Here is a 112,919-nt window from a genome sequence, read left to right on the forward strand (position 1 = left end):
CGACATTGCGTCATTTAGAGCCGATGAAACTGCACCTGGGGAATCAAGTTCAGTTATCACCTGTGGGAGCATTCTAATGTGCACCCCTTAGGACGCTCGGTACAGAAAAGTGCAACTAGCGTTGTCCTCTTTGAGCCCGATTCTTCGAAACTCGCACAGCTTCGTAGATTAACACGGCGGCCAATAGTCCAGCGCTTACTCCGGAGACGCCGACTCCCTCGGTAATAAATGCGTGCAATGACGCCACCATCGCGACACCGGCGACCACTCCTAGGAGAATTATTCTGGACATCTGAGGGATCACCTTCTGTTCCGTATAAAAGTCCGCCTCGCGGATTCATCCGATCCTGAGAGTTCGGGTGAGGCCGGAGGTGATCAAGTCTGACCGCCACATCCCACGCAGGCCGCGTCCATCGATGAGCGACAAGAGTCTAGAGCGGCCCAGCCGCACTGAACCCCAATACAAAGGACAACTGTAGCCGCACTACCCACGACGGTGGGAATACATCCGAGACATATTCCCGCGTCCCTTGCGCGGCTTACCGTTAATTCCCAGTTGCAGACGTCCTGAAGACGCTTTCGCGACGTATCCCCCGGGGCGCCGGCACAACCACTACATGGGTCACTATCCAAGGTGGAAATGTCTTCTGCATCAACACTGTGTGGAATTGTTCCATTGACGCTGTGGGCGACCGAGGTGAGTCGATCCTGGGATACGTTAAGGCGGCGAACAATAGAACTAACCCCATTGAGCGGTTTGTCCATTCTGCGAGATACCACCATTGTCTTTGCTCTGATGGTTGTACACCGCGATCGACGACTCAATTGTCCCATCCGAGTACTCTGTTCGAGATGCTTGCACTTCCGACACGTCGCCATCCGGGGCTTTGGTTCCAGTAGTTTCGGTCGCAATCGTGAAAGCTTCACTCGGAATTGCTCCCAATGTCTTTGCGCCCTTGGCGGCAGTTCCCAGCGAAGCGCTCGAAACCACATTCGAGACATCTGCGCTATCGAAGTGGATTTTTAGCTCCTCGAACGTGTCCGCCTCTGAAAGCTTGTTTGTGCGCTTTACGGCAACATTGCGTCCTTGTGCTTCAGGAGAAGCTACGGCGGGCCTGGAAATGCCGGCCACGATCGCCATCCCGGCCAGAACCGCGGCTGGCGCGCAAGAAAATCTTCCTACTAAACGAGTCCTTCGCGTTGAAAAGACGTGGGGGAATATCCGCTTGTGGCCTCTTCTTTTCGAGTTGCTCACCCCCGAGCGCACTCAGCACCGCCAGTGATCGCTTGACACCAAGCGCCGCTGCGAGCTGGGGACCCATTTGCCAACCAACATAAGCGCGCCCCTTGGAACCGTTAACCCGAACGAGTGTGGGGGTCCATGGGGCGTCGTCACCGAGCGTCTTCCGTCTCCACGAATCCATCAGTGGGGACGTCAGTGGAAGTAGAGTTAGCTGATTCCCTACCAAGCTTTCAATGCGTGCAGCAACTGTTGAACACTGCATACAGCTGGCGTCGTATCCAAGGTAGAGTCGAGTTTTTTCGCTTGTTGGCGTCACTGTTCGGTCACTCCTTGACTGGATTGATCGACGAATTGACGTAAGACTCAGTGACCTTCGGCAACTTGTTGCGGCTGTCTCATGTGCCGTTGAGCCTTCCCTTCGGCGAAAGCCCAATTTGCCACAGCGGCAACCGTCAATCTTGCCGAGATCCATTCGGCGACCAATGCACCTGGTTTGTGATCTGGGTTACGACCGTAACAGCTCGTTATGGGGCGTGCAACAGTGCGGGGCATTGGTCCTCCGCCCCCCAGCAATCGAGGACCCTGCTATGGACACAACTCTGCACCTCTCATCGACCCTCCGCGCCTGGTCCACCCTGCTCGGCGACCACCCCGACATCGACCCAGCGCTTCCCGGCCGCGAGCTCTGGCCGGTCACCGCCGAGGACGGCCGACGGTACGTCCTCAAGCGGCTCGGACCCTGGCGCAACCTGCCGGTCGCCGACCAGGCACGGGTGCTCGCCCACCTCACCCGCACCGCCGTGCGCGTCGCGGAGTTCCTGGTCACCGAGGAGGCGTCGATGTTCGCCGGGGCACCCGAAGACAGTTTCGTGCTGATGCCGCACCTTCCGCACGACGACATCGCCGCGGCGCAGGCCCTGCCGGTCGAGGAGCTGGTCGGCCGCTCCGTCGCCGCGCCGCACCAGTCCCTCGCCGCGCATCCCTGGGACGCGCACTCGTACCGCGAGCGCATAGCCGAGGGCCTCGCGGACCTCCACGTCCCCGAGGACGTCCGGGACGGGTTCGATGCCCGGCGCGACGAGGTCCTCGCCCGGATCGCTCCAGCGCCGCTCCAGCTGGTCCACGGCGACCTCACGCCCGACAACGTCCTGGTGTCACGGGCCGACGGGACGGTCTCGTTCATCGACCTCGACCACCTGCCGCTGGCACCACGGGTCTTCGACCTCGCGAAGTACCTCAGCAGGCGTCTGCGCCGCCTGCCCCTGCCCGCGGCCGCGCGCAACGTGGAGCGGTTCGTGGCCGGTTATCACCGCGCCTCGCCGCTCGCCGCAGAGGAGATCGGGGCCCTGCTGGCGATGATCCTCGCGATGAACCTGCTCGAGGCCTCGTGGACCGCACGCATCCTCTCCGGGCGGCTCGAGCGCCGGCTCCTTCCCGAGCAGCGGGCCGAGCTCGGGCCGATCCTCGCCTCCCTGCGTCGGCGGCTGCACGACGACGGGTTCCTCGTCGAGGCCGTCGCGGCCGGCGTCAAAGGCCGAGCCTCGGACTGACCGTCGGACGATCGGCGTCGCCACCGAGGCACAGAGGCCCGGTCATCCGACCAGCGATGCGAGGTATCCACCATCGGGCGCGAGCAGTCCGGTGAGCGACCGGACGGGCCGCCACTCCTCGACCGGCTCTCCCCCGCCGTCATTGCCGAGCCAGATGTCGAGATCGCGGAGCTGATCGAGCACCGCGGCGCCGTGGATCAGCGCCCGGCCATGCGTCGGGTCCATCTCCTGAGCGGCGAGCTCGGCTGCGATGTCGCCGGCGTCCGAATCGACGAACTGTCCGTCCTCGGTCACGCGCGCCTCGCAGACCAGTCGGCACAGGTCGATCTCGACCGGGCCGAGCAGGGCGTACTCGAAGTCCAGCGGCGCGACGACCTCGCCGTCCCAGAGGGCGTTCATCAGGGCCAGGTCGCCGTGGTCGACGACCTGCGGCACCTCGGGCGCGAGCCGGAAGTATTCGTCGAGAAGCGCGTGGAGCCGCGAGCGCTGGGCGGAGGAGAGCCCGATCGCGCGCTCGGCACGCCTGCCCGCCGCCGTCGACTCGTCATGGGTCGCCGGGATGAACCCGCCGTGCGTTTCGACATGGGAGCTGAGAGACGCGGTCGCCTCGTGCACCGCACGCGCGCGAGACCACAGCTGAGTGACCGCCCGTCGCTGCTCGGCGGGAGCGAGCGTCGGCCATGCCTCCCCGAGATTCCGGCCGCGGACCTCCCTGGTCACGATCCAGCCGTGCCGCTGGGAGACGCCTTCCCCGAGGATCGTCGGATGGCCAACCTCGGGCGGCGGCGCGCGCACCAGCGCCGCTTCGCGCGCCATGCCGACGGGGGTCCGTGCGATGCGCACGGCGATGCCGTCACCGACCCACGTCGCGTTCGAGTACCCGTTCGCTCTGCGCATCCGCGTGAGATCGGCGCCGTGGCGCGACGCCGCCTGAGCGACCAGGCTCTGCACGAGGGCGACCTCGGACGGGTCACGCTGCTCATCGAGCGGGTGGACATCTGGACTCAGCTCCTGCGCCATGCGGCCATCGTTCCACGGCCGCTCCGATCTCGGAGGCGGCTCGTCTCGGGCCAACGCGTCGTCAGACCCAGGTCGGACCGCGAGGCGCCGGCACCATCCCGCAGGGCGATCCGCCACGGTCCTCCCCGTTCCTACGCTGGCGACCGCGCTCCAGGGATCTGGGCGCTCGTCGACCACCAGGAGGGCCCCGTGACCGCCACCTACGCACCCACCGTCCATCACGGCACCGGCAAGGGCACCGCGAGCCTCTTGCTCGGGATCTGCTCGCTGCTGGCGGGCTGGACGCTCGTCGCCCCTGCCCTCGGGCTGATCCTCGGGGTCATGTCCCGCGGGAACGAGCCGTTCGCCCGCGGTCGCGCGGGATGGGGGATCCTCCTGAACCTCTTGGCGATGCTGGGCTGGATCCTCGCCGGCGGGTCGCTTCTCGCCACCAGCGCCGGGTGGATCGCGTCGGAGGTGGACCTCAGCGGGCTGTTCGGCGGCTGAGCCGAAACGCTGACAGTACAGGATCTGCTGTACTGTCGGGTCATGCTGGATACCGTGACGCTCGGCCACACCGCCGCCCTCGCGCGCCTCGGCCACGCCTTGTCCGACGACACCCGGACACGCGTGCTCCTGGCGCGCGCGAGGCGCCCGCCCTCCCTCCGAACTCGCCGACGCCCTCGGCGTCTCCCGCCAGAAGCTCTCGAACCACCTCGCCTGCCTGCGAGGTCGCGGACTCGTCACCGCCGAGAGGGTGGGGCGCACCGCCAGGTATCGCCTGAGCGACCCGGCTGCTGGGCGAGGCTCTCGGCGACCTCATGCGCCTGACCCTCGTGGTCGACCCGGAGTCTCGCACCGGGGAGGAGTGCCGATGCATCTGACGCCCGCCCTCGCTCCGGACCGCCGACAAGTCCTCCAGCGCCGCATCCGCGTGATCGTCGGCGCGACGATCACCTACAACGTGATCGAGGCGGTCATCGCCCTGGCGACCGGCCGAGCCGCGTCCTCCGCGGCACTGATCGGCTTCGGCCTCGACTCGCTCGTCGAGGTGCTCTCCGCCGCGGCCGTCGCCTGGCAGTTCGCGGGCCCCGATCCGCACCGTCGCGAGCGTGTCGCGCTGAAGGTCATCGCCCTCTCGTTCTTCGGCCTCGCCGCCGTCGTCACCGTCGATGCGCCGCGCTCGCTGCTGGGCGGGGAGGCGGCCGACCACTCCCTGGTGGGCATCGCCCTGGCCGCGGTGAGCGTGGCGATCATGCCGGCGTTCTCCTGGTTCGAGCGACGCACGGGGCTCGAGCTCGGCTCGGCCAGCGCCGTGGCCGACTCGAAGCAGACCCTGATCTGCTGCTATCTCTCCGCGGCGGTCTTGCTGGGCCTGCTGGCGAACAGCCTGTTGGGCTGGGCCTGGGCCGATTCGGTCGCCGCTCTTGTCATCGCCGCCTTCGCGGTGAGGGAGGGGCTCGAGGCGTGGCGCGGCGAGGCCTGCGCACAGCCCGTCTCCGCCCTGGTGGGCGACCGCAACGGCGGGAGCGACTGCCGCTGATCTCCGCCGGGTCGCCGAACACCCCCGAAGACTTGAGGGCCACGCGCCCTCGCACACCGCCGACGGCCGGGACCCTCACTGATCCGGCACGGACTGCAGTCTGCTCCTCCGCCGTCGGTCTGCGCGTCGCGGTGGCGGGGCTGAGCACCGCCGCGAGGAGCGCGACCGCGAGGGGGACGACGAGCGCGCCGCGCGCCCGATCTCCTCGCCGAGGAATCCGAGCGTCGGCGGGCCGACGAGGAAGGCGAGATAGCCGATCACCGAGGCGAGGGCGACGCGCGCGGCGGAGTCCGGGCCGGAGTCCCCGGCGGCGGAGAGCGCGAGGGGGAAGCCGAGGGAGGCGCCGAGGCCCCAGAGCACGACGGCGACGACGGCCACGGCCTGGCTGTCCACGTAGGCGATGAGCGCGAGGCCGATCGCGGCGAACAGGGCGCTGACCAGCAAGACGCGGGAGCGGCCGACGCGCTCCACGATCGGCCCGCCGGAGAAGCGGCCGATCGTCATCGAGGCCGCGAACAGCGCGAACACGAGCGAGCCCATGGTCGCACCGAAGCCGTGCCCGTCGACCATGATCAGCGGCGACCAGTCGTTGGCGGTGCCCTCGGCGAGCGCCATCGCGAGCACGACCCCACCGATGCACACCAGCCGCAGGTCCTTCCAGATCGCGGGCCGCGGCGTCGCCGCCTGCGCGGCGCGCTCGTCGGCGGTGACCTTCCCGGTCCCGACGGGGATCGCGCGCATCGCCCAGAGCAGCGACCCCGCGCCGACGGCGGCGGTCGCCACCAGATGCGGCACCACCGGGAAGCCCGCGCCGTTGGCGAGGATGCCGAGCACCGCGCCGATCACGGTGCCGAGGCTAAAGCGACCGTGCAGGGAGGGGAGGAAGGAGCGCCCGCCGAGCCTCTCGACGTCGGCGCCCTCGACGTTCATGGCGACCTCGCCCCCGCCCATCCCGCCGCCGAACAGCGCGAGGCCGAAGGCGGTGAGGAGCGGCTGTCCCGTCGAGGCGCCGAGCGCGATCGTGGGCAGTGCGACGACCACGAGCGTCGAGCCCGCGAGCACCACGGGCCGGGTGCCGAGCCGCATCACGAGCGGACCGGAGGAGAGGATCCCCAGCATCGACCCGATCGAGAGGCCGAAGAGCACCAGCCCCATCTGCGCGGTGGAGGCGTCCAGCAGGTCCCGCACCGCGGGCGTGCGGGTGACCCAGGCGGACATGCTCAGCCCCGGCAAACAGGAACAGGGCATACAGCGCGAAGCGGCGTCGGCGCAGGGAGATCGTGGGCGAGGAGGTCACCCGGACGAGCGTACGCAGGGGGCGACCGCAGGTCATGGGCTGTCCGTCGCATCGCCCCTGGTGGACTGTCGGCCCCTGCGCCTACGCTCTCCCCGAGCGCCCAGCACCGAGCCGGCGCCGACGCCGAGGAGGACGTCCGCCATGCCCGCAGCACTGCATCCCTGCCTCAACGTCGACGGCAACGCCCGCGAGGCGTCCGAGTTCTACGGCGAGGCCCTCGGCGCCACACCCCAGTTCGCCACCTTCGGCGAGTTCCACGCGGTCCCCGAGGGCGACCCCGCCTTCGACAAGATCATGCACGGTTCTCTCGAGGTCACCGACCTGATCCGCCTGTACGTCTCCGACGTGGTCGAGGGGATGGGCGAGTACACCCGCGGCACCAACGTCGCCCTCTCCCTGATGGGGGATGACGAGGCAGTCTGCGCGGCGCCTACGAGAAGCTGTCGGTCGGCGGCGAGATCACGATGCCGCTCGAGAAGCAGATGTGGGGCGATGTCTACGGCGCCTTCACCGACCGCTTCGGCGTCGTGTGGCAGGTCAACATCTCCGGCAGCGAGGGCTGAGTGGTCTCCGACGACCTCCGCGGCCTGCTCGAGGCCGAACGCACCCGCACCCGCGAGCGGATCGAGGCGCTCCGGCGCGACTACGCCGCGATCCTCGACGGGATGGCGCTGACCTCGACCGACGATGAGCACGACCCCGAGGGGCAGACCACCGCCGTGGACCGCTCCCGCACCGAGGCTCTGCTGGCCGGTGCCGAGCGGCACCTCGTCGATCTCGACGCCGCCGAGCGGCGGCTCGAGGACGGCGACTACGGCATCTGCGAGGTGTGCGGGCGGCCGATCCCGCGCGCCCGCCTCGAGGTCCGGCCGACGGCGAGGACCTGCGTGGACCACGCCGCCTGACCGTAGGCTTCCCGTCATGACCGCTGCGACCGCCTCCTCGCCCGACGGCACGATCGTCGTCGTCGGCTCCGTGAACGTCGACCTCCTCGCGCAGGTGCGGCGCCATCCCCGGCCCGGGGAGACGGCGCACGGCACGGGCGGGCAGATGTTGCCCGGCGGCAAGGGAGCGAACCAGGCCGTCGCCGCCGCGCGCCTCGGCGCACGGGTCGCGATGGTGGGTGCCGTCGGCTCCGACGTCCAGGCGGAGGCGGCGGTGTCCGCGCGCGCGAGGCCGGCGTCGACCTCGGCCATGTCGCGGAGATCGAGGGGCCGACGGGACTGGCGATCGTGACGGTCGCGGAGGACGGCGAGAACTCGATCGTCGTCATCGCGGGAGCGAACGACGCCATGGACGCCGCCCGCGTCCGGGCCGCGGCCGAGGTCATCTCCGCAGCGCGCATCGTCGTGTGCCAGGGGGAGATCCCGCGGGACGGCATCGAGGCGCTGCCCGCGCTGGTCACGGGCCGGTTCCTCCACAACCCCGCTCCGGTGATGGAGCTGGATCCGGCAGTCTTTGCGCGCCTCGGACCCGCTGGTCGTGAACCAGCACGAGGCCGGGCTCGTCCTCGCCCAGCTCGCCCCCGGCCAGGAGGCACCCGAGGATCCCGAGGCCGTCGTCGCCGCCCTGCGCGCGGCGGGGATCCCCTCGGCCGTTCTCACCCTCGGCGCGGACGGTTCGCTGGTCGCCGACCAGGCCGGCGTGCGCCGCATCCCGCCCGCCCCGGTCGAGGCCGTGGACACCACCGGCTCCGGCGACGCCTTCATCGGCGCGCTCGCCCTCGGACTCGCGCGCGGCGACGATCTCGCCACCGCCGCCCGCCTCGCCTCCCGCGTCGGCGCCTTCGCGGCGACCGGCGAGGGCGCCCAGCCGAGCTATCCCACCGCGGCCGACGCGCTTCCGCCGCTGCACGAGGCCTGAGGCGACGCCCTCACGGCGGACGCCACGGAGCCGGAGCGGACGCGGGAGTATCCTGCGGCGGGGCGTGAGCCCGCGAGGTCGCGCCCCTGCGCCGAGCGGACCCGCCCGGCGGACCCCACCACGAAGGATCGCCCCCATGACTACTCCCCGCGTCACCGTCCAGCAGGCCTGGGATGCCCTCGCCGAGGGGAACGAGAGGTTCATGGCCGGGGAGCCGCGCCACCCGCAGCAGAACGCGGCCCGTCGCTCCGAGCTGACCGGGGCGCAGGCGCCGAACGCGGCGTTCCTGGGTCGCTCCGACTCGCGCGTCGCAGCGGAGATCCTCTTCGACTGCGGCTTGGGCGACCTCTTCGTGGTGCGCAACATCGGCCAGATCGCGAACGAGAACACGGTCGCGACCATGGAGTTCGCGGTCGCGGAGCTCGGCGTCGCCGTCATCGTGGTGCTCGCCCACGGCTCCTGCGGCGCGGTGAAGGCCGCGATCGATCAGACCACCGCGAACCCCAGCGAGGTCACCCCCGCGATCCGCAAGGAGCTCGAGGAGATCCGCCCGGCCGTGCAGCAGGAGTGGTTCGCGACCCAGCAGGTCAGCCCCTACGTCGAGCCGACGCTGATCGACGTGGACGCCGTGGGCCGTCGCCACCTCGACGAGACCGTCAACGCTCTCATGCGCCAGTCCACCGTCATCTCCGACGCGGTCGCCGAGGGGCGGCTCGGGATCATCGAGTCGCCAGTACCAGCTCGAGGAGGGCCGGGTCTCCCCGATCTCCTGGGTCGGGCGGCTCGACATCGCCCGCTGACCGGCACCGCTTCTGACCGGCACCGCCAGCTGAGCAGAGCGTTCAGCCGCCGAGTCGCGCCTCGAGGTCGTCGGTGGTGACGTTCGCGCCCGAGGCCGGCTCGACCACGTCCGCGGCGAGCACCCGCAGGGCGGCATCGCCCTCGGGATGCGCCTCGATCCGCACGAACGCCCTGCGCACCCCGGGCCGCTCGCGGTAGGTCCGGGAGACGGTCTCCAGCACGGTGAGCAGGGACTGCTCGACGCCGGCCCGGTCCTCGCCCGCCAGCACGAGCACCCCGCCGATCGTGGTGCCGGCGCTGGCGGAGTCCTGGAACTGCACGAGGCCGCCGCGGTGCTCGGGCGGCGCCTCGACGGCGGTGCGCAGTGCGTCCTGCACGGCGCCTGCGTCGCTGCGCCCGCCGAGCCCGCAGGCGGCGAGCAGGCTTCCCACGATCCCCACGAGCACCCCTCTTCGGCCGACGCCTCTCATCGGCCCATCATCCCCCACCGTCACCGCGCGACGCCTCAGTTCTCGCGGTGCACGCCCGAGCGGTAGTGCTGGACGTTCCCGGGGTCGCCGGTGAGGAAGGGCGCGAGACTCGGGTCCTGGCTGTACTGGGAGAGCGTCGAGTTCGGGTCCTGCGGCTGGGTCTGGACGGAGTTCTGGTACTCGGCGCCGCTGTGGTTGGTGCCGAAGTCGAAGGGGTGGGCCCCGGGGCTGTCGAGGGTGAGGTTCGTGGCCCCGTCGCTTCCGCCGCCGCCCGGGCCCAGGGCGAGTCCGCCGAGGTCGATCCTGGGCACCGCGTCCCCGCCGTGCTGGAGGTTCAGCTGGTTCACGGAGGAGGGGACCGAGTAGTTGTCCACCGGCGAGCCGTAGGTCATGACGTTGGTGAGGTTGTACTGCGCGGCGAAGTCCTCGTTCGCGGCGAGGCTCGAGGCGACCATGCCGCCCTGCGAGTGACCATTGAGCATCAGCGGGGTGCCGGGCGGGATGTCGTTGTCCGCATAGAGTCGCGCGATCGCGTCGGCCGTCGCCTGGGAGCCGGCGGACCAGCCGCCCGAGCCGGCCTGTTCGGCGTTCCCGGTGAGGTCCATCGGATTGTCCCCGGCGCCCGGCCCCCACTTCTCGGTGCCGGGGATGTTCACGATCACGCCGGTGGGAGGGTTGCCGACGACGGACATCGAGACCTCCCCGGTCTCCTTGTCGCCGTAGGTGGTGTTGGTGTTCGCGATGATCTGGGAGAGGTCGCTCGGGGGCACGAGGCCGGACTCCTCACCGGTGACGGGGACCGGCGCGTCCGCGTAGCCGGTGCCGTCGTCGGCGAGCTTCAGGTCGATCCCGGTGAGAGCCTCGATGCCATCACCCGTGCCGCGGATGAGCCCGGTCGCGCCGTCGACCAGCAGTTCCGTGACCCGCGGCCATTCGAAATCCCGCACGGCGTCGATCGCGGTGCTGACCAGGTCCTTCCCGTCCTGGACGCGATCGCCGAGCCAGTCCAGGCCCTCGCCGATCCGGTCGCCGACCCAGTCCGCACCGTCGGAGACCCGGTCGCCGAGCCAGTCCATCCCGTCGCCGATCGCGTCGACGGCGTCGCCGGCGGTGTCCCCCAGCCAGTCCATCATGTCGCCGAACCAGCCGCCGTCGCCGTCCTCGGAGGCGCGGTCCTGCTCCTCGACGTCTTGCTGCAGGTCGCGGGAGCGGTCCTCGAGCCCGGGCATCACGAGCGACTCGCCCTCGCGACGGGTGCTCCCCCACTGCTCGCGGAAGGCGTCGGCGTCGGGGCCGACCCAGGCGACCGACCGGACAGTCGCCGTCGAGCTCGCCGAGCAGTCCCTCGAGGCGCCGCGCCGCCCGGGCGAGCGCCTCGGACTGTCCCGTGACCTGCTCGGTGTCCATGCCCTGGAAGCTCATCAGGCGGCCCTCCCCGCGGCGTGGGCGGTGACATGGTCGATCGCGCCGATCACCTTCGCGCACAGCGCGTCCGCGAGGGAGCCGGGTGCGCCTCGCGCACCTCGCCGCCGTCCTCGCCGGGGACCAGCAGGGCGAGTCGCTCGCCGTCTCGCCCGAGCGCGTACCAGGAGCCGCCGCCGACGGTGGTCTCCTCCGGGGTCGGCGAGGAGACCACGACCATCTGCACCTGCGCGATCGACGGGGCGTCGGCGAGGTGCTCCGGGGCCGGGGCGGGCTCCGCGTCGGTGAAGGCGGGGCGCGCGGGACCAGGGCCCGCACGAGCGCGCCGAGGTGCTCGATGGTCGCCAGGCCCAGCGGCACGGCGTTCGAGCGTCGGCCGAGCCGCATCGTCGTCTCGTCGGCGCTGACCTCGTGCTCCTGGTCGATCACCAGCACGAACCGTCCGGCGATCCGCGGCGTGGTGGTCCAGCCGCGGTCCCCGTCGACGCAGACGAGCTCGGCGCCGACCGGCGAGCGCAACCCGCGCGCAGCGGCTCCTCCCAGTGCTGGTCGAGGACGAGCGCATCCTCGTCGTCCGGGGAGTCGACGAGGAGCCCGGCGAGCTCGAGCTCGACGACCTGCTCCTCGGTGAGCTCAGGCGCGGGCTCCTCCCCGAGCGCGAGCGCACGCACCCGGTCGAAGGCCCCCTCGGTGATCCGCACCAGCCGCGAGGGTCCGGGCGGCGCGGTCACCCGCGGCCCCGCCCCTGGCGTCCTCGCCTGCTCCGACCCGTCCCGATTCCCCATGACCGTCCCCTCGTCCGTCGTCGCACCACTCCTCCGCGCACGCTAGGCGCGGCCGACGGGGGTGGGAATGGGGAGGACTCCCCATGGACAGGCGACGGGCAGTCGTCGTCAGCCCTCCGCCAGCACCGCCCGACGCCACCCGCGTGCGGAGCTGATGACCGCGATCTCCTCCGCCCGTCGCAGATCCTCCACCGTCAGCTCCCGCTCCACGAGCTCCCCGCCCTCGAGCGCGAGGCGCCGCCCCACCCCCTCGAGGCGGCCGTCCTCGAGCGGCGGGGTGCACCAGGTGCCGTCCAGGCGCAGGGCGAGGCTCGCGATGGTGGTCTCGACCAGCCGGCCGTGAGCCCCGCGGAGGATGACGTCATCGGCCTCCGGGTGCCGTTCACGCGCCGCCTCGAGATGATCGCGCACCGTGGTCTTGTGGACGCTGAGCCCTGTGGGGAAGACCGTCGGCACCGTGTCGACCGCGAGCCGCACCGGCTCCGGCGCGGGAGTGAGCGGGCGGGGCTCGACGGAGACGCTCCCGTCGCGCCGCGCCGCGGCCGCACCAGCTGCTCGCCCTCGAGCGCGGCGACCTGGCCGAGCGCGGCCTGCGGCGCCTCCTCGTCGATCCCGATCCCGAAGCACTCGGCCGAGCCGCGCAGTCGCTCGAGATGGGGCTCGAGGTGCCGCGCACGGCCGTCCCTCACGGCGAAGGTCTCCAGCGGCCGCGAAGGGCTCGCGCCGCCCCGTCGGCGACGACGGCGGCCTTGACCAGCGACTCGTCGTACTCCCCGTCGGCCGTGGATCCCCAGGTCACACCGCCGCCCGCGCCGTAGACGGCGAGACCGCCGGCCTCGTGGTCGATGACGACGGTGCGGATCGCGACGGAGAGGCTCGCCCGCGGGGGCCCCCCTCGCGGCCCGGGGAGATGACGCCGATCGCGCCGCAGTACACGCCGCGCGGGGCGTCCTCGAGGCGGGTGATCAGCTCCATCGTGGAGAGCTTCGGGGCGCCGGTGATCGAGCCGCAGGGGAACATCGCGCCGAGCACGCCCGCGAGCCCGGTGCCGGGCAGGGGCCGGGAGCGCAGACGGGAGACGAGCTGGAACAGGGTCGGGTACTCCTCGACGCCGAGCGGCTCGGTGACCTCGACGCCGCCGGGCTCGCTGATCCGGGCCATGTCGTTGCGCAGCAGGTCCACGATCATGACGTTCTCGGCGCGGTCCTTCTCCCCCGTCGCGAGCGTCTCCCGCGCCGCCTGGTCCGTCGCGGGATCGCCGGTGCGCGGGGCGGTGCCCTTCATCGGCGCGGTGCTGATCTCGTTCCCGTCCCAGGTCAGGAAGGTCTCAGGGCTCGCCGAGACGACCGTGTGGCGGCCGATCTCGAGATAGGCGTGGTGGGCACCGCGCTGACGGTGGGCGAGGTCGCCGTAGAGGCCGTAGGGGTCGCCGACGAGGCGCGAGCGGAGCCTGGTGGTGAGGTTCGTCTGGTAGGTGTCGCCCTCGGCGATCGCCGCCCGCACGGCCGCGATCGCCTCGGCGTGCTCGGCCCGAGTCCAGTCCGGTCGCCAGGCCTCGAGGGCGTACCCGCCCGCGGGGGTGAGCGGGGCGGGGTCGGGGTGCGGGGCCTCCGCGATCCCCGCCCACACCAGCGGCAGTCCGTCCTGCCCGGCATGGACCTGTGCGTCGGGGTCGAGCCCGGCGACGGCCTCGTAGGCGATCATCACCACTGCCCAGGCTCCGTCGGCGACGGCCTGCTCGATCTCGGCGAGCGCGAGCCGCACCTCCCCGGCCGCTCCGCCCGGATCTCCCGCGCGAAGCGGCCGAACTGCGGCGTCGTGCCCGCGACGAGGTCGTCGAGCCGGGCACGCGGCGCGGGAGCGGAAGCGGAGGTCATCCCCGCATTCTGCCCGATCCGGGACTCGTCGTCGTGGTGGTCCGAGGAGGCGGTGCCGATACGATCCGGTCATGGATCCCGCCACCCCCCGCACCGCCTTTGTCGACGCGACCGCCGGGATCGCCGGCGACATCTTCGCTGGCCGCGCTCGTCGACGCCGGCGCGGACCTCGCGCGCGTCCAGCAGGTGCTCGACGCGCTGGTCCCGGACTCGGTGCGCTTCCTCCGCACCGACGTGGACCGCGGCGGGCGGCGCGCGGTGAAGGTCGACGTGGAGGTGCTGGTCGACGACCCGCCGCATCGCACCTGGGCCTCGATCCGGGACCTGCTCGAGGAGGCGCGGGGCCGCGACGTCCCCGAGCGCACGATCGACCTGGCGCTGGCGGTCTTCGGCCGTCTCGCCGAGGCGGAGGGCGCGACCCACGGGGTCCCGGCCGACGAGGTCCACTTCCACGAGGTGGGGGCGCTGGACTCCCTGGCCGACGTGATCGGGGCCTGCGAGGCGTGGCGGCGGCTCGGCATCGAGGAGGCCACCGGCGGCGTCCTCGCCGTCGGCTCGGGCCGGATCCGCGCCGCGCACGGCGACATCCCCGTCCCGGTCCCCGTGGTCGCCCGCCTCGCCCTCGGCTGGCCGACGGTCGCCGGCGAGATCCTCCCCCCGCGCGGGCACGCCCACTCCCACAGCCACGACCACGCGCACGACCATCCCCATTCCCACGACCCGGTCCCCGTCCCCGACTCCGACGCGAGCCCTGCCCGCCCACGCCCAGGGCGGTCCGCACGAGCACGGCGGCCGGCGCGTCCCCTCCGGTGTCGCCCCCGGCATCGGCGAGCTCGCGACCCCCACCGGCGTCGCCCTCCTGCGCGGCCTCGCCGCGACTGCCGGCCCCCAGCCGATGATCGCCACCGAAGCGCTCGGCGTCGGCGCCGGCACCAAGGACACCCCGGGCCGCCCGAACGTCGTCCGAGTCCTCGTCGGCCGCCCGTTCACCCCCGAGCCGCACGCCGCCGGGCGGCCTTCCACCGCGCTCCCGACGACCGCACCCCGGTCCACGGCGCCGCGGGTGACCGCGCCCTCCCCGGCCGATCCCGCGGCAGCGGACCCCGCCCCCGCCCCCAGCACCCTCGCCGCGAACGAGCTGGTCGCCGACGATCTCCCGCCCGACGCCCACGCCACCCCCACCTCCGCTCTCCAGCTCGAGGCGAACGTCGACGACCTCGACCCTCGTCTCTGGCCTCGCGTCCTCGAGGAGCTCCTGGACGCGGGCGCTCTGGACGCCTGGCTCGTCCCGATCTCGATGAAGCACGGCCGGCCCGCCGTCACGATCCATGCCCTGGTCCGCGAGGACTCGCAGCCAGACGCCGCGCCGGCTGCTCATGGACCGCACCGGCACCCTCGGCGTGCGGATGCACCGGGTCGACCGGGTCATCCGCACTCGCGAGTTCACCGAGGTCAAGGTGCGCGGTCAACGCATCGCCGTGAAGATCGCCCGCGACCAGCACGGCACCGTCGTGCGCCGCGAACCCGAGTTCCGCGACGTCGCCGCCGCGGCCCGCGTGCTGGGCATCAGCGAGCGCACCATGCTCGACCTCGCCAAGGAGGCCGCGGCAGGTCTCGCGACCAGCTGACACGGCCCGTGCCGACGCTCTCCCGGCCCCCACGCGACGACAACGGCACCGGCGACCGCAGCGACCGGCGGGGTCGCTGCAGAAAAGCACGTACATCACGTACATCACGTACACCGATCTCTTCGACAGCACCGCTGCTCGCTCCCGGTTCGCCGTTCCGCCGACGGTCACGACCAGCGGCCCTCGGGCCGCGCCCGGCCGATCGCCCGGCTCGACTTCCCCGGTTCCACAGCGGCACCCCGACCCCCGCGAGATACTGGGAAGGGACCGACGCCACTCCCGAGGAGGAGGACCCCATGCCTGCCCTGCCCGACGCGATCACCAAGGCCATGACCATGGCCCGTACCGCCGAGAACGGACGCCACGCGGAGGTCCTGGTGAGCGACGGTCCGCTGCGCCAGAGCGTCATCGCGCGCGTCGCGGCGTGCGCCTGCCCGAGCACAACTCCCCGCCCGCCGCGTCGATCCAGGTGGTGCGCGGCGGCGTGCGCGTGACCGGTCAGGAGGAGGCGGAGTCGCGCGCGCCGGCGACCTCGACGCGCTCACCCACTTCCGCCACGCCGTCGAGGCGCTCGAGGACTGCGCCTTCCTGCTCACCGCCGTCACCTCGCAGCCCAGCGGCGGCGCCCACGCCACCCGCACCGGCGAGATGCCGGTGATGAAGGACGAGGACCGAGCCTGACGGAGCGGCCTGACGGAGCAGGGCCCGACCGCGCTCGGCAACGCTCCTCGCCCACCATGCCGCGAGCTCCCCGCGCGACGGATCGCCGGGGAGCTCGCGACGCGTCAGAGCGTCAGCCCACCTCGCCGCCGCCCTGCCCGCCGCTCAGCTTCGCCAGCCGCGGCCACGTGTCCACCACCGTGTCCGGGTTCAGGGACATCGAGGCGATGCCCTGCTCGAGCGACCATTCGGCGAGGTCCGGGTGGTCCGACGGGCCCTGCCCGCAGATGCCGACGTACTTCCCCGCCGCCCGGCACGCCTCGATCGCACGGCCCAGCATGAACTTCACCGCCGGGTCCCGCTCGTCGAAGGCGTCCGCGACCAGCGCCGAGTCGCGGTCCAGGCCCAGCGTCAGCGCGTCATGTCGTTCGAGCCGATCGAGAAGCCGTCGAAGTGCTCGAGGAACAGCTCCGGCACCGCGGCGTTCGAGGGGATCTCGCACATCATGATCACCTCGAGCCCGTTCTCCCCGCGCACCAGCCCGTGGGTGGCGAGCAGGTCGATCACGCCCTTGCCCTCGGCGGGGGTGCGCACGAAGGGGATCATGAGCTTCACGTTGGTCAGCCCCATGTCCTCGCGCACGTACCGCGGCGCCTCGCACTCCATCGCGAAGCAGTCGGCGAAGTCCTCCGAGAGGTACCGCGAGGCGCCGCGGTAGCCGATCATCGGGTTCTCCTCCTCCGGCTCGAACAGGGTGCCGGCCAGGAGGTTCGCGTACTCGTTGGACTTGAAGTCGCTCATCCGCACGATCACCGGCTCCGGGTGGAAGGCCGCGGCGATGGTCGCCACGCCCTCGGCGACGCGCTGGACGAAGAACTCGCGCGGCCCCTCGTAGGCGCTGATCCGCTCCGTCACCTGCGCGGCGATCTCCGGCTCGTCCTTCTCCAGACGCTCCAGCTCGAGCAGGGCGCGCGGGTGGATGCCGATCTGGCGGTTCACGATGAACTCCAGCCGCGCCAGGCCCACGCCCGCGTTCGGCGACCGGGAGAAGGAGAACGCCTGCTCGGGGTTGCCGACGTTCATCATGATCTTCGTGGGCGGCGCAGGCATCGAGTCGACCTCGGAGGAGGAGACCGAGTAGTCGAGGATCCCCTCGTACACGTAGCCGGTGTCGCCCTCGGCGGCGGAGACGGTCACCTCGTCCCCGTCGGCCAGGTCCCGGGAGGCGGTGCCGGTGCCGACCACGGCCGGGATCCCCAGCTCGCGCGCGTTGATCGCGGCGTGGCAGGTGCGCCCGCCGCGGTCGGTGACGATGGCGCTGGCGCGCTTCATGATCGGCTCCCAGTCGGGGTCGGTCATGTCGGCGACGAGGACCTCGCCGGGCTGGAACTCGTGCATGCGGTCGATCGTGTCGAGCACCCGGACGGGGCCGGCGCCGATCCGGGCGCCGATCGCACGGCCCTCCACCCGGACGGGGCCGCGGGAGGCCAGGAGGTACTTCTCCACGGTGTTCCCGGCGCGGGACTGCACGGTCTCGGGGCGGGCCTGGAGGATGTAGAGCCTCCCGTCGGCCCCGTCGAGTCCCCACTCGATGTCCATCGGCCGCCCGTAGTGCTCCTCGATGACCAGCGCCTGGGTCGCGAGCTCGGTGACCTGCTCGTCGGTCAGCGACAGCCGGACCCGCTCGGCGGGGTCGACGTCGACGAAGGCGGTGGTGCGGCCGACGGCCGTGTCGGTCGTGTAGATCATCTTGGTGGCCTTCTCGCCCACCTGCCGCTTGAGGATCGCGGGCCGGCCCTCGCGCGACCCGGGCTTGTGGACGTAGAACTCGTCGGGGTTCACCGCGCCCTGGACCACGCCCTCGCCGAGCCCGAAAGCGGAGGTGATGAACACGGCCTGGTCGAAGCCGGACTCGGTGTCGACGGTGAACATGACGCCGGAGGAGCCGATGTCGGAGCGGACCATCTTCTGCACGCCGGCGCTGAGCGCGACCGCGGCGTGCTCGAAGTCGTGGTGGACGCGGTAGGCGATCGCCCGGTCGTTGTAGAGCGAGGCGAACACCTCCCGGATCGCGAGCAAGACGTCGTCGATGCCGCGCACGTTCAGGAAGGTCTCCTCGTCGCCCGGCGAAGGACGCGTCCGGCAGGTCCTCGGCCGTCGCCGAGGAGCGCACCGCGAAGGACGCCTCCTCGCCGCCGCCGGCGGCGAGCGTCGAGTACGCCTCGCGGATCCCCTCCTCGAGGGCGGAGGGGAAGGGCCGCTCGATGACCAGCGCCCGGATCTCGCGGCCCGCCTCGGCGAGCGCGATCGTGTCCTCGGTGTCCAGGCCCTGCGGCCGCTGGTCGATGCGCTCGGCAAGGCCCGTCGCGCCGAGGAACTCGCGATAGGCGTCGGCGGTGGTCGCGAAGCCGTCGGGCACCGCGACCCCGAGGGCGGAGAGGTTCGAGACCATCTCGCCCAGGGAGGCGTTCTTGCCTCCGACCTGCTCGAGATCGGCCATGCCGAGCTCGGAGAACCAACGGATGCTCTGCGTCATTGCTGCTCCTTCGGGGTGGGGACGCTCACCGGGCGGTGGTGCCGCGGCGAGCCAGGGACTGGAGGATCAGGGTCGACATCTCCTCGACCGACTTGCTGGAGGAGTCGACGAAGTCGATGCCGTGCGTGTCGTACACGCGGCGGGCCCTCGACAGCTCCCAGCGAGTCTGCTCGAGGGAGGCGTAGCGGGAGGAGGCGCGGCGCTCGGAGCGCACGGCGGTCAGCCGCTCCGGCGAGGTCAGCAGGCCGAAGCAGCGGTCCGCGACGGCGGAGATCGAGCCGGGCGCGACCTCGCCGGCGAGGTCCTCGTCCACCAGCGGGTAGTTCGCCACGAAGATCCCGTGCATCAGGGCCAGGTACATCGAGGTGGGGGTCTTCCCGCGGCGGGACGGCGCGATGAGGATGACGTCGGCCTTCTCGATCGCGCGCACGGACTGCCCGTCGTCGTGCTCGATCGCGAACTCGACCGCCTGCATGCGGCGGTTGTAGCGGCGGGAGTCGCCGACCCCGTGGAGCCGGGCGGGGGCGTGGTCGCCGGTGACGCCGAGCCGCGCCTCGAGCTGGGCGAGATGGCCGCTGACGAAGTCGATCACGGGTGCGCGGGTGCGCAGCGGCTCCTGGCGCACCGACTCGTCGACGACGGTGAGGAACACCAGCGGCGCGATCTCGCTGTCCGCCGCCGCGTCGAGGTCCTCGCGCACCTCCCGAGCCTCTTCGACGGTGCGGAGGAAGGGGATCAGCCGACGTTCGAAGGGGACCGACGGGAACTGCAGAGCGCAGCGCGTTGCCCATGGTCTCGGCGCTGATGCCGGTGGAGTCGGAGATGAAGAAGACGGGGACCGCATCGGCCGCAGGACGCTCCGCGGCGGGGCGCGGGCGGGGGCACGCGGACGTCTGCCGGGCGGCGGCCGGCGGCGGCGGGGGGATCGGAAGCGATGCGTTCATTCGGCGCCCCTTGCGATGGGCCCGGCCGGGGCCGGGGACACGTCGGTGTGCTGGGGCCACCGTAGCCGCGAGCGCCGTCGCCGCGTGCACCCGACCACGAAGGTGGCGCGGCTCACCTCCTCGCTGCGCGAGATCGCCGAGGTGCGCGTTCACCCGAGCGTGATCGTGCACGACCGTCCCCGGTGGTCAGACCCTCTCGAGCACCCCCACCAGGAAGCCGTCCGCGGCGGGGCGGAGGTCCCAGGTGGAGAAGCGCTGGGCGAGCACGAGCCCGGCCGCGGCGGAGTCGGCCGTGAAGTCCTCGATCGCGTAGCCGCGGTCGAGCCCGAAGCCGACCACCAGGCGACCCTCCGGCGCAAGATGCGCGGCCAGCGCCGTGAGCGCCGGCCGGCGCTCCGCCCCCGCGAGGAAGGTCAGCACGTTCCCCGCGCACACCTCGAGATCGAACTGCTCGCGCTCCCCATGCCCATCGACCAGGTCCAGCTCCGCGAGGTTCCCCACCTCCCAGCGCCCAGCCGGTCGCTCGGCACGGGCCACCTCGATCAGGTGCGGATCGAGGTCGACGCCGACGACCCGGTGTCCGGCCCGCGCCAGGCGCCCGCCGACCCGCCCCGTGCCGCACCCGGCATCGAGGATCCGCGAGCCGCGCGGCGCCATGGCGTCGATCAGCCGCGCCTCGCCGTCCAGGTCCTGTCCGGCCGCGGCGAGACGCTTCCAGCGTGCGGCGTAGCCGGCCGCATGCTCAGGATCGCGCCGCACCGCGACCGTCCACAGGTTCTCGTCAGGGCCGATGCCGGGGATCGTCATGACCCCATTGTCGGGCCCGCCCTCACGCGTACGCGCGCGAGTCGTCCCGGATCTGGCCCACGAGCTCCTCGAGCATGTCCTCGAGGGTGACCACGCCGATCACCTCGCCGCCGGAACCGGTCGCCGCACCGAGGTGCGCGCCGGAGCCCTGCATCTCGGCGAGCGCGTCGCGCGGCGGCTGGTCGCCGCCGATCCGGGGCGCGCCCGGATCCGCTCCGCGGGGATCGGCTCGTCGCGCGTGGCCTGGACGGCGTCGAGCAGGTCCTTGATGTGGACGTAGCCGGTCAGGCGCCCGTCGGCCGCCTTCACGGGGAAGCGGGAGTAGCCCTCGACGGCCGCGGCCTCCGCCTGGGCGGCGGTGGCGCCCTCGGGCAGGGTCGAGACCTTCTCGAGCGGGATGACCAGGTTCGCGACCGAGCGGGCCTCGAAGCGCAGGGCGCCCAGCAGCAGCGCCTCGTCGTTGTCCTCGAGCAGTCCGCCCTCGCGGGACTCGCTCACCATCGCCGCGACCTCGTTGCGGGTGAAAGCGCTGGTGACCTCGTCCTTCGGCTCGATGCCCATCATCCGCAGCACGAGGTTGCCGATGGAGTTCAGTAGCCACAGCAGCGGCCGCAAGACGGTGACGATGCCCATCAGCACCGGCGCCAGGATCAGCGCCATCCGCTCGGGGCCGGCGAGCGCGATGTTCTTGGGCACCATCTCGCCGAAGACGACGTGGAGGTAGGTGACCAGGGACAGCGCGATCACGAAGCTGATCGGGTGGGTGAGCGCGCCCGGCACGCCGATCGCCTCGAAGGGGCCCTCGAGCAGGTGCGCGATCGCGGGCTCGCTGATCGCGCCGAGCGCGAGGGAGCAGACGGTGATGCCCATCTGGGCGCCGGCCATCATGAGGGAGACCTGCTCCATCGCGGAGATCGTGACCTTCGCGGCCCAGTTCCCCTCGAGCGCCTTCGGCTCGATGACGGAGCGTCTCGCCGAGATCAGCGCGAACTCCGCGCCGACGAAGAAGGCGTTCAGGAGCAAAGCAGGACCAGGGTGGCCAGCAGGCCGACGTAGTCGCTCATCGGGCCACCTCCTCGTCCTCGGCCCGCACATCCGACTCGTCGGGCACCGCCTCGACGATCACGTGCACGGTCTCGATCCGCATCCCGTCGATCTCGACGACGACGATCCGCAGGCGCGCCGGCTCCTCGCCGGGCGCCGGGTCGGTGTCCACGACGATCTCGTCGCCGACCTCGGCCAGGCGGCCGAGCTCCATCGTGACCAGGCCGCCGAGGGTGTCGTAGTCCTCGTGCTCGGGCACGGTGACGCCGAGCCGCTCGGTCGCCTCGTCGGGACGCATGCGCGCGTCGAGGTCCCAGGAGCCGTCGGGCTCGGGGGTGTCGTCCATCTCCTCGTCGTGCTCGTCGCGGACCTCGCCGACGATTTCCTCGACGAGGTCCTCGAGGGTGATGAGGCCGGCGTGGTCGCCGAACTCGTCGACGACGACGGCCATCTGCAGGCCGCCGGCGCGGAGGGTGTCCATCAGGTCGTCCAGCGGCACCGTGTCCGGCACGAACGTCGCCGGTCCCATCACGGCGTCGACCCTCGTGGTGGGCCGCTCATCGAAGGGGACGGCGAGGCCGTGGCGGATGTGCGCGACGCCCGCGATCTCGTTCTCCTCGTCCTGCACGGGGAAGCGGGAGTGCCCGGTCTCGCGGGCGAGCTCCAGCAGGTCGGCGACCGTCTGGTCGACCTCCAGGGAGTCGACCCTGCCGCGGGGCACCATCGCGTCGTGCGCGCGACGGTCGCCGAAGGCGAGAGTGCGCCGCACCAGCGAGGCGGTCTCCTCGGCGAGGGCGCCCTCGTCGGCAGAGCGCTTGACCAGGACGGACAGCTCGTCGGCGCCGCGGGCGGAGCTCAGCTCCTCCTGCGGCTCGACGCCGAGCGCCCGCACCACCGCGTTCGCGTTGCCGTTGAACAGGCGGATCGGGAGGGCGAAGATCGTGCTGAACAGGCGTTGGAAGCCGACGACCAGCTTCGCGGTGCGCGCGGCTGTGCGATCGCCATGTTCTTGGGGACCAGCTCGCCGAAGATCATGGTCATGCCGGTGGCGAGGACCAGGGCGAGGGCGACCGACGCGGAGCGGGCCGCGACCTCGCTGAGCCCGGCGTCCACGAGCGGCGGGCCGACGAGGGCCGCGATCGCGGGCTCGGCGAGGAAGCCGATGCCGAGGTTGGTGACCGTGATCCCCAGCCGCGCTCCGGAGAGGCGCGTGGAGAGGGTCTTCATGCCCCGCAGGACACCGCCGGCGCGCTTGTCGCCGCTCTCGGCGGCGGCCTCCACGTCATTGCGGTTGACCGTGATCAGGGAGAACTCCGCGGCGACGAAGGCGCCGCAGGCCAGCACGAGCAGGAGCCCGATCGCCAGCGAGACGAGGGGACCGATCAGATCCATGGACGGATCCCCCCGTGGGAAGTGAATGAGTGCAGGCCCGAAGGCCTGGGACTGTCACTGGGGGCGTCGCTGGCGGCGCTCATGATCTCCTGGTGCTCCTGGGGAACCCCGCCGTCTCTCGGCGGGGAATGCAGGAATGCTACAGCCCGCCCCCTGGGCGGCGGGAGGGAATGCGGGCGAGCGCTCAGCGTCCGTCCGCGTCGGCGGCCCGACGGCGCAGGAAGGCGGCGACGGCCCTCAGCTCGATCTCGTCGACCGCGTGCCCGAGCCGCGGGCGGCGCTCCTCCTCGAGCGTGGTGTGCGCGCTCATGAACTCGCGGACCGCCTGCTCCCGCTCGGGGTCGTAGAGGGGGTCCATCCCGCCGTGGCCCCACAGCGCGGGCGGACGCACCTCGGCGAGCGCGGCATCGCCCTCCATCGCGGCGGGGAACGGGAAGCCTGAGAGGTTCACGACGAATTGGAGCGCATGCGGATCGCGGCGCAGGAGCTGGAGGGCGACCGCACCGCCCTGGGAGAAACCGATCGCGCCGACGACGGGGCGCTCCTGCGCGGCGATCCACTCCTCGACGGCCGCGGCCGAGGACTCGATCGCCTCGGGCCGATCCGGGTCCAGGGGCATGTCGAACCAGGCATAGCCCTGCACGTACCGGAAGATCCCGCGCACGGAGACGTACTCGAAGACGGGCGGGAGGAAGGGCACGAGGCTCGCGAGGTCGCGCTCGTCGCTGCCGAGCCCGTGCATCAGCAAGCACGATCGGGGCGTCCTGCGCGCCGCCGCGCTCCACGGCGCTCTGGTCGAGGTGCGGGGCGATCAGCTCCACGGAGCCGTACTGGGGCGAGGTCGTCATGGCACGAGGCTATCGACTCGCAGGCGTCGGGGCAGGGAAGAACCCCCAGGTCGCGCGGTGCGCTGGTCGGAAGGACGAGGTCCGACCCCTGGGGGTCCCGGCGACTCGGTGGTATTCGCTGCGCGTCCGGATGAACGGTCGCCTCAGCGGCGAGCCACCTCACATGTCCGATAAGAAATCACTTCTCGGATCACCTCCTTCCCTGTGTGCTCACACCGTAGACCCGTCGTCACCCGAGAGCAACGGATTAAACGGGGACGGCGTCGCCGCAGGTCAGGCCAGGGGCGGTTCCTGCTCGGGGAGGATCTCGTCCAGCCCGCCGTCCTCGCGGGCGAGCCGCTCTAGTCGCTCGTCGTCGACGTCGGCCTCCATGCGGTCCTCGTCGCGGTTGCCCTGCTCGGCGGCGGTCGCGCCGTCGGCGCCACGCGCCATGTCCGTGTCGATGCCGTGGGCGTCCACGAGGCGCTCCTCGGGGCCCTCGGCGGCGGCGCGATCGAACTCCAGGGTGTCGTCGATGCTGACCTCGTCGGAGTCCGGCGCCGGATCCTGCCCCTGGACCTGGTCCACGTCCTGCCACTGGTCCTCTCCCAGCGGCCCGTCCTCGCCCTGGGTCGTGCTCTCGGGGTCGAAGCTCTCGGTCATGTGTCTCTCCTCCGGAGGGTACTCGGGCGGTCAGCTCAGGGCGTCGATGATCGCCGCGTTGAAGGCGTCGAGATCATCGGGTGTGCGGGAGGTGATGAGGCGGAACCCGGCCTCGTCGTCGATGACCACCTCCCGGTCCGCCCAGCGGGCACCCGCGTTGACGAGGTCGGTGCGGATGGCGGGGACGGAGGTCAGGTCGCGGTCGGCGGCGAACCCGGTCTCGACCAGCATCCAGGGAGCGTGGCAGATCGCGGCGACGACCTTGCCGTCGGCGCCGAAGGCCCGCACGAGCCGCTGGGCGGCCTCGTCGGTGCGCGGCTGGTCGGCGTTGAGCGTGCCGCCCGGGATCACGAGGGCGTCGAAGTCGACGGCCCTGACCTGCTCGTAGGTGGTGTCCACGGGGACCTCGGGGCCGGGGTCCCTGTCGCCCGCGAGGGTCTTGACGACACCGGGCTCCGTCGCCGCGACCGTCACGGTCGCTCCCGCCTCACGCGGCGCGGCGATCGGCTTCGTCAGCTCATCGGACTCGGTGCCGAAGTTGGTGGTCAGGACCAGGATGCGTCGATCGTTCAGGGCAGCCATGGGGCTCTCCTTCCGTCGGTGACACCTGCGACGCTAGCACCGCGGAGCGGGCCGCGCCCTCCCGCTCGACCGACCGTTCGGGGGTGCCCCTCAGGTGCCGCAGAAGGTCATGAAGGCATCGCCCCCGTCGCCCGGCCCCTCGAGAACCTCGAGCCCCTCCCGCCGCTCGAAGGGCGACCCCACGGCGTCGAGCAACCTCAGCACCGGTGCCATGTCCCCCAGGTGCGCGGCCCGCGCCGCCGCCTCGAGATGGACGTTGCGGGGGACGTACAGGGGGTTCGCGCGGCGCATCGCCGCACGGGCCTCGTCGGCCGAGTCCCCGTCGCCCCGCGGCGTTTCCCAGCGCCGCGACCAGTCCTCGAACGGTGCCGGCTCCGCGAACAGCCCCGCCGCCGTGCCCCCGCCGAGCGCCCGGAAGAACCCCGTGTGGTCCACCCGCTGCTCCTCGAGGAGGGTGAACAGCTCCTCCCCGAGCTCCCGCACCTCGCCCCGCTCCCCGCGGACGCCGAGCTTCGCCGCGAGCCCGTCGGCGTACGCGTCGAGATACCTGCTCTCGAACCCCTCGAGGACCGCCGTCGCCCTGGTCACCGCAGCATTCGGCTCCCCTTCGATCACCGGCAGCAGCGCCTCGGCGAAGCGGGAGAGGTTCCACAGCGCGATGCCGGGCTGGTTGCCGTAGGCGTAGCGGCCGCCGCGGTCGATCGAGCTGAACACGGCGCCGCGGCGGTGCACGTCCAGCACGGCGCAGGGCCCGTAGTCGATGCCCTCGCCGGACAGCGTCATGTTGTCGGTGTTCATCACCCCGTGCACGAACCCGAGCAAGATCCACTGCGCCACCAGGTCCGCCTGCGCCTCGGACACGGCCTGCAGCAGTCCCAGCGGCCCGTCGGCCGACGGGTGGTGCCGGACGATCGCGTGGTCGACGAGCCGCCCCGTCACCTCGGGCCCCAGGTGCCAGGAGGCGTACTCGACGGTCCCCACCCGCAGGTGGCTCGCGGCGACCCGCACCAGCAGCGCACCCGGCTCGTCGGTGACCCCCTGGCGCGGCGCGATCCTCTCCCCGGTGGTGAGCACGGCGAGGGCGCGCGTGGTGGGGGCGCCGCAGGCGTGCGACCAGCGCCCGATCACGGCCTCGCGCGACGATCGGACCGAGCGGCGCCTTCCCGTCCCCGCCCCGCGCGAAGGGCGTCCTGCCCGCCCCCTTCAGGTGCAGGTCCCGTCTTCTGCCCCGGGCGTCGACGATCTCCCCCAGCGGCACCGCCCGCCCGTCGCCGAGCCGCGGGTTCGCGGTGCCGAACTGGTGGCCGGCGTAGGCCTGCGCGACGGTGCCCTCGATCTGCCCGGTCAGCGCGCCATCCCGTCCTCGCCCCGCGACCACTCGGGATCCAGCCCCAGCTCGCGGGCGAGCTCCTCGTCGAGCCAGACGAGCTCCGGACGCGGCGGGACGTCGGCCCGCCACGGCGTCGAGAGCTCGGGCGGCTCGGCGGCATAGGTCTGATGGATCTCGGGCACGGCTCACCTCTTCCCCACCAGGCTACGCCGTCGGGCCTTACCCACCACCAACATCTGCGGCTCGGACCAGCACATGGTCCGCGGCCGCACCACCGCCCCCGAGGGCCTCGTGCTCGGCCACGAGATCACCGGCGAGGTCGTCGAGACCGGGCCGGGCGTGGAGTTCATCAAGGAAGGCGACCTGGTCTCGGTCCCCTTCAACATCTCCTGCGGCCGCTGCGAGATGTGCAAGACGGGCCGCACCGAGATCTGCCTGAACGTGAACCCGGACCGTCCCGGCAGCCGCCTACGGCTATGTCGACATGGGCGGCTGGGTGGGCGGCCAAGCCGAGTACGTGGTGGTCCCCTATGCCGACTGGAATCTGCTGAGGTTCCCGGACAAGGACCAGGCCATGGAGAAGATCCTGGACCTGACCATGCTCTCGGACATCTTCCCCACCGGCTTCCACGGCGCGGTCTCCGCGGGCGTGGGCCCGGGCAAGTCGGTGTACATCGCGGGCGCCGGCCCCGTCGGGACCGCCGCCGCCGTGGGCGCGCAGGCTGCTCGGCGCGTCGGTCGTGATCATGGCCGACATGAACGCGGACCGCCTCGCGAACGCTGCGAAGTTCGGTTGCGAGACGATCGACGTCTCGAAGGAGGACCCGCGCGAGGGCATCGCCCGGATCCTCGGCCGCGAGGAGGTCGACGCAGGCGTGGACGCCGTGGGCTTCGAGGCGCGGGGGCACGGCAAGGAGGCGACGGAGGCGCCCGCGACCGTGCTGAACACGCTCATGGACATCACCCGCGCCGGCGGCGCGCTCGGCATCCCGGGCCTGTACGTCACGGGCGACCCGGGCGGCATCGACGAGAACGCGAAGGTCGGCTCGCTCTCGATGCGGTTCGGTCTCGGCTGGGCGAAGTCGCTCAGCTTCACCACCGGCCAGTGCCCGGTGATGCGCTACCACCGCCAGCTCATGGAGGCGATCCTCCACGACAAGGTGCAGATCGCCGATGCCGTGAACGCCACCGCGATCTCGCTGGACGACGCACCGAAGGGCTACGCCGAGTTCGACTCCGGCGTCGCCAAGAAGTACGTCATCGACCCGCACGGCGTGACCGGCAAGGTCCAGGCCGTCTGACCTGGCACGACACCTGACATCGGGGTGAGGGCGACCAGCCCTCACACCGATGTCAGGTCACCCGACGTTCACCCCGACACCACCCAGGTGTCTCCCAGGTCACATACGGTGCTCGAGGCCCTCCCCTCCAGCGAGCAGGATCCTCGATGCCCTCCGCGCCCCGCGCCCCCGCCCTCACACAGACCCGCTGGCTCGCGCTCCTCGCAGCCTTCGCCCTCCTCCTCCCCGCGCTCCCTGCCGCGCCCGCCGCGGCGGAGGTCACCGACGGACAGCTCGCCGAGGGCGGGGTGTCGCGCGACTCGCAGGACTACCGCGTCGCGCCGGGCCTGGACCTCACCACCTTCTCCCGCCTCGAGGAGGGAGGCTGGAAGGAGGGGCGGCGTCCTCACCGCCGACCTCACCGAGTCGACCCTCTCGGTCGACGTCACCGACGACGGCACCGTCACGGGCCGCTCCCCGCTGACCGATGTGATGCACGCCGGCGAGCGCGGTGACCGCGCCGTCGCCGCGGTCAACGGCACCTTCTTCGACATCAACCACTCCGATGCGCCGCCGCGCACCTCGATGAGCTCTGCCGGCGTGCGCATGGGCACCTCCCAGGCGATGCCCGCGCTCACGCTCGCCGACGGGAAGGCCGCGATCCAGGCCCTCTCCGCCTCCGGCGAGCTCACCACGGCCGACGGCGCCGTCCACGAGCTCGAGGGGATCAACAACCCCTCCCTGCCTGAGGACGGGATCGGGGTGTACACCCCGGCGTGGGGCGACTACACGCTGGACCGGCCCGTCGGCGCGCCCGACGCGATGGCCGAGGAGATCGCGCTGGCGACCATCGTCGACGGCACGGTCACCGAGGTCACTGAGGTGCAGGACTCCGCCGGCGACCCGCAGATCCCCGAGGACGGACAGGTCTTCGCTGGGCCGCGAGGACGGCGCCGGCATGGTCGCGGACCTCGAGGTGGGCGACGCGGTCGACATCGAGATCGGCCCCGACCAGGACGTCGACCTCGGCATCGCCGGCGACCATCAGATCCTCGAGGGCGGCGAGGTGCCGGACATGGGCGGGGATTCCCTGGTCACGACCTCCCATCCCCGCACCGCCGTGGGCGTCAGCCGGGACGGCAGCGAGCTGTTCGTGCTGGTCCTGGACGGCCGCAGCACCGCGTCCACGGGGATGACCCTGCCGGAGATGGGGCAGATCCTCGAGGACATGGGCGCGCACAACGCCGTCAACCTCGACGGCGGCGGCTCCTCGGCGCTGGCCGCCCGCACCGTCGGCAGCGAGAGCGAGGCGTTCTGGAACAGCCCGTCGGACGGGGTCGTGCGCGAGGTGCCCAATGCGCTGGTGTTCTACTCCGACGCCCCGGCCGAGGAGCTCGCCGACGTGCACACGACCCTCGCCCTCGAGGGCGAGGACGCCGTCTTCCCCGGCCTGCGGCGCTCTCTGGAGGCGACCGGTCTCGCCGCCGACCTCTCCCCGGTGATGGCCGACGGCGCCTTCACCGCGGAGGGCGCGGTGGAGCTCGAGCAGTCCGACCAGGCCGGCGCCGTCGTGCGCGGCACAGGTCCCGGCGGCGGCGCCGTCACCTACACCGCCGCGGGCCATGAGGCGCGGCAGGAGCCGCGCGTGCTCGGCGAGCCCGTCGGCCTGCAGGTCTCGGAGCGCTCGCTGAACCTCCCGGACGCCGAGATCTCCCGCACCGTGGCCCTGACCGGTTACGACGCCGACGGACGTCGCGCCCGGATCGAGACGGCGGATGTCGAGGCCACGACCTCCGACGGCTTCGAGGTCACCGACGACGGCCTCGGGAGCTGGAGCGTGCGCGCGACCGGCGAGGTCGCCACCGGCACGCTCACCCTCCGCGCCGCGGGCCTGTCGACCACGGTCCCCCTCACCCACGGCACCGAGGAGCAAAGAGGTCCTCGACTTCTCGGACCTCTCCGCCTTCAGCGACGACGCGGCTCGGGCGACCGGCTCCTTCGAGGTGGCCGAGGGGCCGGCCGGCGAGGACGGCGAGCCGACGCTCGGCGTGCGCATGACGTACGACTTCACCACCTCCTCGGCGACCCGCGGCTACTACCTGGTCGCGGACGAGCCGGTGACGGTGGACGGCTCCACGCAGGCGCTGACGATGGACGTGCTCTCCGACGGCAGCGGTGCCTGGCCCCGGTCGCAGGTGCGCGACGGCGAGGGCACGGTGACGAACCTCGACGGCGAGAACCTGGACGGCGAGGGCTGGCAGAGCGTGCGCTTCACGGTGCCGGAGGGTCTGCCGCGACCGCTGACCGTCGAGCGTCTGCGGATCATGGAGACCCGCCCGGAGGCGCAGTACACGGGCGACATCACCGTCGCGAACCTCCGCGCGACCACCACCCCGCAGGCCGAGTCGCCCGAGGAGCCGCGGATCCATGACGCGGCGCCGCTGGCGAACGGCGACGTCTCGGACCGTCCGCGCGGATCGCGGTGATGAGCGATGCCCAATTCGTGGCCGCCTCCCCGGACTCGGACGCCGTCGAGGGCGCGCGCCGCACCCTGCGGGAGATCCGGGAGGCGTCCCCGGACCTGCTGGTCATCAACGGCGACCTGGTCGACGAGGCCTCGCCGGAGGACTTCGCCCTCGCCCAGCGGATCCTCGAGGAGGAGTGGACGAGCGACATCCCGTACGTCTACGTGCCCGGCAACCACGAGGTGATGGGCGGGGACATCGCGAACTTCGAGGAGGCGTTCGGGCCGACGTCGACCGCGCAGGATCTCGGCGCGACGAAGCTCATCACGATGAACAGCGCCCCCGGCACCCTCGCCGGGGACGGCCTGGGCCAGCTCGAGATGCTCGAGGAGCGGCTGGGCGCCGTGGCGGAGTCCGACGTGCTCACCGGGGCGGTCGTGTTCTTCCACCACCCGACCGACGATCCGTCGCCGAGCGAGTCGAGCCAGCTCTCCGATCAGCGGGAGGCCCGGGCGATCGAGGAGCAGCTCGCCGAGTTCCGTCGCACGACGGGCAAGTCCGTCGCGCTGGTGAACGCCCATGCGGGCGTGTTCCACGGCGGCGCGGTCGAGGGCGTGACCACGCTGGTGAACGGCAACTCGGGCAAGTTCCCGGCGGGCACGCCGGCGACGGGCGGCTTCACGGGTTGGACGATGCTGGGCATCGATCCGGCCTCGGGCGTGGTCGGCCGGAATCCCGCCACGCAGGATCGGGTCGACTGGCTCGCGGCGGAGACCCGCCCGTGGGTCGACTCCCTCGCGGTCGAGGGCCGGGACCAGCTGGCGGTGGGCGAGGTCGGGGAGGTCTCGGCGACGCTCACGCAGGACGGCCGGGAGGTGCCGGTCGCGTGGCCGGTCACCGCCCAGTGGGGCGGCACCGGGGTGCATGTCGCGACCGGCGGAGCGGGCGACGAGCATCCGGACCGGCGTGACGTCGTCCGGGTCGATCCGCGCACCGGCGAGATGACCGGGGCGCGCGCCGCGGCGCCGCGACCGTGACGGTCACGGTGAACGGCGAGACGGCGCGGATGACGGTGAAGGTCGCCGGCGAGGGCCGGTGAGCTAGAACGGCGGGTCGCCGAGCGCGGCGATCGCATCGGGGTCCGGCGGCCGGAGCCGGTCGCGCAGGTGGGGGTGGGCGATGGCCATCGCCTCGCGACGCCGCTCGTCGACCCGTTCTCGTCGTGGCCTGGCCCGCTCGGCGGCGGCGAGCCGCTCTGCGTCGGCGTGGAGTCGCTGGTGGATCCGCCAGGCGGCTTCGAGTGCTTCGGCGGTGACCGGGGTGACGAGGTCGGTGTCTTCGACGGTGCGGGCACGGATTCCGCCGTCGATCTCCCAGTCGGTGGCGACCGGTCCGGGTGAGCCGCCGAGCTCGCGGCTGGGGTCGGGAACGCGGGTGGGGTCGAGGAGCCCGGCGGTCTTGAGCTGGTGATGCCTCCAGCACAGCCGGTGCAGGTTCTGGAGCGAGGTCGGGCCGCCCTCGTCGGGGTGGTCGTGGTCGTACTCGAGGATGTGGTCGTCCTCGGCGGCGAGGCGGGTGGGCCGTTCGCATCCCGGCACCGCGCAGAGCGGATGGCGAAGCCGCGGCTGGAGCCTCGCCTGGGCGGTGGGGTGGTAGGTCTCGGCGACCGCGTCGCAGGGCGCCCCGATGATCGGGTCGGTGAGGATCCGCAGCCAGGTCGGCTCCCCGGCGGCGAGGTCCCGGGCGAGCTCGGCCGGGATCGGCGTGAGCCCATCGAGCATCGCGGGGGTGTTCTCCAGTCCCAGCGGCGTCGTGACCGGCACGGTGACGAGGATCTTGTAGGGGCCGCGGGTCTCCTGGACCGGGTCGATGTCCAGCACTGAGTGGGTGAGGATCGCGTAACGAAGGGTCGCGAGGGAGAGGGCGCGGCCCCGCTCGGCGAGGTCGCCGTCCATGTCGAAGGGCGCGGCCCCTCCTCGCCGTCGCGCAGGGCGGCGCGCGCGCCTTCTGGACGGTGCGCGCGGCGACGTCGAGCCGATGCGCGAGGCCCTGGATCTCGGGGATCGGTCCGGTGACGTAGAGCGAGGCGGTGCCGGCCCTCGTGTCGACGTCGAGCGACTCGACGGAGCGGGATGCCCGCGGCGGCTCGGGCACGGTGCCCGCGGTCGCGAGGCGCACGGCGAGGCGGACCTGCGCCTCGAAGGTCGCCTTGGAGACCGCGGGGATCTCCACCCCGGCGAGGTGGCGGTCCACCGACTCCTTCTGCGCATCGTCAAGGCGGCGCACCTGGCGCAGCAGGTAGCGGTGGAAGTCCTCGGGCATGTCGCCGCGTGCGAGGTGCGCGAAGGTCGCCGGCATGAGATCCACGGAGGTGCGGGCGTCCAGCACCATCGACCAGGCGCGGGCCGCGGAGGTGCGCAGGCCCACGGCGACCTTCACGCCGGTCATGTCCGCGTTCTCGGGGATGCCGCCGGTCTCGGGATCCTCGCGGAAGAACATCGCCAGCTGTCGCAGCTGGTGGGCGTAGAGGCGGGCCCTGGTCTGCATCGTGCGGTGCAGTGCGAGCACCCGCGACGCCTCGATCGTGCCGGACTCCACCTCGGCGAGGATCTGCTCCTGGTCCAGCGGTCGACGGGCTCGCACTCGCCAGCGCGGGGCGGGGGCTCCGTCGCACCGTCGGTCGCGACCCGAGTCCCAGCTGCGGCGATGCTGCCCTGGGTGGCTTCGTCGGCGGTCGCCGCGTCTGCCGCGGCCGCCGGCGCCGGCTCCCGTGCCGGCGTCGGACTCGGACTCGAGCGGGGCCCCCGGCCCCTCGTCGAACTCACCCATTACGGGCTCTTCAGAGTTGAGTGTGGGGTGAGGCGTCGAGTCCGCCGGTGATGAGGAGCATTCGGAGGCGATAGTGCTCGAAGTTCCGGAAGCCGCGGGCGATGCGGCGGCCGAGTTCGATGATCCCGTTGATGGCCTCTGTGCCGCCGTTGCTCGCGCCATCGGTGTCGAAGTAGGCCAGGAACGCTGTCCGCCAGCGGCGTAGGGTCTTGCCCAGCCTCGCGATCTCGGGGATCGGACAGCTGGGCGGCGTGTCGATGAGCCGCTGGGCGAGTCGACGTCCCTGCGCGGGCGTGGGCTGGTGGAACACGTCTCGGAGGTCCTGGGCGCACTGGTAGGCGACCTCGACCGCGACGTGATCGGGATGGGCCGCGAATGCGCTGGCCAGGCGGGTCTGCTGGCGCGGCGTGAGGCGTTCCCGTCCGGCGCGGAGAACATGGCGGATCCCGTAGAGGGGGTCGCCCTTGCGGCCTCGGTGGCCGAGGGTCTCCTGCTGGATCCGGCGGCGGACGTCATCGACTGCGCCCCGGCGAGCTTCACGATGTGGAACGCATCCAGCACGCAGGTGGCGTCCTCGAGTTGGTCATCGATCGCGTTCTTGTAGCCCTGGAACGGGTCCAGCGTGGCGATCTCGACCCGCTTGCGGAACTCGTCGCCGCGCTCGTCGAGCCAGTCTCGGTAGGCCTTGCCGGATCGGCCTGGGACGAGGTCGAGAAGTCTGGCGGTGGGGTGGGTGCCGCGAGTCAGATCGACCATCCCGGTGAGCTCCTTCGGTCCGCGCCGGCGCGGGTCCCGGTGGTGCCAGATGTGTTCGTCCACGCCCAAGACCTGCACGCCCTCGAACCGGGACGGGTCGTTCGCGGCCTTGATCAGGACTGGTCGGACCTGGGACCAGAGCGTGTTCCAGGTCGTGCCGAGCTGGCGGGCCAGGCCCTGGATCGTCGCTCCCTCGCGCCGGAGTTGTCCGATCGCCCAGCGGATCGCGCGCGTGCTCAGCAGGCCCCGCGGTGCACAGACCTCCGGGTTCTGCTCGGCGAAGGTCGTCACCGCGCAAACACGCTCGAGGCAGATCCAGCGGCGCTTGCGCCACCGAATCCGCACCGGTCGGCCAGCCCATGGCGCGTCGATCATCTCGACCACCACTCGGCCGTGACCAGTGGCGATGACACCGCAGCCAGGGCATCCGGCCACTGGATCGCAGGACTCAACCTCAAGCAACAGTCCGGCCCGGGCCTTCGAGACGGCCACCAGATGAAGGCCAGGGAAGTCCAGGAGAACGTCGCATCGGTCGCAGCGATCAAGCGCGTCAGGGCATACGCAACTATGGTTGGGCATCGTCGAGGTCCTTGGTGCGAGCAGAGGTAAGAGTCCGCTCATCTTCGGGGACCTCGACGTCTATCCTCAGCTACCCCGTATCACCGGCGCGCCCACACTCAACTCTGAAGAGCCCCATTACGCCCTCCTTCCCCGATCCGTGGACGGGACGGCCTCGGTGCCGTCCGCTGTCGCGACAGAGAATCTCTTTCATGACTCCCAACACCTCAAACAGTACCGTCGAAACGGACATTTCAGAAGGGCTCAGGCGCAATGGGGATGAATTCGTGGATAACCCATCTGTGGGGAGGAGAGGTCGCGGCCGGCGCGTTATGCGACGGTCACTCGAGGGAGGGGGCAGGGCGGCGCGGAGGTGGGAGCGGAGGCAGGGACAGGAGCATCACGCTGTGGCGGCGGGAGCAGGGGCGGGGATGGGAGCAGGGTGCTCCGAGGGCCGGAGCGTGGGCGCGAGCAGGGGTGCCGCGGGGACGGGAGCACGTGCCCGACGGGAACGGGTCCCGAACGGTGACGGCACCGGAGAGGACGGGCGCGGGACAGGGCCTTACCCGAGAACACCGAGATCGTCGCCATCCCCGCTCTTTGCGAATTGTCAAGTGCACGCTCATGAATGTGGAAAAGCGCGACTGGGGAAGAGCCGTCGGAATTGATTCTCGCGGCGACGGCGGCGTCGTGCGGAGCTCATCGACGCACGCGGCGGGCGCCCGCACGCACCACCCGCGCCGGCGACCGCGCGCCCGGCACCGAGTAGGGTCATCCCCATGACCGCACGCACCACGTATCTCCTGGTGGACGGTGAGAACATCGACGCCACCCTCGGCGTCTCGGTGCTCGGCCGACGACCCCAGTCCGACGAGCGCCCCCGCTGGAACAAGCTGCTCCAGCACGCCGAGCACGCCTGGCACCAGCCGGTGCGGGGCCTGTTCTTCCTCGCCGTCGGCGACAGCCTCCCCTCCGGGTTCGTGCAGGCCCTGATCGCACTGGGGTACAAGGCGATCCCGGCGCGCGGCGAGGGCAAGGTCGTGGACATCGCGATCCAGCGCACCGCCGAGGCGCCGCAGGACCGCCCGGCGGACGTCATGCTGGTCAGCCACGACAAGGACTTCGTCCCGCAGATGACGGACCTCGCGGCGACCCCGGACCGGCGCACGGCGCTGGTCGGCTTCCGCGAGTTCATGGCCACCGACCTGCAGGACATCCCCGGGATCGAGTTCCACGACCTCGAGTACGACGTGCACGCCTTCACCAGCCGTCTGCCGCGCGTGCGGATCATCGACATCGACGAGTTCGACCCGCTGGAGTTCATCCTCTGACAGATCGACGACCGATCGGTCCTCGGACTGTACACACCACGGGGTGGGGCCTGAGGGTGGGGGCATGGCTGGATACACCACGACCAACCCGACCACGGGACGCACCGACAAGCAGTTCCCTGCTCTGGAATCCGCGGGCGTGGAGGACGTGCTCCGACGGACGCACGCCGCCTTCCCGGACTGGCGGGGGACGCCCCCGGAGCGACGTGCCGAGATCCTCGAGCGCGTCGCTGACGCCTACGACTCCCGCTCGGAGGAGCTGGGACGACTGATCGCCACCGAGATGGGCAAGCCCCTGGCGCAGGGGATCGGCGAGGCCGAGCTGGCCGGATCGATCTACCGGTGGTACGCGACGCACGGCCCCGAGTCGCTCCAGGACGAGCCGCTGGACCCGCAGGGAGCGCAGGAGTCGCTCGTGCAGACCGAGCCGATCGGCCCGCTGGTCGGCGTAATGCCCTGGAACTTCCCGTACTACCAGGTGGCCCGCTTCGTCGCCCCCAACCTGATGACAGGCAACACGATCATCCTCAAGCACGCGGAGATCTGCGCCGGCTCCGCCGAGGTGATGGCCGGGATCCTGCACGACGCCGGGGTCCCCGACGACGCCTACGTCAATGTCTTCGCCGATCACGACCAGATCGCCGAGATGATCGCCGATCCGCGCGTGCGCGGCGTGTCCCTCACCGGCAGCGAGCGAGCAGGAGCCGCCGTCGCCCGGACCGCGGCTGAGCACCTCAAGAAGTCCGTGCTGGAGCTGGGCGGCTCGGACCCGCTGATCGTGCTCGAGGACGCCGATATCGCACGGGTCGCCCGCGCGGCGGCCACCGCGCGGCTGTCGAACGCGGGCCAGGCCTGCAACTCCCCCAAGCGCATGATCGTCCCGAGCGCACGGCTCGACGAGTTCGTCGCGGCGATCGTCGAGGAGTTCGAGGGCGCGACGCTCGGGGACCCGCTGGACGAGGGCGTCGACGTCGGTCCGCTCTCCTCGCTCGGCGCGCGCGACGGCGTCGTCGAGCAGGTCGCCCGCGCCGTCGAGCAGGGAGCGACTCTGCACACGGGAGGCGACGCGCTGGACCGGGAGGGCGCGTTCATGCGACCCGCCGTGCTGACCGGCGTCACCCCCGACATGGACGCCTACTCCGAGGAGATCTTCGGCCCGGTGGCGGTCATCTACGGTGCGGAGTCCGTCGATCACGCCGTGGAGCTGGCGAACGACGTGTCGTTCGGGCTGAGCGGCTCCGTCTGGAGCGAGGACCTGGCCCGGGCGCAGGAGGTCGTCGACCGCCTGGACGTGGGGATGGCGTACGTCAACGAGCACGGGACGACGCGCCCGGGCCGCCCTTCGGCGGGGTGAAGCGCTCCGGCTACGGCCGCGAGCTCGGCCGCTGGGGCATGGGCGAGTTCGTCAACGTCCGCCTGCGCCGCACCGCCGTGCACTGAGCGGGGCCGGGGGGCGCACTCCGCGGCGGCGATCGACGGCAAGTGCTCAGCCCGTCGTCATCGGCTGGTCACTTCCCGGTGCTGGGGTGGAGCGCATGCTCCACGCACCCCGGACCCCAGCCCGCCGACACGACTCCTCGCTCGCCCTCCCTCCCCTCGGCCGACGCACCCTCCTGGTCGGGGCGGGCCTCGCTCTCGGCGGCACCGCCGCCTCGGCCCTCCCCGACCAGCGTGCCTTCGCGGAGGACGCGGGGCTGGACCCCACCGGCACCACCCTCGAGGCCGTCGCGGTGCCCGAGGCCGGGGAGAAAGACTCCTACCGTCGTCTCACCGCCGGCCCCGGCTACGCCTTCGAGGTGCGCGAGGACGCGCTGGACCGCGCCCCGCGGGCCTCCCGCGCCGATACCCGCGTGCCGCTGGCGGCCTTCGTCCAGTTCACCGACCTGCACGTGCTCGACGCCCAGTCCCCTATGCGCTTCGAGTTCCTCCACGACATCACCGGCTCCGCCTTCCGCCCGCAGGAGTCGCTGACCACCCAGGGCGCCGTCTCCCTCATCGAGCGGGTCAACGAGCCGCGCCGCGGCCCCCACACCGGGCGCGACCTCGACTGCGTGGTCACCACCGGCGACAACACCGACAACCACGAGCACGTGGAGCTCGACTGGTTCCTCGCCCTCATGAACGGCGGGGAGATCACCGCGAACACCGGGGCCGACGGGACCTGGGAGGGCGTGCAGACGGGCGGGTCGACCCACTACTGGCATCCCGGCGGCGAGGTCGAGGACCGCTACGCCGAGGCCGGTTTCCCGCAGCTGCCCGAGCCGCTCGCGGGCGCCATGTCCACCCACACGAGCCCCGGCCTGGACATCCCCTGGTTCAGCGTCTTCGGCAACCACGACGACTCGATCAGCGGAACCCTCCCCACGAACTGGGACGTCCTGCGGGAGATGTACACCGGCTCGTGGAAGTTCACCGGCTTCGCCTCGGAGACCGCGAACCGGCGCTCGAGGCGCAGGTGCGCACCGCGGAGGCCGGCGGCACCGGCGAGGCGCGCGCCAGACCCTCTCCGGCTCCCTCGACCCCGAGCGCCGGTACGAGGTCACGCCCGACGAGCGCCGCGAGCCCTTCACCCCCGAGGAGTACATCCGCGCCCATCTGGGCCAGACCCCGCGTGTCGGCACTCCCGGGCACGGCTTCACCGAGGAGAACGCGGTGGAGTCGACCGGCTACTACACCTTCGAGATCGCGCCGGGCGTGGTCGGCATCGCGCTGGACTCCACCAACCGCGCGGGCTTCACGCAGGGCTCCCTGGGCCACGCCCAGTACCGCTGGCTCGAGGAGACCCTCGAGGAGGGCTCCAGCCGCTACTACGACGGGATCGGGCGCCTCCAGCGTACGCAGTCCGGGGACACGTACTTCGTGGTCTTCAGCCACCACACCCCGGACACGATGAACAACCTGCTGCTCGAGCCCGGCGTCCGCGAGCCGCGCCATGCCGGCTGGGACGTGGAGAACCTGCTGGGCCGCTTCCCGAACGTGCTCGCCTGGGTCAACGGCCACACGCACACCAATACGATCGCGGCCGCACGGCGACGACGTCGCCGAGCGCCGCTACTGGAAGATCACCACCGCCTCGCACGTGGACTTCCCGCGCAGCAGGCGCGGGTGCTCGAGGTGGTCGACAACCGCGACGGGACGCTCTCGCTGCTCAGCACCCTGATCGAGGCGAAGGCCCCGTACCAGGGCGAAGGCCTGGCGAGCCTGTACCGGGAGCTGTCCTTCAACGACCTCCACGCCGAGCGGGCGCAGGAGGGCGAGGGGAAGGACCGCAACGTCGAGCCGCTGCTGGCGACGCCCGGGCACTGAGAGCGGGCCGGCCCAGTCCTGCGGGACGCGCCCCCGACATGCAGAATCCCCCTCCGACCTGCTGGTCGGAGGGGGATTCTCTCGCGGTGCGCAAGGGGGGACTTGAACCCCCACGCTGTTGCCAGCACACGGACCTGAACCGTGCGCGTCTACCAATTCCGCCACTTGCGCGTATCTCCGGCACCGGGTCTCGTGGCGCCGAGGCCGAAGGTTCCCTCAGGTTACCCCCGCCGAACCCTGAGCCCAAGCCGACACCCTTCACAGTAACGAACGCCACTCCGGGCCGGTTCGGCGCTCGACGCTCAGCGCATCGACTCGGCCTCCTCGAAGGCGGCGTCGATGTCGGCCGGATCGATGCGGCGACGGCCCACCACCACGTAGAGGACAGTCGCGACGATCACCGCGGGGATGCCGACCATCGCGGCGACCTGCATGCTGGGCCGCACGAACACGGTCGCGAAGACGGCGGCGAGGCCCACCAGGCCGACGCCCGCGGTGACCACGCCGCCCGGCATGCGGAAGGTGCCGCCCCGCTCGCCGCGTCGGCGGAAGGCGATGTAGGTCGCGAGGATCAGCGCCCACACCATGATCACCGAGAACACCACGAGGCTCATCATGTAGCCGAACACCCCGCCCACGCCGCTGAAGGCCAGCGGCGCGGCACCGATCAGGCCGATCGAGCTCAGGGCGATGCCGACGGCGGGGACGCGCCGGGCCGTGACGTGCGCGGCGAAGCGCGGCGCGAGCCCGTCGGAGGCGAGGGAGTGCAGGATCCGGTCGCCGGCGTAGAGGTTCGCGTTCGCGGCCGACAGCGCCGCGACCAGCACCAGCAGGTTCGTGATGTGGGCGGCGCCGGGGATGCCGATCCGGTCGAAGACCATCACGAAGGGCGAGGTGGCGACGTCCTCGCGGTCGCCGGCCGCCTGTCGCCACGGCACCAGGCACACCACGATCCCGATGCACAGCACGTAGAAGAAGGCCAGGCGCACGATCGTGGTGCGGGCGGCGGTGCGGATCGAACGAGCGGGATCCTTCGCCTCGGCGGCGGTGATCGAGAGCGGCTCGATGCCCCCGAAGGAGAACATCACCACCGACAGCGCGACCCACACCGCGGCCCAGCCCATCGGGGCGAAGCCCCCGTCGGCCGTGAGCTCGACGAAGCCGGGCGCCTCCTGGCCGGGCATCCCGAAGAGCACCAGGACGGCGCCGATCAGGATGAACACGAACACCGCGATCACCTTGATCGAGGACAGGAGGAACTCGATCACGCCGAAGGAGCCGACGCTGGAGAGGTTGATCGCGATGATCAGCGCCGCGAACAGCAGGATCCCGGCCCAGATCGGCACCGCGGGCACCCAGTAGGCGAGATAGGCGGCGCAGGCGACCAGCTCCGCGCCGGTCACGCAGACGGTGACGATCCAGTACAGCCAGCGGCTGAGATAGCCCCAGAACGGGGAGAGGTAGCGGGCGGCGAGGGTGCCGAAGCCGCCGCGCACGGGGTGGCGGGAGGCCATCTCGCCCATCGCGAGCGCGATCGTCGCGGCGATCATGGCGCCGAGCGCGAAGGAGATGATCACGGCGGGGCCGGCGATGCCGATCGCCTCGCCGGAGCCGAGGAACAGGCCGGTGCCGAGCGCGGAGCCCATGGCGATCATCGCCATCTGGCCGTGGCCGAGCGAGCGGGCGAGTCGCCCGTCGGCGCGCTCGTCGGAGGAGGAGGTCTGGGAGGTCACCCGTCGAGGGTAGCCCCGTCCTGCGGCCGGGGTCGGGACCTGTCAGCCCTCGGTGTCGAGGTCGTCGCGCACGGTGGCGTTCAGTCCGACGAGCAGCAGCACGCCGGCCGGGACGAGGACGAGAAGGCCGATGTCGGCGATCTCGGGGACGAGGGTGAGGCCGTAGCCGGCCGAGAGCAGGAGCACGGCGAGGGCGACGAGCCACATCGCGGAGGGTCCGCGGGGGCGGGGGTCGCGGGGGCGGCGGGTCGGAGGGCGAGCGGGCTTCTGGAAGGTCGTCATGTCCTGACTCTTCCGGATCCCGCCTCCCGGCACATCCTGCGATGGGAGGAGGCCTCGGCGGGGATGGTCGGCCCCGGGGCCGACGATGGTCGTGGGGGCGAGCCCCCATGGCGCACGGTCGCCTAGGATCGGGGCGACCGTTCGCAGACCGACCCGAGAGGGCCCCGATGCGCGCCGCCCGTCCCGTCCTGCTCGCCCCCGTCCTCGCACTGCTGCTCGGCGGGTGCGGCGCCCTCGCGCCCGGCGGAGGAGCGGCCCCCGAGGTGCCGCCGCCGGAGACGACCCACGGCACCGTCACCGCTCTGCGGGGCGGGCTCGAGGAGCAGTTCTCCGTCGACCTCGAGGACCTCACCGGCTCCCGCCCGGCGTCGTGCGACGAGCCGCTGGCCTGCGCGATCCAGGTCGAGGAGCAGAGCCCCTCCGGGACCCTCCTGGTGCACGCCTGGCAGGCGGACCCCGCAGTGGACGTCGTCGCACGGCCTGGACAGCACCACCGGCGAAGTGCGGTGGACGCTCGAGGAGGACGGCGAGGTCGCGGCGGTGGACGTCTCGCGCCACGGCCCGGCGTTCGTGGAGGTCGACGACGGCGGGGAGCGGCGGACGCTGATGCTCGACCCCGAGTCCGGGGCGGATATCGCGGCGCTCGACCTGCCCTCGGACGTGCGCCACGTCGAGGTCGTCGACACCGACCACGGCATCGTGCTCATGGCGGCGCTGGAGGGCACGGCCGACGGTGGGGGGGGGCGCCGCGCGAGATCGAGCCGCTCGGCCTGGGGACGGACGGCACGGAGCACTGGCGCACCTCGCTGTCACCCGAGTCCGAGGCGCCGGCCTCGTCCTATCTCCTCGACACCGTGCTGGGCGACGTCGTCGTCTTCTCCGGGCCGGGCCATGAGCCGGAGGTGCTCGCCCGCATCGCGCCGGCCGGCGGCGAGGAGTCGCCGATCGGCATGGAGACCGGCGAATACCTGGACGGGCATCACCTGGCCTTCGACGACCTCAGCGTCACCGGGCTCGTGGCTCGGGGCTCGTACGTCAGCTCCGACGAGGCGGAGCCCTGGGAGCCGCCGCGCTCGCGGAGCCTCGGCGGCGTCGTGCGGCCGCTCGGGGTGTGCGACGGCACGCTGGTCACCGCCGATCCCGTCCGCGACGAGGGCGGCGAGGCGCAGGTGCGGGGCCTCGACGCACGGACGGGACAGGAGCTGTGGGCGGTGCCCGTCGAGGCTGGGCCGAGCGGCGGGCTCTGCGCCGCCGGCGACGTCCTGCTCGAGGACCGCACCACCCTCCACCTGATCGACGGCAGGAGCGGGGAGACGCTCGACGCCCCGCGCATGGTGGAGACCCCGTTCGAGATCCCCGAGGGCGGCGGCCGCCACGGACGTGCCGCGCGACCTGACCCTCGGCACGACGTCCCTCCGGGATCCCGAGGCAGGCATCGCGACCGAGGTGCACGAGCCCGGGGAGATGCCGGTGCTCACCGTGAGCCGGTGAGCGGGGACGAGGCTCAGGCGACACCGCGGGCGCGGTCGATCGCGTCCTTGGCCTCCTTGAGGCCCGCGCCGGTGTGCTCGCGGTACACCTTGATCGCCTCGATGACCTTGCCCTCCGCGATGAGCCGACGGCATTATTCCGGCACGCGCGGAGCGCCCGACTCCTCGCGGAGCCGCTCGAGCTCCGCCTCGCCGACGCCGGCCCGCTCGGCGAGGACGCCGACGAGGACCTCCAGCCGTGCAATCTGCTCCTGGAGGTTCTCGATCGTGGTCTGCTGCTGCCTGGTGCGTCCGAACATGGCGACAACCTATCCGGCAGGCGGCCCGAGGAGCCTTCGAGGAAGGTCTCGGGAACGCAGCGACGCCCCGCACCGTGACGGTGCGGGGCGCTGAAGGGGGATCGCGCGGATCGTTGATCAGACCGGTCAGGCGTCGCGCCTGCTTGCCTGATCTCCTACCGCTCGTACCTCGCAGTACGTCGATCAGGCCTTGGCGGCACCCTTGGCGGCGACGACCTGGATGACGAGGTTCGCGAAGATCTCGTCGTGCAGGCGCACGGTCGCCTTGTGCTCGCCGAGCGAGCGGATCGGGGTGGCGAACTCGACGGTGCGACGGTCGATGTCCTTGTCGAACATCGCCTTGACGCCCTCGGCGACCTCCTTGGAGGAGACCGCACCGAACAGACGGCCGTTCTGGCCGGCGCGCTCGGCGATGACGACGGGCTTCGACTCGAGCGTCGCCTTCAGGGCCTGCGCCTCCTCGATGTTCGCGATGGCGCGCTTGCCGCGGGCCGCACGGATCTGGTCGAGCTGACGCTGACCGCCCTTGGTCCACGGGGTCGCGAGACCGCGGGGCAGGAGGAAGTTGCGGGCGTAGCCGTCCTTGACCTCGACGACATCGCCGGCGGCGCCGAGGCCGGTGACCTCGTTGGTGAGGATGAGCTTGCTGGTCATGTGCTTCCCTTCCTCGCTCAGCGACCGGAGGTCGAGTACGGCGACGAGGGCGATCTCGCGGGCGTTCTTCACGGCCTTCGCGATCTTGCGCCGCTCCTGGACGGAGACGCCGGTGACCCGACGGGCGCGGATCTTTCCACGGTCGGAGATGAACTTGCGCAGCGGCGCGCGGCGTCCTTGTAGTCGACGGTCTCGAGACCGGCGGCCTTCAGCGGGTTCTGCTTCTTCTTCGGCTTGCGAAGAACAGGCTTGGCCATCGTGGTGCTCCTTCTTTCTGAGGGGAGCCCGGGCATGCACCCGGGATGGGGTTGTTCTTAGGGGTTCTCTGCGCGGGGTGCCGGGATCCGGCGCGCCGATCAGAAGGGCGGGTCGTCGTACCCGCCCTGGTTGCCTCCACCGGCCCACGGGTCGGCGTTGGGAGCGCCCTGCGGCGCGTTGTAGCCGCCCTGACCGCCCTGGTTGCCATATCCGCCCTGGCCGCCGAAGCCGCCCTGGCCGCCGCCCTGCGGGGCTCCGCCGCCGAAACCGCCTCGGCCGCCGCCACCGCCGCCGCGCTGGACCTTGGTGGCCTTCGCGGTCGCGTAGCGGAGGGAGGGGCCGATCTCGTCGACGTCCAGCTCGATGCTGGTGCGGTTGTTGCCCTCGCGGTCGGTGAAGGAGCGCCGCTTGAGGCGGCCCTGTGCGACCACGCGGGAGCCCTTCTCGAGCGACTCGGCCACGTTCTCCGCGGCGTCGCGCCAGATGGAGCAGCGGAGGAACAGCGCCTCGCCGTCCTTCCACTCGTTCGACTGGCGGTCGAAGGTGCGGGGGTGGACGCGATGGTGAACGACGCGACCGCGACGCCGGACTGCGTGAAGCGCGGCTCGGGGTCCGCGGTGAGGTTGCCGATCACCGTGATGACGGTGTCATTCGCCATGGGTGCTCCTCTGCTCCGGGGGTGTGGTGGATCGTGCGGGGGTCAGAGACGGCAGGTCACTCGGCGTCGAGACGCATGAGCTTGGTGCGCATGACGGACTCGTTGAGCCCGAGCTGACGGTCCAGCTCCTGCGCGGTGGACGCCTTCGCGGTGAACTGCAGGACGATGTAGATGCCCTCGGACTTCTTGTCGATCTCGTAGGCGAACTTCCGCTTGCCCCAGACGTCGACGTTGTCGATGATGCCGCCCTCGGTCGGGACGACCTGGACGAGCTTCTCGAAGGTTCCGGTGACGGTCCGCTCATCGACGGACGGGTCGAGGATCACGACCATTTCGTACTTGCGCATGTTCTGGTACCCACCTCCTGTGGTCTCTGCGGCCACGGTCTCTCCGTGGCAGGAGGGTTCATGCCGACCGTGCGGGCATCGGCGATGCACGTCACGGACCGGGACAGCCTACCCGTGCCCAGGAGCATCGGCCAGGGAGTGCCCGCCGGTGCGCGGCGCATCACAGGGCGTGCGCGAGCGGAGCCGGGCGGCGCGGCACGACCGATCGGTCCGTCCGCACCACCGCGCCCGCCCTACCGTGGGTGGATGACCAGCACCGATGAGCGCCCCACACTGCGCCGCACCGTCACCACCACCGGGCTCTTCCTGTTCATCCTCGGGGACGTGCTCGGAGCGGGGGTGTACGTGCTGGCCGGGGAGATCGCGGGCATCGCCGGCGGCGCCCTATGGGTCCCCCTCGTGGCGGCGCGCTGCTGGCGCCGCTGACCGCCGGCTCCTACGCCGAGCTCGCGACGAAGTACCCCCGGGCGGGAGGCTCCTCCCACTACGCCACCCGCGCGTTCGGCCCCTTCGCGGGGTTCCTCGTCGGGTTCTGCATGCTCTCGGCCGGGATCGTGTCCGTCGGCGCGCTCGCGCTGGGCTTCGCCGGGGACTATCTCGGCGCCTTCGTCAGTCTGCCCGTCGTGCTCGTGGTGGTCGTTTTCCTCGCCCTGCTCGCGGCGCTGAACACCCGCGGCATCTCCGAGTCGCTGGGCGCGAACCGCGTGGCCACCCTGATCGAGGTGGGCGGCCTGCTGCTGGTGATCGTGCTGGGCGGAATCGTGATCGGCCGGGGCGAGGGCAACCTGGGCCGGCTCACGGAGCTCGGGACCCCCGAGAACGGACCGGTCGCGGCGGTGCTCGCCGGCACCGTCCTCGCGTTCTACTCCTACGTCGGCTTCGAGACCAGCGTGAACATCGCCGAGGAGACGAAGGACCCCTCACGCTCCTACCCCCGCGCCCTGTTCGGTGCGCTGATCGTCACCGGTGTGGTCTATGCGCTGATCGGGGTGGTCGCCTCCGCCGTCGTGCCCACCGAGGAGCTCGCGGGCTCCTCCGCACCGCTCGCCCTCGTGGTCGAGGCGGCGGGCATCGTGCCGCCGGTCGTGTTCAGCGCGATCGCGCTGATCGCGGTGGCGAACGGGGCGCCGCTGACGGGCATCATGAGCTCCCGCCTCGCCTACGGCATGGCGTCCGACGGACTCCTGCCGCAGGTGCTCGCACGGGTCCTCCCCGGGCGCCGCACCCCGTGGGTCGCGATCCTCGTGACCACGGCGCTGTCGCTCCTCCTCGCCCTCACCGGGACCATCGACGTGCTCGCGGGCACCATGGTGTCGCTCCTGCTGGTGGTCTTCCTCTCCGTGAACGCGGCCGTCCTGGTGCTTGCGCCGCGACCGGCCGGCGCACCGCCACTTCCGCGTCCCGGCCGTGCTCCCGGTCGGGGGCCTGGTCTCGTGCCTGCTTCGCTGATGACTCAGGTCGAGTGGGCGGTGTGGCGGCTGGGGCTCCCGTTCCTCGTCGTGGCGGCGGCGCTCGCGGCCCTCGCCGCATGGCGGCGACGCCGGGCCGGTGAGCTCACCGGCGCCGACGCCGCCTGAGGCTCAGGCCCCCGCGGGGAACCGCTCCCAGACGCGATGGCTCCCGAGCAGGGCGATGATCTCGCCGAGCACGCTCTCGCCTTCCTCACCGGCGACGAGCCCTGCGCCGCCGGGGGCGGTGCGCTCCTCGAGCGCCTCGCGGCCGGGGCCCCAGGCGCCGATCGCCTTCGCGTGGCGCCAGCACTCGTCGATCAGCTTGCCCACCCGCGGCTCGACCTCGCCGTTCCCGGGCGCGCCGGCCTTCGGGTCCACCGACGGGCGGGAGTCCGGGGCCAGGAGCGGGTTGCCGGCGAGCAAGAGGGCGTCCACCTCGACGGAGGCGGCGGTGCCGAGAGTGCGAGCCACCGGCACTCCGGCGACCTCGCCGCCGCGCGGCGCGATGACCAGCGGGGTCATCGAGGCGGCGACGATCGCCTCGTGCGGCGCCAGCAGGTCCGCGTTGTCCGCCTCGGGGTCGACGACGATGCCGATCTTCCTGCCGTCGACGGGCCAGCCGCCGCCGAGCTGGGACAGCGGTGCGCTGGTGGCCGGCCCCTCCTCGGAACCGTCGTCCGGGACCGTCGGCTCCGGGGCGGGCAGGCCGAGGGCCGAGGCGACCCGGGCGCAGAGCTCGCCGTCGATGTTCGCCAGGCTCTGCAGCTGGCGCTCCTTGATCGTGTTCTCGTAGCACTTGCCGAGCTCGAAGGAGTACGCGTCGACGATGTGGTCCTTCTCGACCGGCGTCATGTCGCGCCAGAACAGGCGGGCCTGGCTGAAGTGGTCCTCGAAGGTGGCCGAGAGCTCCCGCTCCTTCACCCCCTCGGGCACCCGGACCGGCAGGTCCTCGAAGGCGCCGTCCATCTCGCCCGCCATGAACGGGCGACCCCCGTCCAGGGAGTTCGGCTGATAGGGCGCGACACCGGCGTGGTCGCCCTGCTGACCGTAGCCGTCCCGGAGCATGTCGTTGACCGGGGCGTGTGCACGGTTGATCGGCGACTGCGCGAAGTTCGGCCCGCCGAGCCGGGTGAGCTGGGTGTCGACGTAGGAGAACAGCCGCACCTGCAGCGAGCGGATCATCGGTGACGTCGATGCCCGGCACCAGATGGCCGGGGTTGAAGGCGACCTGCTCGGTCTCGGCGAAGTAGTTGCTGGGGTTGCGGTCCAGGGTGAGCCGGCCGATGGTCGCGCACCGGCGCCAGCTCCTCGGGCACGAACTTCGTAGGGTCCAGCAGGTCGATCCCCTCGAAGCTCTGCTCCTCGTTGTCGGGGAACACCTGGATCCCGAGCGCCCAGCTGGGGTGGGCCCCGGACTCGATCGCATCGGCGAGGTCGCGGCGATGGAAATCCGGGTCGTTGCCGCCCAGGAGCCGCGCCTCCTCCCAGGTCAGCGAGTGCACGCCGAGCTGAGGCTTCCAATGGAACTTCACCAGCGAGGTCTCCCCGGCGGCGTTCGCGAGCCGGAAGGTGTGGATCCCGAAGCCCTCCATCATCCGGTAGGAGCGCGGGATGCCGCGGTCGCCCATGAACCACAGGGTGTGGTGCTGGGCCTCGGTGTGCAGGGAGACGAAGTCCCAGAAGGTGTCGTGCGCGCTCTGGGCCTGGGGGATCTCGCGGTCGGGATGGGGCTTGGCGGCGTGGACGACGTCGGGGAACTTGATGCCGTCCTGGATGAAGAACACCGGGATGTTGTTGGCGACCAGGTCGAAGGTGCCCTCGTCGGTGTAGAACTTCGTGGCGAAGCCGCGCGTGTCCCGGGCGGTGTCCATCGAGCCGCGCGAGCCGACGACGGTGGAGAAGCGGGTGAACACCTCGGTGCGCTTCCCCTTGGCAAGGAATCCGGCACGGCACACGGGTTCCGCGGTGCCGTACCCCTCGAAAACGCCATGGGCGGCGGCGCCGCGGGCATGGACCACTCGTTCCGGGATCCGCTCGTGGTCGAAGTGGGTGATCTTCTCGCGCAGGTGGTGGTCCTGCAGCGGCACGGGGCCGCGCCGGCCCGCCTTCAGCGAGTGGTCGGTGTCGCGCGCCCGCGCTCCCTGCGAGGTGGTCAGGAAGGCGCCCTGCTGGGCGTTCGTGCTGCGCTCCGGGCCCGGCTCGGCGCCGGTGGGCGTGCGCGGCGCGCACCCTGCTGATCGGGCTTCGGCGGGAGGGGCCCGTCCGGTGCGGTCGGCTCCTCGAGCTGGGGCGGGCGGGCGCCGGGCCGGCCGGGAGCGGGGGTGGGGGTCTTCTTCGGAGGGGTCATGACGTGTCTCCTCGGGGGGCTCGCGCGGGTCATCGCTGACGCATGTCACGGTAGGCGTGCACGCGGCGGACCGACAGTCGCCCGAGCGTTCGTGCAGGGCACTGCGCAGAACGATCGGTCCGTGCGGCCGGGCCGATCGGTCCGAGGAGATCAGCAGGCGCCTGCCTGGCCGACCTCGCGATCAGCCCTTCGACCGGTTTCCGCGCATGGCGCGCTTGGCACGGGCGAACCAGCCTCCGGTGGAGATCGCGTTCGGGACGCCGCCGCCGGCCATGAAGCCGGCGGTCTGCCCCATCAGGCGGGTGTGGCGGCTCTCGCACAGTCGACGGCCCGTGATCGAGCGGTGCACCCTCCCGCGGATCCGGTTGCGGCACTGCTCGCAGCGGGCGGCCACAGTCAGTCCCCTTCTCGGCCGCCGCGCGGCCCTCGCGGCCGCCTCCGGCCCCCTGGCCCTCGCCGGGCAGCAGGTCCTCGACCTCGGGGAGACCGGCGTCGGCCTCCTCGTCGCCACCCTGCTCGTCGGCCGACGGCTCCTCGGTGGGCTGGTCCGCAGGAGGCTCCTCGTCCGCGGGCGGCTCCTCCGACGAGGGCTCCTCGGTGGGCTCGGGCTCCTCCGTCGTCGGCTCCTCCGTGGTCGGCTCCTCGGTGGTGGGCTCCTCCGTCGTCGGTTCCTCGGTGGTGGGCTCCTCCGTGGTGGGCTCCTCGCTGGGCTCCTCCTGCGTCGGCTCCGGGGCCTGGGTCGGCTCGGGCTCCTGCGTGGGCGGCGGGACGTAGCTGCGCTCCTGCGTCTCGTTGTCCAGCCGCACCTCCTCGGGGAACTCGAGGTACTCCTCGCCCTCCAGGGAGGTCGACATGATGTCGCCCCAGATCTGGGTGGGGAAGGTGCCGCCGGTGATGTTCTGCTCCCCGCCGAAGGGGGTCAGGGTCTCCTCGGAGGTGCCGTCGGCCGAGGGCTGGAACATTCCCACGGCGGTGACCAGTCGCGGGGTGAAGCCCACGAACCAGGCCGAGCGGAACCGCTCGGAGGTGCCGGTCTTGCCGGCGACCGGGCGGCCGCCCATGACGTTCTGCAGGTCGCGCGCGGAGCCCTGGGTGGGCGGGCCCTGCAATGCGACGGTCGCGTTGATCGCGACCTCCTCGTCCATGCCCTGGGTTTCCGTGGTCTCGTGCTCGTAGCGCGAGGAGCCGTCGGGCCGGGTCACGGACTGCACGACGTAGCTGTCGCGGTGCACGCCGCCGGAGGCGATCGAGCCGTACACCTCGGCCATCTCCGCGACCGTCGGGGAGGCGGAGCCGAGCACGTTCGAGGACTCCGCGTCCAGACCCGGAGTGTCCTCCGGCAGGCCCAGGGAGATCGCGGTCTCCTGGGTGCGCTCGGGGCCGATCTCGAGGTTCGCCTCCGCGTAGGCGGTGTTGATCGAGTTGGTGGTCGCCGTCTCGAGGGTGACCCGGCCGTAGTCGATGTCGTTGAAGTTCTTCACCGTCCAGCCGCCGCGGAAGGTCTTCGGCGAGTTGCCGTCCCAGCGGGAGTCCAGCGGGTAGCCGTCCTCGAGCGCGGCGATCAGGGTGAAGGTCTTGAAGATCGAGCCGGCCTGCATGCGGGACTGGGTGGCGTCGTTCTGCGCCTGGGTGACGTAGTCCGCGCCGCCGTACATGCCGCGGATCGCACCGGTGGAGGGGTCCATCGTCACGGTGCCCACGCGGTTGTTCTCGGGCCGATCCTCGGGCAGGTTCTCGACGGCCTGGACGGTGTTCTCCTGGATCGCGGGGTCGATCGTGGAGACGATGGTGAAGCCGCCGGTGTTGATCTCGTCCTCGGTGAAGCCCTCGGCGATCAGCTCGTTGCGGACCTGCGACAGGAGATAGCCGTTGGTGCCGCCGAGGGAGTTCTCGGAGTTCGGCTCGACCGTCTTCGGGAACTCGAGGGCGTCCGCCTCGGCGGGGGTCATCTGCTCCTCGGCGACCTGGCGGGTGATCACCCGGTCCCACAGCTGAGTGGCGCCCTCGAGGTCGTTCGCGGGGTCGTAGGTGGAGGGGCTCGGGATCACGGCGACCAGCGGCGCGGCCTCGGCGTCGGTGAGCTCGGAGGCGTCCTTGTCGAAGTAGGCCTGGGAGGCCTCCTGCACGCCGTAGGCGCCGCGGCCGAAGTAGATGGTGTTGAGGTAGCGGGAGAGGATCTCGTCCTTGGAGAGCTCCTGGTCCGCCTTCAGCGCCATGACCGCCTCCTTCGCCTTGCCGACGTAGGAGGTCTCGGTGCCGGTGTAGTACCGCTCCACGTACTGCATGGTGATGGTGGAGCCTCCCTGGCGGGCCCCGCCCTGGAGGTTGTTGACGAAGGCGCGGACGATGCCGCGCGGGGAGACGCCGCGGTTCTCGTAGAAGCTCGAGTCCTCGCTCGCGACGACGGCCTGCTTGACGTTGTCGGGGATCTCGTCGGCCGGGAGCTCGGTGCGGTTGATCTCGCTGAACTTGCCCATCTCGGTCTCGCCGTCGGCGAAGTAGACACGGGAGGTCTGGGCGAGGGCGAAGTCGGAGGGCTCGGGCACCTCGGTGTCGTTGTACAGCCACACCGCGAAGCCGAGCCCGGCCAGCACGAACAGCGCCATGGCGCCGACGATCATGCGCAGCGAGGGAATCCAGCGCCAGGGGTTCTTCCGCCCGGCGCGGGGGTAGTTCAGGAAGTTCGTCGCCGCGACCTTCTTCCCGCGACCCTTCCCCGCGCCCTTCGGGGCGGCGCCGGCGTGGCGGGCGCTCACGGAGGTGCGGGAGGTGGGGCGCTTCGCGGAGCTCGCGGAGGCGGCCGACGTGCTGGCGGCGGCGCCTGTCCTCGCGCCGGAGGTCCCCTTCGACGAGGTGCGGCTGGTGCCCTTGGCGCCGCCGGTGCTCTTCGAGGAGCCGCGCGGTCGCTGCCCTTGGCGGCGCCGCCCGCGGCGGACTTTCCCGAGGGCGTGCGCTTCCCCGAAGGCGTGCGGCGCACACCCGCGGCGCGGCGGTTGCCGCCGCCGCTCGACGGGCGTCGGGACTCGCTCATGGTCGCTCCTGGTCCTTCGGGGGCATGGACGGATGAGGGCGCCGCGGCGTCCAGCTCCCCAGTATGAGCACGCCCCCGGTCCCGACGGAACGATCCGGCGGCGAAACACACAGGGTGTGCACGAGCCGTGCGGCCTCGCTCACACCGCCCCCGGGCGACGCGCCGAGGGCCCCTACCCCTCGGTCCGGGCCTCCCACCAGGCACGCAGCTCCTGCTCGGCGCGCTCCTCGCCGAGCGGACCGTGCTCCATCCGCGACTCGAGCAGATGCTTGTACGCCTCGCCCACCTCGCGGCCGGGCGGCAGGTCGAGGATCTCCATGATCCGGTTGCCGTCGAGGTCGGGACGGATCCGCCCGATCTCCTCCTGCTCGGCGAGATGGTCGATGCGGGCCTCGAGCTCGTCGTAGGCGCGGGCGAGGGTGCGGGCCTTGCGCTTGTTGCGGGTGGTGACGTCGGCGCGGGTGAGACGGTGGAGGTCTTCGCAGCAGGTCGCCGGCGTCGGTGACATAGCGGCGCACGGCGGAGTCGGTCCATGGGGAGTCGACGTAGCCGTGGAAGCGCAGGTGCGCGCTCCACCAGGCGCGCCACCTTCTTGGTGGTGTCCTTGTCGAAGGTCAGGGCCTTCATCCGCTTCGCGGTCATCTTCGCGCCGACGGTCTCGTGGAAGCGGAAGGTCACCGCGCCGCCGTCCTCGAAGCGGCGCGTGGCCGGCTTGCCCACGTCGTGCATGAGCGCGGCGAGGCGCGGCACCAGGTCCGGGTTCTCGCAGGGCCCTCCCGAGCCGGCCGGGCTCTCGAGGTCGATGGCCTGGTCGAGCACGGTGAGGGTGTGCTCGTAGACGTCCTTGTGGTGGTGGTGCTCGTCGATCTCGAGCCGCAGGGCCGGCGGCTCGGGCGGCACGTGCGCGGCCAGGCCAAGCTCGGTCATCAGCTCGAGGCCGCCGCGGGGATGGGCGCCGAGCATGAGCTTCACGAGCTCCTCCCGCACCCGCTCGGCGGAGACGATGGTGATCCGCTCCGCGAGCCGCTCGATCGCGTCGGCCGTGGCGTCCTCGATGCGGAAGCCGAGCTGGGCGACGAAGCGGACCGCGCGCATCATCCGCAGCGGGTCGTCGTCGAAGGACTGCCCGGGCGCGACCGGGGTGCGCAGCAGGGTGCGGGCGAGGTCGGCGAGCCCGTCGAAGGGGTCGACCAGCTCGAGGGAGGGCAGGCGCACCGCCATCGCGTTGACGGTGAAGTCGCGGCGCGAGAGATCGCCTTCGAGGGTGTCGCCGTACTCGACCTGCGGCTTGCGGGAGGCCGGGTCGTAGGACTCGGTGCGATAGGTCGTGATCTCGACCTTCACCCCGTCGCGCACCCCGCCGAGGGTGCCGAAGTCGCGCCCCATGTCCCAGATCGCCCCGTCCCGCGTCCAGGAGCGGAGGATCGCCTCGGTCTGCTCGGGGCGGGCGGAGGTGGTGAAGTCGAGGTCGGCGCTCGAGCGGCCCAGCACCGCGTCCCGCACCGGCCCGCCCACCAGGGCGAGCTCGTGGCCGGCGGCCTCGAACAGCCTCCCCAGCTCGTGGACCTCCTCGGGCGCCGCCCGGAACATCGAGGCGGCACGGGTGCGGGCGGTCGCGAGGCGCTCGGCGGTCTCGTCGGCGGGGTCGGTCACGGGCGGTCCTGTCCGGGGGAGGAGGGGATGGAGATGTCGTGGAGGCGGGCGCGCCTCCTCGGGGCCTCTACGGTAGCGGCCGCTTACAGTGTCCCCATGCCGTCGTCCCTTCCCGCCGCGCGCCCGGTGCTCGCGGCACTGCTGACGGTGCTGGTCATCGCCTCGTCAGTGCTGGTCAGCGGCCCGGCAACCCTTCTCCCGGCGGCGCAGGCCGCGCCCGCGGCGAGCCCGTCGGCCCCGCCCGTCCCGGCCGAGGACGCACCGGTGACCATGGACCTCGTCTCATTGACCCCCACCTCCCTCGCCCCCGGCGGCACGCGCGGGCCGAGGTCGAGGTGACCAATGCCTCCTCCGAACCGCTGACGGACCTCGACCTCGAGCGCGCACCCGCGGCTCCCGGGTCACCGACCGGGAGGCCCTCGCGAGCTGGCAGGCGGACACCGCCCCCGACATCGAGGGCCCGGCGATCGCCACCTCCTCCGGGACCCCGCCCGCGAGCCTCGCGCCCGGAGAGAGCACCACCCTGGTCGTCGAGGCCACCGCCGAGAAGCTCGGCTACTCGGGGGAGACCTACTACTGGGGGACCCGCCGCGTCTCCCTCACCGCCGTCGCGGACGACGAGCCCCTCGCGGGCCTGCGCACCTTCGCGGTGTGGCGCCCCGACGGCGCCGACGTGAGAATCACCCAGTCCACGCTGCGCGCCGGTGTCCGAGGCCGACGCCGCCTCCGCGGTGCTCGCCCCGGAGGAGCACGCGGCCTCCGCCGAGCAGGGGCGGCTCGACGCTCTGCGGGCCCTCGCCGCCCGCGAGGACGTCGACTGGTGGCTGGATCCCGCGCTGATGGATCCGCCGACCCTGCCCGAGACCGCGGGCGGCGAGGAGGCGGAGGGCTCCTCCGCCGCGCCGTCCCTGCGCCCCGACCCGGCATCCACCGCGATCGCCGACGAGCTCGACGCCGCCGTCGGCGAGCGCACCGTGCTCGCCGCCCCCTACGCGGGCGCCGATCTGGTGAGCCTGCGGGAGTCCGGGGCGATGTCGCTCGAGGGCGCCGCCCGTGACGCGGCCGACGGGGTGTGGGAGGCCCGCGGCATCTCGCCCCGCGCCCAGGTCCTCGGCGTCCCCGGCGCGGAGGCGGATGCCGAGGCCCTCGAGGACATGATCGAGGTCGGCGCGACCGCGGCCGTGGTGCCCTCCAGCTCGCTGCGCCCTGACCCGAGCTCCGCGGTGACCCCGAGCTCGGTGGGCGTGTACGAGTCCTCCCGCACCGAGGGCGCGCGGCTCTCCGTGCTCGCCCCGGATCCCGTGCTCTCCGAGGAGTTCTCGCAGCTGACCGGGGACTCGGACGCGGAGCAGACCCGTCAGCGGTCGCTCGCCGAGACCGCCACGATCGCCTCCGAGTACACCGACGCGCCCCGCCACCTGCTGATCTCCCCGTCGGCCGGGAAGGACCTGGACCCCGCGGCCGCCGGTGCGGTGCTCGACGCCCTCGCCGAGGCGCCGTGGATCGAGTCGGGCCGCACCTCGACGCCGCTGGACACCGCGGACCAGCAGGCCTGGACCACCGACCCGAGCGCCGACGGCGAGGAGCCGTACGCCCTCGGCCGGGCGCAGGCCGAGGACGTGCATCCCAGCGGCCCGACCGACGACGGCACCTGGCGGGTGCTCGAGGAGACGGTCGAGGCGCAGGCACCGGACCCGGCGGTCCTCGAGGACCTCGAGGGCACCTGGCGCCGGCTCGACGCGCTCGACGCGGCGATGGAGGACGACGCCCCGCTGGACGCCGCGCGACGCGAGATCCTCGGTGCGACCTCTCTCGCCTGGCGCGGCGACCCCGAGACCCCGGCCGCGCGGGCGCAGGACGCCTCCGAGCGGGCCGACGCCCTCCAGGACCGGATCCAGGTGGTCCCCGCCTCCGGCTACAACGTCGTCTCCGACTCCGCGGCCGTGCCGATCACGATCACCAACGGCCTGGACACGCCGATCACGGTGAAGGTCACGGTCACCTCCGACCGGCCTCTGGTCCAGGTCGGGGAGCCGGCCGTGGTCACGGTCCCGGCGCACGGCCAGACCACCGCGAGCGTGGACGTGACGGCGATCGCCAACGGCTCCGTCACCCTCACCACCGCCCTCACCACCGAGGACGACCGGCGGACTGACCGACCCCGTCGACGTGCCGCTGACGGTGAACCCGTCGTGGGAGAACTGGACCACGCTCCTGCTGGTGATCGCGATGGGCCTGCTGGTCGTCGTCGGCGTCGCCCGCGCGCGCCGCACCGGCTCCAGCACCCGCGCCCCCGCGATCCGGGGCCCCGAGGACCCGGAGGAGCTCGCCCGCACGGGCCGCACCACGCTGGACACCTCGGTGCCGGAGCGGGTCTGGGTCGAGCGGGCGAGGCACCGCGCCCCGGACCCGGCCGACGATCCCGACCCCGACGACGCCACAGCCCCCGACGACCCCACCGACCCCGACGACACCCCCGAGGAGGACCCCCGATGAGCACCACCCGCCGGGTCCACAGGGTTCATCACATACCCCGCCACCGCCGCCACGGCGCCCCTCGAGCCGCTCCCGTCTCCTGCAGGCGAGCGTGCTCATGGCCTCGGGATCGATGGTCTCCCGCCTGCTCGGCTTCGTGCGGAACTTCCTGTTCGGCGCGATCCTCGGCGGCTCCATGTCCTCGGCGGCCAACGCCTTCTCCGCCGCGAACACCCTGCCCAACACCATCTGGTCGCTCGTGGGCGGCGGCACCCTGAACGCGATCCTGGTACCCGCGATCGTGCGCGCCGTGAAACGGCCCGATCGCGGCAGCGACTACATCTCGCGTCTGATGACCCTGGTCGCGGTGCTGTCCCTCGGCGTGACCGTCGTGTGCATGGTGGCGGTGCCGCTGCTGCTCACCCTCACCAGCGGCGTCGCCGCCGCCGGCGACCTATGCGCTCGCGGTCCAGCTGGGCTACTGGATGATGCCGCAGATCTTCTTCTCGGCCCTGTACGTGATGTGCGGGCAGTCGCTCAACGCCCACGATTCCTTCGGCCCGTACCAGTGGGCGCCGGTGCTCAACAACCTCGTCGGCATCGTCGGGGCGGCGCTGTTCCTGGGCCTGTGGGGCACCGTCGGCGATCCCGCGCAGTGGACGATCCCGATGATCGCGGCGATGGCGCTGATCAACGTCGGCGGCTCCGCGGCGCAGGTCGTGTTCCTGTTCTGGTACGTCAAGAAGCTCGACCTGCGCCTGCGCCCGAAGTGGGGCGCGCGCGGCCTCGGGCTCGGCAAGCTCTCCCGGATCGGGCTGTGGTCGCTGGCGATGCTCGGGCTCGGGCGACTGGGCATCTGGGCGTCCCGCTGGGCGACCGGCGGCGCGGTGCGGATGACCGAGCGGCTGCAGGGCCAGCCGGAGCTCGCCGCCCGCTATCCGGCGCCGCTGACCCTGGAGTGGGCCTATCTCGCGTTCATGATCCCCCAGGGCATCATCGCGGTCACCCTGGTCACCGCCGCGTTCCCGTCCATCTCCCGCGCCGCCGCCGCGGAGGACCATGCCGGGGCGCTGGCCCGCTACACGGACACCAACCGGATGCTGTCGGTGCCGATGGTGCTGTGCACCGCGGTGTTCGTCGCGCTGTCCGGACCGATCATGTGGGTGATCGGCGGCGGCACCGGCGAGATCGGCGCCCGCGCCAACGGCGGCGTGCTGGTGGCCTACATGCTGGGGCTCATGCCCTTCGCGTCCCTGTACCTGATCAAGCGGCTGTTCTACGCCTACGAGGACGCGCGCACCCCGTTCCTCGCGCAGATCCCGATCGCCGCGGTCACGCTGATCTCCGTGCCGGTGATCCTCACGCTCGTGGATCCGCAGTACGCGGCGATGAGCGCGGCGGGCGCGACCAGCCTCGGCAACCTGCTGGCCTGGCTGTTCGGGCTGTGGCGGCTGCGACGTCATGCCGCACGGCACGAGGTGGCTCCGCCGAGCCTGCGCGCCGAGGCGCGCTGCTCGGGAGGCTGATCGCCGCCGGCGCGGTGAGCTGGGCGGCCGGCACGGGCCTCGTGGCCCTGCTCGACGGCCTGATCTGGCGGCACCGCGCGCTCGCGGTGGTGCTCGGCATGGTGATCGGCGCGGTGATGATCGTGGTGTTCACGGCGGCGGGGCACGTCGTCGCGCGTGCCGGAGGTGCGCCAGCTGGTCGGCACGACGCGACGCCTGGTCCTGAGGGCGCGCCGTCGCGGAGCGGGGGCGACCTCGTAGCATGGTCGACGCAGATGACGGGCATCGACCCGCCGGACGAGGAGAGGGAGGGTCCGTGAGCACGAACCCCGAGCAGGATGCACTGCACGCGAGGTGGACCCTCGAGGGCAGGATCCCGCTGTCCGGTGTGGCCGACGGCGCCGTCTGGCGCCGCGCCCGCTCCGTCGCGACCGGCGAGTCCGTGGTGCTGTTCATCGTCCGCGGCGAGGCCGCGCTCGAGGCGGCCGATGCGGTGCGCCGCGCCTATCTCGTCGAGGAGCCCCGTCTGCTGCCCGTCCGGGAGATCGTCGTGCTCGACGACCCCCGGGAGGAGTCCGACACCACCTCGACCGGTGCGCCCGAGGACGGGCCGACGACGGTCGTGGAGTACCCGATGCCTCCCGCCCCGCCGCTCGCGGCGCTGCTGACCGATGGTCCGATGCACCCCGAGACGGCGCGCGCGATCATCGGCGAGGCGGCGACCGGTCTCGAGGCCGCGAGGCGCCGCGGCGTGCGCCATCAGTTCCTCGACTCAAACCGCGTCTTCGTCGACACCCGCTCCGGCGGCGTGCACATCCTCGGCATCGGCGTCGAGGCCGCCTCGCACCCCGGTCTGGACCGCTCCCGGGAGGTCGCCTCCTTCCAGGACACCGCGGCGCTGGTCGCCCTGCTCTACCGGGCGCTCACCGGCCGCACCCCCAGCACGACGGCACCGGCACCGTGCCGCGGCCCTCGACGCTGGTGGACACCGACATCCCCGCGGACCTCGATCTGCTGTGCGACCTGGTGCTCAACGAGTCCGCCGAGGACATCCCCGAGACCACCCGCGGGCTGATCGAGGCGCTCGAGCCGTGGCAGTCCATCCCGGTGACCTTCGAGGCGTATCCGCGCGGTGCCAGCGGTCCGGCCGTGGGGGCCGGCGCCGCCGCCGCCGGAGCCGCCGGTGCGGTGACAGGTGCCGCCGTGGTCGCGGGCGCGGCGGTGACCGGTGGCGACGTCGGCTCCCGCCCGGATGCGGACGGAGCCGACGATGCCGGCTCCGACGCCGCCGATCCCGCCGTCGGCGCCACGTCGACCGATGCCACCTCGGCTGATCTTCGCCCCGGCCGAGAACGGCCCTGATGACGCCGGGCCTGCTGACGTGGAGCAGGGCGACTCCGGCGAGAGGACGGCGGCCCTGCCGGCCGTCGACGGCGCCGCGGAGCGCGCTGGCGAGGAGCGACCCGTCGACGTGCAGTCGGCGGACGCTCGAGTGGACGAGACGCAGGCCCCGGCGAGCGAGACCGCTTCCGTTCCCGCTGCGAGCGCAGCCACCACGGGCGAGGACCTGTCCGGAGAGGAGGGCCCCTCCTCGAGCCAGGACGCCCCTGCCGGCGAGGAGACCCCGGCGGCGCCGCGGGAGGACCACTCCGCGGCGGCCGCGACCCTCGTGAAGGACCTGCATCTCGACGAGAAGCGCGGCACCAGCCCCTTCCCGGGGCACCTCGACATCACCCAGCCCCGTCGGCCGCAGGCGGAGGCCGCTCGGGCGACCGGCGCGGCGCAGGACTCCGCCGTGTCGGGAACCGGTGCGGCGGCCGCGGCGGGCCTCGCCGGAGCCGCCGGCGCGGCAGGAACCGCAGGCGCCGCCGCGGCGCAGTCCCCGTCCGACCAGCAGTCCCCGTCGGCCGAGCCCGGGGCGACGCGAGAGATCCCCTCGCGCACCTCGGGGACGCACTGGCCGCTGAGCCCCGCCGGCTCGCCCGCGGGCAGCGACGGGCGCGCCGAGCGACCGGGGGTCGGCGCGATCGCGCCGACGGCGGACCATGCCGCCCCCACCCCGTCGGTCGCTCCCCAGCAGGCCAGCGCCGCGGAGCAGAGCGGGACCGCGGGCGAGGACGAGCCCACCGCGGCGATGCCCGCCGTCGGCGCCGCCGCAGGCCCCCGCGACCCATGAGACCGGCTCGATCGTGGTCCAGGGCCGCCGCACCTCCTACCTGGACGAGACCCCCGAGGAGACGACGCTCCCGCACTCGCGCGGCTCCCTCGCTGCGCGACGTGGTCGGCGTCGCCGTCGACGCCGACGACCCCGACACCTTCGCCCTCGGCCCCCGGGACCGCGAGAAGCGCTCCCTGCAGTCGCAGTGGATCGTCGTCGGCGGCGTCATCGTGGTGATGCTCGCGCTGGTCTTCGCGGTCACCGCCATCACCCGCGACCTCCGCGAGATCATCGCGGACCCGCTGGCGACCGCCCAGCCCGAGACGACCACGCCCGTTGAGGAGGACACCGGAGAGGCGCCCGCCGAGCCGACCCCCACGGACACGGAGGAGCCGGAGTCGCCCGCCCCCGAGCTCACCGGGGTCGAGGTGTTCACCCAGGGCACCGACCTCGAGCCCGACAACGCCGATCAGCAGGACCGCATGACCGACGGCGACCCGGGGACCTTCTGGTCGACCAAGCACTACCAGAGCGCCGACTACGGCGGTCTCAAGGAGGGCGCGGGCGTGCGGCTGACCTTCGCCGAGCAGTCCACGCTCAGGACCGTCAAGGTCACCACCGCACGCAACACCGGCGGGCTGATCGAGCCGCGGGCCGTGCACGACGACGGCTCCCTCGGCGACGTGCTCGCCAGCGGCGAGCTCGCCGGCGACGGCGAGGTGCCGCTGGAGACCCCGGAGCCCGTCGAGGCCGACAAGGTCGCACTGTGGATCCCGGAGTCCGCCGCCGGACAGCAACGAGCAGGGCCGCTATCGCGCCCGCATCGCGGAGATCCAGGTCGGATGACCCCCCGCACTGTGCGCCGGGGCCCTGCACGACGTGGGGGCCCCGGCAGGCCGCGCATCCGCTCGGTGCTCGGCATCCCAGTCGCCGATGATGATCCTCGCCCTGGTCATCGCGGCACTGCTCGGCGTGCGACTCGCCACTGCTCTGGAGCAGTCCACGACCAGCGCCTCCCACATGGCCGGGGCCTCCGTCGACTCCGCCTCGGGCACCGGGAAGAATTCGACCGGTCTCCCCGTTGTCACTGAGGCGACCCTCGGCACCGAGGTCCAACGGCTCGTCGACACCGGCACGATCCAGCCGATGACCAGCTTCGATGCCGCGCAGTGCCTGCAGGAGCAGGGCATCACCGAATCGATCCTGATCATGGAGGAGGTCTCATGGGGCGGGGAGGACACCACCGGCTGGTCGCTCGTCCACGGTCCCGTGGACCGCGAGACGCCGCGCGCGAACGGCGGCATCATCTCCGCGACGGTCGTCGTCGCCCACCTGCGGGACCGGAGCGCACGACGAGGATCCCGGCCAGGACCGGCTCTGGGCCGGGCACGTGATGATCGGCTCGCTCTGACCCCGTCGGCCCCTCCCCAGGCCGCATACTGGACAGCGGTCCTCCCGCCGACCGCCTCCGCCCGATTCCACGGAAGGACACCTTCATGACCCAGCCGATCCAGGCCCTCAACATCCTCGGCGGCCCCGCGCCGGCCGCGCGACCGCTCGTGCGACCCGTCGCGGACGACGACGGGACCGTGCACGAGGTCGTCATCGTCGGCTCCGGCCCGGCCGGCTACACCGCCGCGATCTACACGGCGCGCGCCGAGATGAAGCCGATCGTCATCGCGGGCGCCCTCGACGCGGGCGGCGCGCTCATGACCACCACCGACGTCGAGAACTTCCCCGGCTTCCCCGAGGGAGTGCAGGGCCCCGAGCTGATGGCCTCCTTCCAGGAGCAGGCCGAGCGCTTCGGCGCCGAGGTCGTCTACGAGGACGCCGTGGATCTGCGGCTCGACGGCGACGTGAAGAAGGTGACCCTCGAGGACGGCACCGTGTACCGCGCGAAGTCGCTGATCATCACGACCGGCTCCGCCTATCGCAAGCTCGGCATCGACGGCGAGGCGGACCTCTCCGGCAAGGGCGTCAGCTGGTGCGCGACCTGCGACGGCTTCTTCTTCAAGGACCAGGACATCGTCGTTGTCGGCGGCGGCGACAGCGCCGTCGAGGAGGCCACCTTCCTCACCCGCTTCGGCAAGTCCGTCACCCTCGTGCACCGCCGAGACGAGCGCGCGCCTCGAAGATCATGGGGCGCCGCGCCGAGGCCGATCCGAAGCTCACCTTCGCGTGGAACAGCGAGATCGTGCGGATCAACGGCCGCGACAAGGTCGAGTCCGTGACCCTGCGCGACACCGTCACCGGGGAGGAGCGCGACCTCGTGACCTCCGCCGTGTTCGAGGCGATCGGCCACCTGCCCCGCACCGACCTGGTGCGCGGCAAGCTCGAGCTGGACGACGAGGGCTACATCGTCTGCCAGGGCCGCGAAGACGTTTACTTCCGTGCCCGGCGTCTTCGCCGCCGGCGACGTCGTGGACCACACCTACCGCCAGGCCATCACCGCCGCCGGCACCGGCTCGCCAGGCGGCGCTGGACGCCGAGCGCTGGCTCGCCGACCGCGCCGCCGGCATCGACGCCGCGGCCGACGCCGAGCGACCCGTGGTGGAGGCCGTCTCGCAGTGACCGTCCCGGCGGTGCCCGAGCCGGCAGTGCCCGAGGCCGAGTCGCCCGTCCGCCCTCCTCGCGTCCCCTTCCGGGGGACCGCGGGGAGGGCGGACGTCGTCCTGCCCGCGCAGCGAGCGCGCCCACGGCGAGGGCCCGCCTGACGCATCGCGGGACGCGGAGCGGGTGCCGGTGCTCGTGCTGGTGAGCGCGGACTGGGCGGCGCCGTCCCGTCCCGCCCCCACGCTGCTCAGGGAGCTGTCCCGGCGCTGGGGGACCTCCATGCAGTGCCTCCTCGTCGAGGACCCGGAGGACGGCTTCCTGGACCGCTGGGCTATCGAGCACCTTCCCACCTGGCTCCGCTTCGTCACCGACGACGAAGACGGCGAGCAGAGCGAGCCGCACGGCCTCACCCCCGGGGAGAGGAGCTCGTCCTGGACGGCCCGTGGCGGCTCACGCACCGGCGCAGCGGAGCGCTGCCCAAGCACGTCGTGCACGCAGAGCTCGGGCCCGAGGCGAGCTGAGGGGGAGCCTCTGCGGCCGCGGGATCGCCCGCGGCGGCACCGGTGTCTCGAGACCGAGCCTTCGCGCCCGTGGGCAGGACGAGCTGTCGGCGGCGACGTCCCGACCACATCTTCGCCGTGTCCGCATCTGGTCGCACCCAGGCGAGGTGGACGCCGCGGCCGATGCGACGGACTCGCGCTGAGCCCGAGGTTGCGTGTCATCCAAGGCGTTGTCCACGTCGTGTCAACCTAGGTGCAACCGCCCTCGCTGACGTGCACGGACGGTATGTCCACATCGATATCCACATGGCTATCCACAGAACTGTCCTCGTCTTTCCACAAGGTTATCCACAACTGGGTGTGGATGACGGTGGAACCTCTCTGACCACGACCTTCGTCACGGAAACTCCCCTGACCTGCGGGTCCAGCAGATCTGAGGTTCAACTGACGTCCGCTCCAGGACGTGCTACAGGGCCCGATGTATCTCCGGTCACATTCTGGACAGCTGGTCTGCTGCGGTTGTCCACAGGGTTCTGCACACTGTGCATGAATGCCGATGGTGCACGTGAATCACAAGGCAGGCGGAGGGGGACGCGCGCCTCACCGCTCCGCTCCCGTGGGCATCCGCCGCCATCATGCGGCCATCAAGACGACGAACACCACTCCAAGCTCGGTGCCGCACTGCTTCCGCGCGGAAGGCCACTGACTCGGCCGGTGCACGGGAAGCAACGCTCCATGCCCGATCCACAGGAGCAGTGCCGCCCGGAAAAGCACAGGGGTTGGCGGTGGGAGGAGAGTGAGCACGTCACGTGTGACTCGACCGGCCAGGTCCCCGGGCCCGTCGACCATCACGGCGCAATGTTTACCGTGAAACTCTCCTGATCAGTTGAGTCAGGCGTCCGCCGACCGCGAAGGCGTCCGCACAGCGATCCGCTGGGCGGGACGTGCGCTTCCCGGCGGTTTCACGACGAACGGTGTCTCGCAGGAGGCACACTCCCTTGGGCGGAATGCGTGTGCGCTCAGAGCTGGCGGAGGACGCATCCACGTCACGCGGGTAGCGCGTCAGTCGTTGGTCATGAGGTACTGGAGTTGCCGCCGCCCCTCCGATTTTCTCCGCGCGGCTGGATAGTCCACACAGCCGTTCCATGTGCAACGAACAGGTCCAAGACTGCACAGAGCGCAGTACAAGTTCGACGTGACGCCGAGCCCACCACCTCAGCGGACCAGCCACTTCTGGCGAGACGGAGCCGCACAGTCGACAGCACGGGATGGAAAGGCGAAGCAGGGTTTGCAACTGACGACCCGCAGAGCCTCCGCGCGCGCCGTTTCACGGGAAACTGCCAGTCGTGCTGCGGGTGTAGTGACCGCCCCGACGCACTGTCGTCGTGCGGGTTTCACGTGAAGCAGGCTCTGTCCAGGGGACAGCGGATCGCACGCCTCTAGGGGCGCGGCACACGATGCCGGAGTCGGTACCCATCAGCGTTCCACGGGGAACTCATCCACCTCCCCACTGAACGCGAGCCGCGGCAAGCAACCGTCAGGTGCTCCTTGGCGTCGCGCGGTCCACGTAGATCCACAGAGGGAAGCGGCCTTCGGAGACCTATCCGGGAAGTTCCCACACCATGTTTCACGGCAAACGCGCCATAGGACCGACGGTTGAGAGGTCATCCGCCCAAGCGTGCATACGGCCACATGGGATGCGCACACGAAGCGACGAGCCCAAGGCCGGACGCTTCATCGAGGCTCGACGCGACCGGAACCGCGGCCGTACAGCATCACCGTCACAACCAGCAGTTCCACGCGAAACCTCAAAGGCCGAGTTCCGGCAACGCACATGCGGTCGCTCGACCGCAGTCGGCAGGACACGCCATACAGTCGTCGCGAGCGGTTTCGCCCGCCGAGCCGATGTTTCACGCGAAACGAGGAGCAGGGCCACTACCCGTACACTTCTGATGCGGGTCGCGCCACGCACTCACTGCGATCGGGAGAGTGAACGCGTCCTACCCGGGTCGGTCTTGATCCTGCTGGACCCCCCCCGAGAAGGGGGCACCAGCTTGTTTCACGTGGATCACTAGTTCACGATGCACGCTCGCCGCGGACTAGGGCGCCCGCCGCGATGGAGTCAATCGTGCCCGGACACGTGTGTTTCGCGGGAAACGTCAGCGGCCGAGGGTTGTGCGGTCCTCCAGGACGGGCTTTGCCCCGCTGCGTTGACGTCGATCGTAGTGCGTTGAGTGAGCGACGTTGACACCTCGGAGAGGGGAGCGACCCAGTGACGGTTCACGTGAACCCACTTACTACCGCGGCTTCGACCACAGATCCGACACCGGAACTCTGCCTACGACACGTCCCATGTCGCGCGAAGTGACAGACGAGCAGTCAGAAGGCCTTGGTCGGCGGACTTCGGCCAGCGATTCGCGTGAAACAGAGCGGTGGGCAAGGCGGCATGACGGGGGCACTGCGACGAATTCGGCATTCGTCCCCGCGACAGTCCGGTTCCACGTGGGAGCCACAGGCACGGCAGAAGCGAGGCGGCCCGTCCCCCGGAAGCGGCGGACTCTCCTCCTGCGAGGATCATCCATCGCGAGCTCTGGAATGCTCGTCCCAGGACCATTCCACTCGGTTTCCCGTGGAACTCCACAGGGGAGCGAGTGAGCCGAAGCCGGCGCTGCATAAATGGCATCATTTGCTCGCGCAGGCATCCTGCGGGACGCGGAGCATCTCTGCGCCGACCGCTGAGGCCGGTGAGAGTCTGCCGCGAGGAGCCAGATGTTTCCCGCGAAACCACGAGAAACAGCGGCACCTACTGACTCCGCTTCCACAAGGGTGCACACAACTGTGGACATCCGCTCCCCGATGGAGCGAGCGCAGTCCACAGAGTTGTGCACAACGGTGGACAAGCTCCGCTCAGCACTCTGGCCTGCACCGATGGCACGGGCAACACGCCCCGGTGCGGGGTGATGTGAGGTGCGGGGGAAATGGACGACGCGCGCGTCCACCCCGCGTGCACCGACCGGAGATGGCACATGGAGCGGCCATGGCAGATCCGTTTGAACTGTGACGCCGCTCACACTAGAGCCGGGGCCCTTTCATTGAAGGGCCCCCTCGGCGTGCTGGTGCTCTTACGGGCGAACGGGGAGTTCGACCGGCGAGGGGGACGGGACGAGCACGCTCTTGTCGGTCAGGAGAGGATCGCCCTCGTCATCGGGACGACGGCATGGCGCACGTTTCACGCCGCAAGACGTCAGCGCTCCAGCGAGCGGGTGCGGGCCGGACCCCGCACTCCCCGACTCACTCCGAGGCCGGGAGCTCCAGGCCCATGTTCTCCATGAGGCGTTCGAGGTCCTCGAGGTTCGTGAACTCGAGGGTGATCTTGCCCTTGCGCTTGCCCACATCGATGCGCACGGGCGCCTCGAGACGGTTCGACAGCCGGCTCGTCAGGTCCACGACGTGCGGGTCGTAGGTCTGCGCGGCGAACGGTGCGGGGAGCCTGCTGCTGCCCGCCTTGTGCCACCAGACGCTCCACGGCGCGCACGGAGAGCCCCTCGCTCACGATCCGCTGGGCGAGCTCCTCCATGAGGGCCGGGTCGTCCAGCGACAGCAGCGCACGGGCGTGGCCGGCGCTGATCGCCCCGCTGGCGAGACGTCGCTGCACGAGGGCGGGGAGCCGCAGCAGGCGGAGCGTGTTCGTGATCTGGGGGCGAGAGCGGCCGATGCGCTCTCCCAGCTCGTCCTGCGTGCGACCGAAGTCGTCGAGCGAGCGCTGCTGGTAGGCGTTGGCCTCCTCCAGCGGGTTCAGCTGGGTGCGGTGCAGGTTCTCGAGGAGCGCGTCGCGCAGGAGGTCGTCGTCGCTGGTCTCGCGGATGATCGCGGGGATGGCGGTGAGGCCGGCACGGCGGGCGGCGCGCCAGCGGCGCTCGCCCATGACGAGCTCGAAGGACTCCCCGTCTTCGGTGACCGGGATCGGGCGCACCACGACGGGCTGAAGCACGCCGACCTCGCGCAGCGAGTGCGCGAGCTCGTCGAGCTCCTCCTCGTCGAACATGGTGCGCGGGTTGCGGGGGTTCTCCCGGACCTCGTTGATCGGGATCTCCGCGAACTCCGCGCCCGGGACGCTGACGAGGCCCTGGCTCTCGAGAGGAGCTCGCTCCGAGCCGGCGTCGGACTGTCCGGCGGCGTCGGAAGGCGCTTCCCCGGCATCGTCGCGCGCATCCCCATCGGGTACGACCGCAGCTGCGGGCTCGGCGTCCGTCCCAGAGGACTCATCGGTCGCAGAGGGCTCGTCGGCCGGCGCGGAGCTGTTCTCAGGGGCAGGGGCTTCCTGAGGGGTGGCGACGAGACTGCTCGGTCGTGGAGGGCTCGGCAGGCGGCGCCGGCTCGGCCTCCTCCGACGGGGCGGTGTCGCGCACTCGGGTGTACTCGACCGCCTCGACGTCGACGACCGGGCTGTCCTCGCCGCGCGCGGGGGCCTCCGACTCCGCGGAGCCGGCCTGCGGGGCCTCCTCCGGCGCGTCAGCGGTCTCGGGTCGCGCATCCTGCGCGCTCGACGCCGGGGCCGTCGCCTCGTTCTCTGCGGCGGCAGGAGCGGCCTGCGAAGAAGCCTGCTCCTGCTCGGTCGTCGAGGAGGCGGCGCTCGGGACCTCGTCGGTCCTGATCGGAGCGGTCTCGTCGACTGCTCCGCCCGTCGCGGGGGCGGGGGTGGGAGCGGTCGGCGCCGAGGTGGTCCGAGGGGTCGTGCTCGCGTCCGTCGAGGCGGCGGTGCCCTCCGCGGGGCCTGTCGACTCGGCGGCGGCCGTGGGCGCGGCCGCGTTCTTCGCGCCGGCCTTGCTGTTCGCGCCGGTGGATCCCTTCGCCGGGGAGGAGGCGCCCTTCGAGCCGGAGGTGCTCCTCGCGGGCGAGGAGGTGCTCTTGGCAGACCCGGTGCTCTTCGCGGCTCCCGAGCCCTTCGCGGTCGTCGACGGCTCGGACGTCGCCGAGGTGCCCTTCGACGCAGTGCCCTTCGACGCGGTGTTCTTCGACGTGGTGCCCTTCGCGGTGGTGCCGGTCCCCTTGGACGCGGTGCGCCTGGACGCGGTCGAACGGGACCCGGTGCCCGCAGAGCTCGACGCGCCGCGCTTCGCCGCGGTGCCCTTGGAGGTCGTCGAGGCTTCGGTGGCCGTCCCGGCGGCGGAACCGCCGGCGTCCGCGCCACCGGAGGAGGTCTCGGCGCCAGAGCGCTTCGCGGTCGACGAGCTGGCGGAGCGGCCCGCGGTGCGGCCGCGTCGCTCGGCGGCGGCGCGCGCCATGCCGGTCGCCAGGTCACGGGCGCCGCCCCGCTGGGGGGCGTCCTCGGAGGAGACCTTCTCGCCGGAGAAGAACATGTCCACGGGGCGAGTGCTCGACGCGGCGGAGCCGCCCTCCTCCTGCGGACGGGTGCGCGTGCGCGGCTCCTGCTCAGGAGCGGGCGAGGAGCCTGCCCCCGGGATCAGGGCGCCGAGACCTCTGCCGAGTCCTCGCTTCTGCGTCATGGCCGTTGTCCTTCCGAGAAATGTCGTCACCGTGGGGGTGACCTCCGTGCCGGGCGCGACATCGCGCGGTGAGGGGAGGTCGAGGTCAGGGAGCGGGGCGGGAGTTCAGCTCGAAGGCCGCCGCCCGGTAGGCGAGCGCCCCGCTGGAGCCGGGATCGTAGGTGAGCACGGTCTGGCCGTAGCTCGGCGCCTCGGAGATCCTCACCGACCGCGGGATCGTGGTCTCGAGGGTCTGGTCGGGGAAGTGGTCCCGCACGTCCTGGGCGACCTGTGCGGCGAGCCGCGTGCGCGCGTCGTACATGGTCAGCAGGATGGTGGAGACCACGAGATCCGGGTTCAGGTGCCGCCGGATCAGGTCGATGTTGTTCAGCAGCGGCGTCAGGCCCTCGAGCGCGTAGTACTCGGCCTGGATCGGGATCATCACCTCACGGGCCGCGACCAGCGCGTTGACCGTGAGCAGGCCGAGGGAGGGCGGGCAGTCGACGAGCACGTAGTCCAGGCGCGGCAGGCCCTGGGCCTCCCGCTCCTCGAGGTGCTCGCGGATGGCGTTGCGCGACCGGTTCTCGCGGGCGACGAGGGAGACCAGCTCGATCTCGGCGCCGGAGAGGTTGATCGTCGCGGGGGCGCACTGCAGGCGCTCCATGTCCGGGACGTCCTGGACCACCTCGGACAGCGGCGCCGACTCGACCAGCACCTCGTACATGCTGGGCACCTCGGCATGGTGCTCGATGTTCAGCGCCGTGGAGGTGTTGCCCTGCGGGTCGGCGTCGATCACGAGCACGTGCAGGCCGCCCATGGTCAGCGCGGCCGCGAGGTTCACGGTGGTGGAGGTCTTCCCCACCCCGCCCTTCTGGTTCGCGATGGTCACGATCCTGGTGTGCTCGGGGGAGGTGAACTCGACCTCCTCCAGCCGCCGGCGGCGGGCGTGGTCCCGGGTGAGCTCGCGCATCAGCGGGGTGTCGTCCATCGACCCCGCCCCCTGGGAGGAGCCCTCGCGCTTCTCAGCCACGCGCATCTCCCTTCCTGCTCGCCTTCGGCCGGCGACGCACTTGGACCACTGTAGTGGGAACCTCGACCTCGCCCATCCCGTACCGGGTGATGGTGGGGTCGATCCCGCCGAGCTTCGTGAGCACCTTCTCGGCCTTCTCGATCTCGTCGGCGGCCGACGAGCCCTTCATCGCCAGCAGCGGCCCCTCCTCCTGCACCAGAGGGAGGGTCCAGCGGGCCAGCTTGTCCAGCGCCGCGACGGCCCGGGCGGTGACCACCTCGAACTCCCGCTCGCCGTGCGGCTCCTCGGCACGGGCGCGGACGACCTCGAGGCCGAGGCCGAGCTCGGCGTCGACCTCCTCGAGCCAGGTGGTGCGACGTTGCATCGTCTCGATCAGCGTCACCTTCAGCTCGGGGCGGGCGATCGCGATCACGACGCCGGGCGACCCGGCCCCGGAGCCGACGTCGGCCAGGGTCCTGACCGACGGGTCGATGGCGTCGGCCATCAGCGCACAGTTGAGCAGGTGGCGCTCCCAGAGTCGCTCCACCTCGCGCGGTCCGATCAGACCGCGCTCGGCACCCTGCTCGGCGAGCAGGTCGGCGAAGCGCCCGGCGAGCTCGAGCCGGTCGCCGAAGAGGCGCCCGGCCAGGGGTCGGAGCGATGCGGGGAGCGTCGTCACGGCCGGCCTCAGGACGCCGGGTAGATCACGACGTGACGGCCCTTGCCGTCGCCGTCGGACTCGGAGCGCGACCCCTCGCGCTTGGCGACGTCGTGGACGACCTTGCGCTCGAAGGGGTTCATCGGCCGCGCGGGACCGGTCGCCCGGACTCCTTCGCCTCGGCGATCGCGGAGGCGGCGAGCTCCTCGAGCCCGCCCTTGTGCTCGGCGCGGAAGCCGCCGATGTCCAGCATCAGGCGCGACCGGGCACCGGTGCGGGTCTGGACCGCGAGGCGCGCGAGCTCCTGCAGGGCGTCCAGCGGCTCGCCCTTGGGGCGGTTCAGCTCCGCGAGACGGTCCGCGCCGCGGATCTCCACGGAGGCGCGGTCGCCGTCCACGTCGATGTCGATGTCGCCGTCGAGGTCCGCGATGTCCAGCGGCTCCTCGAGGTAGTCGGCGGCGATGTCGCCCTCCTCCTCGAGGCGGCGCAGGCGCTCCTCATCGGATTCTGCCTCGGACTCGGCGCCGTCCTCGTCCTCGTACCCGCTCTCGCCCGCGTGCGCGGCTCGGCGGCCTCGCCGGAGCCGGCGGTCTCCGCGGGGGCGGCCGTCTCCGCCGCCTCGGCGTCCGTGGCCTCGTGCGCCTGCTCGGCGGCGGTCTCGTCGGCCGACGACGGGTCGGTGATGGTCTCGTTCATTCAGGGTCCTCCGGGAATGCAGGGATGGACGACCCGGGAGCGACCGTGCTCCCGGGCCGTGAGGTCACTTCTTCCGCTTCTTCTTGCCCTTGTCCAGGGGAGAGCTCTTCGGCGAGGGCACCGGGAAGTCACCGGACTCCTCCTGCGCCCTGCGCCGCTCCTCGGCGGCCTTGGCGCGGGCCTCGCGGGCGCGCTGCGGCTTCTGCTCGTCGGAGAGCTTCTTGCCGCCCTTGTTCTTCGCGGAGGGCTGGACGCGGATCTGCCGCTCGGGCTCGGGATCGGGCTCCGAGACCTTCTTCGGCGGGGTGAAGTCCAGCGGCTCCAGACCCTTCCGCTCCCGCTTGGCGTTGATGCGCTCGTGGCGCTCCTTCTCCGCGTCGGAGCCGGGGGTGGGGGTCGCGCGGATGACGATGTACTGCTGGACGAAGGTCCACACGTTGGTGGTCAGCCAGTAGATGAGCACACCGATCGGCATGCCCGGCCCCGTGATCACGTAGATGAACGGGAGCATGTACAGCATCATCTTCTGGGTGCTGGCCATGGGGCCCTCGAGGGCGGCCTTGGGCATGTTCTTCATGGTCAGCGACTTCTGGGTGAAGAAGGTGACCGCGCACATCGCCGCGATGATGATGCCGGCGACGATCTTGGTGGTGACCCCGCCGTCGCCGGAGTTCAGGAAGCTGTCGGCGATCGTGACGTTGCCGAGGATGGTCGAGGTGCTCGCGCTCTGCGCCAGCTCGGTGGTCAGCGGGCCGAAGGGCTCGCCGCCGGCGGCCTGGGGCGACCTGTTGAAGAGCACGCGGAACAGACCGAAGAAGATCGGCATCTGCAGCAAGCACGGGCAGGCAGGAGGAGAACGGGCTGGCGCCGGCCTCCTTGTAGACCGCCATGGTCTCCTCGGCCATCTTCTGCCGGGACTCCTGGTCGGTCTTGCCCTTGTACTTCTTCTGCACGGCCTGCGGCTCGGGCGAGACCATCTGCATCGCGCGCGAGGCGCGGATCTGGCGCACGAACAGCGGGATGATCAGGGTGCGGACCACCGCGGTGAGGCCGACGATGGACAGCACCCAGGTGATGCCGGAGTCCGCCTCCATGAACAGCGAGAGGAGCGCATGGAACTTCACCATGAGCCATGCGACGGCCCACTCGATCGGGTACAGGGGATTCATCGGCCTGGTCTTCCTGCCGCACGGATGCGCATGTCGTTCATGCGAGGTGCCGGCTGTGGTCGGGAGTCTCGGTCAAGGGTAGGCCCTAGGGGGCCGGGTGCCGCAGTCGGCGTGGATTGCTCCACATGCCCGGCGCCGGGACCGGATCGAGCCCGCCGCGGGTGAGGGGATTGCAGCGGAAGATCCGCCAGGTGGTCAGCGGCGTCCCCTTCAGGGCTCCGTGCGTGCGCAAGGCGTCCATGCCGTACTGCGAGCAGACGGGGTCGTAGCGGCAGGCGGGCGGGGTGTAGGGCGAGATGCCCACCTGGTAGCCGCGCACCGGCAAGCATCAGCGACCGGCGCGGCAGGCGTCCCAATCGGCGCGCCGCGCTCTCGCGACCTCGCGCGCGCTCCGGCGGGCCGGCGCTCACCGCGACCGCTCCTCGCGGCGGGCGAGCTTGCGGAAGGCGGAGGCGAGCGCCGAGTCCACGTCCTCGCGGAGCTCGGCGAAGGGTCGCGCCTCGATGCCCGGCGCGCGCCCGCGACGATCGCGGCCGCCGGCGGGGAGGGTCTCGAGATGCGGGCGCACGATCTCGCGCAGGCGCCGCGTGACGCGGTTGCGCACCACGGCGTTGCCGATCTTCTTGGACACGACGAATCCCACGCGGGGTGCCTCCTCCCCCTGCGTGAGCAGGGTCAGGTGCACGACCACGTGGGATCGAGCGCGCGCGCGCCACCGCGGGTGACCGCACGGAACTCGTCGCCGCTGTGGAGCCGGCGACTAGACCAGTACACGACGACGTGACGCCTCGGCCCTGGTCACCGTCGTCTCAGGCGGAGAGCTCGGCGCGGCCCTTGGCGCGGCGGGCGTTCAGGATGCTGCGACCGGCGCGGGTGCGCATGCGGGCGCGGAAGCCGTGCTTCTTGGCGCGGCGGCGGTTGTTCGGCTGGAACGTGCGCTTGCTCATGGTTCTCCTCGATCGTGGGCACCGGCGTGCCCCTCGCGGTGGCGTGTGGTCTCGCTGCGCGAACGGATGTCCGGGCGCACCCGCCGGGGCGGGGCGGTCGCCGTGTCCCACATCGGGACGGTGCCGTCGGGCGGCGCGCGCGTTGACTGCACGATTTTAGGCGCGGGGGTGCACGTGGTCAACGGAGGAGCCCCGCTGACGGCCGGTTGTGGCCCGATTCTCACTTCCGGGGGCGTGTCGCGACGGCCCCGAGGGCCCGTCGTGCCCTTCGGGTCCTGCCCCTCCGGCCCGGGGGCGCCCGACGGGGCGGCGCCGCTCACATCGTCGCGGTCGTCCCGGTCACGTCGGAGGCGGAACCCCGACCTGTTGTCCACATCGGCGATCCAAAGCGGTGAGGATAATGTGGAAAACTGTGGCGACCCGCGCCCGAGACCTGAGGGGGACACCTGATGCCGGAGGCGAACGCCGACGCGATCTGGGACAGCACGCTGAGCATCCTGCGCCGCGACGACACCGTCTCCCAGCGCGTGATGGCCCTGCTCACCCTCTCCCGCCTGATGGCCGTGGTCGCGGACACCGCCCTGCTCGCCGTGCCCTCCACCTCGGCGAAGGAGCTGATCGAGAACCGGATCGCGGGATCCCTGAAGGCCGCCCTCAGCGAGGCCGCCAGCACGGACCTCCGCTTCGCCGTGACGGTCGACGAGTCGCTGCTTGCTGGAGGGGGACGACGAGGACGAGGCCCCTGCACCGCCGCTGACCTCCTCCTCCGCACCCCGAAGTGCACATCCTGTGGACAACGATGTGGACAGTTCCACGGGGGATGTCCACACCCCGCCCTTCCGTCGTGGACGCGGCACCGTGCTCCCGTCCGAGTCCGCCTCCGGCCGGCCCGCGCGCCCTCGAGCAAGACCTCGGACTCGGCCGCCTCCGCCGCCTCGCACTTCGGCCGCGGGGAGGACGAGTTCCACGGCTCCGCGGCCGACGATCCCAGCGCCTACGCGGGGATGTCCGCGCTCAGCGGCGCCTCCGCTCCCTCCCCGGGCCCGGCCCCGCGCCGACCCGCCCCTCCGGCGGCTCGACCCTCGGCGAGGACTCCCGCCTGAACAGCAAGTACACCTTCGACACCTTCGTGATCGGCTCCTCGAACCGCTTCGCGCAGGCGGCCGCGTCGGCCGTGGCGGAGACGCCGGCGAAGGCGTACAACCCGCTGTTCATCTACGGCGGATCCGGTCTGGGGAAGACCCACCTGTCGCACGCGGTGGGCCACTACGCCCAGAGCCTCTACCCCGACGTGGTGGTGCGCTATGTGAACTCCGAGGAGTTCACCAACGAGTTCATCAACTCGGTGCAGTCCGGCCAGTTCGGCAAGGCGCAGGAGTTCCAGCGCCGCTATCGCGACATCGACATCCTGCTCATCGACGACATCCAGTTCCTGCGGCGGGCACCGGAGACGATGGAGGCGTTCTTCCACACCTTCAACACGCTCTACAACTCGGACAAGCAGATCGTGATCACCTCGGACCTGCCGCCGAAGGAGCTCGGCGGCTTCGAGGACCGGATGCGCTCCCGCTTCGAGATGGGCCTGATGACGGACGCGACCGCCGGACCTCGAGACCCGCATCGCGATCCTGCGCAAGAAGGTCGCCCAGGAGAACACCGGCGAGGTGCCGCACGACGTGCTGGAGTACATCGCCAGCCACATCGCCACCAACATCCGCGAGCTCGAGGGCGCGCTGATCCGCGTGCAGGCGCGCACTCCCTCTCCCGCCAGCCGATGGACGTCACCCTCGCCGAGTCCGTGCTGAAGGATCTGCTCTCCCACGACGACGGCGCTCAGATCACGGCCTCGACGATCATCGCCCAGACCGCGACCTACTTCGGGCTGTCGGTGGAGGAGATCGTGGGCACCGGCCCGCGCCGGCGCCTCGTCTCCGCGCGGCAGATCGGCATGTACCTGTGCCGGGAGCTGACGGACATGCCGCTGATCCGCATCGGCGAGGAGTTCGGCGGCCGCGACCACACCACCGTCATGCACGCGAACAAGAAGATCAGCGAGCTGATGAAGGAGCGCCGGGCGATCTTCAACCAGGTCACGGAGCTCACGGCGAGGATCAAGAGCTCGAGCTCCTCGGCCCGGAAGTGACGAGGGAACGACACGGCAGTGACGGAGCCGACCGCGTGAGCGCGCCGGAAAATGTCATCCCAGGTCAGGCCGACGTTCTCCCCAATTGTGGATAACTCTGTGGACAGTGTGGAAGGACGAGCATCTGCGCAGGAGACGATGTGCACGGAGGAATGACAGGAATCTGACGGCGGCGGCGATCCGTGCACAGGTCGTGCACGAGCTTCCTGTGATTGTCGACGAGTCGTCCACGTCGACAGTGTCGGCTGTGACCTGCTGAGATGTCGGTTATCCACGAGATCCACAGCCGTGATGATGAGGTCTGTAGTTTCTTGCTCGTCGTGGATGTGGAGGGCGGGGGTCGGCAACAGCGGCCGAGGAGCACGGAGGAGCAGGGGCGGAAGTCAAGGATCTGCAGCGGTGTGTCGTCGGAGGGCTCCGGGAACCGATACGCTGTCCACCGTTCGATCACGATCAGGCTTTCGACCACTGCGAAGGAGTGGCAACGGTGAAGTTCCACCTCGACCGCGGCGTCCTCGGCGACGCCGTCTCCTGGGCCACCCGCACCCTCCCTGTCCGTCCGGCGATGCCGATCCTGCAGGGCGTGCGCATCGTCGCCGATGCGGGCGGCGAGCCGCAGCTCTCGACCTTCGACTACGAGGTCAGCGCCCAGATCCGTCTCGAGGCGGAGATCGAGCGACCGGGCGAGGTGCTGGTCCAGGGGCGCATGCTCTCGGACATCGTCCGTGCCCTGCCGAACAAGGACGTCACCGTCGCGCTCGAGGGCACGAAGCTCCAGGTCCGCTGCGGCGGCGCCCGCTTCGCCCTCGCGACCCTCCCGGTCGAGGAGTACCCGCAGCCGCCCACCATGCCCCCGGTCGCCGGCACCGTCGCGGCCGACGTGTTCTCCGAGGCGATCTCGCAGGTCACCGTCGCGGCCTCGAAGGACGACACCCTCCCGCCGCTGACCGGTGTGAAGGTCGAGATCAGCGGCGAGACCATGACCCTGATGGCCACCGACCGCTACCGCCTGGCGGCGCGCGAGCTGACCTGGAACCCCTCGTCGCCCGGTGCCGAGCTCACCGCCCTGGTCCGCGGCCGCACCCTCCACGAGGTCGCCCGCTCGCTCGCGACCGGCGGCGGCGTCGAGATCGCGCTGTCCGACGAGGACTCCGCGAACCTGATCGGCTTCGAGGCCGGCGGCCGCCGCACCACCTCCACCCTCGTCGACGGCGACTACCCGCCGGTGCGACGACTGTTCCCCGAGACCACCGCGATCACCGCCGTCGTCTCCACCGGCGCGCTGATCGACGCGGTCAAGCGCGTCTCCCTGGTCGCCGAGCGGAACACCCCCGTGCGCCTGTCGTTCTCCGAGGGCCAGGTCGCGCTCGAGGCCGGCGCCGGCGACGACGCCCAGGCCAGCGAGGTGCTCGAGGCGCGGCTCGAGGGCGAGGACCTCGTCGTCGGCTTCAACTCGGGCTTCCTGCTCGACGGCCTCGGCGCGCTCGGCAGCGAGTTCGCGCGCCTGACCTTCACCGACTCGATCAAGCCCTCGGTGATGACCGGGCAGGACTCGCTCGAGGGCGAGCCCGACAACTCCTACCGGTACCTCATCATGCCGATGCGGATCTGAGGGAGGGCGAGCTCCCTCCGTGCACCTGACCGCCCTCGAACTCACCGACTTCCGCTCCTACCGGCGGCTGCGCCTGCCCGTCCGTCCCGGCATCACCGTCATGGTGGGCCCGAACGGGCAGGGCAAGACCAACATCGTCGAGGCGCTGTGGTACCTCGCGACGCTCTCGAGCCACCGCGTCCCCCACGACGCCGCGCTCGTGCACCGCGGCGAGTCCACCGCGATCGTCCGTGCGAGCTTCGAACGCGCCGGCCGGCCCCTGCAGATCGACCTCGAGATCACCCCCGGCAAGGCGAACCGCGCCCGGCTCCAGGGGCAGAACGTCTCCCGGGCGCGCGACCTGCTCGGCGAGGTGCGGGCAGTGCTCTTCGCCCCGGAGGACCTGGGACTGGTCAAGGCCGATCCGGAGGGCAGGCGCCGCTTCCTCGACGAGCTCCTGTTCGAGATCGCGCCCCGCTTCGCGTCGATCAAGGCCGACTACGACCGGGTCCTCAAGCGGCGCGGCAACCTGCTCAAGCAGATGCGCTCGATGCGGCGGGGCGGCTCGGGGCGCGCGTCGGCGGGCTGGACCCGGCCGAGTCCGCGGCCTCCACGCTCGAGGTCTGGGACCAGCGGCTCGCCCGCCACGGCGCCGAGCCGCTGCGTGCCCGGCTCCACCTCGTGAACCGTCTGCGCCCGCACCTGGGGTACTCCTACCTGCGGGTCTCGACCGACGAGGGGGCCGAGCAGGCGCTCGACCTGCCCCCTGACCAGCGCGGCGAGGTCGCCTCCCCGGCGGACGTCCGCTACCGCTCCGACGTGCTCGACGAGCTCGGCGCCGCGCCCGGGGAGCCGCCCGGCACCCGCGAGATCCACGACGTCCTGCTCGCCCTGGTCTCCGCACGCCACGACGAGGAGATCGACCGCGGCACGAACCTCACCGGGCCGCACCGCGACGACCTCGAGATCCGCCTGCACGACTTCCCCGCGAAGGGCTACGCGAGCCACGGCGAGTCCTGGTCTCTCGCGCTCGCCCTGCGCCTGGCCAGCTACGACCTGCTGCGTCTCGAGGAGGGCGACCTCGGCGACGGCGAGCCGATTCTCATCCTCGACGACGTCTTCAGCGAGCTGGACGTGCATCGCCGCGAGCGGCTCGGCCGGATCGTCACCGACGCCTCGCAGGTGCTGATCACGACCGCGAACGACACCGACATCCCCGCCTCCCTCGACGGCGAGATCCACGTGGTCGACGTGACGCTCGGCGAGGCGGTCCCGCGCGCCGGGGGCGGGCTGCGATGAACGGCGGTGCTCCGCGCCCGAGGATCGCCAACCCCTACGGGCTCGGCACCTGGAGTGGGGCGGCGGCGGCGTCCGAGGAGCAGGCGTCCTCGCCGACGGCTCCGGCCGCCGCGCCCCCGCGGGGTGGTGCCCGCGGCGGGGACGGTGCCGAGCGGGCCCGCGGTGGAGCGCGGCCGGGCGCCGAGGGGGCTGGTGGGCCCGTCGCGTCCCGCTCCGGGGCACGGACGCCCGTCGCCCCCGGGGATCCCGACCGCGAGGAGCAGGTGCTCTACGATCCGCCGGACCTGCCGGCGCCGGCGGATCCCTTCGAGCTCGCACGCCGCACCGTCAACCGCTCCCGTGCCGCTGCCCGTGACCGCGGCCTCTTCCCGATCTCCGCGAAGACGCAGGCCAGGGACGTGCGCGACCGGTCCGGCCGGGCGCCGGGCTACTCCGGCTCGCGCCCGGACCCGCGGGATCCGCAGGGCATCGAGCTGGTGCTGAAGAAGGTGCTGGGGAACCTCGGCTGGAACGCCGGGATGAGCACCGGACGGGTGCTGGACGAGTGGGACGTGATCGTCGGGGAGCGCCTCGCGACGCACTGCCGGCCGGTCTCCTTCGAGGACGGGGTGCTCGTGGTCAGCGCCTCCTCCTCGGCGTGGGCGGCGCGGCTGCGGATGCTCACCCCTCAGCTGATCACCACCATCGAGGAGCACGTCGGCTCCCACGTCGTCTCGGAGCTGAAGGTCACCGGCCCGGCCGCCGCCGAGCGCGGCTGGAAGAAGGGTCGACGGACGGTGACCTGGCGCGGCCCCCGGGATACGTATGGCTGAGCGACGTGCTGCGAGGGACGAGCGGTAGGAGGTCAGCGGGTGGGTGGAGCCTGATCGACGTGCTGCGAGGGACGAGCGGTAGGAGGTCAGCGGGTTGATGGAGCCTGATCGGGCGTTCATCCGCCGTCATCCTCCCGGCCGCCCCTGCTACGGTGTGCTCTCGACGAGCTGATGATGCTCGCGTGCACTGGGGTCGGTGAAATTCCGAGCCGGCGGTGACAGTCCGCGACCCGAGGGCCCATGGCCCGAGGCTGACCAGGTGGAACTCCTGGACCGACGGTGAGAGTCCGGATGGGAAGCGCACGCGGTCGACGTCGCCTGGCGTACCTGCCGACCCTCCGGGCCCGGCCGGCGCCCCCGGTGACGTCGTCCCGTCTCTTCCTCTCCCTCCGGGATCGCGAGCAGCGGACGGAGGAGAGGCCATGGACCCCGGCACCACGCAGGACGCCCCGCCAAGCGACCGGCCAGGGATCACCCCCGCGGAGACCGCCGCGCGCGCCGCGCGCTCGAGATCGCCGCGGACCCCGCCGTGCCGTTCGGCCCGAACCCCCGCGTCGGTCGCGTGCTCCTCGCCGCCGACGGGACCGTCCTCGCCGAGGGCCGTCACCGCGGGGCCGGCACCGCCCACGCCGAGGCCGACGCCCTCGCCCGCGCCCGGCAGGCGCCGGGAGCCGCCGCGACTCTGCGCGGCGCGACGGCCGTGGTCACCCTCGAGCCCTGCGACCACACCGGCCGCACCGGCCCCTGCACCCAGGCGCTCCTCGAGGCCGGGATCTCCCGCGTCGTCGTCGCGAGGCAGGACCCGAACCCGCAGGCCGCGGGTGGAATCGACCGCCTGCGCGCGGCCGGGGTCGAGGTCGTCGGCGACGTTCCCGCCGATCTCGCCGCCACGGCCGCGGCCCTGAACCGCGGCTGGGAGCACGGCCTCGGCGCGTCCCGGCCGCTGGTCACGGCGAAGACCGCGCTCACTCTCGACGGCCGCGCCGCCGCCGTCGACGGCACCAGCCGATGGATCACCGGCCCCGCCGCCCGCGAGGAGGTCCACCGGTCGCGCACCACCTGCGATGCCGTCCTCGTCGGCACCGGCACCGCCCGCAGCGACCGCCCGACGCTGACGGCCCGTCGGCCGGACGGCACCCTCCACGCCCGCCAGCCGCGCGCGTCGTGGTGGGCACCTCCGAGGTGGAGGACCTCCCCGCGACAGAGGGCGCCGGGGAGGCGGCCGCACCTGCCCACCCGCGACCCGTCGGCCGCGCTCGCGACGCTCTTCGACCGCGGGATCCGGCACGTCGCCGCTCGAGGGAGGACCCACCCTCGCCGCCGCCTTCCTCCGCGCCGGGCTCGTCGACGAGCTGATCGTGCACCTCGCCCCCACTCTGCTCGGCGCCGGCCGCCCCGGCGTCGCCGACCTCGGGATCACCACCCTCGCCGAGCGGCTCGACCTGGAACTGGTCGACGTCGCCCCGCGCCCACGCCCGGCGGCGCGGCCGATCTGCGCCTCACCCTCCGCCCCCGCACCACTCCCACCCCGGCCTGACCAGGAAGGACACCACCATGTTCACCGGAATCATCGAGGAGCTCGGCACCGTCGAGGCCTTCGACCTCGGCGCCGACCCCGCCGCTCTGCGGATCCGCTCCCCGCGCGTGCTCGAGAGCATCGCCCTCGGCGACTCGATCGCCGTCAACGGTCGCTGCCTCACCGTCACCGCCGTCGTCGGGGAGACGTGGAGCGCCGACGTCATCGCCACCACTCTCGCCGCGACCACGCTCGGCACGCTCCGCCCCGGCGACCGCGTGAACCTCGAGCGCGCGTGCGGGCCGACGGCCGCCTGGACGGGCACATCGTGCAGGGCCACGTGGACGGCGTCGGCGAGATCCTCTCCCGCGACGAGCAGTCCGGCACCACCCTCTCGCGCCTGCGCCTGCCGGAGGGGCTGGCCCGCTACGTGGTGCCCAAGGGCTCCCTCGCCGTGGACGGGGTCAGCCTCACCGTCGCCGCGATCGACGGCGACGTGGTCACGATCGGCTTGATCCCCGAGACCCTCGAGCGCACCACCCTCGGCGCCCGCTCCGTCGGCGAGGGCGTGGACCTCGAGGTCGACGTGCTCGCGAAGTACGTCGAGAAGCTCACCGCCGGTCTGTTGCCCGCGCGCGCCCCGGAGGCCGTGACCGGGACGGAGCAGGGACGATGACCGGCCTGCGCCTGGATCCCGTGCCCGCCGCGATTGCGGAGATCGCCGCCGGCCGGCCCGTCGTGGTGGTGGACGACGAGGACCGCGAGAACGAGGGGGACCTTATCCTCGCCGCCGCGACCGCCACCCCCGCCCAGGTCGCCTTCGCGGTCCGGCACTCGAGCGGGTCGCTGTGCGCGCCGATGAGCGCCGAGCGGGCCGACGCCCTCGAGCCGCCGCTGATGGTCGCCGACAACGCGGACCCCTTCCGCACCGCGTACACCCTGACCGTCGACGCGGCCGAGAGGGGTCACCACCGGCATCTCCGCCGCGGACCGGGCCCGCACCCTCACCGTCCTCGCCGATCCCGCCGCAGTCCCGAGCGACCTGATCCGGCCCGGGCACGTCGCGCCGCGCGGGCGAAGGCCGGCGGGGTGCTCGAGCGGCGCGGCCACACCGAGGCCGCCGTGGACCTCACACGGATGGCAGGTCTGCCCGCGGTCGGGATGATCGTCGAGCTCGTCCACGACGACGGCACCATGCGGCGCGGCCCAGCGCTTCGCGCCTTCGCCGACCAGCACGGACTGGCCATGATCTCCATCGAGGACCTCGCCGCGCACCGGCGGGAGATCGGTGAGGCGGCGGGAGCGGCCCAGGAGCCGGTGACGGCAACGGAGTCCGACCAGGCCGCCGAGGCGCCGGCCGCCAGCCCGTCGGTCACGTCGACCAGTCCGTCGGCTCCGTCGGCCGGTCCCATGGCCGCGCCGGATCCGACCCCGCTCGAGGTCACCGAGGCGGTGCCGCGCCCTCCGCCCACGGCGCCTTCCGCGCCCTCGCCGTGCGGGAGGGGACGGCGGAGCACCTGGTGCTCGTGGCCGGGGACGTCACCGGGGAGGAGCCCGTGCTCACGCGCGTCCACTCCGAGTGCGTGACCGGTGACGTGATCGGCTCGCTGCGCTGCGACTGCGGGCCCCAGCCGCAGGAGTCCCTCGCCCGGATCTCCACCGCCGGCCGCGGCGTGCTGGTGGCGCTGCGCGGGCACGAGGGCCGCGGCATCGGCCTGGTCCAGAAGCGCGCGCCTACGCCCTGCAGGACGCGGGCCGCGACACCGTCGAGGCGAACCTCGACCTCGGACTGCCCGTGGACGAGCGCGGCTTCGCCGCGGTCCCGCGGATCCTCGAGCACCTCGGCGTCACCACGATCGACCTGCTCACCCACAACCCCGAGAAGGCCGACGCCCTGCGCGCCGGCGGCACGCGCATGCACCGGGTCCTCGACCTCGAGGCCCACCCCACTCCCGAGAACCTCGCGTATCTCACCACCAAGCGGGACCGGCTGGGCCACCACCTGACCGGGCTTCCCGCGCTCGCCACTGCCGCCACCGCCGAATCCATCACCGAACCCACCCCTGCCCCCACCCCCTCACCCACCCACGGAGGAACCCGATGAGCGGCCACGGCGCCCCCACCCCGCAGATCACCGCCCGCCCCGACGCCCGCGTCGCGATCGTCGCCGCGTCCTGGCACGAGGAGGTGATGGACGGCCTGGTCGCCGGCGCCCTGCGCGCCTGCGCCGAGGCCGGCATCGACCGGCCCACCCTGGTGCGCGTGCCCGGCTCCTTCGAGTCGCCCGTGGTCGCGGACCGCCTCGCCCGCGGCCACGAGGCCGTGATCGCCCTCGGCGTCGTCATCCGCGGCGGCACCCCGCACTTCGACTACGTCTGCTCCGCGGCGACCGACGGGCTGAACCGGGTGTCCCTCGACCACGGCGTCCCCGTCGGCTTCGGGCTCCTGACCTGCGATTCCGACGAGCAGGCGCGGGATCGGGCCGGCCTGCCCGGCTCCGTGGAGGACAAGGGGCACGAGGCGGCCGCGGCGGCGCTCGCCACCGCCGAGGTGCTCGCGGGGCTCCCGGACGCCGCCCGCTGAGCCCCGTCGCGGGACGCCCGAGAGCGGACATCCCAGGCGCGCCTGTGCCGCCTCCGGACCCCCTCGGGCGTACCCGCCCCCATCCGAGGCTCCCGGAGCGCGTTGAAGAGGCCGTCACGGAGCGTCTGGGACGGGGTCAGCGTCGCGTCGTCCACAGGAACGGGGCGTCGAATAGGCCCAGCACCCGTTCTCCGATAGAATGAGGGCGGTTCGGCCGACGTCGACCGGGGTCGAAGCGGCCCGGTCACCTCGATGCCGTCGGCCCGATCGCCGAGGCCTGCGGGTGCCGCTCGCGCGCGTGCGCGAGAAGCTCCTGCGGATCCCGCACGCGTCGGGCCGCAGGGACACCGCCGCACGGTGCCGCCGGACCACCCTCGGTCCTTCCGACCGAGGGACGACCGGACTGCGAGGAGCCACATCAGGTGAGCGACAGCGACCGCCCCATGCCCGACCAGGACCTGCCCGAGGGCACCTCGGACCCGTCACCGGGAGCGGGCGGCGCAAAGACCGGCCCCCGAGGCGGCGACGGCCCCCGCGGTCCCGGCGCCGACCACCGCGGGCGAGAAGGCGGCCCGTGCGCCCGAGCACTACGAGGCCTCGGACATCACCGTCCTCGAGGGCCTCGAGGCGGTCCGCAAGCGTCCCGGCATGTACATCGGCTCCACCGGTGAGCGCGGCCTGCACCACATGGTCCAGGAGATCGTCGACAACTCCGTGGACGAGGCGATGGCCGGCCATGGCGACACCATCGAGGTCACCCTCCTCGCCGACGGCGGCGTGCGCGTCGTCGACCACGCCCGCGGCATCCCCGTGGACATGCACCCCACCGAGAACAAGCCCGCCGTGGAGCTGGTGCTCACCGTCGCGCACGCCGGCGGCAAGTTCGGCGGCGGCGGCTACGCCGTCTCCGGCGGCCTGCACGGCGTCGGCTCCTCCGTGGTCAACGCCCTCTCCATCCGCATGGAGGTCGAGATCCGCCGCCAGGGCCACGTCTGGCGCCAGGCCTACTCCCGCGGCGTCCCCGAGGCACCGCTGGAGAAGGGCGAGGAGACCGACGAGACCGGCACCACCATCACCTTCTGGGCCGACGGCGAGATCTTCGACACGACCGTCTACGACTTCGAGACGGCGCGCAAGCGGTTCCAGCAGATGGCCTTCCTCAACAAGGGCCTGCGCATCACGCTGACCGACGAGCGCGCCGACGAGGCCGAGGAGGACCAGGAGGTCGACGTCGAGCTCGAGGCCGAGAAGGCCGAGCAGGGCGAGACCTCGGGCGGCCCCCGCACGGTCTCCTACCTCTACGAGCGCGGTCTGCAGGACTTCGTCGAGTTCATCAACTCGGCCAAGCGCGCCGAGGTGATCCACCCCGACATCATCTCCTTCGAGTCCGAGGACACGGACGCGAAGATCTCCGTCGAGGTCGCGATGCAGTGGACCGGCGCCTACACCGACTCCGTCCATACCTATGCCAACACGATCAACACCCACGAGGGCGGCACCCACGAAGAGGGCTTCCGCTCCTCGCTCACCTCGATCGTGAACCGCTACGGCCGGTCCCAGGGCCTGCTGAAGGAGAAGGACGCCAACCTCACCGGCGAGGACATCCGCGAGGGCCTCACCGCGGTGATCTCCGTGAAGCTCGGCGAGCCGCAGTTCGAGGGGCAGACCAAGACCAAGCTCGGCAACACCATCGCCCGCACCTTCATGGTCAAGGTGATGACCGACCAGCTCACCGCCTGGTTCGGGTCCCACCCGAACGAGGCCAAGGCGATCGTGCTGAAGGGCCAGGCCGCGGCGATGGCCCGCGAGGCGGCCCGGAAGGCCCGCGACGCGACCCGTCGGAAGTCCCCGCTGGAGACCGGCGGCATGCCCGGCAAAGCTGCGCGACTGCTCCTCCCGCAACCCCGCCGAGTCCGAGATCTTCATCGTCGAGGGTGACTCCGCCGGCGGCTCCGCCGTGCAGGGCCGCGACCCGCGCACCCAGGCGATCCTCCCCATCCGCGGCAAGATCCTGAACGTGGAGAAGGCGCGGCTGGACCGGGCGCTGGACAACCAGGAGGTCCGCTCGCTGATCACCGCCTTCGGCACCGGCATCGGCGAGGACTTCGACGCGACCAAGCTGCGGTACCACAAGATCATCCTGATGGCCGACGCGGACGTCGACGGCCAGCACATCTGCACCCTGCTCGCTGACGCCGCTGTTCCGCTACATGCGGCCGCTGATCGAGCTGGGCCACGTGTTCATCGCGATGCCGCCGCTGTACCGCCTGAAGTGGTCCAACGCCCCTCACGAGTACGTCTTCAGCGACGAGGAGCGCGACGAGCGCCTCGCCGCCGGGCAGTCCGCCGGGCGCCGCATCCCCAAGGACAACGGCATCCAGCGCTACAAGGGCCTCGGCGAGATGGACTGGAAGGAGCCGCAGTCCACCACCATGGACCCCGCCACCCGCACCCTCAAGCAGGTCACGGTCGACGAGGCCGCCGACGCCGACACCATCTTCTCCGTCCTGATGGGCGATGACGTCGAGTCCCGGCGCCGCTTCATCCAGGAGAACGCCAAGGACGTCCGCTTCCTCGACATCTGAGCGGGCCCCGGGGCGGCGCCGATCCCTCTCGCGCGCCCCCGGGACCCCCACGACCCACCGGCCCCACCCGAAAGGCCCTCCCCGCCATGAGCGACACCCCGAACGACCCCACCGGCCCCGAGGACGACCAGCCCTCGGCCGAGACCCCGACCCCCGCCGAGAGCGCCGGGATCGGCGGTCAGGAGATGCCCGAGGGCTCCAGCGAGCTCTCGGCCGACGAGGCCGCCTCCCGCACCGTCACGCTCGTCGACCCCCTCGACGAGGACGAGGTCGACCGCATCACCCAGGTCGACCTCAATCAGGAGATGCAGCGCTCCTATCTCGACTACGCGATGAGCGTCATCGTCTCGCGCGCCCTCCCGGACGTGCGCGACGGCCTCAAGCCCGTCCACCGCCGCATCGTCTACGCCATGTACGACGGCGGCTACCGCCCCGACCGCTCCTTCTCCAAGTGCGCGAAGGTCGTCGGCGAGGTCATGGGCAACTACCACCCCCACGGCGACTCCGCGATCTACGACGCGATGGTCCGCCTGGTCCAGCCCTGGAACATGCGCTACCCGCTGATCCTGGGCCAGGGCAACTTCGGCTCCGCCGGCGACGACGGCGCGGCCGCCCCCGGTACACCGAGTGCAAGATGGCGCCGCTGGCCCTCGAGCTGGTCCGCGACATCGAGCAGGACACCGTGGACATGCAGGGCAACTACGACAACACCGTCGACGAGCCCTCCGTCCTCCCCGCGCGCTTCCCGAACCTGCTGGTCAACGGCTCCGCCGGCATCGCCGTCGGCATGGCCACGAACATCCCGCCGCACAACCTGCGCGAGGTGGCCGACGCCGTCCAGTGGTCGCTGACGAACCACGAGGCGACCAAGCCCGAGCCGCTCGAAGCGTGCATGAAGTTCATCAAGGGCCCCGACTTCCCCTCCGGCGCGACGATCGTCGGCACCGACGGGATCGAGGACGCCTATCGCACCGGCCGCGGCTCCATCACCCAGCGCGCCGTCGTCTCCACCGAGGAGATCGGCGGCCGCATGGCGCTCGTCGTCACCGAGTACGCCCTACCAGGTCAATCCCGACAACCTCGCCCGCAAGATCGCGGAGATGGTCAAGCTCGGCAAGATCCAGGGCATCGCCGACATCACCGACGAGACCTCCGGCCGCACCGGCCAGCGCCTGGTCATCACCCTCAAGCGCGACGCCGTGGCGAAGGTGGTGCTGAACAACCTCTACAAGCACACCCAGCCGCAGGAGAACTTCTCCGCGAACATGCTCGCCCTCTCCGGCGGCGTGCCCCGCACCCTCTCGATCGACTCCTTCGTGCGCGAGTGGACGAAGCACCAGATCGACGTCATCGTGCGCCGCACGGAGTTCCGCCTGAGGAAGGCCGAGGAGCAGATCCACATCTACCGCGGCTACCTCAAGGCACTGGACGCGCTGGACGAGGTCATCGCGCTGATCCGCCGCTCCCCGGACGTCGACGAGGCCCGCACCGGGCTGATCGACCTGCTCGAGATCGACGAGATCCAGGCCAACGCCATCCTCGCGATGCAGCGCGCCGCCTGGCCGCCCTGGAGCGCCAGAAGATCGTCGAGGAGCACGACCGGCTCCAGGCCCTCATCGAGGAGTACACCGCGATCCTCGCCGACCCGGCGCGGCGGCGGCAGATCGTCTCCGAGGAGCTCGGCGAGCTGGTCGACAAGTACGGCGACGACCGTCGGACCCAGATCCTCCCCTTCCACGGCGACATGTCGATGGAGGACCTCATCCCCGAGGAGGACGTGGTCGTCACGATCACGCGCGGCGGCTACGTCAAGCGCACCCGTGAGGACCAGTACCGGGCCCAGAAGCGCGGCGGCAAGGGCGTGCGCGGCGCGTCCCTGCGCGAGGACGACGTGGTCGAGCACTTCTTCACCACGACCACCCACCGCTGGTCGCTGTTCTTCACCAACCAGGGCCGGGTCTACCGTGCCAAGGGCTACGAGTCGCCCGAGGCGCCGCGGGACGCGAAGGGCCAGCACGTCGCGAACCTGATGGCCTTCCAGCCCGACGAGCACATCGCCTCCGTCCTCGCGATCGACTCCTACGAGGACGCCGAGTACCTGGTGCTCGCCACCGAGTCCGGCCTGGTCAAGAAGACGGCGATGACCGCCTTCGACTCCAACCGCACCGGCGGCATCATCGCGATCAACCTGCGCGACGTCGACGGCATCGACGGCACCCGCCCCGACCGCGTCATCGCCGCCCGCGCCGTGAACGGCGACGACGAGCCGCTGCTCGTCTCCCGCAACGGCCAGAGCGTGCGCATGCCCGCCGCGGACGACGTCTTGCGTCCGACGGGCCGCGCCACCAGCGGCGTCACCGGCATGAAGTTCCGCCACGACGACCAGCCGCTGGCGATGGACGTGGTGCGCCCCGGCACCTTCGTGGTCACCGTGACCGACGGCGGCTTCGCCAAGCGCACCAGCATCGACGAGTACCGCCTCCAGGGCCGCGGCGGCCTCGGCATCCGGGTCGCGAAGGCGCCCGACGACCGCGGCCACCTCGCCGGCGCCGCCGTCGTCGAGGAGACCGACGAGCCGCTGGTCGTGATGGAGCGCGGCCGCGTGGTCCGCTCGAAGGTCTCCGAGGTGCCGCCGAAGGGCCGCACCACCATGGGCGTCACCTTCGCCAAGCCCGACAAGGGCGACCGCATCCTGCTGGTCACCACCGGCCCGGAGAGCGAGCTCGACGAGGACGAGGCCGAGAAGCCGGTCCTCGAGGACGCCGGCGACGACGGTGAGGGCTCCGCGGACAGCGCGGCGAGCCCCGCCTCGGCCGACGAGGCCGGAGGCGAGGAGGATGCGGAGATCTCCGACACCGCCGCCTCCGCGACCGAGGACGGGCAGGGCGATGCTCTAGGCTCTGACGAGTCCGAGACCTCGCCCGACGACGCAGACCAGAACGAGGAGTGACCCGTGAGCACCAGTGACTCCAGGACCGGCACCGGGAAGACCGACGCCGCCGAGTCCACCTCGAAGCTCCCGGCCTTCGACAGCGCCTCCTCGCCGTCGGAGCAGGGGCTCGGCTCCGGCAAGGGCTCCGCGGCCCGCGGCGCGAGCCGCGCCCGAAGAAGTCGGCACCGGCCGGAGGGGCGGAGAAGGAGCGCCGCGGCCCGCGCCGGGTGCGCCTGACCCTGGCCCGCCTGGACCCGTTCTCGGTGATGAAGCTGTCCTTCCTCGTCGCGATCGCCGTCGGCATCGCGACCGTGATCGCGGTCGTGCTGCTGTGGAACCTCGTCGAGGCGATCGGCCTGTGGGGAAAGATCGACCAGCTGGGCCGCGACCTGAACGGCGGCAACCCGCGCCCTTCATGGAGTTCTTCAGCTTCTCGAAGATGACCAGCTACGGGACCATCGTCGCGGTGGTGAACGTCGTGATCATCACCGCGCTCGGCACCCTGGGCGCCTTCCTCTACAACCTCGTCGCCGCGCCGCTGGGCGGGCTGAAGATGACCTTCACCGACGAGTGAGTCCCCGGTCGGCGGGCATGTCCTCCGCGATGCCCGCCCGCCCTGCCGGGCACTGACCCGCCCGGCCGCAGGTGACAGGCTCGCCCGCAGGGCACGGGCGACTCCATCGACGGCGCCGCGCCTCCCCGAGGCCGGCGGCGTCGTCGTGTCCGGGACCATCCGGCCCTCGCCCGGTGCCCCGACGGGCCGCCTCGGGTCGGCGCGGCCCCCTGGTGAGCACCTTTTGTGGCCCGGAGGACTCATGCGGGGGTCGCCATGAGTCGCCAGCGCAGCAAACATTGGCGAATGGCGGTCCCAAAGACCCTGGTTCGCTAGGGACGGGGGATCCGCCGGCCAGTGTCGAGCGTCGAGTGTCGGATGTCGGGTGTCGGGTGTCGGTGGTCCAGGGCGGGGTGCCGGATACCTGCCGTCCGCCCGGGGTCAGGGGCCGCTGGAGCTCGGTGACGTCGGCGACCTGGGAGTCGAGGCGGGCGAGGGTCTTCTCGGCGGGGACGGTCGCGGCGACGCCGTGCGCGCCGGCGCCCATCGAGATCCGCCGCTCGGGATCCCCGGCCAGGGACGCGTCGGCCACCACCGGCCAGGCCGTGGTCGCGCCGAAGGGCGTGATCGTGCCGCGCTCGTAGCCGGTGACCTCCTTGGCGACCTCCTTGTCCGGCATCGACAGGCGGTTCACGCCCAGCACCGCGCGCGGCTTCGGCCAGGAGATCTCCCGGTCGCCGGGCACCAGCACGAAGAGGAAGTCGCCCTCGCCACGTCGCACCACGAGGGTCTTGACGATGTCGCGGGGCTCGACGCCACGGGCCGCGGCCGCCTCGGCGAGGGAGCCGACCCTCCCGTGCCGGGTGATCTCGTGGGGCAGGCCCAGGGCCTCCAGGGCGTCGGTCGCACGCTGCTCGCTCATGAAGCCAGCGTAGGCCCCGACCCCGGGAGTGCAGTGACCGGGCACGCAGTCTCCGGGAGCGCGGCTCCATCCGGCCGTCGGGACCCTCGAGCGGCGTCCAGCCCGCCCTCTCGTACAGCGGCCGGACCGCCTCGGACACGCCTGCAGCACGATCCGCTTCGGCCTCATCGGCTCCGGGTCCTCCCGGACGTGGTCGACCAGGGCGACGCCCAGTCGTCGTCCCCTGTGCGCGGGAGCCACGATCGACTCGGCGAGCCGGGCCAAAGTGACGCCGTCGGCGGCGGACGTGAGCGCGGTCGCGCTGACCTGGGGAGCTTGCGGGCGCCGCGCTACGGTCGAGGGATGTCCGTCGCGTGTCCCGATTCCCTGCCTGCCGCTGTCGCCCCCGAGGAGTACCCGTGGCTCGGGCCGTCGGCGACCTCCGCTCTCCTGCTGGCCGACGGGGTGGTGGGTCTCGAACCGGGCGCGGACGGCGGCGGGCGGCACGACGACGGCGCGTACGACGGCGGATCGGCCGGGGACGGCCTGCACCACGCCGGTCGGGAGGCCGACCGCGTCGCCCGGGCGCGTCCGGCCGAGGACCAGGACCGCCCGTTCGTGGACCGCCGGGAGATCGAGCGGGCCCTCGCCGCCGCGGGCGCCGCGCCGCTGGCCGAACGGACCCTGGTCCTCGCCGTCGGCTCCAACCAGACTCCCCGGACCATCGCGCGGAAGTACCGACGTGCGGTGCGCGAGCTCGACGTGACCACGCCCTTCGTGCGGCGCACCGTGCACGGCCTCGCCGTCGGCCATGTCGCGCGGGCCGCCGCTCCCGGCTATGTGCCCGCCGCGCCCTATCGCGCGGACGGGGAGCGGATGGAGCTGGTCGCGACCTGGTTCGACGAGGAACAGCTGGCTGTCGTCGATCGGACCGAGCCGAACTACGACCGGGCGCGGCTCGGCGCGGCGGACGTCCCGCTCCTGCTCGCGACGGGTGAGCGTCCGGAGCATGTGGACGTCTACGCCTCGCGATGGGGCGTGCTGGCCCGCGACGGGGTGCCGATCCCGCTGCGGCACCGGCGCGAGGAGCTGTTCGACGAGCTCCAGGGACTCACCGGCGAGACGCGCCTGATCGGCGACGCGGCGGAGGTCTGCGGCCGGCTCGCCGCGCGGCCCGACCTGGTGCACGACCTCGCCCTCGAGCACGGGCTCGTCGCCGCCGACGGGTCGCCGAGGTCCTGAGCTCCGGTCGAGTCCGGCAGTGCGGGGACAGGGGGCGGCAGAGGCCTCACGACGATCATTCGTTAGCTAGGCTACGTAATGACGGGTCTCTCGCCGACCCGTGATCCCTCGAGGACAGGAGCACCTCCGATGACCGCTCTCTGGTGGGTGCGCGACGACCTGCGGTCGCACGACAATCCCGCGCTCGCCGCCGCGGCGGAGGACGGCGACGTGATCGCCGTGCACGTCGACGAGCGCATCGAGGGTGTGCGGGAACCGGGCCGGGCGACCCTGTGGTGGTCGCGCACCACTCGCTGACGCGCCTCGGCGGCGCGGCGCGCGCACAGGGCGTCCCACTGGTGCTCGTCAGCGGGGACCCCGAGGAGCTGATCCCCCAGCTGGTGCGCGACAGCGGCGCCGACTCCGTGCTGTGGAACCGCCGGTACCACGCCCCCGCAGGGCCGTGGATGCTCGGCTGAAGAGCGCGTTGCGCGAGCAGGGCCTGCGGGCGGAGAGCTTCGACGGCTATCTGCGCGCACGAGCCCTGGACGATCACCACGCAGTCCGGCGACCCGTACAAGGTGTACTCGGCCTTCGCCCGCGCCTGCGGTGAAGCGGGCCCGCCCCGCGCCGCCGACGGTCTCCCGCCGCGTCTGAGCGGACCGCCCGACGGAGTGCGCGCCGGCGGGCACGAGATGCGCACCTGGCTCCGCGAGGAGCACCTCGAGCGGGTCCTCGACCGTCGGGGCTGGATCCCGACGTCGCCGGACTGGGCGGGTGGGTCGCGCGAAGCCTGGTCCCCGGGGAGCAGGGCGCCCGGCGCCGTCTCGAGGACCTCGACGGGGTGCTGGGCGCGTACGCGGAGGACCGGGAACGGCCTGCCACAGACGGGACCACCCGTCTGTCCCCGCATCTGCGCTTCGGCGAGGTCTCGCCCCACGAGGTGTGGCATCGGAGCGTGGAGTGCGGCCGCGGCACGGGCCCGGAGTCCTTCCGGAGGGAGCCGCTGTGGCGGGAGTTCGCCTGGCACCGGCTGTTCCACCTGCCGGATCTCGCGACCCGCAACGTCCGCCGGCAGTTCGACCGCTTCGACTGGCGGGAGGACTCGAAGGAGCTCCGCGCCTGGCGGCGGGGACGCACCGGCATCGACCTCGTCGACGCCGGGATGCGAGAGCTCTGGGAGACCGGGTGGATGCACAACCGGGTGCGGCTCGTGACCGGCTCCTTCCTCACCAAGAATCTCCGGCGGCGACTGGCGGCGCGGAGAGGAGTGGTTCTGGGACACGCTGGTGGACGCCGACGAGGCCTCGAACCCGTTCAACTGGCAGTGGGTGGCGGGTAGCGGGGACGACGCCGCGCCGTACTTCCGCGTGTTCAACCCTGCCCGGCAAAGAGGAGCGCTTCGACCCCGACGGCGACTACGTGCGACGGTGGGTGCCCGAGATCGGCACCGAGCGTCGGGACGACCCGATCGTGGACCTGCGCGCCTCGCGGCGAGACGCACTGGCCGCCTACGAGGAGGTCAGGGGCTCGCCGGCATCCTGAGCATCACACCACGGTGAACTGCACGGTGTGCCAGCCGCTCGCACCGTTCGGGGCCGGATCCGCCCGCTCCTCGGTCTGCACCTCGCCCTCGCCGTCGGTGGCCCGCACCGAGACCGAGTGGTCTCCGGGCTCCGCGTCCTCCCAGCGCAGTGACCACTGCGTCCAGGTGTCGGCGGAGACGTCGGCGCCGAGCTCGGCCTCCCGCCAGTCGCCGTCGTCGATCCGCACCTCGACCGCCGCGATGCCGCGCTCGCTGCGCCCAGGCGGTGCCCCCGAGCGTGACGGCGCCCTCCGCGTCGGGGGCGAGCTCGGCGAAGGAGCGTGGCACGTCGATGCGGGAGGCGATCTTGATCGGGCCGCGCTCCGACCAGCCGCGGGTGGTCCAGTAGGCGGTGTCGTCCGCGAAGCGGGTGACCTTCAGCTCCGTGAGCCACTTGGTCGCCGAGACGTAGCCGTACAGGCCCGGCACCACCATCCGCACCGGATAGCCGTGCTCGGCCGGCGCTGGCGCCCGTTCATGCCCACGGCGAGCAGGGAGTCGCGGGAGTCCGTGAGCGCCTCGAGCGGGGTGGAGGCGGTGAAGCCGTCGATCGAGCGGGAGAGGACCATGTCCGCGCCGTCCTGCACCCCGGCCCGCTCCAGCAGGGTGCGCACGGGCACGCCGAGCCAGGTCGCGTTCCCGGCCAGGTCGCCGCCGACGGTGTTGGAGACGCAGGTCAGCGTCACATGGGTCTTGGTCATCGGCTCCTCGAGCAGTGCGGCGAGGTCAACCTCGAGCTCCCGGTCGACCAGGCCGTGGATCCGCGGCGTCCACGTGCCGGGGTCCACGTTCGGCACCGCGAGGGCGGTGTCGATCCGGTAGAAGTCGTCGTTCGGGGTGACGAAGGGCGGCATGCCCGCGAGGTCCACCTGGGCGCCGGCGGGGATCGGGGCGGCGGACTCCCGCGGCGCGGGCGAGACGAAGCGGGCGACCTGGCGGGCCCGTTCGCGGCCGGCGTTCACCCCGCGCGCCCCGGCGGCGACGACCACGGCGAGCACGCCCACCAGGCCGACGCCGACCAGCGAACGGCGGCGCGGCCATGCGGCGTCCGGCGCGCCCGTCGGCTCCGACGAGGCCGTCGGCTCCGCCCCGGTCGTGCCGCGCACGGCCCGTCTCAGGAGCGAAGAGGGTCGGCACGGCGACGAGGGTGCCGAGCAGGGTGGGGAGCACGTCGAGCGGGGTGTTCTGGGCCCGCGTGAGCACGACGGCCATCGCGAACAGGCCGAGCCCCGTCAGCGCCGCGGCGGCGGGCACGGGGCGGGAGCTCGCCAGATGCCCGATCATCGCCGTGATGAGGGCGTACACCACGAACATCGAGGCGAACAGGATGAGCTTGTCCCAGGTGCCGAACAGCCCGATGACGAGGTCCTTCACCGCCGGCGGGACGATGTCCACGACGCCTCCGCCGACGGCGACGAAGGGGGCGGAGGAGGAGCCGAAGGCCAGGGAGACGAGCTCCGCGACGGCGACCAGCACGAGCCCGGCGACCACGCCGACCAGCGCCGACCAGCGGCCCGGGGCACGCTCCGGGCGGTGCGCCGGCGCTGGACCCGACCCTCTCCGAGGCCCGGCCGTACCGTCCTCGCGCTCCCCGTCGGTCGCCGGGGCCCCGCGCCCGCTCATGTCAGCTCTCCCTGCGCCATCGGGGCCATGGTGGGCTGGTCCGAGCCGCCGGCGGGCTCCACGGTCAGGCCGACGACGACGCCCTCCGGGATCGCGCCGGGATGCATCATCGCGGCGGACGGGTCCTCGAGCGACCCGGCGCTGGTGATCTCGTCGCCCTCGATCATCCACACCTGGTAGGCCCGGTCGGCGGGGAGCGCTGCGAGCCCGTCGGGCTGGATGATCATCGCCTGCTGGTCGCGGGAGTACATCAGCTCCAGCGAGCCGCCGTCGCCGACGGGGACGGAGAGCTGGGAGGCGTCGTCCGCGGCCAGGAGGGTCGAGAGCATCTCCCGCTCCTCTTGCGCCGCGGCCTGCTGCGACTCCATCGCCTCGATGGTCGCCTCCGCCTCCCGCGCGCGGCGCGCTCGGAGCCCCACAGGCCGAGGCCCCCGATCGTGGTGAGCAGCAGGGCGGCGGCCGCCGCGGCCGTCCACCGGGTGCGGCGCACGCTTGCGCGATAGCGGTCCAGCGGGACGACGCGTCCCGTCGATTCCTCGGGCTCCTTCGACGTCTCAGCGTCCTCCGACGTCCGCGGGCCCGTGGTCTCCTCGGGTCGCGTCGGCGCCGGGGCGCCCGTCGGACCGGGATCCTGCCTCGCCCCCGGGGTCGGCGTCGCCTCCGGGGAGCCGGTGCTCTCCGTCGGCTCGTCGTCGCGCGGATCCGCCTGCTCGTCCTCCGGCGGCGGGGAGAGCTGGCGGGTGGTCGCGATGCGGGCCATCACGGCGGACCTCAGCGCGGCCGGGGAGCGATCGGGGGCAGGCTCGCGGCGAGCTCGCCCGCGGTCTCCTCGAAGGCGCGGGCCTCGGCGGCGGCCTCGGGGTCCTCGGCGAGATAGCGGCGCATCCGCTCGCGCTCGTCGGCGTCCAGGGCGTTCAACGCCCAGGCGCCGGTCATGGTGTGCTTCTGCTCGTTCACGAGGTCACCCCCAGCCTGTCGCGCGCGACGATCATGCCGTCGCGGATCCGAGTCTTCGCCGTCCCGACGGGGATGTCGAGCGGCGCGGCGACCTCGCGATGGGTGCGGCCGCCGAAATAGGCGAGGCGGATCGCCTCGGACTGCGCCGTGGTCAGCGCCTTCATCGCGGCGCGCACGCGTGCGCTCTCGACCCTCATGATCCCCTCCTCCTGCACGTCGACCACCTGCTTTGCTCGAGCGTGAGCAGACCGTCCTCCGAGTCCCTGCGCCGCGCCGCCTCGCTCGAGCGGACCGTGTCCACGGCGCGTCGGTGCGCGATGGTGCACAGCCAGCCGTGCGCCGATCCGCGTCGGGCGTCGAACCGTGTGGCCTGCCGCCACACCTCCACGTACACCTCCTGCAAGACCTCCTCGCTCATCGCGACATCCCGCACCACGCGCCTGATCAGCGCGAACAGCCGCGGTGCGGTCTGGTCGTAGAGGCGGGAGAAGGCGTCCTCGTCCCCGAGCGCGGCGCGGTGCAGCGGCTCGGCGGGGTCGTCCGACGGGGGCCGCATCGCGTGCGGCCCCGGATCGACGGAGGACGCGTCGCCGAGCAGCGGGCGCGGCCCGGCGCTCTCGGGCGGCGGGTGCTCGGGCTCGGAGGGGGTGGGCTCGGGGGGCATGGAGCTCCTTCGGGGAGGGGGCCGAGGGGGCCGGGCCGGGCGATCAGCTCGCCCCGCCCCCTCGGGCCGACAGTGCAGTCTGCTCCGCTCAGTCCTGCTCCGCCATCGACGGCGGCATCAGGACGGTATCGATCAGGTACACGGTCGCGTTCTGGGTCGTGACGCCGCCGCAGATCACGGTCGCGCCGTCCACCATCAGCTCGTCGCCCTCGCCGGTGACCTCGACCTCCTCGCCCTGCACCGTGGTGTGGGTGCCGGCGATCTCGTCGGGCGAGAGCTGTCCGGGCACGACGTGGTAGGTGAGCACGCCGCTCAGCGCGTCGGAGTCCTCGGCCAGGGCGCTGAGGTCCTCCTCGGGGATCGCGGCGAAGGCGTCGTCGACCGGGGCGAAGACGGTGAACTCGTCGCCGTCGAGCGTGTCGGCCAGATCCACCTCGGGGTTCAGCTCACCGGAGACGGCCGAGGTCAGGGTGGTGAGCATCGGGTTGTTCGAGGCGGCGACGCTGACGGGATCCTGCGCCATGCCCTCCACGGAGCCGGCGCCGTCCGGCACCATCGCGGCGTAGTCCGCGCGACCCGCGCCGACGAGGTCCGCGGCGGGGTCTGCGGCCATGTCGCCGCCGCCGTCGGAGGCCATCCCGCTGTCCGCGGGCTCTTCCTGGCCGGCGGCGGGCTGGTCCTCCGCGGCAGGGGAGGCGTCCTCTCCCATCCCGCCGGAGCAGGCGCTCATCAGGGCGACGGTCGCAGCGAGCGCCCCGAGGCGGGGAAGCATTGTCCGAGTGGTCATGACGATCTCCTTCGTGGTGCTGCGATCGTCCTCGAGAGGTCCGAGGGCGGGACGCCCCGGGAGGGGAATCACGTGAGGAGTTCGGAGCCGCGACCCCGGCGGATGGGAGGAGATCGTCACTGGGTCGCCCGGCCGGTGCGCCGCGCCGCGCCGGGAGGGGTGTGACCTCGCGAACAACCGACCGGACCGGTTGGACTCCGCGGGCAGGCTCGGGGTAGCGTTGTGCGTCGGCGGAGATCCCCGGGAGCCCTCCCGAGATCGCCCTGCACGGGCCTATAGCTCAGTCGGTTAGAGCGCTGTCCTGATAAGACAGAGGTCGCTGGTTCAAGTCCAGCTAGGCCCACTTCGAGGATCGGAGGAACTCATGAAGAAGTTCATCACGACCACCGCTGTCGTGCTCACCACGGCTGTCGCGGGGATCCTCACCTGGCGGAAGGTCGAGTCCGACCGGATCCGCAACGATCTGTGGAACGAGGCGGAGCGCGTCTCCGTCGAGCAGGACATGGCGGCGCAGAAGCAGGCGCAAGCACTCCTGATCCGCACCGGTGCCGCAGGAAGTACGATCGGCACCAGCCACGGGGACTTAGCTCAGTTGGTAGAGCGGTAGCTTTGCAAGCTTCAGGTCAGGGGTTCGACCCCCTAGTCTCCACCAGGCAGGACAGACGAAGGCCCCTCCCCCGGGAGGGGCCTTCTGCGTGTCCGGTCGTGTCCGCACCGCCGTCGACTCGGGCCGGCCTCACTCCCGCGCCGTCGTCTCCGCGACCGTCCCGTCGACGCCCACGAGCGTGACGAGGTCGTCGTCGCCGAGACGGGCCCCGGGCGGGACCTGCGCATCGTCCTGCACGAGACAGCCGCGCAGACGGGCTCCGGCACCCACGTGCGCACCGTCGAGGACGACGCACTCCACCAGCTCGGCACCGGCCTCGACGACCGCGCCGGGACTGATCACGCCGCGGGTCACGCCGCCGGCCACGTCGCTGCCCTGGGCGAGCAGGGAGGTGCTCACCGCGGCGCCGTCCCGGACGCGGGCGGGCAGCAGCTGAGGTTGGGCGGAGAAGATCGGCCAGTCGGGATCGTCGAGGGTCACGCCGTCGCCGTCGAGCAGGTGCATGTGCGCCGCCCAGTACGAGGCGAGGGTGCCGATGTCTCTCCAGTACCCCTCGAGGCGGTGCTCGACGGTCCGGTGCCGCTCGACGAAGTGGGGGATGAGGTCGTCGCCCCAGTCCTGCGGCTCGCCGACCCGCTCCGGCAGAGTCCTCAGGGCCTCGAGCGGCGCGGGGGCGTCGAAGCAGAAGATCTCGGTGGCGACGAGATCTGTGGGCGGGTCCTCCGGCTTGTACCAGAACTCCTCGACGATGCCGCCCTCCCCGGTGCGCACCACGCCGTGGCGGGAGGCGTCCTGCGGGAGGCGGGTGGTGACCATGGTGAGCTCGGCGTCGGCGGCCGCGTGCGTGTCCAGCACGTCCAGCAGATCGATCGTGTAGAGGTGATCGGCGCTGAGCACCAGCACGATCTCCGGGGCGAACTCGGCGATGAGCTCCTTCTGCCTCCACAGGGTGTCGCTGTTGCCGGTGGCGAAGCCTTCGCCCTCGGCGCCCTCGAAGGGGGTGAGGGTGCGCGACCCGTCGTGGGTGCGGTCGAGGTCCCAGGGCCGGCCGGCCGACAGGTGCTCGTTCAGCGAGTGCGGGAGATACTGCTCGACCACCCACACCGCCCTGAGGTGGCTGTTGGCGAGATTGGACAGGGCGATGTCGATCAGCCGGTAGGAGCCGCCCACGCGGAGGGCGGGCTTGGCCTGCTCGTCGGTGAGCGCTCCCATCCGGGAGCCCTGTCCGCCGGCGAGGACGATTGCGAGGGTGCGGGGGATGCGCATACGGGCCAGGGTACGGCCGTGACGCGCGAGGGGGGAGTGGACCGACCGGCGGGTCCAGCCCGTCGGCCGCCCCGCCGAGACGCCGCCGGTCCGCGATCCGGTCGTGCGGAGTCCGTGGCCGCGCCCCCTCCCGTTCCGGTGGACGGTCGGCTAGATTCTCCATGCATGACACTCGACCCCGTCATCCGTCTCCGACTCTCGACGATGATGTTCCTGGAGTTCTTCGTGTGGGGCGCCTGGTTCGTCACGCTCGGCACGTACCTCGCCGCGGATCTCGGTGCGAGCGGCGACCAGATCGCCCTGGCCTTCCTCACCCAGTCCCTCGGCGCGATCCTCGCCCCCTTCATCGTGGGACTGATCGCGGACCGCTGGTTCGCCGCGCGCCGCATCCTCGGCGTGCCGCACCTGTTCAGCGCCGTGATGCTCTTCCTCGCCGGCCGGCAGGGCGAGTTCGGGGCGTTCTTCGTGTTCGCGGCGCTGGCGATGATCTCGTTCATGCCGACGCTCGCGCTTGCGAACTCGATCTCCTTCCGCCGCCTGACCAGCCCCGAGCGACAGTTCCCGGCGATCCGCGTGTTCGGCACCATCGGCTGGATCGTGGCGGGACTCCTCATCGGCTGGCTCGGTTGGGAGGCCGGGGGAGCGCTCGAGAACACCTTCGTCATGGCCGCGATCGGCTCGGCGCCGCTGGGCGTCTACGCCTTCACCCTCCCGCACACCCCGCCGGAGACGACGGGGGAGCGCGTCACCGTGCGCGACGTGCTGGGCCTGGACGCCCTCGCGCCGCTGAAGTCCCGCTCCTACCTGGTGTTCTTCCTCGCCTCGATCCTGATCTGCATCCCGCTGGCGTTCTACTACAACTTCACCAACCTCTACCTCAACGAGATCGGGGTGCAGTCCGCGGCGGCCGTGCAGTCCCTCGGCCAGGTCTCCGAGGCGCTGTTCCTGCTGGTCATGCCGCTGATGCTGAGGAAGCTCGGCGTGAAGTGGACGCCGCTGATCGGCATGCTCGCCTGGGCGCCGCGCTACGCCCTGTTCGCGTTCGGGGACGCCGGCTCCCTGCTGTGGCTGGTGATCATCGGCCTCGTCGCCGCACGGGGTCTGCTACGACTTCTTCTTCGTCGCCGGGCAGATCTTTACCGACCGCTTCGCCCCGAAGCACGTGCGCGCGCCGCCCAGGGGTTGATCTCGCTCGCGACCTACGGCGTCGGCCTGCTGATCGGCTCCCTGATCTCCGGCCCCATCGTCGACGCCTTCCTCGCGGCCGACGGCGCCCACGACTGGCGCACCATCTGGCTCATCCCGGCGGCGCTCGCCGTCGGCGTCGCGCTGTTCTTCGCCGCGCTCTTCCGGGAGCGGGAGACGGTCGAGGCGGCGGAGGTGCCGCAGGGGGCCTGAGGGCCGCCCTGCACGATCCCCTTCCTACACCGTCCGCAGCGAGCTGAACAGCAGGTTGGTCTGCGTGGTGCGGACGCCTGGGATCGCCCGGACCCGCTCCAGCACGAGGTCGAACTCGGCGAGGTTCCGAGCCCGGATCTGCGAGCACCAGGTCCCAGGTGCCGGTGGTGGAGTGTAACTGCTCGAGCTCGGGATAGCCGCGCGCCTCCCGCACGATCTCGGGGTCGCGGCTGTTCTCGGTCGCGACCAGCATCACGCCCTGGACCGAGTCGTGCTCGATGTCGCCGCTGACCCGGATCGTGAACCCCTCGATCACGCCGTTGTCCACGAGGCGGTCGATCCGCGAGGTGACGGTGGAGCGGTTCACCCCGAGCTCGCGGGCGAGGACGGCCACCGGGGTGCGGCTGTTCGCGCGGAGGAGGGCGATGAGGCGGTAGTCGAGATCGTCGAGCACGCAGACAGCCTAATACCGCCCAGCAGATTGCTCCTCATGATGCCGTTCTGCCCGGCATCTCGATCATTGCGACGCCGCATCGCCGCCTCCTAGAGTCTCTGTCGGCCCAGGTGAGGGCGTGATTCCGGGAGCTCCTCCCGCAGTGAGATCAAGGTGGTGAGAAGTGCTCGACGTGTCCGTCCTGCCCGCTTTCCTGCTGGCCGTCACGGTCATCCTCGTGACTCCCGGACCGGACATGGCGTTCATGGTCGCCACCGGCATCAACCAGGGCAGGCGCGCCGCCGTCCAGGGCGCCTTCGGGGTCACCTCGGCGATGACGATCTGGGTGCTCGTCGCGGCGACGGGTCTCGGCGTCGCCCTGACCCAGTCGCTGGCCGCGCTGGACGCGATCCGGCTAGCCGGCGCCGGCTATCTGGCCTTCCTCGCGGTCACGACCTGGCGCCGGGCCGGCGCCCCGCTCGCGGAGGCCTCGGTCGTGCCGAACGTCTTCCGCCGCGGCTTCGTCGTCAACATCACCAACCCCAAGATCGCGCTGTTCTTCGTCGCCTTCCTGCCCCAGTTCCTGGGCACGACGGGCGGCTCCGGGGAGAACCCCTTCGCGCAGATCCTCATGCTGGGCCTGCTGCTGCAGCTGACCGGCCTGCTCACCGATCTCGCGATCGGCGGCCGCCGCGGGGCTCTTCCGCGACGCCGTGCTCAGCCGGCCGCGCGTGCGCTACCTGCTCGACGGCGCGGCCGGCACCGTCTACGGCGCCCTCGCGGTGATGCTCGTGCTCGGGGTCGTGCACGGCTAGACCCGCGCCGCCGGTCGGCGAGAGACTGGACGCATGACCACCGCCGAACAGCACAGCACCACCCCTCGCACGGCTCTCGTCACCGGCGCGACCAGCGGGATCGGCCGCGAGGTCGCCCTGCGGCTCGCCGAGCTCGGCTGGAGGGTGATCGCCGTCGGCCGCGACCGCGAGGCCCTCGGGCGACTCGAGGAGGCCTCCGCGCTGATCACCCCGCGCGCCGCGGACCTGCTCACGGGCGACCTCGCCGCGCTCATGCCCGACCGCGTGGACGCCCTGGTCCACGCCGCCGGGATCTCCCCGTCGACCCGGGTCGAGGACACGGCCGATGCGGACTGGGAACGGGTCTTCGCCCTCAACGTCACCGCCGGTGCGGCGCTCGTCCGGCACGCCCTGCCGGCCCTGCGCGACGCGCGCGGCACCGTGGTGCTCGTGAACTCGGGCGCCGGCACCGCCGCCCGTCCCCGCAATGCCCCGTACGCCGCGAGCAAGCACGCGCTCCGGGCGCTCGCGAACGGCCTGCGCGCCGAGGAGGAGGGGAACGGAGTGCGGGTCTCGACCGTGTACCCCGGCCCCACGGACACCCCGATGTTCGGAGGGGACGTCGACCGGGGCGAGCTGATCCGCCCCTCCTCCGTCGCGAGAGCGGTGGTCATGGCCATCACCGCGAGCGAGGACGTGCGACTCACGGACATCCACGTCCGACCCCGCCGCGAGCTGACCTGGTGAGCAGGCCGACGGCCCCGGGGCCGGTGCGCTCCGCGCGGTCCCGGGGTTGTCGTGCGTCGTGGCGGAGGTGCGTGACAACTCCCGGGCCTCGGCGCCGTTCCGGCTGTGCGCGAGGTTCGAGAATGGGGTGCGGATCGGGGATCCGGACTGGCCGGCCTGGGCGCCCGACGAGCTCCGAGGGATCCCGGGACCGCCCTGACCGGCGCGTTCGATCGACCCGGTCCGGCGACGTCTCCGAGCCGGTCCCTGCGCCCAGTCCCCGTCTGCTCAGCTCCCGTCGGCCGACTGCGCCTGCGGGCTGCGCCGGCCCCTGCGGCTCCGAGGGTGCGTGCCGCTCGAGGAACTCGAGCATCGCCACCCGGTCCACTCCGGTGAAGGTGCCCGTCGGCATCGCGGCGAGCAGCGAGGCGTGCAGTCGCGCGACCGGCCACACCGAGCCGTGCCAGCGCTCGACCAGCTCGGGCGCGGGGCGCCGGCGACAGTCCGGGTCGGGGCGCTCGAGGAGTGGCGCACGCTCGTCTCTCGGCCCCGGAACCACTTCGTGTGCGCGAAGTCGGTGCCCACCGAGATGGAGAACTCCCCGCCGGAGCCGGACTCGATGCGGGAGGTGCACCAGTAGGTGCCGCCGGGCTTGTCGGTGTACTGGCTGTACTGCCGCATCCGGTCCTCGGAGCGGAACACCCGCCTCGCGCTCCACCAGCGGCACACCAGTCGCCCCTCCACCGCGCCGAGCGCATCGGTGGGGAAGCGGACGTGGTCGTTCTGGTAGGCCTTCACGATCGCGCCCGAGGAGTGCACCTTGAGGAAGTGCACCGGGATGTCGAGGTGATGGGTGGCGAGGTTCGTGAAGCGGTGCGCGGCCAGCTCGTAGGTGACGGCGAACTCGTCGCGCAGATCCTCGACCGACAGCTCCCGGCGCGCCTTCGCCCGCGCAGGAGCTCGCTCGCCCCCGCCTCCGGCACCAGCATCGCCGCGGCCAGATAGTTCACCTCCACCCGCTGGCGCAGCGACTCCCCGTAGTCGGCCGGCTCGCCCATCCCCAGCACGTGCGCGGCCAGGGCCTGCGGCACCGTGGTGCGGGGGTCGGCGGCATCGCGCCCGAGCGGCAGGTAGATCCGCATCGAGGACGCATCGGTGATCGAGCGGGCCGAGTGGGGGAGGTCCGGCACCGAGTGGAGGGAGAAGCCGAGCTCCTCGGCCAGCAGCGAGACCTTGCGGTGCGAGAGCGGGCCGCCGCTGTGCCCGATCCGGGCCAGCGGCTCCCGCGCCGTCTCCTCGAGGGCGGGGTAGTAGTTGCCGGCCTCGGACTGCTCCTGGCGCGGCTGTCCGTTGACGCGCCGTGCCTCCTCCGGGGTCGCGGCCCGCCGCTCGTGCAGGCGCCGCGGCTCCTCGTGCAGGGTCAGGATCGTCTCGATCGCCGCGTCGGAGAGGGTCTTGCGCACGGGCAGGTCCGGTAGGCCGAGCCCCTGGTAGAGGGCTCCGGCCTGCGCCTTCTCGAGCGCGATCTCGAGCGCCGCCCGGCGCGACGGGGGCTCGGGGTCCAGCAGGTCCTCGACCCCCACCTCGAGCACGCGCGCGATCCGGCGCAGCTCCCCGAGGCGCGACTCGCGCTTGCCGTTCTCGATCACGGACAGCTGCGAGGGTGCGCGGTCCAGGGCCGTGGCGAGCTCGGCGAGGGAGAGGCCGCGTGCGGTGCGCGCGGCACGGATCCGTCGGCCGATGAGCGGCGGGTCGACCTCGTCGTCGGGATCGGGCGCGAGCGCTCCGGGAGCAGGTGCGCCGGGGGCGCCGGTGCTGGAGCCGGCGCTGGCGGCGGGCCGTCGTGCGGCGTCGTCGGGACGTCGGCCGGAGGTGCGGGGCTGAGCGGTCATGCGGGCCACAGTGACACAGATTACTTCTGAAGAACAGAAATATCGCGGAAGTTCTTCGCTATCGGACCTTCTGAGGGGGTTGCGGAGCGGCAAGAGTGTGACCACTCGACGAAGTTCGTCGAGGACGGCGACCCCACCGGCCGCCGGACGAGCCCGAGGAGCCGATGATGACCACCCCGACCCCCTCCGCCCCGCGCGCGCCACCCGCCCCGGGGACCCGACCATGACCGCCGAGGAGCTCGCCCGCGACTGGGAGATCGACCCGCGCTGGGCGGGGGTCCGCCGCGACCACAGCGCCGAGGACGTCCTCTCCCTCACCGGCCCCGTCCGCGAGGAGCACACCCTCGCACGCCGCGGCGCCGAGCGCCTCTGGGAGTTGATCCGCGAGAACGACGAGGACCCCGGCTCCTGGATCTCCGCCCTCGGCGCGCTCACCGGCAACCAGGCCGTCCAGCAGGTCCGCGCCGGGCTGAAGGCGATCTACCTCTCCGGCTGGCAGGTCGCGGCCGACGCCAACCTCTCCGGCCAGACCTATCCCGACCAGTCGCTCTACCCCGCCAACTCCGTCCCCTCCGTGGTGCGCCGGATCAACAACGCGCCGCTGCGCGCCGGACAGATCGAGTTCGCCGAGACCGGCACCACCAGCCGCGACTGGCAGGCGCCGATCGTCGCCGACGCCGAGGCCGGCTTCGGAGGCGCCCTGAACGCCTACGAGCTGATGCGCTCGATGATCGAGGCGGGCGCCGCGGGCGTGCACTGGGAGGACCAGCTGGCGAGCGAGAAGAAGTGCGGCCACCTGGGCGGGAAGGTGCTCATCCCGACCTCCCAGCACGTGCGCACCCTGAACGCCGCCCGTCTTGCCGCGGACGTCTCCGGCACCCCGACGGTGATCATCGCGCGCACCGACGCGCTCGCCGCGACCCTGTTGACCAGCGACGTCGACGAGCGTGACCGGCCGTTCCTCACCGGGGAGCGCACCGCGGAGGGCTTCTACGAGGTCACCCCCGGGATCGAGCCCGTCATCGCACGAGGTCTGGCCTATGCGGAGTACGCGGATCTGCTGTGGGTCGAGTCCTCCACCCCGGACCTCGAGCTCGCCCGCCGCTTCGCCGAGGCGATCCACGCGCGGTTCCCGGACCAGAAGCTGGCCTACAACTGCTCGCCGAGCTTCAACTGGAAGCGTCACCTGGACGATGCGCAGATCGCCCGCTTCCAGCGCGAGCTCGCCGCGATGGGCTACGCCTTCCAGTTCATCACTCTGGCCGGCTTCCACTCCCTGAACCACGCCATGTTCGAGCTGGCCAGCGGCTACCGCGACCGGCAGATGAGCGCCTTCGTCGAGTCGCAGGAGGCGGAGTTCGCCTCCGCCGAGCACGGATTCACCGCCCACCGTCACCAGGCCGAGGTGGGGACCGGCTACTTCGACCGGGTCGCCACCGCCCTGAATCCCACCTCTTCCACGCTCGCGCTCGCGGGCTCCACCGAGACGGCCCAGTTCCACTGAGCGCCGTCGGCCCCGTCCCCGGGGCCGCGAGCGGAGACCCCGCCGCCCCCGGGCGAAGAACCAGCGTCCACCTGACCCGTCCCCTCGGCCCGCCACCCCGCGCCGGACCCCTTCGACCCTCCTGACCAGCCACGTGTCCCGGAAGGACCTCGCCATGACCCTCATCGACTACCGCCGCCCCCTCTCCGAGCGGCGCCCCGCCGCCGGCACCTCGACCGATCCGTCGGCCCCTGACCGCAGCACCCCGCGCGGGCGCCTCGAGGTCGTCGGCCCCCTGGGGCCCCGCTTCGAGGAGATCCTCACCCCCGAGGCGCTCGACTTCCTCGCCCTGCTGCACGACCGCTTCGCGAGCCGACGCACCGAGTCGCTCACCGCCCGCACCCTGCGCCGGGAGTCCATCGCGGGCGGGGCCATGTTCGACTTCCTCCCCGCCACCCGTGCGATCCGCGAGGACCGCAGCTGGCGCGTCGCCGGCCCCGGGCCGGGCCTCGAGGACCGGCGCGTCGAGATCACCGGCCCCACCGACCGGAAGATGACGATCAACGCCTTGAACTCGGGGGCGAGGGTGTGGCTCGCCGACCACGAGGACGCGCTGAGCCCCACCTGGGACGCGGTCATCGACGGTCAGCTGAACCTGCACGACGCGATCCGTCGGCAGATCGACTTCACCGGCGAGAACGGCAAGGAGTACCGCCTGGCCGAGGAGACGGCGACGATCGTGTTCCGGCCCCGCGGCTGGCACCTGCCCGAGCAAAGCATCTGCGCTGGGTGCGGGCCGACGGCCGCTCGATGCGGGCCTCCGCCTCGCTGGTCGACGCGGGGCTGTACCTCTTCCACAACGCGCGCGAGCTGATCGAGCGCGGCTCCGGCCCCTACCTCTACCTGCCCAAGCTCGAGTCCCATCTCGAGGCGCGGCTGTGGGACGAGGTGTTCACGATCGCCGAGCGCCGGCTCGGGATCGAGCACGGCACGATCCGCGCGACCGTGCTCATCGAGACCCTGCCCGCGGCCTTCGAGATGGAGGAGATCCTCTACGAGCCGCGCGATCACTGTGCGGGGCTGAACGCGGGACGCTGGGACTATCTCTTCTCGATCATCAAGATGTTCCGCGACCGGGGCCGACGCCGCGTGCTCCCGGACCGCTCGCAGCTGACGATGACGGTGCCGTTCATGCGGGCGTACACCGAGCCGCTGGTCGCGACCTGCCACCGCCGCGGCGCGCATGCGATCGGCGGGATGAGCGCCTTCATCCCCGACCGCCACGACCCCGAGGTGACGCGGCAGGCGCTGGTCATGGTGGCCGAGGACAAGCGGCGCGAGGCGAGCGACGGCTTCGACGGCACCTGGGTGGCGCATCCGGACCTGGTGCCGGCCGCGCAGGCCGAGTTCGACGCGGTCCTGGGCGAGCGCCCGCACCAGGTGGACCGGTCGCGCGAGGACGTGCACGTGACCGCCGAGGACCTGCTCGACCTCGAGGTCGAGGGCGGGGCCATCACCGCCCAGGGGATCCGGCAGAACATCCGCGTGTCCCTCCGCTACCTGGACGCGTGGTCGCGCGGCTCGGGCGCCGTCGCGATCGACCACCTGATGGAGGACGCGGCGACCGTGGAGATCTCCCGCTCGCAGCTGTGGCAGTGGATCACCCAGGGGATGCTCACCGACGAGGGCATGCCGGTGACGCGGGAGCGGGTCGAGTACTTCATCGACCGGGCCGTGCTCGAGCTCGACACCGAGCAGGGCGACCGCATCCCCGAGGCGGCCGAGTCGCTCAAGGAGGCGGTCCTCGGCGACGAGTTCCCGGCCTTCCTCACGAACGGCGCGTACGAGCGCCACCTGGGGTGATGTTGGGCAGGTGACGGTGCGCCGGGTCGGCGCACGGGTGAGGTCCGGAGGGCGCTCGGTCGAGCGTTCCGGACAGATCGGACACCCGTGCGCCGACCCGGCTATGTTCAGGCCATGCGCATCGGCATCGACATGGGCACCACCCGCACCATCGCGGCGGGCGTGGACCGCGGCAACTATCCCGTCCTCTCGTTCACCGACCCCGACGGGGACGAGCACGCCCACTTCCCCTCCGTGATCGCCGAGGTCGACGGGCGGCTCGTCCACGGCTTCGAGGCGGAGCGCGCCGCCCGCGCCGGCGCCCCGCACCTGCGCTCCTTCAAGCGGTCGCTCGGCGACCCGGACACGCACCCGGGCACGACGGTCCGGCTCGGCGGGCGCGAGCACCTGCTGCTGGACCTCGTGACCGCCAGCGGGTTCAGCCGGGAGCACGGCCTCGCCCGACGGGGGTGACGGCGGCGGGAGATGCGGAACGGTGCTCGGCAGAGTCGCGCTGACCGTCCCTCCACACCGGGGTCCGGGCCTGGCCCCGCGAGTCGGGGCACATCTGCGTTCCGGTCCGGGCGCGCTCAGCGGGCGCCGAGGAACTCCTCGAGCACCTCGTCGAGGATCTCTGCCGTGTCGCGGAGGCGGGCGATCCGTCCCTCGAGCTCGCGTCGGTGGACGCGCAGCGAGTTGATCCCGTCGGCCGCGCCGTCGGACCTCCCCAGCGGCGGCGGCAGCGGTGCGATCTCGGTGCTCGTGAGGCCGGCGGCGAAGAGCCGCCGCACGAGTAGCACGCGGTCCACCGCCTCGGCGTCGAAGCGTCGGTGGCCGGCGGCGGTGCGGGCCGGGGTAAGCAGGTCCTGCTCCTCGTAGTAGCGCAGTGAGCGGGCGCTCACGCCGGTGCGCGCGGACAGCTCGCCGATGCCGAAGCGTGCGGGAGCACCGGTGCTCACAGCAGGGTTCACACGGGTGTCAACAGCGGTCATGGCGCCACGGTATGCCCGAGTCGCCGTCAGATCGTGCAGGTCAGGGGCGTGTCGCGATAAATGACATCGATGTGACGCCCTGCTCCGATCTGTGCGGTCTCCGGATCAGTGCGCTGGGGGCTCGGGGGCGTCCGTCGGTCCAGGTGGCTGCGACGGTCTCGGGGCACTGCCCCTGGCCATGTCGTCCAGCAGGACGAGGACGCCGTCGCTGGCAGGGAGGGGCCGGATGATCGGCAGGTCCGTGATCCGCAACGGCAGGCGGTCGAAGGCGCGGTAGATCGTCGACCATCCCTTCGCCGACGAGCCCTCGTCCAACGCTGGTTCCTCTCCGGTCGCTCCGGTGCCGTGGGCCGATGCGACGGGCGGGGTCGCCGTCTCGAGGGAGCCCTCGACGACGGGAGGAGTCTCGGCGACCGGGCAGTGGGACGCCATCGACGCCGGTGGTCGCGGGGAGAGCAGGACGGGCAGAGATGGGCGAGCCTGCGGTGTGAGGCACCGGCAGGCCTGCGATGCCGGACTCCGCCAGCTGACGACGGCGGCGCCGTCGGTAGGTGCCGACCGGGTCGAAGTTGATGCCGCCCCGCCGTGCCTTCTGGCCGTAGCGGGTGGTCCACTCGACCGTGCGCCGCGTCCCGTCCTCGTCGTGGATGACGCGGACGCTCTCCCCGGACTCCTCCTTCTGGTTGTCCCCGCCGCAGGTGCCGTTCCCGTTGTCGAGGCTGGTCGCACCGCCCTGCGACCAGGGCACGATGTGGTCCAACTGGCGGATCGGGGCATTGCAGAACGGTGCACGGCAGGTCTGGTGGGCGAGCGTGAGGAAGCGCCTCAGGGAGGCGGGGAAGGCTCTGGACCTCGCCTCGACACCGACGAGCTGGCCGGTGTCGAGGTCGGCGTAGAGGTTCCGGATCGTCAGCGCGAGGTCGGTGTCCTCGCCCCCGGAGTCCAGGGCCCGCAGCATCGCCTCACGGACGTGGTCGTAGGGGACCGGCCCGAATCCCTCGATCGTCGCCGCGTCGGCGTGCGCCGGGGCGAGCAGGGACCGGTCGGTGATGATGATCCCGATGTCCAGGGTGGTTGGATCGATGCCGTCGCCCCGGCCGACCAGGGCGTCGGCGAACATGTCCGCCATGATCTGCTGGTGGCCGCGCCGGTCGCCGGCGGCGCGGGCGCCCTCCGCCGCGACGGACAGCCCCTTCCGGATCCGGGCGGCGTCGATCGCCGGGATCAGCGCCCGCACCGAGGCCATGCCGTGGTCCTCGCGCGTGATCGTGACGTGCCGATCCTTCATCGCCCGACGATGGCGCTCCGCCGCCCCCTCCGGATCCAGCGCATGGAGCAAACGCGCGACGTGGTCGGAGATCTCCCGGGTGCCGCAGTCCTGCAGGTCGGGGAGCTGTGCGGTGAGCATCGTGTCGACCAGTTCCCGCACATGCGGCGGCACCGGCCCCATGGCCGAGCCGACGGTGTGCACCGAGCGGGGGTTCAGCGTGCCCTCGGCCAGGGCGGTGAGCATGCCCGGCATGCTCTGGACCAGCCGACGGCAGGTCGCCAGGCTCCGACCGGCCACGGACCGCGACTCCTTGAGCATCCGCGAGGCCTCGGAGCGGGCGACCTGCATCGCCTGTCGCGGGCTCTCCTCGCCCTGCAGGCAGTCCTCCTTCACCGCGGCCTCGAGGCGCACCAGCGCACGAGCTCGCACCGCATCCAGAGCGACTTCGATCCCGACGATGCTCGACAGGAGTGTCTTGGTCTCGGCCACGGACAGACGGTCGAGCGACGGGGAGCCCTGCACGCCGAGCGTCATGAGGGCTGACCGGGCCGCCGCGACATCGACCTCTCCGACGAGGACCGCTCTCTCCTCCACACGCACGGGTACGTCCACCGGCACCGGCGCGCCCTCAGCGGCGTCATCCGCAGGCGGGACGTCGTTCACCGGACGGTAGCCGTCGTCGGCCTCCCCGGTGTCGTCGCGTCGCTGCGGATCCTCTGTCATGTGACCAGTATCGCATGGCAGTTTGATAGAGGGAAGAGTCCGGTAGAAACCCTCCACAGCTGTGCACAGAATGTGGAAAAGCGGGGCGTGTGGAGGAACAGTGGGGAGGGTGGTCCTGTCCGGATGCGGCGGCGGCGGCGGGATGCGCGTCAGGAGAGTGCGGCCGGCGAGCCGCTCCGACGTGCGATGCTTCGGACACATCGTCTTGTTCGCCCTGGGCCGATGCCGAATGCCACAGCCGCGGGGGAGTCGTCCCGCGAGAGGCAGAGAGAAACGGGTTTCGGGGAGGTCGCACTGCTCACGAAGCAGGAACGGTCGCCGCCGTCGGCTCGGAGAGAATCCGGAACACGCGCCCGGAAGTTGCTTTTCGTGCATCGACGATGGTGTCGCCCGAGAAGCTGTCGAGTCTCCGTGGTCGCCCAATCGCACAGACGTACGAGGTGATGGTGAGCGCTGCGCGAGCATGCCGAACCGGTACCGGTCCGCGCGAGCGCACCCCACCCGCCCCGGCGACTCGCGGGGAGGCCGGGCGGTCGGGGCCGTCCCGTCGGCCTCAGGCGGTGTCGTGCGTGGCGATGAGCGAGACCGCCACGAGGAACAGTGCGATCGCGCCGAATCCCGCGCCGGCACAGGCGGGCGGCGCGCGGTGCTCCAGACCGCGGTCGTGGCGGCTGACCCCGACATATCCCAGGACGACGGCGGCGAGGCCCGGCGGCACGGCGAGCACGTCGCCGATGATCGGGATCAGGGCGCAGAGCGGCGCGATCAGGCCGAGGGCGAGGGAGAGGTCCCCGGGGGAGCGCCGCCCGCGTCGGGGCGCACGGGCATCGTCCATGCTTGCATCGTAGAGGGGAGTGTGCGACGTGGCCCGGGTGTCGCACCTGCTCGCGCTCCTGCTGGGCACTGCGCGGGTGCTCGGCCCCCGGAGGTGCGTCCGGCGGTGCTCGCGCTGGCGGGCCGTGCTCGCGGCACCTGGGGAGAGCAGTGCGCTCCGCGGTGACGAACTGGTGCGCCGCGGCATACCGGACGCGGGAAGGGCCGACGGCGAGGGGACACGGGATGAACGCATTGCGACGGGTCGAAGCAGACCAGCCGCACCGCTTCCGCGGCACCGCGCCGGGCACCCCCTGACCTCACTTCAGCGGGTTCTCCTGCGGAGGCGCCGCCGCGACCAGCGGGTGGTCCTTCTCGATGACGCCCATCTTCGCCGCGCCGCCGGGCGCTCCGAGCTCGTCGAAGAACTCGACGTTGGCGTTGTAGTACTCCGCCCACTCGTCCGGGGTGTCGTCCTCGTAGAAGATCGCCTCGACCGGGCAGACCGGTTCGCAGGCGCCGCAGTCCACGCACTCGTCCGGTTGGATGTAGAGCATCCGGTCGCCTTCATAGATGCAGTCGACGGGACACTCGTCGACGCAGGCGCGGTCCTTCACGTCGACGCAGGGCAGGGCGATCACGTAGGTCATCGGAGGCGGTCCTCCCAGGAGCGGTGGGGCGGTGCGGGTCCTTCCCGCGATGCTACGAGCACCGTAGGATCTCAAGTGCACTTGAGGTCAAGGCGGAGGGAGGGGATGCTCGTGAATGCGCCCCACGAGCCCGAGCGACTCATGACCATCGGTGAGATGGGCCGACGCACCGGCGTCGCCGCGAGCGCCCTGCGCTACTACGAGGACCTGGGGCTCATCGCCTCCGTGCGCACCGCCGGGAACCAGCGACGCTACGCCCGGCACATGTTGCGCCGCGTCTCCCTGGTCTCGGTCGCCAAGCGCCTCGGGATCCCGCTGGCCGACGTCGGCGCCGCCTTCGGCGACGTCCCCATGGACCGCACACCCTCCCACGCCGACTGGCGGCGGGCCTCCGCCGCTGGCGCCGCACCCTCGAGGAGCGTCGACGCGCGATCGAGCGGCTCGAGCACGAGCTGACCGGGTGCATCGGCCGCGGGTCGCCTCTCGCTGAAGGCCTGCGCGGCCGCTGAACCCCGACGACGCGCTCGCTGCGACCGGCGCCGGGCCCCGCCGGCTCGAGGACGTCATCGAGGACGACGAAGGAGACGACGGCGCCGACGAGCGGACGTGAGTGCGGGGCGTGCGGCCGACGCCGCGCAGTCGCGCGAGACGGCCGCCGAGCGCGGGGCGTCAGCCGCCGGGACGTCGCGCGCCAGTCCACAGCCGTCCGCTGATGGCGACGTATGACGCCCCGGTTTGCCCTCAAGCGGACTTGAGGTTCTATGGTCGAGCTGTTGCTCGCCGGGCGGACCGGCGGGGTTCGACGAAAGGAAGGACTGATCATGGCTGAGTACACGCTTCCCGATCTCGACTACGACTACGGCGCGCTGGATCCCTCGATCTCGGGGAAGATCATGGAGTCGCACCACTCCAAGCACCACGCGACCTACGTCAAGGGCGCGAACACGGCGCTGGAGAAGCTCGCCGCGGCGCGCGAGGCCGGGGACTTCGGGTCGATCAACCAGTTCTCGAAGGATCTCGCCTTCAACCTCGGCGGTCACACGAACCACTCGATCTTCTGGAAGAACCTCTCCCCGGAGGGCGGCGACAAGCCGACCGGCGAGCTCGCGCAGGCGATCGATGAGTACTTCGGCTCGTTCGACTCCTTCCGTGCGCACTTCACGGGCGCGGCGCTGGGCATCCAGGGCTCGGGCTGGGCGGTGCTCGCCTACGAGCCGATCGGCGGGAACCTGGTGATCGAGCAGTTCTACGATCAGCAGAACGGTGTGCCGGTGGCGACGATCCCGCTGTTCCAGCTGGACATGTGGGAGCACGCCTTCTACCTGGACTACCAGAACGTGAAGGCGGACTACGTCAAGGCGATCTGGAACATCGTGAACTGGGCCGACGTGCAGGCCCGCTTCGAGGCCGCGCGCTCCTCCGCGTCCGGTCTCGTCGTGCCCCAGGCCTGATTCCGCAGGCTTCATCCCGGGGCCTCATGCCCTGAGTGCTGACGGCCCGTGTCCCCTGACGCAGGGGGCGCGGGCCGTCGTCATGCCGGGGGTCCCCGCACAGCCGCGTCCTGCGTCGCGCGAACTCGCTCGCGCCGATCCGGCAGGCCGCCGACACCCCGTCCGGACCAGGCCTCCTGCAACCCGTCCGAGGACCCTCCTGACGCCGGGGACGCCCTGGAGTAGGGTCACCGGCACCTCGCCGACGCACGGCGGCCCGGACCCGTCGTGCGTCGGCGTCGGCATGTCCGGGGGCGGCGGGACCCGCGCGGCGCCGCGGCTCAGGCGGCCGGGTCCTCCACCCGGCCGTCGCGCAGGGTGATCACACGGTCCGCGTCCTCGGCGAACTCGCGGTCGTGGGTGACCATCACTGTCGCGACCTTCAGCTCGCGGGTGATCCCCACCAGCAGGTCCACGACCTCGCGGGAGCGCTCGTGGTCCAGGGCGCTGGTCGGCTCGTCCACCAGCAAGACCGCCGGATCGGTGAACAGAGCGCGGGCGATGTTGACCCGCTGGCGCTGACCGCCGGAGAGCTCGTGCGGTCGACGGTCCGCGTACTGGCCCATCCCGACGCGCTCGAGCATCGCCTCGGCCCGGGACCGCTCGGCGCGCAGTCGCCGGCCGCGCACTCCGGCGAGATG

The 112,919-nt window shown here is 72.0% G+C and carries 95 protein-coding genes, 3 tRNA genes, 28 pseudogenes and 1 riboswitch (2 of these 127 cut by a window edge); of the genes and pseudogenes, 63 read left to right on the forward strand and 63 right to left on the reverse strand.

From position 1 onward, the window contains the following. Together WKH84_RS13405 and WKH84_RS13410 are read right to left on the reverse strand one after the other, a co-directional pair. Window positions 1-72, reverse strand: the beginning of a protein-coding gene (locus tag WKH84_RS13405) for an iron-containing alcohol dehydrogenase (RefSeq protein ID WP_341854012.1). It extends 1,110 nt beyond the left edge of the window; 72 of the gene's 1,182 nt are visible here — the first part of the coding sequence; its start codon is at window positions 70-72; its stop codon lies beyond the left edge, outside the window. Between the two features lie 667 nt (window positions 73-739). After that, window positions 740-1,141, reverse strand: a complete 402-nt coding sequence (locus tag WKH84_RS13410; protein ID WP_341854013.1) for a hypothetical protein — start codon at window positions 1,139-1,141, stop codon at window positions 740-742. A gap of 689 nt (window positions 1,142-1,830) precedes the next feature. Here WKH84_RS13410 and WKH84_RS13415 point away from each other — a divergent pair. Beyond that, window positions 1,831-2,793 (forward strand): phosphotransferase, encoded by a 963-nt coding sequence (locus WKH84_RS13415; RefSeq protein ID WP_341854014.1) that lies wholly within the window; start codon window positions 1,831-1,833, stop codon window positions 2,791-2,793. A 42-nt stretch (window positions 2,794-2,835) separates the two neighbouring features. On the opposite strand, the gene WKH84_RS13420 is transcribed toward WKH84_RS13415, so the two are convergent. Beyond that, entirely contained in the window at window positions 2,836-3,813 is a 978-nt protein-coding gene (locus WKH84_RS13420; RefSeq protein ID WP_341854015.1) for a phosphotransferase, read from the reverse strand. A gap of 189 nt (window positions 3,814-4,002) precedes the next feature. Here WKH84_RS13420 and WKH84_RS13425 point away from each other — a divergent pair, with 189 nt between their 5' ends. The 3 genes and pseudogenes from WKH84_RS13425 to WKH84_RS13435 all read left to right on the forward strand — a co-directional run bounded on the left by WKH84_RS13425 (window position 4,003) and on the right by WKH84_RS13435 (window position 5,335). Continuing rightward, complete coding sequence (locus tag WKH84_RS13425) at window positions 4,003-4,299, forward strand: hypothetical protein (protein WP_341854016.1); 297 nt, start codon at window positions 4,003-4,005, stop codon at window positions 4,297-4,299. Between the two features lie 42 nt (window positions 4,300-4,341). Next, window positions 4,342-4,676 (forward strand): annotated as a pseudogene (locus WKH84_RS13430) (metalloregulator ArsR/SmtB family transcription factor). Then, window positions 4,667-5,335: a cation transporter gene (locus tag WKH84_RS13435; protein ID WP_341854017.1), complete on the forward strand. Its 669-nt coding sequence runs from the start codon at window positions 4,667-4,669 to the stop codon at window positions 5,333-5,335. Before WKH84_RS13430 ends, WKH84_RS13435 begins: the two are co-directional and overlap by 10 nt. Window positions 5,336-5,410: 75 nt before the next feature. Here the strand turns inward: WKH84_RS13435 and WKH84_RS13440 are convergent, their stop codons facing one another. After that, the gene (locus WKH84_RS13440; protein ID WP_341854018.1) at window positions 5,411-6,553 is read right to left on the reverse strand and encodes an MFS transporter; all 1,143 of its coding nucleotides are present in this window, start codon (window positions 6,551-6,553) and stop codon (window positions 5,411-5,413) included. A 543-nt stretch (window positions 6,554-7,096) separates the two neighbouring features. Here WKH84_RS13440 and WKH84_RS13445 point away from each other — a divergent pair. The 5 genes from WKH84_RS13445 (at window position 7,097) to WKH84_RS13465 (ending at window position 9,375) form a co-directional block, all read left to right on the forward strand. Then, window positions 7,097-7,195 carry a hypothetical protein gene (locus WKH84_RS13445; RefSeq protein WP_341854019.1) on the forward strand — a complete coding sequence of 33 codons (99 nt, stop codon included), beginning with the start codon at window positions 7,097-7,099 and terminating at the stop codon, window positions 7,193-7,195. Window positions 7,196-7,297: 102 nt separating this feature from the next. Beyond that, window positions 7,298-7,537: a TraR/DksA C4-type zinc finger protein gene (locus WKH84_RS13450; RefSeq protein WP_341856895.1), complete on the forward strand. Its 240-nt coding sequence runs from the start codon at window positions 7,298-7,300 to the stop codon at window positions 7,535-7,537. Window positions 7,538-7,553: 16 nt separating this feature from the next. Further along, window positions 7,554-7,868 (forward strand): PfkB family carbohydrate kinase, encoded by a 315-nt coding sequence (locus WKH84_RS13455; protein WP_341854020.1) that lies wholly within the window; start codon window positions 7,554-7,556, stop codon window positions 7,866-7,868. Between the two features lie 222 nt (window positions 7,869-8,090). Continuing rightward, window positions 8,091-8,495: a PfkB family carbohydrate kinase gene (locus WKH84_RS13460; RefSeq protein WP_341854021.1), complete on the forward strand. Its 405-nt coding sequence runs from the start codon at window positions 8,091-8,093 to the stop codon at window positions 8,493-8,495. A gap of 136 nt (window positions 8,496-8,631) precedes the next feature. Continuing rightward, window positions 8,632-9,375: a carbonic anhydrase gene (locus WKH84_RS13465; RefSeq protein ID WP_341854022.1), complete on the forward strand. Its 744-nt coding sequence runs from the start codon at window positions 8,632-8,634 to the stop codon at window positions 9,373-9,375. On the opposite strand, the gene WKH84_RS13470 is transcribed toward WKH84_RS13465, so the two are convergent. The 6 genes from WKH84_RS13470 to WKH84_RS13495 all read right to left on the reverse strand — a co-directional run bounded on the left by WKH84_RS13470 (window position 9,338) and on the right by WKH84_RS13495 (window position 13,923). Continuing rightward, complete coding sequence (locus WKH84_RS13470; RefSeq protein ID WP_341854023.1) at window positions 9,338-9,736, reverse strand: hypothetical protein; 399 nt, start codon at window positions 9,734-9,736, stop codon at window positions 9,338-9,340. The two genes, WKH84_RS13465 and WKH84_RS13470, sit on opposite strands and share 38 nt — an antisense overlap. Window positions 9,737-9,801: 65 nt before the next feature. Beyond that, window positions 9,802-10,995 carry a hypothetical protein gene (locus tag WKH84_RS13475; RefSeq protein ID WP_341854024.1) on the reverse strand — a complete coding sequence of 398 codons (1,194 nt, stop codon included), beginning with the start codon at window positions 10,993-10,995 and terminating at the stop codon, window positions 9,802-9,804. Window positions 10,996-11,237: 242 nt separating this feature from the next. Further along, a complete protein-coding gene (locus WKH84_RS13480) occupies window positions 11,238-11,414 on the reverse strand; it encodes a hypothetical protein (RefSeq protein ID WP_341854025.1) in 177 nt (58 codons plus the stop codon). Between the two features lie 199 nt (window positions 11,415-11,613). Continuing rightward, complete coding sequence (locus WKH84_RS13485; RefSeq protein ID WP_341854026.1) at window positions 11,614-11,889, reverse strand: hypothetical protein; 276 nt, start codon at window positions 11,887-11,889, stop codon at window positions 11,614-11,616. Between the two features lie 192 nt (window positions 11,890-12,081). Next, window positions 12,082-12,600: an aminotransferase class IV gene (locus WKH84_RS13490; protein ID WP_341854027.1), complete on the reverse strand. Its 519-nt coding sequence runs from the start codon at window positions 12,598-12,600 to the stop codon at window positions 12,082-12,084. A 168-nt stretch (window positions 12,601-12,768) separates the two neighbouring features. Further along, window positions 12,769-13,923, reverse strand: a complete 1,155-nt coding sequence (locus WKH84_RS13495; protein ID WP_341854028.1) for a chorismate-binding protein — start codon at window positions 13,921-13,923, stop codon at window positions 12,769-12,771. Window positions 13,924-14,036: 113 nt separating this feature from the next. On the opposite strand from WKH84_RS13495, the pseudogene larC (WKH84_RS13500) reads away from it, so the two are divergent. The 4 genes and pseudogenes from larC (WKH84_RS13500) to WKH84_RS13515 all read left to right on the forward strand — a co-directional run. Further along, window positions 14,037-14,426: pseudogene (larC, locus tag WKH84_RS13500) on the forward strand (nickel insertion protein); the annotation flags it as partial. Between the two features lie 283 nt (window positions 14,427-14,709). Beyond that, window positions 14,710-15,141 (forward strand): annotated as a pseudogene (gene larC / locus WKH84_RS13505) (nickel insertion protein); the annotation flags it as partial. A 115-nt stretch (window positions 15,142-15,256) separates the two neighbouring features. Then, window positions 15,257-15,478 carry a nickel insertion protein gene (gene larC, locus WKH84_RS13510; protein ID WP_341854029.1) on the forward strand — a complete coding sequence of 74 codons (222 nt, stop codon included), beginning with the start codon at window positions 15,257-15,259 and terminating at the stop codon, window positions 15,476-15,478. 296 nt (window positions 15,479-15,774) lie between these two features. Then, on the forward strand, window positions 15,775-15,972 hold the full coding sequence (locus WKH84_RS13515) for a hypothetical protein (RefSeq protein ID WP_341854030.1): 198 nt from the start codon (window positions 15,775-15,777) through the stop codon (window positions 15,970-15,972). A 299-nt stretch (window positions 15,973-16,271) separates the two neighbouring features. Here WKH84_RS13515 and ppsA read toward each other — a convergent pair. The 9 genes and pseudogenes from ppsA to WKH84_RS13560 form a co-directional block, all read right to left on the reverse strand. Continuing rightward, window positions 16,272-18,674 (reverse strand): annotated as a pseudogene (ppsA, locus tag WKH84_RS13520) (phosphoenolpyruvate synthase). Window positions 18,675-18,699: 25 nt separating this feature from the next. After that, a complete protein-coding gene (locus tag WKH84_RS13525) occupies window positions 18,700-19,518 on the reverse strand; it encodes a kinase/pyrophosphorylase (protein ID WP_341854031.1) in 819 nt (272 codons plus the stop codon). 286 nt (window positions 19,519-19,804) lie between these two features. Further along, window positions 19,805-20,425 carry a class I SAM-dependent methyltransferase gene (locus tag WKH84_RS13530; protein WP_341854032.1) on the reverse strand — a complete coding sequence of 207 codons (621 nt, stop codon included), beginning with the start codon at window positions 20,423-20,425 and terminating at the stop codon, window positions 19,805-19,807. 22 nt (window positions 20,426-20,447) lie between these two features. Then, window positions 20,448-21,489, reverse strand: a pseudogene (locus WKH84_RS13535) (hemolysin family protein). Next, a pseudogene (locus WKH84_RS13540) lies at window positions 21,486-22,861 on the reverse strand (hemolysin family protein). Before WKH84_RS13540 ends, WKH84_RS13535 begins: the two co-directional pseudogenes overlap by 4 nt. 184 nt (window positions 22,862-23,045) lie before the next feature. Further along, window positions 23,046-23,603, reverse strand: coding sequence for an esterase (locus WKH84_RS13545; RefSeq protein WP_341854033.1), 558 nt, complete (start codon window positions 23,601-23,603; stop codon window positions 23,046-23,048). A gap of 379 nt (window positions 23,604-23,982) precedes the next feature. Beyond that, entirely contained in the window at window positions 23,983-24,351 is a 369-nt protein-coding gene (locus tag WKH84_RS13550; RefSeq protein ID WP_341854034.1) for a hypothetical protein, read from the reverse strand. 30 nt (window positions 24,352-24,381) lie between these two features. Then, window positions 24,382-24,933: a type 1 glutamine amidotransferase domain-containing protein gene (locus WKH84_RS13555; RefSeq protein ID WP_341854035.1), complete on the reverse strand. Its 552-nt coding sequence runs from the start codon at window positions 24,931-24,933 to the stop codon at window positions 24,382-24,384. A 90-nt stretch (window positions 24,934-25,023) separates the two neighbouring features. Continuing rightward, window positions 25,024-26,445 (reverse strand): annotated as a pseudogene (locus WKH84_RS13560) (protein adenylyltransferase SelO family protein). A 43-nt stretch (window positions 26,446-26,488) separates the two neighbouring features. Between WKH84_RS13560 and fdhA the strand changes: the two are divergent. The 4 genes and pseudogenes from fdhA to WKH84_RS13580 form a co-directional block, all read left to right on the forward strand. Continuing rightward, window positions 26,489-27,564, forward strand: a pseudogene (gene fdhA, locus WKH84_RS13565) (formaldehyde dehydrogenase, glutathione-independent); the annotation flags it as partial. 146 nt (window positions 27,565-27,710) lie between these two features. Then, the gene (locus WKH84_RS13570; RefSeq protein ID WP_341854036.1) at window positions 27,711-28,058 is read left to right on the forward strand and encodes a hypothetical protein; all 348 of its coding nucleotides are present in this window, start codon (window positions 27,711-27,713) and stop codon (window positions 28,056-28,058) included. A 443-nt stretch (window positions 28,059-28,501) separates the two neighbouring features. Next, window positions 28,502-29,974, forward strand: a complete 1,473-nt coding sequence (locus WKH84_RS13575; protein ID WP_341854037.1) for a phosphodiester glycosidase family protein — start codon at window positions 28,502-28,504, stop codon at window positions 29,972-29,974. 54 nt (window positions 29,975-30,028) lie between these two features. Further along, on the forward strand, window positions 30,029-31,045 hold the full coding sequence (locus WKH84_RS13580) for a metallophosphoesterase (protein WP_341854038.1): 1,017 nt from the start codon (window positions 30,029-30,031) through the stop codon (window positions 31,043-31,045). 63 nt (window positions 31,046-31,108) lie between these two features. On the opposite strand, the gene WKH84_RS13585 is transcribed toward WKH84_RS13580, so the two are convergent. After that, window positions 31,109-31,963 (reverse strand): HNH endonuclease signature motif containing protein, encoded by an 855-nt coding sequence (locus WKH84_RS13585; RefSeq protein WP_341854039.1) that lies wholly within the window; start codon window positions 31,961-31,963, stop codon window positions 31,109-31,111. Between the two features lie 134 nt (window positions 31,964-32,097). Between WKH84_RS13585 and WKH84_RS13590 the strand changes: the two genes are divergently transcribed. Continuing rightward, window positions 32,098-32,310, forward strand: coding sequence for a hypothetical protein (locus WKH84_RS13590; RefSeq protein WP_341854040.1), 213 nt, complete (start codon window positions 32,098-32,100; stop codon window positions 32,308-32,310). A 54-nt stretch (window positions 32,311-32,364) separates the two neighbouring features. Continuing rightward, window positions 32,365-32,535 (forward strand): hypothetical protein, encoded by a 171-nt coding sequence (locus WKH84_RS13595; protein WP_341854041.1) that lies wholly within the window; start codon window positions 32,365-32,367, stop codon window positions 32,533-32,535. 312 nt (window positions 32,536-32,847) lie between these two features. On the opposite strand, the pseudogene WKH84_RS13600 reads toward WKH84_RS13595, so the two are convergent. Beyond that, a pseudogene (locus WKH84_RS13600) lies at window positions 32,848-34,172 on the reverse strand (ISL3 family transposase). Window positions 34,173-34,930: 758 nt separating this feature from the next. Between WKH84_RS13600 and WKH84_RS13605 the strand changes: the two are divergent. Both WKH84_RS13605 and WKH84_RS13610 read left to right on the forward strand, forming a co-directional pair. After that, the gene (locus WKH84_RS13605; protein WP_341854042.1) at window positions 34,931-35,482 is read left to right on the forward strand and encodes an NYN domain-containing protein; all 552 of its coding nucleotides are present in this window, start codon (window positions 34,931-34,933) and stop codon (window positions 35,480-35,482) included. 64 nt (window positions 35,483-35,546) lie between these two features. Beyond that, window positions 35,547-36,922, forward strand: a pseudogene (locus tag WKH84_RS13610) (NAD-dependent succinate-semialdehyde dehydrogenase). Between the two features lie 68 nt (window positions 36,923-36,990). On the opposite strand, the gene WKH84_RS13615 reads toward WKH84_RS13610, so the two are convergent. Beyond that, window positions 36,991-37,572, reverse strand: a complete 582-nt coding sequence (locus WKH84_RS13615) for a hypothetical protein (protein WP_341854043.1) — start codon at window positions 37,570-37,572, stop codon at window positions 36,991-36,993. Window positions 37,573-38,134: 562 nt separating this feature from the next. On the opposite strand from WKH84_RS13615, the gene WKH84_RS13620 reads away from it, so the two are divergent. Continuing rightward, window positions 38,135-38,788, forward strand: coding sequence for a hypothetical protein (locus tag WKH84_RS13620; RefSeq protein WP_341854044.1), 654 nt, complete (start codon window positions 38,135-38,137; stop codon window positions 38,786-38,788). Window positions 38,789-38,875: 87 nt separating this feature from the next. On the opposite strand, the gene WKH84_RS13625 is transcribed toward WKH84_RS13620, so the two are convergent. The 3 genes from WKH84_RS13625 to WKH84_RS13635 all read right to left on the reverse strand — a co-directional run bounded on the left by WKH84_RS13625 (window position 38,876) and on the right by WKH84_RS13635 (window position 40,803). Continuing rightward, window positions 38,876-38,959, reverse strand: a tRNA-Leu gene (locus tag WKH84_RS13625). 131 nt (window positions 38,960-39,090) lie between these two features. Continuing rightward, a complete protein-coding gene (locus WKH84_RS13630) occupies window positions 39,091-40,521 on the reverse strand; it encodes an amino acid permease (protein WP_341854045.1) in 1,431 nt (476 codons plus the stop codon). 42 nt (window positions 40,522-40,563) lie between these two features. Continuing rightward, a complete protein-coding gene (locus WKH84_RS13635; protein WP_341854046.1) occupies window positions 40,564-40,803 on the reverse strand; it encodes a hypothetical protein in 240 nt (79 codons plus the stop codon). Between the two features lie 167 nt (window positions 40,804-40,970). Between WKH84_RS13635 and WKH84_RS13640 the strand changes: the two genes are divergently transcribed. Then, window positions 40,971-42,686: a hypothetical protein gene (locus WKH84_RS13640; RefSeq protein WP_341854047.1), complete on the forward strand. Its 1,716-nt coding sequence runs from the start codon at window positions 40,971-40,973 to the stop codon at window positions 42,684-42,686. Window positions 42,687-42,775: 89 nt separating this feature from the next. Here the strand turns inward: WKH84_RS13640 and rplI are convergent, their stop codons facing one another. From rplI to rpsF, 4 genes and pseudogenes are all read right to left on the reverse strand, one after another. After that, window positions 42,776-43,246, reverse strand: coding sequence for a 50S ribosomal protein L9 (rplI, locus tag WKH84_RS13645; protein ID WP_263310744.1), 471 nt, complete (start codon window positions 43,244-43,246; stop codon window positions 42,776-42,778). Between the two features lie 17 nt (window positions 43,247-43,263). Further along, a pseudogene (rpsR, locus tag WKH84_RS13650) lies at window positions 43,264-43,503 on the reverse strand (30S ribosomal protein S18). Between the two features lie 99 nt (window positions 43,504-43,602). After that, window positions 43,603-44,162: pseudogene (locus WKH84_RS13655) on the reverse strand (single-stranded DNA-binding protein). A 56-nt stretch (window positions 44,163-44,218) separates the two neighbouring features. After that, the gene (rpsF, locus tag WKH84_RS13660; RefSeq protein ID WP_341856896.1) at window positions 44,219-44,509 is read right to left on the reverse strand and encodes a 30S ribosomal protein S6; all 291 of its coding nucleotides are present in this window, start codon (window positions 44,507-44,509) and stop codon (window positions 44,219-44,221) included. Window positions 44,510-44,755: 246 nt separating this feature from the next. Between rpsF and WKH84_RS13665 the strand changes: the two are divergent. Then, window positions 44,756-46,086, forward strand: a pseudogene (locus WKH84_RS13665) (APC family permease). A gap of 3 nt (window positions 46,087-46,089) precedes the next feature. Here the strand turns inward: WKH84_RS13665 and WKH84_RS13670 are convergent. The 4 genes and pseudogenes from WKH84_RS13670 to WKH84_RS13685 form a co-directional block, all read right to left on the reverse strand. Further along, complete coding sequence (locus WKH84_RS13670) at window positions 46,090-47,142, reverse strand: catalase-related domain-containing protein (RefSeq protein ID WP_341854048.1); 1,053 nt, start codon at window positions 47,140-47,142, stop codon at window positions 46,090-46,092. Beyond that, the gene (locus WKH84_RS13675; protein ID WP_341854049.1) at window positions 47,139-48,356 is read right to left on the reverse strand and encodes a catalase; all 1,218 of its coding nucleotides are present in this window, start codon (window positions 48,354-48,356) and stop codon (window positions 47,139-47,141) included. The genes WKH84_RS13670 and WKH84_RS13675 overlap by 4 nt, the downstream gene beginning before the upstream one ends. After that, on the reverse strand, window positions 48,337-51,063 hold the full coding sequence (locus WKH84_RS13680; protein WP_341854050.1) for a transglycosylase domain-containing protein: 2,727 nt from the start codon (window positions 51,061-51,063) through the stop codon (window positions 48,337-48,339). Before WKH84_RS13680 ends, WKH84_RS13675 begins: the two co-directional genes overlap by 20 nt. A gap of 447 nt (window positions 51,064-51,510) precedes the next feature. Next, window positions 51,511-52,928 (reverse strand): annotated as a pseudogene (locus WKH84_RS13685) (CCA tRNA nucleotidyltransferase). Between the two features lie 159 nt (window positions 52,929-53,087). On the opposite strand from WKH84_RS13685, the gene WKH84_RS13690 reads away from it, so the two are divergent. From WKH84_RS13690 to trxB, 11 genes and pseudogenes are all read left to right on the forward strand, one after another. Next, window positions 53,088-53,330, forward strand: coding sequence for a hypothetical protein (locus tag WKH84_RS13690; protein ID WP_341854051.1), 243 nt, complete (start codon window positions 53,088-53,090; stop codon window positions 53,328-53,330). A 365-nt stretch (window positions 53,331-53,695) separates the two neighbouring features. After that, entirely contained in the window at window positions 53,696-55,744 is a 2,049-nt protein-coding gene (locus WKH84_RS13695) for a DUF6049 family protein (RefSeq protein ID WP_341854052.1), read from the forward strand. Further along, window positions 55,663-55,842, forward strand: a pseudogene (locus WKH84_RS13700) (lipid II flippase MurJ); the annotation flags it as partial. The gene WKH84_RS13695 and the pseudogene WKH84_RS13700, both read left to right, overlap by 82 nt. A gap of 109 nt (window positions 55,843-55,951) precedes the next feature. After that, the gene (locus tag WKH84_RS13705) at window positions 55,952-56,992 is read left to right on the forward strand and encodes a lipid II flippase MurJ (RefSeq protein WP_341854053.1); all 1,041 of its coding nucleotides are present in this window, start codon (window positions 55,952-55,954) and stop codon (window positions 56,990-56,992) included. Between the two features lie 14 nt (window positions 56,993-57,006). Further along, window positions 57,007-57,291, forward strand: a complete 285-nt coding sequence (locus WKH84_RS13710) for a hypothetical protein (protein ID WP_341857026.1) — start codon at window positions 57,007-57,009, stop codon at window positions 57,289-57,291. Further along, window positions 57,288-58,046 (forward strand): hypothetical protein, encoded by a 759-nt coding sequence (locus WKH84_RS13715; RefSeq protein ID WP_341854054.1) that lies wholly within the window; start codon window positions 57,288-57,290, stop codon window positions 58,044-58,046. Before WKH84_RS13710 ends, WKH84_RS13715 begins: the two co-directional genes overlap by 4 nt. Beyond that, on the forward strand, window positions 57,998-58,333 hold the full coding sequence (locus WKH84_RS13720; RefSeq protein WP_341854055.1) for a hypothetical protein: 336 nt from the start codon (window positions 57,998-58,000) through the stop codon (window positions 58,331-58,333). Before WKH84_RS13715 ends, WKH84_RS13720 begins: the two co-directional genes overlap by 49 nt. Continuing rightward, the gene (locus tag WKH84_RS13725; RefSeq protein ID WP_341854056.1) at window positions 58,290-59,147 is read left to right on the forward strand and encodes a hypothetical protein; all 858 of its coding nucleotides are present in this window, start codon (window positions 58,290-58,292) and stop codon (window positions 59,145-59,147) included. Before WKH84_RS13720 ends, WKH84_RS13725 begins: the two co-directional genes overlap by 44 nt. 101 nt (window positions 59,148-59,248) lie before the next feature. Beyond that, window positions 59,249-60,220, forward strand: coding sequence for a hypothetical protein (locus tag WKH84_RS13730; protein ID WP_341854057.1), 972 nt, complete (start codon window positions 59,249-59,251; stop codon window positions 60,218-60,220). 55 nt (window positions 60,221-60,275) lie between these two features. Continuing rightward, a complete protein-coding gene (locus tag WKH84_RS13735) occupies window positions 60,276-60,629 on the forward strand; it encodes a hypothetical protein (protein ID WP_341854058.1) in 354 nt (117 codons plus the stop codon). Next, window positions 60,626-61,700, forward strand: a pseudogene (trxB, locus tag WKH84_RS13740) (thioredoxin-disulfide reductase). The gene WKH84_RS13735 and the pseudogene trxB overlap by 4 nt, the downstream one beginning before the upstream one ends. A 3,726-nt stretch (window positions 61,701-65,426) precedes the next feature. Here trxB and WKH84_RS13745 read toward each other — a convergent pair. The 12 genes and pseudogenes from WKH84_RS13745 to rpmH all read right to left on the reverse strand — a co-directional run bounded on the left by WKH84_RS13745 (window position 65,427) and on the right by rpmH (window position 72,147). Beyond that, window positions 65,427-66,227 carry a ParB/RepB/Spo0J family partition protein gene (locus WKH84_RS13745; protein WP_341854059.1) on the reverse strand — a complete coding sequence of 267 codons (801 nt, stop codon included), beginning with the start codon at window positions 66,225-66,227 and terminating at the stop codon, window positions 65,427-65,429. A 259-nt stretch (window positions 66,228-66,486) separates the two neighbouring features. Beyond that, window positions 66,487-67,689 carry a hypothetical protein gene (locus WKH84_RS13750; protein WP_341854060.1) on the reverse strand — a complete coding sequence of 401 codons (1,203 nt, stop codon included), beginning with the start codon at window positions 67,687-67,689 and terminating at the stop codon, window positions 66,487-66,489. An 85-nt stretch (window positions 67,690-67,774) separates the two neighbouring features. Continuing rightward, complete coding sequence (locus WKH84_RS13755; RefSeq protein ID WP_341854061.1) at window positions 67,775-68,704, reverse strand: ParA family protein; 930 nt, start codon at window positions 68,702-68,704, stop codon at window positions 67,775-67,777. Then, the gene (gene rsmG, locus WKH84_RS13760) at window positions 68,691-69,356 is read right to left on the reverse strand and encodes a 16S rRNA (guanine(527)-N(7))-methyltransferase RsmG (RefSeq protein ID WP_341854062.1); all 666 of its coding nucleotides are present in this window, start codon (window positions 69,354-69,356) and stop codon (window positions 68,691-68,693) included. Before rsmG ends, WKH84_RS13755 begins: the two co-directional genes overlap by 14 nt. 8 nt (window positions 69,357-69,364) lie before the next feature. Next, complete coding sequence (locus tag WKH84_RS13765; protein ID WP_341854063.1) at window positions 69,365-69,478, reverse strand: R3H domain-containing nucleic acid-binding protein; 114 nt, start codon at window positions 69,476-69,478, stop codon at window positions 69,365-69,367. Then, the gene (locus WKH84_RS13770; RefSeq protein ID WP_341854064.1) at window positions 69,475-69,711 is read right to left on the reverse strand and encodes a hypothetical protein; all 237 of its coding nucleotides are present in this window, start codon (window positions 69,709-69,711) and stop codon (window positions 69,475-69,477) included. Before WKH84_RS13770 ends, WKH84_RS13765 begins: the two co-directional genes overlap by 4 nt. Beyond that, on the reverse strand, window positions 69,675-70,031 hold the full coding sequence (locus tag WKH84_RS13775) for a hypothetical protein (protein ID WP_341854065.1): 357 nt from the start codon (window positions 70,029-70,031) through the stop codon (window positions 69,675-69,677). Before WKH84_RS13775 ends, WKH84_RS13770 begins: the two co-directional genes overlap by 37 nt. A gap of 64 nt (window positions 70,032-70,095) precedes the next feature. After that, window positions 70,096-70,857, reverse strand: coding sequence for a YidC/Oxa1 family membrane protein insertase (locus tag WKH84_RS13780; protein WP_341854066.1), 762 nt, complete (start codon window positions 70,855-70,857; stop codon window positions 70,096-70,098). Window positions 70,858-70,921: 64 nt separating this feature from the next. Then, window positions 70,922-71,200 (reverse strand): annotated as a pseudogene (locus WKH84_RS13785) (YidC/Oxa1 family membrane protein insertase); the annotation flags it as partial. Window positions 71,201-71,285: 85 nt separating this feature from the next. Beyond that, the gene (yidD, locus tag WKH84_RS13790; RefSeq protein ID WP_341854067.1) at window positions 71,286-71,519 is read right to left on the reverse strand and encodes a membrane protein insertion efficiency factor YidD; all 234 of its coding nucleotides are present in this window, start codon (window positions 71,517-71,519) and stop codon (window positions 71,286-71,288) included. Between the two features lie 87 nt (window positions 71,520-71,606). Next, window positions 71,607-71,843: a ribonuclease P protein component gene (locus WKH84_RS13795; protein WP_341854068.1), complete on the reverse strand. Its 237-nt coding sequence runs from the start codon at window positions 71,841-71,843 to the stop codon at window positions 71,607-71,609. 166 nt (window positions 71,844-72,009) lie between these two features. Next, complete coding sequence (gene rpmH, locus WKH84_RS13800) at window positions 72,010-72,147, reverse strand: 50S ribosomal protein L34 (RefSeq protein ID WP_010552021.1); 138 nt, start codon at window positions 72,145-72,147, stop codon at window positions 72,010-72,012. A gap of 449 nt (window positions 72,148-72,596) precedes the next feature. On the opposite strand from rpmH, the gene WKH84_RS13805 reads away from it, so the two are divergent. From WKH84_RS13805 to WKH84_RS13880, 16 genes and pseudogenes are all read left to right on the forward strand, one after another. Further along, on the forward strand, window positions 72,597-73,250 hold the full coding sequence (locus WKH84_RS13805) for a hypothetical protein (protein ID WP_341854069.1): 654 nt from the start codon (window positions 72,597-72,599) through the stop codon (window positions 73,248-73,250). Beyond that, a pseudogene (gene dnaA, locus WKH84_RS13810) lies at window positions 73,238-74,290 on the forward strand (chromosomal replication initiator protein DnaA); the annotation flags it as partial. The gene WKH84_RS13805 and the pseudogene dnaA, both read left to right, overlap by 13 nt. 487 nt (window positions 74,291-74,777) lie before the next feature. After that, window positions 74,778-75,902: a DNA polymerase III subunit beta gene (gene dnaN / locus WKH84_RS13815; protein WP_341854070.1), complete on the forward strand. Its 1,125-nt coding sequence runs from the start codon at window positions 74,778-74,780 to the stop codon at window positions 75,900-75,902. A gap of 19 nt (window positions 75,903-75,921) precedes the next feature. Continuing rightward, window positions 75,922-77,180, forward strand: a pseudogene (gene recF / locus WKH84_RS13820) (DNA replication/repair protein RecF). Next, a complete protein-coding gene (locus tag WKH84_RS13825) occupies window positions 77,177-77,992 on the forward strand; it encodes a DciA family protein (RefSeq protein WP_341854071.1) in 816 nt (271 codons plus the stop codon). The pseudogene recF and the gene WKH84_RS13825 overlap by 4 nt, the downstream one beginning before the upstream one ends. A 178-nt stretch (window positions 77,993-78,170) precedes the next feature. Next, window positions 78,171-78,300, forward strand: a riboswitch (FMN riboswitch). Between the two features lie 221 nt (window positions 78,301-78,521). Beyond that, window positions 78,522-79,091 (forward strand): annotated as a pseudogene (ribD, locus tag WKH84_RS13830) (bifunctional diaminohydroxyphosphoribosylaminopyrimidine deaminase/5-amino-6-(5-phosphoribosylamino)uracil reductase RibD); the annotation flags it as partial. 455 nt (window positions 79,092-79,546) lie between these two features. Beyond that, a pseudogene (locus WKH84_RS13835) lies at window positions 79,547-79,744 on the forward strand (riboflavin synthase); the annotation flags it as partial. A 59-nt stretch (window positions 79,745-79,803) separates the two neighbouring features. Continuing rightward, complete coding sequence (locus WKH84_RS13840) at window positions 79,804-80,184, forward strand: hypothetical protein (RefSeq protein ID WP_341854072.1); 381 nt, start codon at window positions 79,804-79,806, stop codon at window positions 80,182-80,184. Continuing rightward, window positions 80,181-81,612 (forward strand): annotated as a pseudogene (gene ribB / locus WKH84_RS13845) (3,4-dihydroxy-2-butanone-4-phosphate synthase). The gene WKH84_RS13840 and the pseudogene ribB overlap by 4 nt, the downstream one beginning before the upstream one ends. Then, window positions 81,609-82,091, forward strand: a complete 483-nt coding sequence (gene ribH / locus WKH84_RS13850) for a 6,7-dimethyl-8-ribityllumazine synthase (RefSeq protein ID WP_341854073.1) — start codon at window positions 81,609-81,611, stop codon at window positions 82,089-82,091. Before ribB ends, ribH begins: the two are co-directional and overlap by 4 nt. Before the next feature lie 422 nt (window positions 82,092-82,513). After that, window positions 82,514-82,762, forward strand: a complete 249-nt coding sequence (locus WKH84_RS13855) for a hypothetical protein (RefSeq protein ID WP_341854074.1) — start codon at window positions 82,514-82,516, stop codon at window positions 82,760-82,762. Continuing rightward, window positions 82,740-84,676, forward strand: a pseudogene (locus tag WKH84_RS13860) (DNA topoisomerase subunit B). The gene WKH84_RS13855 and the pseudogene WKH84_RS13860 overlap by 23 nt, the downstream one beginning before the upstream one ends. 185 nt (window positions 84,677-84,861) lie before the next feature. After that, a pseudogene (gene gyrA, locus WKH84_RS13865) lies at window positions 84,862-87,626 on the forward strand (DNA gyrase subunit A). A gap of 3 nt (window positions 87,627-87,629) precedes the next feature. Continuing rightward, window positions 87,630-87,845, forward strand: a complete 216-nt coding sequence (locus WKH84_RS13870; protein ID WP_341854075.1) for a hypothetical protein — start codon at window positions 87,630-87,632, stop codon at window positions 87,843-87,845. After that, window positions 87,836-88,051 (forward strand): DUF3566 domain-containing protein, encoded by a 216-nt coding sequence (locus WKH84_RS13875; RefSeq protein WP_341854076.1) that lies wholly within the window; start codon window positions 87,836-87,838, stop codon window positions 88,049-88,051. Before WKH84_RS13870 ends, WKH84_RS13875 begins: the two co-directional genes overlap by 10 nt. After that, window positions 88,024-88,182 (forward strand): DUF3566 domain-containing protein, encoded by a 159-nt coding sequence (locus WKH84_RS13880; RefSeq protein ID WP_341854077.1) that lies wholly within the window; start codon window positions 88,024-88,026, stop codon window positions 88,180-88,182. The genes WKH84_RS13875 and WKH84_RS13880 overlap by 28 nt, the downstream gene beginning before the upstream one ends. 433 nt (window positions 88,183-88,615) lie before the next feature. Here WKH84_RS13880 and WKH84_RS13885 read toward each other — a convergent pair. After that, window positions 88,616-89,083: pseudogene (locus WKH84_RS13885) on the reverse strand (YbaK/EbsC family protein); the annotation flags it as partial. A gap of 342 nt (window positions 89,084-89,425) precedes the next feature. Here WKH84_RS13885 and WKH84_RS13890 point away from each other — a divergent pair. Together WKH84_RS13890 and WKH84_RS13895 are read left to right on the forward strand one after the other, a co-directional pair. Further along, complete coding sequence (locus tag WKH84_RS13890) at window positions 89,426-90,304, forward strand: hypothetical protein (protein WP_341854078.1); 879 nt, start codon at window positions 89,426-89,428, stop codon at window positions 90,302-90,304. A 129-nt stretch (window positions 90,305-90,433) separates the two neighbouring features. Next, window positions 90,434-91,828: pseudogene (locus tag WKH84_RS13895) on the forward strand (deoxyribodipyrimidine photo-lyase). On the opposite strand, the gene WKH84_RS13900 reads toward WKH84_RS13895, so the two are convergent. From WKH84_RS13900 to WKH84_RS13935, 8 genes are all read right to left on the reverse strand, one after another. Beyond that, window positions 91,806-92,303 (reverse strand): hypothetical protein, encoded by a 498-nt coding sequence (locus tag WKH84_RS13900; RefSeq protein WP_341854079.1) that lies wholly within the window; start codon window positions 92,301-92,303, stop codon window positions 91,806-91,808. The pseudogene WKH84_RS13895 and the gene WKH84_RS13900 overlap by 23 nt on opposite strands. Then, a complete protein-coding gene (locus tag WKH84_RS13905) occupies window positions 92,246-92,665 on the reverse strand; it encodes a molybdopterin-dependent oxidoreductase (protein ID WP_341854080.1) in 420 nt (139 codons plus the stop codon). The genes WKH84_RS13900 and WKH84_RS13905 overlap by 58 nt, the downstream gene beginning before the upstream one ends. Beyond that, the gene (locus WKH84_RS13910) at window positions 92,595-93,491 is read right to left on the reverse strand and encodes a hypothetical protein (RefSeq protein WP_341854081.1); all 897 of its coding nucleotides are present in this window, start codon (window positions 93,489-93,491) and stop codon (window positions 92,595-92,597) included. The genes WKH84_RS13905 and WKH84_RS13910 overlap by 71 nt, the downstream gene beginning before the upstream one ends. Beyond that, window positions 93,488-93,967, reverse strand: coding sequence for an anti-sigma factor (locus WKH84_RS13915; protein WP_341854082.1), 480 nt, complete (start codon window positions 93,965-93,967; stop codon window positions 93,488-93,490). The genes WKH84_RS13910 and WKH84_RS13915 overlap by 4 nt, the downstream gene beginning before the upstream one ends. 295 nt (window positions 93,968-94,262) lie before the next feature. After that, window positions 94,263-94,448: a hypothetical protein gene (locus WKH84_RS13920; protein ID WP_341854083.1), complete on the reverse strand. Its 186-nt coding sequence runs from the start codon at window positions 94,446-94,448 to the stop codon at window positions 94,263-94,265. Next, a complete protein-coding gene (locus WKH84_RS13925; RefSeq protein WP_341854084.1) occupies window positions 94,445-94,624 on the reverse strand; it encodes a sigma factor-like helix-turn-helix DNA-binding protein in 180 nt (59 codons plus the stop codon). The genes WKH84_RS13920 and WKH84_RS13925 overlap by 4 nt, the downstream gene beginning before the upstream one ends. Before the next feature lie 17 nt (window positions 94,625-94,641). Then, the gene (locus WKH84_RS13930) at window positions 94,642-95,112 is read right to left on the reverse strand and encodes a sigma factor (RefSeq protein ID WP_341854085.1); all 471 of its coding nucleotides are present in this window, start codon (window positions 95,110-95,112) and stop codon (window positions 94,642-94,644) included. A gap of 88 nt (window positions 95,113-95,200) precedes the next feature. After that, window positions 95,201-95,899 carry a fasciclin domain-containing protein gene (locus tag WKH84_RS13935; protein WP_341854086.1) on the reverse strand — a complete coding sequence of 233 codons (699 nt, stop codon included), beginning with the start codon at window positions 95,897-95,899 and terminating at the stop codon, window positions 95,201-95,203. Window positions 95,900-96,168: 269 nt separating this feature from the next. Here WKH84_RS13935 and WKH84_RS13940 point away from each other — a divergent pair. The 3 genes from WKH84_RS13940 to WKH84_RS13950 all read left to right on the forward strand — a co-directional run bounded on the left by WKH84_RS13940 (window position 96,169) and on the right by WKH84_RS13950 (window position 96,551). After that, window positions 96,169-96,242: transfer RNA gene (locus WKH84_RS13940), tRNA-Ile, on the forward strand. 21 nt (window positions 96,243-96,263) lie between these two features. Next, window positions 96,264-96,506 carry a DLW-39 family protein gene (locus tag WKH84_RS13945; RefSeq protein WP_341854087.1) on the forward strand — a complete coding sequence of 81 codons (243 nt, stop codon included), beginning with the start codon at window positions 96,264-96,266 and terminating at the stop codon, window positions 96,504-96,506. Next, window positions 96,477-96,551, forward strand: a tRNA-Ala gene (locus WKH84_RS13950). Before WKH84_RS13945 ends, WKH84_RS13950 begins: the two co-directional genes overlap by 30 nt. An 84-nt stretch (window positions 96,552-96,635) precedes the next feature. On the opposite strand, the gene WKH84_RS13955 is transcribed toward WKH84_RS13950, so the two are convergent. Next, the gene (locus WKH84_RS13955; protein WP_341854088.1) at window positions 96,636-97,772 is read right to left on the reverse strand and encodes a sugar phosphate nucleotidyltransferase; all 1,137 of its coding nucleotides are present in this window, start codon (window positions 97,770-97,772) and stop codon (window positions 96,636-96,638) included. 165 nt (window positions 97,773-97,937) lie between these two features. Between WKH84_RS13955 and WKH84_RS13960 the strand changes: the two genes are divergently transcribed. After that, complete coding sequence (locus WKH84_RS13960; protein ID WP_341854089.1) at window positions 97,938-99,170, forward strand: MFS transporter; 1,233 nt, start codon at window positions 97,938-97,940, stop codon at window positions 99,168-99,170. On the opposite strand, the gene WKH84_RS13965 is transcribed toward WKH84_RS13960, so the two are convergent. Continuing rightward, complete coding sequence (locus WKH84_RS13965) at window positions 99,070-99,624, reverse strand: winged helix-turn-helix transcriptional regulator (RefSeq protein ID WP_341854090.1); 555 nt, start codon at window positions 99,622-99,624, stop codon at window positions 99,070-99,072. The genes WKH84_RS13960 and WKH84_RS13965 overlap by 101 nt on opposite strands. Window positions 99,625-100,451: 827 nt before the next feature. On the opposite strand from WKH84_RS13965, the gene WKH84_RS13970 reads away from it, so the two are divergent. After that, window positions 100,452-101,144, forward strand: a complete 693-nt coding sequence (locus tag WKH84_RS13970; protein WP_341854091.1) for an SDR family NAD(P)-dependent oxidoreductase — start codon at window positions 100,452-100,454, stop codon at window positions 101,142-101,144. 267 nt (window positions 101,145-101,411) lie between these two features. Here the strand turns inward: WKH84_RS13970 and WKH84_RS13975 are convergent, their stop codons facing one another. Then, a complete protein-coding gene (locus WKH84_RS13975) occupies window positions 101,412-101,957 on the reverse strand; it encodes a hypothetical protein (protein WP_341854092.1) in 546 nt (181 codons plus the stop codon). Then, window positions 101,918-103,015, reverse strand: a complete 1,098-nt coding sequence (locus tag WKH84_RS13980; protein ID WP_341854093.1) for a helix-turn-helix transcriptional regulator — start codon at window positions 103,013-103,015, stop codon at window positions 101,918-101,920. The genes WKH84_RS13975 and WKH84_RS13980 overlap by 40 nt, the downstream gene beginning before the upstream one ends. Before the next feature lie 223 nt (window positions 103,016-103,238). Between WKH84_RS13980 and aceA the strand changes: the two genes are divergently transcribed. The 3 genes and pseudogenes from aceA to WKH84_RS13995 all read left to right on the forward strand — a co-directional run bounded on the left by aceA (window position 103,239) and on the right by WKH84_RS13995 (window position 106,814). Next, window positions 103,239-104,519, forward strand: coding sequence for an isocitrate lyase (gene aceA / locus WKH84_RS13985; protein WP_341854094.1), 1,281 nt, complete (start codon window positions 103,239-103,241; stop codon window positions 104,517-104,519). 154 nt (window positions 104,520-104,673) lie between these two features. Continuing rightward, a pseudogene (gene aceB, locus WKH84_RS13990) lies at window positions 104,674-106,361 on the forward strand (malate synthase A). A gap of 114 nt (window positions 106,362-106,475) precedes the next feature. Further along, window positions 106,476-106,814 carry a hypothetical protein gene (locus WKH84_RS13995; protein WP_341854095.1) on the forward strand — a complete coding sequence of 113 codons (339 nt, stop codon included), beginning with the start codon at window positions 106,476-106,478 and terminating at the stop codon, window positions 106,812-106,814. A 116-nt stretch (window positions 106,815-106,930) separates the two neighbouring features. On the opposite strand, the gene WKH84_RS14000 is transcribed toward WKH84_RS13995, so the two are convergent. The 4 genes from WKH84_RS14000 to fdxA form a co-directional block, all read right to left on the reverse strand. After that, window positions 106,931-107,332: a MerR family transcriptional regulator gene (locus tag WKH84_RS14000; protein ID WP_341854096.1), complete on the reverse strand. Its 402-nt coding sequence runs from the start codon at window positions 107,330-107,332 to the stop codon at window positions 106,931-106,933. A gap of 40 nt (window positions 107,333-107,372) precedes the next feature. Beyond that, window positions 107,373-109,325: a DUF222 domain-containing protein gene (locus WKH84_RS14005; RefSeq protein WP_341854097.1), complete on the reverse strand. Its 1,953-nt coding sequence runs from the start codon at window positions 109,323-109,325 to the stop codon at window positions 107,373-107,375. Between the two features lie 553 nt (window positions 109,326-109,878). Beyond that, entirely contained in the window at window positions 109,879-110,160 is a 282-nt protein-coding gene (locus WKH84_RS14010; RefSeq protein WP_341854098.1) for a hypothetical protein, read from the reverse strand. 298 nt (window positions 110,161-110,458) lie between these two features. Continuing rightward, window positions 110,459-110,788 (reverse strand): ferredoxin, encoded by a 330-nt coding sequence (gene fdxA, locus WKH84_RS14015; RefSeq protein ID WP_341854099.1) that lies wholly within the window; start codon window positions 110,786-110,788, stop codon window positions 110,459-110,461. A gap of 105 nt (window positions 110,789-110,893) precedes the next feature. Between fdxA and soxR the strand changes: the two are divergent. Continuing rightward, window positions 110,894-111,398: pseudogene (soxR, locus tag WKH84_RS14020) on the forward strand (redox-sensitive transcriptional activator SoxR). Window positions 111,399-111,609: 211 nt separating this feature from the next. Further along, window positions 111,610-112,239, forward strand: a complete 630-nt coding sequence (locus tag WKH84_RS14025; protein ID WP_341854100.1) for a superoxide dismutase — start codon at window positions 111,610-111,612, stop codon at window positions 112,237-112,239. A 320-nt stretch (window positions 112,240-112,559) separates the two neighbouring features. Here WKH84_RS14025 and WKH84_RS14030 read toward each other — a convergent pair whose 3' ends face one another. Continuing rightward, window positions 112,560-112,919, reverse strand: partial view of an ABC transporter ATP-binding protein gene (locus WKH84_RS14030; RefSeq protein WP_341854101.1) — the end only. The gene runs 393 nt beyond the window's last position; the window shows 360 of its 753 coding nt (coding positions 394-753); its start codon lies off the right edge, out of view — the gene reads right to left on this strand; the stop codon is at window positions 112,560-112,562.

The sequence above is a fragment of the Brachybacterium sp. GPGPB12 genome, from assembly GCF_038396325.1.
GTDB lineage: Bacteria > Actinomycetota > Actinomycetes > Actinomycetales > Dermabacteraceae > Brachybacterium > Brachybacterium conglomeratum.

Bases quoted from the DNA above. Each gene is read 5' to 3' on its own strand.
- WKH84_RS13570 (WP_341854036.1), top strand. From the start codon at position 27,711: ATGCCCTCCGCGCCCCGCGCCCCCGCCCTCACACAGACCCGCTGGCTC.
- WKH84_RS13550 (WP_341854034.1), bottom strand. From the start codon at position 24,351: ATGACCGAGAGCTTCGACCCCGAGAGCACGACCCAGGGCGAGGACGGG.
- WKH84_RS13545 (WP_341854033.1), bottom strand. From the start codon at position 23,603: ATGCACGGGCTCGGCAGCGACGAGCGCGACCTCGCGAGCCTCGTGCCC.
- fdxA (WP_341854099.1), bottom strand. From the start codon at position 110,788: ATGACCTACGTGATCGCCCTGCCCTGCGTCGACGTGAAGGACCGCGCC.
- aceA (WP_341854094.1), top strand. From the start codon at position 103,239: ATGACCGCCGAGGAGCTCGCCCGCGACTGGGAGATCGACCCGCGCTGG.
- rpsF (WP_341856896.1), bottom strand. From the start codon at position 44,509: ATGCGCAAGTACGAAATGGTCGTGATCCTCGACCCGTCCGTCGATGAG.
- WKH84_RS13900 (WP_341854079.1), bottom strand. From the start codon at position 92,303: ATGGTGGTGCCGGGCCTGTACGGCTACGTCTCGGCGACCAAGTGGCTC.
- WKH84_RS13945 (WP_341854087.1), top strand. From the start codon at position 96,264: ATGAAGAAGTTCATCACGACCACCGCTGTCGTGCTCACCACGGCTGTC.
- WKH84_RS13690 (WP_341854051.1), top strand. From the start codon at position 53,088: ATGCCGTCGTCCCTTCCCGCCGCGCGCCCGGTGCTCGCGGCACTGCTG.
- WKH84_RS13530 (WP_341854032.1), bottom strand. From the start codon at position 20,425: ATGACGATCCCCGGCATCGGCCCTGACGAGAACCTGTGGACGGTCGCG.
- WKH84_RS13640 (WP_341854047.1), top strand. From the start codon at position 40,971: ATGCGCGCCGCCCGTCCCGTCCTGCTCGCCCCCGTCCTCGCACTGCTG.
- WKH84_RS13725 (WP_341854056.1), top strand. From the start codon at position 58,290: ATGCCACCTCGGCTGATCTTCGCCCCGGCCGAGAACGGCCCTGATGAC.
- WKH84_RS13465 (WP_341854022.1), top strand. From the start codon at position 8,632: ATGACTACTCCCCGCGTCACCGTCCAGCAGGCCTGGGATGCCCTCGCC.
- WKH84_RS13555 (WP_341854035.1), bottom strand. From the start codon at position 24,933: ATGGCTGCCCTGAACGATCGACGCATCCTGGTCCTGACCACCAACTTC.
- WKH84_RS13745 (WP_341854059.1), bottom strand. From the start codon at position 66,227: ATGTTCGACGAGGAGGAGCTCGACGAGCTCGCGCACTCGCTGCGCGAG.
- WKH84_RS13955 (WP_341854088.1), bottom strand. From the start codon at position 97,772: ATGCGCATCCCCCGCACCCTCGCAATCGTCCTCGCCGGCGGACAGGGC.
- WKH84_RS13515 (WP_341854030.1), top strand. From the start codon at position 15,775: ATGCCTGCCCTGCCCGACGCGATCACCAAGGCCATGACCATGGCCCGT.
- WKH84_RS13970 (WP_341854091.1), top strand. From the start codon at position 100,452: ATGACCACCGCCGAACAGCACAGCACCACCCCTCGCACGGCTCTCGTC.
- WKH84_RS13705 (WP_341854053.1), top strand. From the start codon at position 55,952: ATGATGCCGCAGATCTTCTTCTCGGCCCTGTACGTGATGTGCGGGCAG.
- WKH84_RS13455 (WP_341854020.1), top strand. From the start codon at position 7,554: ATGACCGCTGCGACCGCCTCCTCGCCCGACGGCACGATCGTCGTCGTC.
- WKH84_RS13935 (WP_341854086.1), bottom strand. From the start codon at position 95,899: ATGACCACTCGGACAATGCTTCCCCGCCTCGGGGCGCTCGCTGCGACC.
- WKH84_RS13420 (WP_341854015.1), bottom strand. From the start codon at position 3,813: ATGGCGCAGGAGCTGAGTCCAGATGTCCACCCGCTCGATGAGCAGCGT.
- rpmH (WP_010552021.1), bottom strand. From the start codon at position 72,147: ATGAGCAAGCGCACGTTCCAGCCGAACAACCGCCGCCGCGCCAAGAAG.
- WKH84_RS13735 (WP_341854058.1), top strand. From the start codon at position 60,276: ATGACCAGCTTCGATGCCGCGCAGTGCCTGCAGGAGCAGGGCATCACC.
- WKH84_RS13995 (WP_341854095.1), top strand. From the start codon at position 106,476: ATGCGCATCGGCATCGACATGGGCACCACCCGCACCATCGCGGCGGGC.
- WKH84_RS13415 (WP_341854014.1), top strand. From the start codon at position 1,831: ATGGACACAACTCTGCACCTCTCATCGACCCTCCGCGCCTGGTCCACC.
- WKH84_RS13410 (WP_341854013.1), bottom strand. From the start codon at position 1,141: ATGGCGATCGTGGCCGGCATTTCCAGGCCCGCCGTAGCTTCTCCTGAA.
- WKH84_RS13585 (WP_341854039.1), bottom strand. From the start codon at position 31,963: ATGGACGGCGACCTCGCCGAGCGGGGCCGCGCCCTCTCCCTCGCGACC.
- WKH84_RS13440 (WP_341854018.1), bottom strand. From the start codon at position 6,553: ATGTCCGCCTGGGTCACCCGCACGCCCGCGGTGCGGGACCTGCTGGAC.
- WKH84_RS13825 (WP_341854071.1), top strand. From the start codon at position 77,177: ATGAACGGCGGTGCTCCGCGCCCGAGGATCGCCAACCCCTACGGGCTC.
- WKH84_RS13960 (WP_341854089.1), top strand. From the start codon at position 97,938: ATGACACTCGACCCCGTCATCCGTCTCCGACTCTCGACGATGATGTTC.
- larC (WP_341854029.1), top strand. From the start codon at position 15,257: ATGCACCGGGTCGACCGGGTCATCCGCACTCGCGAGTTCACCGAGGTC.
- WKH84_RS13595 (WP_341854041.1), top strand. From the start codon at position 32,365: ATGAGATCCACGGAGGTGCGGGCGTCCAGCACCATCGACCAGGCGCGG.
- WKH84_RS13805 (WP_341854069.1), top strand. From the start codon at position 72,597: ATGCCGGAGGCGAACGCCGACGCGATCTGGGACAGCACGCTGAGCATC.
- WKH84_RS13445 (WP_341854019.1), top strand. From the start codon at position 7,097: ATGCCGCTCGAGAAGCAGATGTGGGGCGATGTCTACGGCGCCTTCACC.
- WKH84_RS13750 (WP_341854060.1), bottom strand. From the start codon at position 67,689: ATGACGCAGAAGCGAGGACTCGGCAGAGGTCTCGGCGCCCTGATCCCG.
- WKH84_RS13880 (WP_341854077.1), top strand. From the start codon at position 88,024: ATGGAGTTCTTCAGCTTCTCGAAGATGACCAGCTACGGGACCATCGTC.
- WKH84_RS13780 (WP_341854066.1), bottom strand. From the start codon at position 70,857: ATGCCGATCTTCTTCGGTCTGTTCCGCGTGCTCTTCAACAGGTCGCCC.
- ribH (WP_341854073.1), top strand. From the start codon at position 81,609: ATGAGCGGCCACGGCGCCCCCACCCCGCAGATCACCGCCCGCCCCGAC.
- WKH84_RS13575 (WP_341854037.1), top strand. From the start codon at position 28,502: ATGGTCGCGGACCTCGAGGTGGGCGACGCGGTCGACATCGAGATCGGC.
- WKH84_RS13475 (WP_341854024.1), bottom strand. From the start codon at position 10,995: ATGCCCGGGCTCGAGGACCGCTCCCGCGACCTGCAGCAAGACGTCGAG.
- WKH84_RS13890 (WP_341854078.1), top strand. From the start codon at position 89,426: ATGTCCGTCGCGTGTCCCGATTCCCTGCCTGCCGCTGTCGCCCCCGAG.
- WKH84_RS13635 (WP_341854046.1), bottom strand. From the start codon at position 40,803: ATGACGACCTTCCAGAAGCCCGCTCGCCCTCCGACCCGCCGCCCCCGC.
- WKH84_RS13980 (WP_341854093.1), bottom strand. From the start codon at position 103,015: ATGACCGCTCAGCCCCGCACCTCCGGCCGACGTCCCGACGACGCCGCA.
- WKH84_RS14000 (WP_341854096.1), bottom strand. From the start codon at position 107,332: ATGACCGCTGTTGACACCCGTGTGAACCCTGCTGTGAGCACCGGTGCT.
- WKH84_RS13755 (WP_341854061.1), bottom strand. From the start codon at position 68,704: ATGCGCGTGGCTGAGAAGCGCGAGGGCTCCTCCCAGGGGGCGGGGTCG.
- WKH84_RS14025 (WP_341854100.1), top strand. From the start codon at position 111,610: ATGGCTGAGTACACGCTTCCCGATCTCGACTACGACTACGGCGCGCTG.
- WKH84_RS13525 (WP_341854031.1), bottom strand. From the start codon at position 19,518: ATGCGGTCCCCGTCTTCTTCATCTCCGACTCCACCGGCATCAGCGCCG.
- WKH84_RS13670 (WP_341854048.1), bottom strand. From the start codon at position 47,142: ATGATCCGCTCGCTGCAGGTGCGGCTGTTCTCCTACGTCGACACCCAG.
- WKH84_RS13910 (WP_341854081.1), bottom strand. From the start codon at position 93,491: ATGAGCGGGCGCGGGGCCCCGGCGACCGACGGGGAGCGCGAGGACGGT.
- WKH84_RS13605 (WP_341854042.1), top strand. From the start codon at position 34,931: ATGACCGCACGCACCACGTATCTCCTGGTGGACGGTGAGAACATCGAC.
- WKH84_RS13765 (WP_341854063.1), bottom strand. From the start codon at position 69,478: ATGAACCCCTTCGAGCGCAAGGTCGTCCACGACGTCGCCAAGCGCGAG.
- WKH84_RS14010 (WP_341854098.1), bottom strand. From the start codon at position 110,160: ATGGACGATGCCCGTGCGCCCCGACGCGGGCGGCGCTCCCCCGGGGAC.
- WKH84_RS13580 (WP_341854038.1), top strand. From the start codon at position 30,029: ATGAGCGATGCCCAATTCGTGGCCGCCTCCCCGGACTCGGACGCCGTC.
- WKH84_RS13930 (WP_341854085.1), bottom strand. From the start codon at position 95,112: ATGCCCCCCGAGCCCACCCCCTCCGAGCCCGAGCACCCGCCGCCCGAG.
- WKH84_RS13435 (WP_341854017.1), top strand. From the start codon at position 4,667: ATGCATCTGACGCCCGCCCTCGCTCCGGACCGCCGACAAGTCCTCCAG.
- rplI (WP_263310744.1), bottom strand. From the start codon at position 43,246: ATGACCAGCAAGCTCATCCTCACCAACGAGGTCACCGGCCTCGGCGCC.
- WKH84_RS13495 (WP_341854028.1), bottom strand. From the start codon at position 13,923: ATGACCGGATCGTATCGGCACCGCCTCCTCGGACCACCACGACGACGA.
- WKH84_RS14005 (WP_341854097.1), bottom strand. From the start codon at position 109,325: ATGACAGAGGATCCGCAGCGACGCGACGACACCGGGGAGGCCGACGAC.
- WKH84_RS13775 (WP_341854065.1), bottom strand. From the start codon at position 70,031: ATGAACGAGACCATCACCGACCCGTCGTCGGCCGACGAGACCGCCGCC.
- WKH84_RS13450 (WP_341856895.1), top strand. From the start codon at position 7,298: ATGGCGCTGACCTCGACCGACGATGAGCACGACCCCGAGGGGCAGACC.